This is a genomic window from Pedobacter sp. NEAU-ZC8 (assembly GCF_059278965.1).
Genome location: NZ_JCAJXC010000017.1, coordinates 1 through 96,789 on the forward strand (window position 1 = coordinate 1; position 96,789 = coordinate 96,789).

The 96,789-nt window shown below is 45.1% G+C and carries 86 protein-coding genes and 1 rRNA gene; 62 read left to right on the forward strand and 25 right to left on the reverse strand.

Going from position 1 to position 96,789, the window contains the following annotated elements; translation table 11 throughout:
* Window positions 1-181: 181 nt before the first annotated feature.
* Together rrf and AC5WJX_RS13725 are read left to right on the forward strand one after the other, a co-directional pair.
* Window positions 182-293, forward strand: a 5S ribosomal RNA gene (gene rrf / locus AC5WJX_RS13720).
* 129 nt (window positions 294-422) lie between these two features.
* Complete coding sequence (locus AC5WJX_RS13725; RefSeq protein ID WP_494484967.1) at window positions 423-1,958, forward strand: ATP-binding protein; 1,536 nt, start codon at window positions 423-425, stop codon at window positions 1,956-1,958.
* Here the strand turns inward: AC5WJX_RS13725 and AC5WJX_RS13730 are convergent.
* Window positions 1,948-3,177 carry an MFS transporter gene (locus AC5WJX_RS13730; RefSeq protein WP_494484968.1) on the reverse strand — a complete coding sequence of 410 codons (1,230 nt, stop codon included), beginning with the start codon at window positions 3,175-3,177 and terminating at the stop codon, window positions 1,948-1,950. The two genes, AC5WJX_RS13725 and AC5WJX_RS13730, sit on opposite strands and share 11 nt — an antisense overlap.
* A gap of 310 nt (window positions 3,178-3,487) precedes the next feature.
* On the opposite strand from AC5WJX_RS13730, the gene AC5WJX_RS13735 reads away from it, so the two are divergent.
* From AC5WJX_RS13735 to AC5WJX_RS13755, 5 genes are all read left to right on the forward strand, one after another.
* Window positions 3,488-4,183: a response regulator transcription factor gene (locus tag AC5WJX_RS13735; protein ID WP_494484969.1), complete on the forward strand. Its 696-nt coding sequence runs from the start codon at window positions 3,488-3,490 to the stop codon at window positions 4,181-4,183.
* Complete coding sequence (locus AC5WJX_RS13740; protein WP_494484970.1) at window positions 4,167-5,528, forward strand: sensor histidine kinase; 1,362 nt, start codon at window positions 4,167-4,169, stop codon at window positions 5,526-5,528. The genes AC5WJX_RS13735 and AC5WJX_RS13740 overlap by 17 nt, the downstream gene beginning before the upstream one ends.
* A gap of 235 nt (window positions 5,529-5,763) precedes the next feature.
* Entirely contained in the window at window positions 5,764-6,240 is a 477-nt protein-coding gene (locus tag AC5WJX_RS13745) for a hypothetical protein (RefSeq protein ID WP_494484971.1), read from the forward strand.
* A gap of 24 nt (window positions 6,241-6,264) precedes the next feature.
* Window positions 6,265-7,194, forward strand: coding sequence for a bestrophin family protein (locus AC5WJX_RS13750; protein ID WP_440430993.1), 930 nt, complete (start codon window positions 6,265-6,267; stop codon window positions 7,192-7,194).
* A 267-nt stretch (window positions 7,195-7,461) separates the two neighbouring features.
* Window positions 7,462-9,987 (forward strand): beta-L-arabinofuranosidase domain-containing protein, encoded by a 2,526-nt coding sequence (locus AC5WJX_RS13755; protein WP_494484972.1) that lies wholly within the window; start codon window positions 7,462-7,464, stop codon window positions 9,985-9,987.
* 11 nt (window positions 9,988-9,998) lie between these two features.
* Here AC5WJX_RS13755 and AC5WJX_RS13760 read toward each other — a convergent pair whose 3' ends face one another.
* Window positions 9,999-10,748 (reverse strand): helix-turn-helix transcriptional regulator, encoded by a 750-nt coding sequence (locus AC5WJX_RS13760; RefSeq protein WP_494484973.1) that lies wholly within the window; start codon window positions 10,746-10,748, stop codon window positions 9,999-10,001.
* Between the two features lie 99 nt (window positions 10,749-10,847).
* On the opposite strand from AC5WJX_RS13760, the gene AC5WJX_RS13765 reads away from it, so the two are divergent.
* The 3 genes from AC5WJX_RS13765 (at window position 10,848) to AC5WJX_RS13775 (ending at window position 15,965) form a co-directional block, all read left to right on the forward strand.
* The gene (locus AC5WJX_RS13765; protein WP_494484974.1) at window positions 10,848-13,226 is read left to right on the forward strand and encodes a TonB-dependent receptor; all 2,379 of its coding nucleotides are present in this window, start codon (window positions 10,848-10,850) and stop codon (window positions 13,224-13,226) included.
* A gap of 111 nt (window positions 13,227-13,337) precedes the next feature.
* Window positions 13,338-14,579 (forward strand): DUF4374 domain-containing protein, encoded by a 1,242-nt coding sequence (locus AC5WJX_RS13770; RefSeq protein WP_494484975.1) that lies wholly within the window; start codon window positions 13,338-13,340, stop codon window positions 14,577-14,579.
* A gap of 39 nt (window positions 14,580-14,618) precedes the next feature.
* The gene (locus AC5WJX_RS13775; protein ID WP_494484976.1) at window positions 14,619-15,965 is read left to right on the forward strand and encodes a PepSY-associated TM helix domain-containing protein; all 1,347 of its coding nucleotides are present in this window, start codon (window positions 14,619-14,621) and stop codon (window positions 15,963-15,965) included.
* 44 nt (window positions 15,966-16,009) lie between these two features.
* On the opposite strand, the gene AC5WJX_RS13780 is transcribed toward AC5WJX_RS13775, so the two are convergent.
* Window positions 16,010-17,050 (reverse strand): LacI family DNA-binding transcriptional regulator, encoded by a 1,041-nt coding sequence (locus AC5WJX_RS13780; RefSeq protein ID WP_494484977.1) that lies wholly within the window; start codon window positions 17,048-17,050, stop codon window positions 16,010-16,012.
* Window positions 17,051-17,162: 112 nt separating this feature from the next.
* Here AC5WJX_RS13780 and AC5WJX_RS13785 point away from each other — a divergent pair, with 112 nt between their 5' ends.
* From AC5WJX_RS13785 to AC5WJX_RS13825, 9 genes are all read left to right on the forward strand, one after another.
* Window positions 17,163-18,638, forward strand: a complete 1,476-nt coding sequence (locus tag AC5WJX_RS13785) for a xylulokinase (RefSeq protein ID WP_494484978.1) — start codon at window positions 17,163-17,165, stop codon at window positions 18,636-18,638.
* Window positions 18,639-18,660: 22 nt separating this feature from the next.
* Window positions 18,661-19,992, forward strand: a complete 1,332-nt coding sequence (gene xylA / locus AC5WJX_RS13790) for a xylose isomerase (RefSeq protein WP_494484979.1) — start codon at window positions 18,661-18,663, stop codon at window positions 19,990-19,992.
* A 24-nt stretch (window positions 19,993-20,016) separates the two neighbouring features.
* Window positions 20,017-21,705 (forward strand): sodium/sugar symporter, encoded by a 1,689-nt coding sequence (locus AC5WJX_RS13795; RefSeq protein WP_494484980.1) that lies wholly within the window; start codon window positions 20,017-20,019, stop codon window positions 21,703-21,705.
* Between the two features lie 767 nt (window positions 21,706-22,472).
* A complete protein-coding gene (locus tag AC5WJX_RS13800; RefSeq protein WP_494484981.1) occupies window positions 22,473-25,760 on the forward strand; it encodes a SusC/RagA family TonB-linked outer membrane protein in 3,288 nt (1,095 codons plus the stop codon).
* A 29-nt stretch (window positions 25,761-25,789) separates the two neighbouring features.
* Window positions 25,790-27,664: a RagB/SusD family nutrient uptake outer membrane protein gene (locus AC5WJX_RS13805; protein WP_494484982.1), complete on the forward strand. Its 1,875-nt coding sequence runs from the start codon at window positions 25,790-25,792 to the stop codon at window positions 27,662-27,664.
* 17 nt (window positions 27,665-27,681) lie between these two features.
* Window positions 27,682-28,644, forward strand: a complete 963-nt coding sequence (locus AC5WJX_RS13810) for a formylglycine-generating enzyme family protein (RefSeq protein ID WP_440430967.1) — start codon at window positions 27,682-27,684, stop codon at window positions 28,642-28,644.
* 24 nt (window positions 28,645-28,668) lie between these two features.
* On the forward strand, window positions 28,669-29,988 hold the full coding sequence (locus AC5WJX_RS13815; RefSeq protein ID WP_494484983.1) for a Gfo/Idh/MocA family protein: 1,320 nt from the start codon (window positions 28,669-28,671) through the stop codon (window positions 29,986-29,988).
* A 9-nt stretch (window positions 29,989-29,997) separates the two neighbouring features.
* Window positions 29,998-31,020 carry an FAD:protein FMN transferase gene (locus AC5WJX_RS13820; RefSeq protein WP_494484984.1) on the forward strand — a complete coding sequence of 341 codons (1,023 nt, stop codon included), beginning with the start codon at window positions 29,998-30,000 and terminating at the stop codon, window positions 31,018-31,020.
* A gap of 81 nt (window positions 31,021-31,101) precedes the next feature.
* Entirely contained in the window at window positions 31,102-31,971 is an 870-nt protein-coding gene (locus tag AC5WJX_RS13825) for a hydroxypyruvate isomerase family protein (RefSeq protein WP_440431006.1), read from the forward strand.
* 53 nt (window positions 31,972-32,024) lie between these two features.
* Here AC5WJX_RS13825 and AC5WJX_RS13830 read toward each other — a convergent pair whose 3' ends face one another.
* The 3 genes from AC5WJX_RS13830 to AC5WJX_RS13840 all read right to left on the reverse strand — a co-directional run bounded on the left by AC5WJX_RS13830 (window position 32,025) and on the right by AC5WJX_RS13840 (window position 34,916).
* On the reverse strand, window positions 32,025-33,593 hold the full coding sequence (locus AC5WJX_RS13830; protein ID WP_494484985.1) for a calcineurin-like phosphoesterase C-terminal domain-containing protein: 1,569 nt from the start codon (window positions 33,591-33,593) through the stop codon (window positions 32,025-32,027).
* Between the two features lie 391 nt (window positions 33,594-33,984).
* Window positions 33,985-34,329, reverse strand: a complete 345-nt coding sequence (locus AC5WJX_RS13835; RefSeq protein WP_494484986.1) for a hypothetical protein — start codon at window positions 34,327-34,329, stop codon at window positions 33,985-33,987.
* Window positions 34,330-34,763: 434 nt separating this feature from the next.
* Window positions 34,764-34,916 carry a CatA-like O-acetyltransferase gene (locus AC5WJX_RS13840; RefSeq protein ID WP_494485031.1) on the reverse strand — a complete coding sequence of 51 codons (153 nt, stop codon included), beginning with the start codon at window positions 34,914-34,916 and terminating at the stop codon, window positions 34,764-34,766.
* A gap of 305 nt (window positions 34,917-35,221) precedes the next feature.
* On the opposite strand from AC5WJX_RS13840, the gene AC5WJX_RS13845 reads away from it, so the two are divergent.
* Together AC5WJX_RS13845 and AC5WJX_RS13850 are read left to right on the forward strand one after the other, a co-directional pair.
* Window positions 35,222-35,437 carry a hypothetical protein gene (locus AC5WJX_RS13845; RefSeq protein ID WP_494484987.1) on the forward strand — a complete coding sequence of 72 codons (216 nt, stop codon included), beginning with the start codon at window positions 35,222-35,224 and terminating at the stop codon, window positions 35,435-35,437.
* Between the two features lie 311 nt (window positions 35,438-35,748).
* A complete protein-coding gene (locus AC5WJX_RS13850) occupies window positions 35,749-36,210 on the forward strand; it encodes a nucleotidyltransferase domain-containing protein (RefSeq protein ID WP_494484988.1) in 462 nt (153 codons plus the stop codon).
* Here the strand turns inward: AC5WJX_RS13850 and AC5WJX_RS13855 are convergent.
* From AC5WJX_RS13855 to AC5WJX_RS13870, 4 genes are all read right to left on the reverse strand, one after another.
* Complete coding sequence (locus AC5WJX_RS13855) at window positions 36,207-36,503, reverse strand: hypothetical protein (protein WP_494484989.1); 297 nt, start codon at window positions 36,501-36,503, stop codon at window positions 36,207-36,209. The two genes, AC5WJX_RS13850 and AC5WJX_RS13855, sit on opposite strands and share 4 nt — an antisense overlap.
* A 42-nt stretch (window positions 36,504-36,545) precedes the next feature.
* The gene (locus tag AC5WJX_RS13860; protein WP_494484990.1) at window positions 36,546-36,770 is read right to left on the reverse strand and encodes a hypothetical protein; all 225 of its coding nucleotides are present in this window, start codon (window positions 36,768-36,770) and stop codon (window positions 36,546-36,548) included.
* A gap of 462 nt (window positions 36,771-37,232) precedes the next feature.
* Entirely contained in the window at window positions 37,233-38,690 is a 1,458-nt protein-coding gene (locus tag AC5WJX_RS13865) for a SusD/RagB family nutrient-binding outer membrane lipoprotein (RefSeq protein WP_494484991.1), read from the reverse strand.
* A 41-nt stretch (window positions 38,691-38,731) separates the two neighbouring features.
* Window positions 38,732-41,917 carry a SusC/RagA family TonB-linked outer membrane protein gene (locus AC5WJX_RS13870; RefSeq protein ID WP_494484992.1) on the reverse strand — a complete coding sequence of 1,062 codons (3,186 nt, stop codon included), beginning with the start codon at window positions 41,915-41,917 and terminating at the stop codon, window positions 38,732-38,734.
* Between the two features lie 238 nt (window positions 41,918-42,155).
* Here AC5WJX_RS13870 and AC5WJX_RS13875 point away from each other — a divergent pair, with 238 nt between their 5' ends.
* Both AC5WJX_RS13875 and AC5WJX_RS13880 read left to right on the forward strand, forming a co-directional pair.
* On the forward strand, window positions 42,156-42,422 hold the full coding sequence (locus AC5WJX_RS13875) for a hypothetical protein (RefSeq protein ID WP_494484993.1): 267 nt from the start codon (window positions 42,156-42,158) through the stop codon (window positions 42,420-42,422).
* Between the two features lie 238 nt (window positions 42,423-42,660).
* Window positions 42,661-43,452 carry a TIGR00266 family protein gene (locus tag AC5WJX_RS13880; protein ID WP_494484994.1) on the forward strand — a complete coding sequence of 264 codons (792 nt, stop codon included), beginning with the start codon at window positions 42,661-42,663 and terminating at the stop codon, window positions 43,450-43,452.
* A 2-nt stretch (window positions 43,453-43,454) separates the two neighbouring features.
* Here the strand turns inward: AC5WJX_RS13880 and AC5WJX_RS13885 are convergent, their stop codons facing one another.
* Window positions 43,455-45,752 (reverse strand): TonB-dependent receptor, encoded by a 2,298-nt coding sequence (locus AC5WJX_RS13885; RefSeq protein WP_494484995.1) that lies wholly within the window; start codon window positions 45,750-45,752, stop codon window positions 43,455-43,457.
* A gap of 103 nt (window positions 45,753-45,855) precedes the next feature.
* Here AC5WJX_RS13885 and AC5WJX_RS13890 point away from each other — a divergent pair, with 103 nt between their 5' ends.
* Both AC5WJX_RS13890 and AC5WJX_RS13895 read left to right on the forward strand, forming a co-directional pair.
* Entirely contained in the window at window positions 45,856-46,512 is a 657-nt protein-coding gene (locus AC5WJX_RS13890) for a metal-dependent transcriptional regulator (RefSeq protein WP_494484996.1), read from the forward strand.
* Window positions 46,513-46,579: 67 nt separating this feature from the next.
* On the forward strand, window positions 46,580-46,972 hold the full coding sequence (locus tag AC5WJX_RS13895; protein WP_494484997.1) for a hypothetical protein: 393 nt from the start codon (window positions 46,580-46,582) through the stop codon (window positions 46,970-46,972).
* Between the two features lie 10 nt (window positions 46,973-46,982).
* On the opposite strand, the gene AC5WJX_RS13900 is transcribed toward AC5WJX_RS13895, so the two are convergent.
* Window positions 46,983-47,870 carry an alpha/beta fold hydrolase gene (locus tag AC5WJX_RS13900; protein WP_494484998.1) on the reverse strand — a complete coding sequence of 296 codons (888 nt, stop codon included), beginning with the start codon at window positions 47,868-47,870 and terminating at the stop codon, window positions 46,983-46,985.
* 57 nt (window positions 47,871-47,927) lie between these two features.
* Here AC5WJX_RS13900 and AC5WJX_RS13905 point away from each other — a divergent pair, with 57 nt between their 5' ends.
* The gene (locus tag AC5WJX_RS13905; RefSeq protein ID WP_494484999.1) at window positions 47,928-49,373 is read left to right on the forward strand and encodes an ATP-binding protein; all 1,446 of its coding nucleotides are present in this window, start codon (window positions 47,928-47,930) and stop codon (window positions 49,371-49,373) included.
* A 50-nt stretch (window positions 49,374-49,423) separates the two neighbouring features.
* On the opposite strand, the gene AC5WJX_RS13910 is transcribed toward AC5WJX_RS13905, so the two are convergent.
* On the reverse strand, window positions 49,424-50,596 hold the full coding sequence (locus AC5WJX_RS13910) for an aldose epimerase family protein (protein WP_494485000.1): 1,173 nt from the start codon (window positions 50,594-50,596) through the stop codon (window positions 49,424-49,426).
* A gap of 70 nt (window positions 50,597-50,666) precedes the next feature.
* Window positions 50,667-51,029, reverse strand: coding sequence for a hypothetical protein (locus AC5WJX_RS13915; protein ID WP_494485001.1), 363 nt, complete (start codon window positions 51,027-51,029; stop codon window positions 50,667-50,669).
* Window positions 51,030-51,204: 175 nt separating this feature from the next.
* Between AC5WJX_RS13915 and AC5WJX_RS13920 the strand changes: the two genes are divergently transcribed.
* Entirely contained in the window at window positions 51,205-52,734 is a 1,530-nt protein-coding gene (locus AC5WJX_RS13920; RefSeq protein ID WP_494485002.1) for a PQQ-dependent sugar dehydrogenase, read from the forward strand.
* Between the two features lie 106 nt (window positions 52,735-52,840).
* Window positions 52,841-53,170: a helix-turn-helix domain-containing protein gene (locus AC5WJX_RS13925; protein WP_440430945.1), complete on the forward strand. Its 330-nt coding sequence runs from the start codon at window positions 52,841-52,843 to the stop codon at window positions 53,168-53,170.
* 23 nt (window positions 53,171-53,193) lie between these two features.
* Here the strand turns inward: AC5WJX_RS13925 and AC5WJX_RS13930 are convergent, their stop codons facing one another.
* Both AC5WJX_RS13930 and metK read right to left on the reverse strand, forming a co-directional pair.
* On the reverse strand, window positions 53,194-53,538 hold the full coding sequence (locus AC5WJX_RS13930; protein WP_494485003.1) for a hypothetical protein: 345 nt from the start codon (window positions 53,536-53,538) through the stop codon (window positions 53,194-53,196).
* Window positions 53,539-53,804: 266 nt separating this feature from the next.
* Complete coding sequence (gene metK / locus AC5WJX_RS13935) at window positions 53,805-55,055, reverse strand: methionine adenosyltransferase (protein WP_494485004.1); 1,251 nt, start codon at window positions 55,053-55,055, stop codon at window positions 53,805-53,807.
* Between the two features lie 229 nt (window positions 55,056-55,284).
* Between metK and AC5WJX_RS13940 the strand changes: the two genes are divergently transcribed.
* The 29 genes from AC5WJX_RS13940 (at window position 55,285) to AC5WJX_RS14080 (ending at window position 82,890) form a co-directional block, all read left to right on the forward strand.
* Entirely contained in the window at window positions 55,285-56,175 is an 891-nt protein-coding gene (locus tag AC5WJX_RS13940) for a diacylglycerol/lipid kinase family protein (RefSeq protein WP_494485005.1), read from the forward strand.
* Window positions 56,165-56,515 (forward strand): translation initiation factor, encoded by a 351-nt coding sequence (locus tag AC5WJX_RS13945; protein ID WP_494485006.1) that lies wholly within the window; start codon window positions 56,165-56,167, stop codon window positions 56,513-56,515. The genes AC5WJX_RS13940 and AC5WJX_RS13945 overlap by 11 nt, the downstream gene beginning before the upstream one ends.
* 142 nt (window positions 56,516-56,657) lie before the next feature.
* Complete coding sequence (gene pckA / locus AC5WJX_RS13950) at window positions 56,658-58,262, forward strand: phosphoenolpyruvate carboxykinase (ATP) (protein WP_494485007.1); 1,605 nt, start codon at window positions 56,658-56,660, stop codon at window positions 58,260-58,262.
* 269 nt (window positions 58,263-58,531) lie between these two features.
* Window positions 58,532-59,362 (forward strand): MotA/TolQ/ExbB proton channel family protein, encoded by an 831-nt coding sequence (locus tag AC5WJX_RS13955; protein ID WP_494485008.1) that lies wholly within the window; start codon window positions 58,532-58,534, stop codon window positions 59,360-59,362.
* 84 nt (window positions 59,363-59,446) lie between these two features.
* Window positions 59,447-60,064: an ExbD/TolR family protein gene (locus AC5WJX_RS13960; protein ID WP_440430931.1), complete on the forward strand. Its 618-nt coding sequence runs from the start codon at window positions 59,447-59,449 to the stop codon at window positions 60,062-60,064.
* 9 nt (window positions 60,065-60,073) lie between these two features.
* Window positions 60,074-60,625 carry an ExbD/TolR family protein gene (locus AC5WJX_RS13965; RefSeq protein WP_494485009.1) on the forward strand — a complete coding sequence of 184 codons (552 nt, stop codon included), beginning with the start codon at window positions 60,074-60,076 and terminating at the stop codon, window positions 60,623-60,625.
* A gap of 25 nt (window positions 60,626-60,650) precedes the next feature.
* Window positions 60,651-61,469: an energy transducer TonB gene (locus tag AC5WJX_RS13970; RefSeq protein WP_440430928.1), complete on the forward strand. Its 819-nt coding sequence runs from the start codon at window positions 60,651-60,653 to the stop codon at window positions 61,467-61,469.
* Between the two features lie 234 nt (window positions 61,470-61,703).
* The gene (locus tag AC5WJX_RS13975) at window positions 61,704-62,609 is read left to right on the forward strand and encodes a PstS family phosphate ABC transporter substrate-binding protein (RefSeq protein WP_494485010.1); all 906 of its coding nucleotides are present in this window, start codon (window positions 61,704-61,706) and stop codon (window positions 62,607-62,609) included.
* Window positions 62,610-62,625: 16 nt separating this feature from the next.
* The gene (locus AC5WJX_RS13980) at window positions 62,626-64,329 is read left to right on the forward strand and encodes a tetratricopeptide repeat protein (RefSeq protein ID WP_494485011.1); all 1,704 of its coding nucleotides are present in this window, start codon (window positions 62,626-62,628) and stop codon (window positions 64,327-64,329) included.
* Between the two features lie 90 nt (window positions 64,330-64,419).
* On the forward strand, window positions 64,420-66,123 hold the full coding sequence (locus tag AC5WJX_RS13985; RefSeq protein WP_494485012.1) for a tetratricopeptide repeat protein: 1,704 nt from the start codon (window positions 64,420-64,422) through the stop codon (window positions 66,121-66,123).
* Window positions 66,124-66,193: 70 nt separating this feature from the next.
* Window positions 66,194-66,565: an NADH-quinone oxidoreductase subunit A gene (locus tag AC5WJX_RS13990; RefSeq protein WP_440430921.1), complete on the forward strand. Its 372-nt coding sequence runs from the start codon at window positions 66,194-66,196 to the stop codon at window positions 66,563-66,565.
* A gap of 105 nt (window positions 66,566-66,670) precedes the next feature.
* On the forward strand, window positions 66,671-67,213 hold the full coding sequence (locus tag AC5WJX_RS13995) for an NADH-quinone oxidoreductase subunit B (RefSeq protein ID WP_440430919.1): 543 nt from the start codon (window positions 66,671-66,673) through the stop codon (window positions 67,211-67,213).
* Window positions 67,213-67,716: an NADH-quinone oxidoreductase subunit C gene (locus AC5WJX_RS14000; RefSeq protein WP_440430917.1), complete on the forward strand. Its 504-nt coding sequence runs from the start codon at window positions 67,213-67,215 to the stop codon at window positions 67,714-67,716. Before AC5WJX_RS13995 ends, AC5WJX_RS14000 begins: the two co-directional genes overlap by 1 nt.
* Before the next feature lie 3 nt (window positions 67,717-67,719).
* On the forward strand, window positions 67,720-68,934 hold the full coding sequence (locus AC5WJX_RS14005) for an NADH-quinone oxidoreductase subunit D (protein ID WP_440430915.1): 1,215 nt from the start codon (window positions 67,720-67,722) through the stop codon (window positions 68,932-68,934).
* Window positions 68,927-69,439 carry an NADH-quinone oxidoreductase subunit NuoE family protein gene (locus AC5WJX_RS14010; RefSeq protein WP_440430913.1) on the forward strand — a complete coding sequence of 171 codons (513 nt, stop codon included), beginning with the start codon at window positions 68,927-68,929 and terminating at the stop codon, window positions 69,437-69,439. The genes AC5WJX_RS14005 and AC5WJX_RS14010 overlap by 8 nt, the downstream gene beginning before the upstream one ends.
* Complete coding sequence (gene nuoF, locus AC5WJX_RS14015) at window positions 69,439-70,797, forward strand: NADH-quinone oxidoreductase subunit NuoF (RefSeq protein ID WP_494485013.1); 1,359 nt, start codon at window positions 69,439-69,441, stop codon at window positions 70,795-70,797. Before AC5WJX_RS14010 ends, nuoF begins: the two co-directional genes overlap by 1 nt.
* 25 nt (window positions 70,798-70,822) lie before the next feature.
* Window positions 70,823-71,827: an NADH-quinone oxidoreductase subunit G gene (locus AC5WJX_RS14020; RefSeq protein WP_440430909.1), complete on the forward strand. Its 1,005-nt coding sequence runs from the start codon at window positions 70,823-70,825 to the stop codon at window positions 71,825-71,827.
* Window positions 71,827-72,864, forward strand: coding sequence for an NADH-quinone oxidoreductase subunit NuoH (gene nuoH / locus AC5WJX_RS14025; RefSeq protein WP_494485014.1), 1,038 nt, complete (start codon window positions 71,827-71,829; stop codon window positions 72,862-72,864). Before AC5WJX_RS14020 ends, nuoH begins: the two co-directional genes overlap by 1 nt.
* 33 nt (window positions 72,865-72,897) lie before the next feature.
* The gene (locus AC5WJX_RS14030; protein WP_494485015.1) at window positions 72,898-73,398 is read left to right on the forward strand and encodes a NuoI/complex I 23 kDa subunit family protein; all 501 of its coding nucleotides are present in this window, start codon (window positions 72,898-72,900) and stop codon (window positions 73,396-73,398) included.
* Window positions 73,399-73,466: 68 nt separating this feature from the next.
* Entirely contained in the window at window positions 73,467-73,964 is a 498-nt protein-coding gene (locus AC5WJX_RS14035) for an NADH-quinone oxidoreductase subunit J family protein (protein ID WP_494485016.1), read from the forward strand.
* On the forward strand, window positions 73,964-74,293 hold the full coding sequence (nuoK, locus tag AC5WJX_RS14040; RefSeq protein ID WP_440430903.1) for an NADH-quinone oxidoreductase subunit NuoK: 330 nt from the start codon (window positions 73,964-73,966) through the stop codon (window positions 74,291-74,293). The genes AC5WJX_RS14035 and nuoK overlap by 1 nt, the downstream gene beginning before the upstream one ends.
* A gap of 20 nt (window positions 74,294-74,313) precedes the next feature.
* Window positions 74,314-76,209, forward strand: coding sequence for an NADH-quinone oxidoreductase subunit L (nuoL, locus tag AC5WJX_RS14045; protein ID WP_494485032.1), 1,896 nt, complete (start codon window positions 74,314-74,316; stop codon window positions 76,207-76,209).
* Between the two features lie 20 nt (window positions 76,210-76,229).
* Entirely contained in the window at window positions 76,230-77,696 is a 1,467-nt protein-coding gene (locus AC5WJX_RS14050) for a complex I subunit 4 family protein (RefSeq protein WP_494485017.1), read from the forward strand.
* Between the two features lie 3 nt (window positions 77,697-77,699).
* The gene (locus AC5WJX_RS14055; protein ID WP_440430899.1) at window positions 77,700-79,073 is read left to right on the forward strand and encodes an NADH-quinone oxidoreductase subunit N; all 1,374 of its coding nucleotides are present in this window, start codon (window positions 77,700-77,702) and stop codon (window positions 79,071-79,073) included.
* Between the two features lie 45 nt (window positions 79,074-79,118).
* A complete protein-coding gene (locus AC5WJX_RS14060) occupies window positions 79,119-79,760 on the forward strand; it encodes a DedA family protein (RefSeq protein ID WP_440430897.1) in 642 nt (213 codons plus the stop codon).
* Between the two features lie 20 nt (window positions 79,761-79,780).
* On the forward strand, window positions 79,781-80,332 hold the full coding sequence (locus AC5WJX_RS14065) for an inorganic diphosphatase (RefSeq protein ID WP_440430895.1): 552 nt from the start codon (window positions 79,781-79,783) through the stop codon (window positions 80,330-80,332).
* Window positions 80,333-81,658: a hemolysin family protein gene (locus AC5WJX_RS14070; RefSeq protein WP_494485018.1), complete on the forward strand. Its 1,326-nt coding sequence runs from the start codon at window positions 80,333-80,335 to the stop codon at window positions 81,656-81,658.
* A gap of 9 nt (window positions 81,659-81,667) precedes the next feature.
* On the forward strand, window positions 81,668-82,375 hold the full coding sequence (locus AC5WJX_RS14075) for a 16S rRNA (uracil(1498)-N(3))-methyltransferase (RefSeq protein ID WP_494485019.1): 708 nt from the start codon (window positions 81,668-81,670) through the stop codon (window positions 82,373-82,375).
* A gap of 11 nt (window positions 82,376-82,386) precedes the next feature.
* Window positions 82,387-82,890, forward strand: a complete 504-nt coding sequence (locus AC5WJX_RS14080; RefSeq protein WP_494485020.1) for a biotin/lipoyl-containing protein — start codon at window positions 82,387-82,389, stop codon at window positions 82,888-82,890.
* Between the two features lie 79 nt (window positions 82,891-82,969).
* On the opposite strand, the gene AC5WJX_RS14085 is transcribed toward AC5WJX_RS14080, so the two are convergent.
* Complete coding sequence (locus tag AC5WJX_RS14085) at window positions 82,970-84,589, reverse strand: SUMF1/EgtB/PvdO family nonheme iron enzyme (RefSeq protein ID WP_494485021.1); 1,620 nt, start codon at window positions 84,587-84,589, stop codon at window positions 82,970-82,972.
* Window positions 84,590-84,751: 162 nt separating this feature from the next.
* Here AC5WJX_RS14085 and porV point away from each other — a divergent pair, with 162 nt between their 5' ends.
* The 3 genes from porV to AC5WJX_RS14100 all read left to right on the forward strand — a co-directional run bounded on the left by porV (window position 84,752) and on the right by AC5WJX_RS14100 (window position 86,893).
* Window positions 84,752-85,924, forward strand: coding sequence for a type IX secretion system outer membrane channel protein PorV (porV, locus tag AC5WJX_RS14090; protein WP_494485022.1), 1,173 nt, complete (start codon window positions 84,752-84,754; stop codon window positions 85,922-85,924).
* 14 nt (window positions 85,925-85,938) lie between these two features.
* Entirely contained in the window at window positions 85,939-86,421 is a 483-nt protein-coding gene (gene ispF, locus AC5WJX_RS14095; RefSeq protein ID WP_494485023.1) for a 2-C-methyl-D-erythritol 2,4-cyclodiphosphate synthase, read from the forward strand.
* 160 nt (window positions 86,422-86,581) lie between these two features.
* Window positions 86,582-86,893, forward strand: coding sequence for a hypothetical protein (locus AC5WJX_RS14100; protein WP_440430883.1), 312 nt, complete (start codon window positions 86,582-86,584; stop codon window positions 86,891-86,893).
* An 84-nt stretch (window positions 86,894-86,977) separates the two neighbouring features.
* On the opposite strand, the gene AC5WJX_RS14105 is transcribed toward AC5WJX_RS14100, so the two are convergent.
* The 8 genes from AC5WJX_RS14105 to AC5WJX_RS14140 all read right to left on the reverse strand — a co-directional run bounded on the left by AC5WJX_RS14105 (window position 86,978) and on the right by AC5WJX_RS14140 (window position 93,553).
* Window positions 86,978-87,511, reverse strand: a complete 534-nt coding sequence (locus AC5WJX_RS14105) for a YceI family protein (RefSeq protein WP_494485024.1) — start codon at window positions 87,509-87,511, stop codon at window positions 86,978-86,980.
* Between the two features lie 82 nt (window positions 87,512-87,593).
* A complete protein-coding gene (locus tag AC5WJX_RS14110) occupies window positions 87,594-88,184 on the reverse strand; it encodes a Crp/Fnr family transcriptional regulator (protein WP_494485025.1) in 591 nt (196 codons plus the stop codon).
* Between the two features lie 11 nt (window positions 88,185-88,195).
* The gene (locus tag AC5WJX_RS14115; protein ID WP_440430878.1) at window positions 88,196-88,360 is read right to left on the reverse strand and encodes a FeoB-associated Cys-rich membrane protein; all 165 of its coding nucleotides are present in this window, start codon (window positions 88,358-88,360) and stop codon (window positions 88,196-88,198) included.
* 49 nt (window positions 88,361-88,409) lie between these two features.
* Window positions 88,410-89,597, reverse strand: coding sequence for a hypothetical protein (locus AC5WJX_RS14120; protein WP_494485026.1), 1,188 nt, complete (start codon window positions 89,595-89,597; stop codon window positions 88,410-88,412).
* Window positions 89,598-89,599: 2 nt separating this feature from the next.
* A complete protein-coding gene (locus AC5WJX_RS14125) occupies window positions 89,600-90,433 on the reverse strand; it encodes a type 1 glutamine amidotransferase (protein WP_494485027.1) in 834 nt (277 codons plus the stop codon).
* 3 nt (window positions 90,434-90,436) lie between these two features.
* Entirely contained in the window at window positions 90,437-91,543 is a 1,107-nt protein-coding gene (locus AC5WJX_RS14130; RefSeq protein WP_440430873.1) for a carboxylate-amine ligase, read from the reverse strand.
* A gap of 21 nt (window positions 91,544-91,564) precedes the next feature.
* Window positions 91,565-92,827: an ATP-grasp domain-containing protein gene (locus AC5WJX_RS14135; protein ID WP_494485028.1), complete on the reverse strand. Its 1,263-nt coding sequence runs from the start codon at window positions 92,825-92,827 to the stop codon at window positions 91,565-91,567.
* A 21-nt stretch (window positions 92,828-92,848) separates the two neighbouring features.
* Window positions 92,849-93,553: an esterase family protein gene (locus AC5WJX_RS14140; protein WP_494485029.1), complete on the reverse strand. Its 705-nt coding sequence runs from the start codon at window positions 93,551-93,553 to the stop codon at window positions 92,849-92,851.
* A 132-nt stretch (window positions 93,554-93,685) separates the two neighbouring features.
* Here AC5WJX_RS14140 and AC5WJX_RS14145 point away from each other — a divergent pair, with 132 nt between their 5' ends.
* Both AC5WJX_RS14145 and typA read left to right on the forward strand, forming a co-directional pair.
* Window positions 93,686-94,537 carry an alpha/beta hydrolase gene (locus tag AC5WJX_RS14145; protein WP_494485030.1) on the forward strand — a complete coding sequence of 284 codons (852 nt, stop codon included), beginning with the start codon at window positions 93,686-93,688 and terminating at the stop codon, window positions 94,535-94,537.
* A 79-nt stretch (window positions 94,538-94,616) separates the two neighbouring features.
* On the forward strand, window positions 94,617-96,422 hold the full coding sequence (typA, locus tag AC5WJX_RS14150) for a translational GTPase TypA (RefSeq protein ID WP_440430867.1): 1,806 nt from the start codon (window positions 94,617-94,619) through the stop codon (window positions 96,420-96,422).
* Window positions 96,423-96,789: the final 367 nt, after the last annotated feature.

Sequence of the window (96,789 nt, forward strand, 5' to 3'; positions counted from 1 at the left end):
GTTGATAGGTTACAGATGTAAAGCTGGTGACAGCATAGTCGAGTAATACTAATCATCCGAAGCTTTCAAAAGCAGAATACTGTTGTTTGTTCTTCTGGAACTAACTTCTTTCAATAATATGTCATTGTTATTGAATACCAATCAATCGAGAGATAGATAGCTTAAATAACATTAAAAATATTTAGGTGCCTATATCGGTGGTGTCCACCTCTTCCCATTCCGAACAGAGAAGTTAAGCCCACCAGAGCCGATGGTACTGCGGTAACACGTGGGAGAGTAGGTCGGTGCCAAATCTTAAAGAAAGCCTGTAAGTATAACCTTGCAGGCTTTTCTTGTTTATACGGGTTTTTCCCACTTCCTGTCTGTTTCGCATGGTTTTTGTTTTGGGCATCTAAACAACAGCTTATTAAAATAGAAATCGCGTGCCACATCATTCCGTTAATTTCGCTGCTTACTTTCAAACTGCGCCGCCCACTTTGCTATTAAAGCCTGATGCGCCGAGATTCACGATTGTTGATGTGAATCCTGCGTACCTTCAGGCGGTAAATGCTAAACCTGAAGATCTCATCGGCTTTGGAACACTAGAGGCTTTCCCAGATAATTCGGATGATCCGGTTACCCAGAATGTACAAAGCTTACGCAACAGTCTTATCACGGTACTGCATACCAAGGTTCAGGATATTCTGCCGAGTCAGAAATATGATATACCCATCCGTGGCACAGACCGCTTTGAAACGCGGTACTGGAAAGCAACGAATTCGCCTATTGTAAATGATGCCGGTGAGGTTGAATACATCGCCCATGTAGTGCTTGACATTACCAAAGCCGTTGTAAGTGCACAGGAGGAACGCTTTGCCTATGAATTATCAGAAGCCAGACGTAAAGCAACGCAACAGATGGAGGAGCGCTTGCGCCTGGCAGTAGACTCTGCAAACCTTGGTACCTGGCATATTGATGCACTTACCCGGGAGTTTATTGTCTCATCCCGCTTTAAAGCACTCTTTGGCTTTGCTGAGGAAGAACCGATGACCTTCGATGAAGCGCTCGGTCAAGTAGATCCGGCCTATCAGAAAAAAATTCAAAAGGGGATCGAATTGGCATTCTCCCAGGGTCAGATCAATGATCTTGAATTTCCAGTAATAGGACGTAACGATGGGCAGCTGCGATGGCTCCGCTCCACCGGGCGGCTTTATGCTGCCGAGGGCGGTAAAGGGGCCAACTTTTCGGGTACCGTTTTGGACATTACCAAGTCCAAGCTTGATGAACAGCGTAAGAACGATTTTATTGCCATGGTGAGCCACGAGCTTAAAACGCCCCTAACTTCATTGAACGGGTATATTCAAGTGCTGCACAAGAAACTGGCGCCTCAAGGTAATTCCTTAGTATCGATACTTCTCGAAAAGGCCGGAAAACAAGTTGGGAAGATGATTGGGCTGATTACTGGTTTCCTGAACGTTTCCAGATTAGAAGCTGGTAAGATTCAGCTGGAAACCAGCTGGTGTGATATGGCGGAATTAATCAAAGAGATTGAATCCGACATCAAGATTGATAACAGCTCAGGCAACATCATCTTCAGCCCGGTGGAAACCACCTGGATGAATGTTGACCGGGATAAGCTTGAACTTGTAATTACCAATTTAATCAGCAATGCTATAAAATACTCTCCAGCTGATGCCACCATTCAGGTCACCTGCACACCTCAGGACCCTGATGCTGTAAAGGTGAGTGTTAAGGACAACGGTATCGGTATTAAACATGAGGATCAACCTCATGTGTTTGACCGTTTTTACCGGGTCGAAAATAAGCAGACAAATGCAGTTGCCGGGTTTGGCATCGGATTGTACCTATGCAAAGAGATCGTGGAAAGACACGGCGGGAAGATCTGGGTAGAAAGCAAGTTCGGGCAAGGCTCAACTTTCTCATTTTCCATCCCACTTAACGCCGTAACTAACGCTTAACGGCAGTTGCTTTCTCTTTCATTCCTTCGGGGATCACCAAGGTCTCGGGTACAAACTTCCAGAAGAACAGGAGACCAATGATCCCAAGTACTGCAAATGAACCAAACCCTGTCGGATAGCCGCCCCACTTTACGATCAATCCACCAATAACGCTGCTTATTGAAGCAGCCAGGCCAATAGCTGAATATACAAACCCCTGTAGCAGATTGAATCGTCCTGTACCCTGACTTAGATCGGCAATCATCAGGATGCTGACTACACCAAAAATCCCGGCACCAATGCCATCCAAGATCTGTATTGCCGTTAGTATGTAAGGATCATCAAGGAAGGCGAAGAGTCCCGCACGGATTGGCAGTAGCATGAAAGCTATGAGCATAATTTTCTTTCTTCCTTTTTCTGCCCGCCGGCCGCTAATGGCAGCAACGAAGGCCATTACGCCCTGCGCAATCACTATTGCTGCTGAAAGATACAATGAAGAGTTCTTTCCGTCTGCCAGCCCCATCTTTTGGCCAGCTAAGGGCAGCATGGCAGCATTGGCTAAGTGAAACAAGCCCATGGAAATGGTAAAGAATAGAATATTATGGTTGCGGAACAAATCCATTACGCCCACAGCCTTCCCGGCATTATTTTCCGCTGCAGCCCTGGCCAGCTCATGATCGATATCCTTTTCTTTAATCAGCAATACCGCTATCACAAGGGCAGCGCATTGGAACATCGAGAAGTAGAAGATCGCTTCGTATGAAATGAACCTGCCCAGCAGGCCTGCAATGATTGCTGCACCCATATTGCCCATATGGTTGAAACTCTCATTCCGGCCGATGCGTTGTGATAGTAATGCATGTCCAACCATACCCAAGGTAATAGCGGCCACACAAGGTGCATACACACTTTGGACAAAGCCAACATTTGCCTGTGAAATCAAAGTCACGTAGAAGTCTCCGCTGATGATTAGTGCATAACAGCAAATAGCAATAATAATGGACGCGCCAATAAGTAGAAAGCGTTTATAGGTACTACGGTCGATCAATGCACCTGCAGGTGGCTGGATCAGAATACCGACTAATCCCGGGATAGCTATGACATAGCCAATCTGGTCAGGTTCCCAGTTCCGGACGGTTAGCAGGAACACGGAAAGATATACGCCAACACCGTCTTTGACATCTGCCATAAACAGGTTGGCCCAATCCAATGCTTTTAAACTTCCCCGGGACGCTTTCATATAATGGAAAGCATCGTGCAGCCGAAAAAACATGCCATCCTCCAGGGAAAGAAGGGGCTAAGGGAAGGACCTAGCCAGAATATCAAAGAATTCCGTTGATCTACCTGAATAAAGAGGTAGTTTTCTTGTATACCAGGTATAATTTCAAACAAACGATCTGATGGCTAAACTAACACTAGATGTTTTTGTTAGTCCGATATAGACAGCAGGAGCACAACATGTACGATGTATGGTCACGGGTGTGTCAAACATACACTTACCCTGCAGTGCTTTAACAAGAACGTTTTACATTTCAGAAAACAGGAGGCAATTGAAGATATTACTGATTGAAGATGAACCGGGGTTAGTTTCTGTTATCATCAGGGGGTTAAATGAGGCAGGTATGGAAGTCAGCGTTGCGGCTGATGGGCAGACAGGCTTGGAAATGGCGATGAAACACCAGTTCGACCTGATCATTTTAGATATTATGCTTCCCGGCATGAATGGCATACAAGTATGCCGGGAACTCCGGAAAGCCGATAACAATGTCGCGGTATTGATGCTTACAGCCTTAAGCAGTACGGAAAACATCATTACAGGCCTTGACAGCGGCGCAGATGACTACCTGGTAAAACCCTTCAAATTTGCGGAGTTAGAGGCCAGGATCCGCTCGTTGGTGCGTAGAAGCAAGAATGTAGCACCTGCACGCAATACGCTTCGCATTGAAGGTCTCGAAGTCGACCTGCTGTCAAAAACAGTTGTCCGTGATGGTAAGTCGATTGTATTAACGGCTACGGAATACCGTTTACTGGAATATTTTCTACGCAATCAAAATGTGGTGCTGTCCAGGATCCAGATCCTGGAGCATGTTTGGGATATTGATTTCAACATGGGCACCAATGTGGTGGATGTATATATCAATTACCTCCGGAAAAAACTCGATCATGGATATCAGACCAAGCTAATCCATACGGTATTTGGAATGGGTTACATGTTTAAAGCAGATGCGAATGAAGTTTCAGACTAAAATCACCTTATTATTTTTTGCCATTTCCGCGGGTGGATTGATCTTACTGAATGCGGCCATTTTTTACTTTGTATCTCAGTTTAGCTTTAAAGATTTCTTCGATAGGCTGGAAGCACGTGTGAATTTAACGGCGCAGACAAATCTGTTCGCTGATCCCAATACAGATGCCTATAAAGAAGTTCGCGCCAGATACCTGGAGAAGTTGGAAGATGAACAGAACTATGTCGTTAAAATTGACAGTAATGCAAGCAGCTTTCCACATCCTTTGAACCTTCCACAAAGTTTCTATAAGTCGATCCTTGATAACGGGAGTGCCAAGTATAATGAAGCCAATCACTTTTACTTCGGTAAAATCTTCCAGACCAAGGGCGAGCGCTTTATGGTCATTGTTGCTGCATCAGATCCCTATGGTTTCAAAGAGCTGCAGCAGCTTAAAAAGGTTCTTATTGTCTGCTTTTTCATTTCCATTGTACTGTCTTACATTGCCGGCTTGGTACTGTCACAATACATCATCAAGCCTATTCAGGATATTACCTTCAGTGTGAAACAGATCAAGGCGAATAACCTGCATTCCCGATTGCCAGAGGTAAAAGGTAATGATGTGGTCTCTATTTTGATCTCGACCTTCAACACCATGCTGACCCGGCTGGAGACCGCCTTTGAAACACAGAACAACTTCATCAGCAATGCCTCTCATGAATTAAGAACACCGTTAACCATCATGACCAGTGAGGCCGAACTGCTGCTTTCCGGGAAGAAACTTGATCCTGTTGCTGAGGCTTCTGTGAAAACCATTCTGGGGGAAGCCGAAAAGTTACATCATATCCTGACCAGTTTGCTTGGTCTGGCACAATCCGGCTTTGATGGGAAGAAACAAAACTGGCAGCAGATCCGGGTAGACGAGCTGGTCTTGAATGTTGCTGATGCCGTTAAAAAGATTGACGCCGAATGTACCATTGACATTGATTTCTCTACCCTGCCCGAGGAAGAATCACAGCTATATACCGCTGGCAACAATAACCTGCTCTTGCTGGCGCTCAGTAACATCGTTATGAACGGTTGTAAATATTCTAAAAAACAACCGGTAAAGGTGCAGGCAAAAACCGAAAACGGCTTTATCGTAATTGTAGTCACTGATAACGGGATCGGAATTCCGGAGAAAGATCAGCAACATGTATTCGAACCTTTCTTCCGCGCATCTAATACCAGCGAGTTTGAAGGTTTCGGAATAGGCCTGCCTTTAACACTCAATATCATCAGGTTGCATAAAGGTTCTATCGGCATCAGTTCGCAGGAAGATAAGGGAACAGAGATACAGGTTTACCTGCCAATTTCTGCGGCATAGCCCAGCAATAATAGCATTTTTAGCTGGCCGTTCTAATAACTTTCTAATGCGGCAGGCCTGCTAATAATTTCCTTATCTGTAAATGGCTGATTTTTAAGGGGAAGTCCAGCTTTTGGGAATTTAGAACAAAGGTATATTCTAATGAAGGTCTAATAAGGTGTTTAATTCATTTTAATGTTTGCGGGATAGTATTGCATTGTAAATAAAACAGAGCAATCACCTTAACCCTACGGACATGAAAAACATCTTAATCCCAACCGATTTCAACGTTAGCACCTTAGCATGTATTGAAAATCTGTGTGAGCAGCACGAAAATACTCGTTTTCATTTAATTTTTATCCATCTTTTTAAAATCTCAGATTCTATCACGGAACTGCTGATGCTTTCCAGGCGTAACCGGGAGTACGATTACGTAAGTGATGACTTCTATCAGGCCTGCGAAAGGATTAAATCGGCATATCCACAAGTTGAAAGTATCAAAGTGGACTTCTTCTACGGAAGTACGTTGAGCATGTTCCGAAACTACCTGGAAGCACATGATGTGGACGCTGTTCTTGACCTGAAACACTGTTCCTTGAAGCCTTTGAATAAAATGAGCGTAAATCCGGAAGGATTGATTCAAAAGTGCGGACTTAAAGTGCTTCATCTTCAGGCAGAACGGAAAGCTCCAATTCGCGTGCCGGCGCAAGAACAGTTACAAGAAGCGGTTTAAACCTGTCAACCTAAACTTACGACCATGCTATTAAAGAAAAACATACCATTCACCTACATCCTGGGGAAGATTAAAAAGGAACTGATCTTTGTATCCATCTATTCGATCATCGTGGCCCTGATGTATAATAATTTTCATTTTACGCGGATATCCATTCCGATTGCGATACCGACAATACTGGGTACTGTCATCTCCTTATTGCTGGCCTTTAAATCCAATCAGGCATATGATCGCTGGTGGGAAGCAAGAACACTCTGGGGTGCGATATTAAATGACTCCAGAACGCTTACGCGACAGTTACTGACCTTCATCGACGTGGATTATGGCACTGAAGAGAAACGAGCCTTTTGTGAACGTATCGCACACCGGCAGATTGCCTGGAACTACAGCCTGAGCCGGCACCTGCGGAATCAGGATCCAACGTATCAGCTTGAAAAGTGGATCTCTGATGAGGACCTGCGCTATGTGAAGAATTATACCAATGTACCGGTAGGCTTGTTGGAAATGCAGGGTAACGATCTGCGTTTGGCTTATAAGCTGGGCTGGATCAATGAATTTCAACAGGTGGAGATCGATAGAACCTTCAGCAGGTTAACAGACGAGCTGGGTGGTTGCGAAAGGATTAAGAATACCGTATTCCCGGCAACGTACAGCATCTACATCCACATGTCACTAATCTTGTTCATCATGCTCTTACCGTTTGGATTGATCGAGTTTTTTGGTGTGGTGGAGATCCCATTGGTTATAGCCATATCAAGTTCGTTCTTCCTTATTGAAAAAATGGCCATTCACTTGCAGGATCCCTTTGAAAACATGCCTACAGATACACCGACGACCACCATCTCGATGACTGCAGAGCGTGACATCAAACAGATGTTAAAGGAGAGTTACAAAGCGGAGGAAAAACCACAAGGTACCGTTCAGGGACCTTCAAAGGTGTTTTTCATTCTGTAAGGTCATCTATAAACCAATCTACCAGCAACGGGCTACCTCAAGTAGCCCGTTTTTTGTGCTAAAGATTTGTGGCGATTGTATTACTTTAGAGGTTTAGGTATGAATAGAATGCCTTGGTTCCACCTTTGCACAAACTGTAAATACGTTAATATCACTTTCGAGTCAGGAAGGCAGCTAATGTTAGCGCTGGATACCGCAGACAAGGAGGAAAATTATTGCCCAAGCAAAAGTAGTAAAATGCTATCTTGGTGTGAATAATCTTTTGGTATGGCAATTCCATTGAAAGTTATCGGCCTTGCAGTGCTCGCTTGCCTGGCAATTCCAGGGAGCAGTGTTGCGCAATCGGGCGGTGCTTACGATTTCAACCGTAAGCCTTTAAAACAAGATACCTATGTGCAGCTGCCATTGGGCAGCATCAAAGCAAAAGGCTGGCTGCTTAAGCAGCTGGAGCAGCAACGGGATGGCGCCACGGGCCATGCAGAGGCGCTATATCCCGAAGATGGCAATCTGGGGAAAGGCTCGGACTGGCTTGGCGGCAGCGAACCTGGCTGGGAGCGGGTACCGTATTACCTGAAAGGATTGGTTGCCCTGGCATACATCCTGGATGATTCCGGACTAAAAGCAAAGGCACAGAAATACATCGACTGGACATTGAACAGCCAGCAGGCTGATGGTTTGTTTGGTCCTGCGAAAATGAAGGACTGGTGGCCACGCATGCCCATGATGTATGCGCTGCAGAGCTATTTTGAAGCAACAGGTGATAAGCGTGTTGTTCCTTTCTTGCAGAAATACCTGAAGTATGAACTTGCTCATCTCGATGGCGACCCACTGAAAGACTGGGGTAAATCACGTGCAGGGGATAACATGGAGATTGCCCTTTGGGTGTACAATAAAACTGGTGATGCCGATTTGCTTAAACTGGTGGAAAAGCTGAAACAACAGGCTTATCCATGGATTGATATCTACACGAAGAATCAGTTCTACTACTATGGAGATGATTTTCAACCAAAGCATATGGTCAATGTTGCGCAGGCGCTGAAATTTCCGGTGATATATGGACAATTGGACGATAAACCGGCAAACCTGCAGGCAATGGATGCGGGTATCAGGCATATCATGCGCGACCACGGTCAGCCGCAAGGACTTGGTTCAGGTACAGAGTTCCTTGCAGGCAGGAGCTCCATTCAGGGGGTGGAAACCTGTTCTGTGGTGGAATGGATGCAAAGCCTGGAGACTGCCGGCCGGGTAATTCACGAAGCGCATATTGGGGATCAGCTGGAGCAAGTGGCTTTCAATGCACTGCCAGCACAATTCAGCAGGGACTTTAAAAATCATTCCTACTATACCTTGCCCAATCAGGTGTTGAGCATACATGGTGGGCATGGTTTTAACCAGGATTATGATACGGGTATTATTTCTAGCCCATACTCCGGATTCCCCTGTTGCCGCTACAACATGCACATGGGCTGGCCCTATTTTGTGAAGAACAGTGTGATGGCTACACCGGAGCAAGGATTGGCGATGTTAAGTTATGGGCCAATGGAAGTGAATGCAGTGGTAGCTGGTGACCAGAACTTGAAGTTGGCGATTGAAACTGCTTATCCCTTCGAAGAAAAGATCAGATTGAAGTTCTCCCTGAACAAGCCTGTGTCCTTCCCCCTTGTGCTGAGAATACCAAGCTGGAGTGTAAATCCTGAAGTGAAATATAACGGGCAATTGCTGAGCGGTATTCAGGCGGGTAAAATGTTTACGGTTGCGCAAACCTGGAAAGCAGATGATGTGCTGGAGCTTAATTTCCCAATGGAAGTCAGGACAAAGCATCAGGTAAACAATGCGGTTAGCGTAGAACGTGGACCCTTGGTTTTTGCCCTTGACATGAAGGCTAAAAACCAGATCACTAAAACACATGCTGTGCAAGGCTTTAGTGACTATGAGATCCTGCCTGAAACATCCTGGAACTATGCGCTGGTTTTAGGTTTGGACCAGTCGGTTAGCGATACCGAAGTATTGCGATCTGCTATGGCTGATAACCCTTTTATTGCTACAGATGCGCCCGTAAAGTTGAAAATGCGCGCCCGTAAGATTCCGGGTTGGGGTATTTCCTATAATAAAGTGGCTGCATTTGATGTTCCGGTGAGCCCCGTTGTTTCGGACGCGCCAATGGAAGAGATCACCCTGGTGCCATTTGGTTCGGAGAACATCCGCTTAAGCCTGTTTCCGGTTGTTGGCACACCCGGGAAACGCAATAAGACGATAGCGGAGAATTTCAAAAAAGGTATGCCAGAGGATTGGGTATTTTATGGCGGTGGCTGGTTCTGGAAAGATGGTGCCATTCACTCGGCTTCAAATGCCGGCTCGGGAAGCTATGGCATAGATGGGTCCAAGATTGTAGCCAATGCGACTGAATTCTCGGACTTCGAGTATGAAGCATCCCTGGAACTTACCAGTCCGGGCGATGCAGGGATTATTTTCCGTGTGACTAAACCCGCGATCGGTGCAGACGCGTACCAAGGCTACTACGTTGGACTTAATCCTGAAACCGGTCTGGTGACCTTGGGTAAGGCTAATGGTTATACCTGGCAGGTCATCAGCAGTAAAGAAGCGAACTTGAAGCAACACCAGCAATACAGGTTGAAGGTGCGGGCGCAAGGAAACAGCTTCAAAGTATTCCTTGATGGTGCCTCCATGCCAATAATATCTGTTAAGGACGAGGAGTTCAAATCCGGGAGCATTGGTCTCCGGGCTTATAAAGCTCAGGCTGCCTTTGACCAGCTGAAGGTTAAAGCCATTTAGCGCAGTTGCGACTATGATCTTTTTAACTGGGAAGGGGAGAAGTTGTAGCGCTTTTTAAAGGCTGCAGAAAAGTGATTGGTGTGTCTGTAGCCCAGCATCCCGGCAATTTCCTTGAGGCTCAGTCCTTGTTCGTCCTCCAGGAGCATCTTGGCTTTTAGCATTTTCATGTCTGTGGTATAACTGAAGATCGTTTTACCAAACAGGTCTTTAAAGCCTTCCTGCAGCTTTGTGCGGTTCATACCGGAGATCTCCGCGAGCTGCTCAATCGAGTAGCAGTTCTGCAAGTTCAGGGAGATCAGCTCTTTGATCTCTGTTAACATGGCGATCTCCCGGACCGTCCAGCGCCCGGATGGTTTTTCCATGTACCCGGTAGAAAGCATCATTACCAACAATTCGGAAACCTTCGCTTTAAGGTAGGCCTCCCGGTACCGCGGTTGGCAGTCGCAATGCAAAATCTCTAAGATAATGCTTCTCACGTCATTCGTTACACGCTTTGCAGCCATCGAGCCGGAGCTGTCGATACCCTCAATGATTGGAAATTCTCCAGTCAACTTCATGTAAGTGTCTTCTGATAAGGTTAGGTCGAGCAGTATGTCCGGTTCCGCGGCAAGCGTCACGTTTGCAGGCGCTGCTGCATTGTACCAGTATCGCAAATACAATAAGTCTGTACTGAAATAGACATTAACTAACGGATATTCAGCCGGTTCAAAGTATGTTTCTAAAATAATTTCTGCTGCTTTCCTGATTTTGACCTTAAACATTGTGCTGTTAAATGCGTACGAATTCCTGCAAATCTCGTAGATGGTAACCTGTATTTTTGGCCAAGTTAAGAATTAGTCTAAATAAGCATACCATAAACAATGCATTCCATAACAAAAAGATTCGGGTCCATTATATTCTTTATATGTGTTATTCTGAGCAGCCTTCAGCTGTCTGCGCAACAACTGCATGGGCTGAGCGGCCGGATAGTTACTGCCGATGGCAGGCCTGTCTATGGCGCCGGGGTAGAGATCAAACAGGTTCAAAAATCTACCTTGACCGACCAGGAGGGTAAATTTGTGTTCATTTCTTTACCCGCAGGCACTTACACCGTCCGGATATCTCATATCGGCTTTGCCCTGCTTGAAAAGCGAGTGTCAGTTCCTTTAAATGGAGATCAGGCTTTGCAGTTTACCTTGCAGGATGCGGAGCAGGATTTGTCGGAAGTGTCTGTCATTGGGCGGACGGTAGCGCAGGAAACCAACAGGCAGGCTTTCAATGTATCAGCGATCGACGCTAAAAAGCTTTATAATACGACACTTGATATCTCTGGAGCGCTGGACCGGGTGGCAGGGGTACGTGTTCGTGAATCCGGAGGCGTAGGTTCAAACTTTAACCTTTCATTAAACGGCTTCTCCGGTAATCATGTGAAATATTTCATCGATGGTATTCCGATGGACAACTTCGGTTCTTCTTTCCAGATCAATAATATCCCGATCAATATCGCAGACCGGATAGAAGTTTATAAAGGCGTAGTACCCATGTGGCTAGGCTCTGACGCCCTGGGTGGGGCGATAAACATTGTTACTGGCGACAAATACCGGAATTACTTTGACGCCTCCTATGCTTTCGGATCATTTAACACCCATCGCAGTGTAATTAATGCCGCGGCTACTGCCGAAAATGGATTCACCGTACAGGTAAATGCCTTTCAGAATTACTCGGACAACGATTATAAGGTAAATGTGGAAGCTGCTGATATTAACACTGGAGCTTACGCAGCAAGAGCGGCCCTAAGGCGCTTCCATGATAACTACCATAATGAAACCTTAATCGCCAATGTGGGTGTGGTGGATAAAAGCTATGCTGACAAACTGTTAATCGGGGTAACGCTGGGTAAAAACTACAAAGAGATTCAAACCGGCGCACGTATGGTTTCGGTGTTTGGTGGCTGGCATCGCCGGGGGAATATCATTATGCCGAGCCTGAAATATCGGAAAACCAACCTGATCAAAGGACTGGATTTAACGGTTAATGCCAACTACAATCTCGGGGAGGAACAGAATATTGATACCATGAACGTACGTTACGATTGGTACGGCAACAGCATACCGCAGGGTTCCAATGGGGAGCGGTCCAGGAGCTTGTACAAATATAAGAACAACAACGGCCTGGCTACAGCAACGCTAAATTACAAAATTGATGATCATCAGTCATTGGCATTAAGTGAGGTCTTCAGCACTTTCAACCGCAAAGGCAGTGATGAGCTGAATCCTGCGAATTCAGCATACGAGCAACCCAAGAAAACCAATAAGAACGTGCTCGGTTTCGGCTACAGCTTCGATATGCAACATAAATGGAGTGCCACGGTATTTGGTAAATACCTATATCAGGGAAGTGTTGATGGCAGCGGTTCTGGAGGTACTGCAAACCGCGCCGGCCAGAACAGGCTGGGTTATGGTGCCGCAGCCACCTACTTCATCAATAAAAACCTGCAATTAAAAACATCTTATGAGTTAACTAACCGCATGCCTGAAGCCCAGGAGATCTTCGGTGACGTCGAAAATCAGGAGGGGAATGCCAACCTGAAACCTGAACAAAGTAACAATGTGAACCTTGGTGTTACCTACGGATTTGCATTGGATAAAGACAACACCATCCTGCTAACCGCAAATGGGATTTACAGGCATGCGGATAATTTTATATACAACCGGCTGAACAATAATCAATCGAAGCTCGTGGCCGATAACCGTGATGGTGTACGCACCTGGGGTGGTGATGCGGAAATCCGTTATGCCTACAAAAATTGGTTCACAGCGGGTACAACGGTGACCTATCAGTTTCTGCGCAACCTGCAGCAGTATGAACCAGGCTCTACCGGCGTAAGCCCGCTGTACCGTGATCAGATGCCGAACATCCCTTACCTCTTTGGCAATGCCGATGTTTCTGCTTCAATAAAAGATTTCGGCCGTAAAGGCAACAACCTCAGTATTGGATACAACCTCCTGTATGTACATGCATTCTGGTTGTACTGGCCGAGCCTCGGGGGGCGGGCGGAAAGCGACGAAAAGAAGGTTGTGCCGCAGCAGCTATCGCACGATGTGAATGTCGTATACAGCATGGGCAGGGGCAGGTACAACATCGGGCTGGAAGGCAAAAACCTGGGTAATGCGGACTTGTACGACAACTTCAGCCTGCAGAAGCCAGGACGGTCATTCTACCTGAACATCAGGTATTTCATCAATGCCAGTCGCCATTAAGCCAAGTTCAGGTCAGCATTTGAGCATGTAGCAAATGCAGCCAACGTATCTAGACAAGTACAAATCAACAATTAACACATAACCTAACGCCTCCTTCAAATCCTATTAATCATGAAAACCAAATTTACAAAAGCATTTATTGCCATCGCATTTGCAGCTGTCCTAAGCGCCTGCACTAAAAGTGAATCTACAGACACCCCGGTTGATCCGGTAAATCCGGAAAGCAAAGGGAACTTCATTCTTGCAGTAACGCCAGCCGCTTCCACCGGTGTGGCAGATTACCTGCTTACGACGACAGACCTGGACGGCGGCGTGAAATCCATCATCGGAAATGGTGTGGAGCAGGATGGTACCTACCGCTATTATGTAGCGCACAACAACAAATTCTTCAGCATGCTTTATGGGCAGAATAATCCTGGTGCAGTTACTACTTACGATGTTAAAGCAGGAAAATTGAACAAATTATCCAACTTCCAGACTGAAACGGTTCAGGCATTTGCCCCGGTAAATGACGACCTGCTGCTGGTAAAGATTCCGAGGAACATCGCAACGCCGCTGGCCAACTGGTACCGCGTAAATACAAACACCTTGTTGATCAGCGGTCAGGGCACCATAGATGTTCATGCCCCTTCTAACAACGGTGAAACCGCATTTTTCAGCTGGATAAAACAAGTGGGAAACAAAGTTTATGCACCATACTTCTCCATCAAAGCTTGCTGTAACGATGCATTTGGAACTGACTACCCGGATCAGGCATGGATTGCAGTGTATTCTTACCCGGAAATGAAGCTGGAGAAGGTGATCCAGGATGACCGTACCAGCTTTATTGGCCGCTACTTTACCAACGGACTTGACCTGGTCGAAAATGGTGATGTTTACGCCTTTTCTTCCAGTGTAGCCACCAAGGGCGGTGTACTTACCTCTACAAAACCATCTGCAATTACAAGGATCAAAGCAGGTACAACCGAATTCGATAAGGATTACTTCATGGATGTTGAAGCGGCATCAAATGGTTATGTCATCACGAACTGGCTATATATCGGTAACAACAACTTTGTGGTAAACGCCACTCTAAAGGCACAAAAAGGTGCTTTCGTGGACGGTACAAAGATCGGCGTCGTAAATGTAGTAGATAAGACTTTCAAGCTCGTAAGTGGGTTTCCAGAAGTTTCAGAAATCAAATCCGTAACAGTAAACAACTATACGCCGAAAGACGGCAAGACGGCCTACGTCGGTGTAAACCTGAAAGACGGATCAAGCTATGTATACAAGGTGGATGCATCCAGCGCAGCTGCTAGTCGCGGGCTTAAAGTTGAAGGTGGAGTGATCACTGCAATTCAACATTTACAATAACCTAAATACGCAAGTACAATAACTTTTATACACAAGACAATGATGACAGGCGCAAAACAAACCCCCGCGAAGAAGCCGGCTAAAGATTCAACCTTTACCCGCATTAACAAATGGCTGCATTTATGGCTTGGGCTTGCCTCTGGCCTCATTGTCTTAATTGTATGTCTAACAGGTTGCATCTGGGTTTTCAATGAAGAGATTACCGGTATGATGGAACCCGAGACAAAAGTCCAAAAACAAGATAAACCGGTTTTAAAACCCTCTCAACTCCAGCAGATCGCCGCTTCGCTTTATCCTGAAAAGGTTATAGGCTATGCGCAATACCAGCAGGGCAGGACGATAAACATGGTGCTCCGGAATCCAGAGGAAACCGGACGCCGTGGCGGAGGTATCACGCTTAAGGTCAATCCTTATACCGGTGAACTGCTGAAAAAAGAAGTGCGTAAAAAAGGTGAAACCGACTTCTTCCGCTTTATTCTCAATGGCCACCGTTTTCTGTGGCTTCCTTTTGAATTCGGCAGACCAGTTGTAAACTACGGAACGCTGGTGTTTGTGGTGTTGCTGATCACGGGTATGATCTGGTGGTATCCCAAAAAATGGAATAAATCTACGGTTGATAAAAGCTTCAAGATCAAGTGGGGTGCATCGTTTAAACGGGTAAACCTTGACTTGCATAATGTGCTGGGCTTTTATTCACTGTTGGCGCTAATGGCCATCGCCTTGTCGGGCATGGTTTACGGCATCCAGTGGTACAGTGAGGGCTTGTACTGGGTAACTTCTGGTGGGGAGAAATTGCCGGAGTACAACAGGCGTTTACAATCAGATTCCCTGGCAGCAAACAAGCTATATACCGCGGAGCAGGCGATGGATCTTGCCTGGGAGCGGGTGATCAGGAACCATCCGAAGTCAGAAGGATTCTATTATGTATTTCCTGATCTGTTGAAAGCTAGCTCTGCCATCGACATCACCGTTTATACAACAGCAGGTCAGTTCTACAACAGCCAAGGCTATACTTTTGACCGACACACCCTTAAGCCCCTAAAGCGGGATGATGTTTATTCAAAAAGCTATGAGGCTTCCGGAGTGGGTGGTAAGCTCAGGAAAATGAACTATGATATTCATGTGGGGAGTATTCTGGGATTTCCAGGAAAGGTGCTGGCATTTCTTGCCTCCTTGATAGGTGCAAGTTTACCAGTCACCGGCTTCCTCATCTGGTACGGTCGGAAGTTCAAAAAGAAAAAGAAAAAAGCAACGGCGCTGGTCGATGCTGATCAGCAAACTGAACCGCGTTTAAGAAAGCCAGTGATCAGGCGGAGCCTAAAGGAGGAACCTGTCCTTGCAATCGATAGTTCCCCCTCACCCTTAAATGGTGAGCCTCAAAGATGATGCAATCTATTGCATTAATAGCTTACCTCAGCAATCTAAGAGCATCAAAGACTCAACCACCTGTTGGTTGAGTTCCTCACAATCAGTTTTGGCTTAATGCTCATAACTTTTGGTTCTACATCTAAATCTGCAACCTCCATCTCCTGAAAGTATAAGTTAGCAATGGTCTTACCCATACTAAAGCTATACTGATCTATGGTGGTGATGGATGGACTGGTGATCTCGGTGAAGGGTTCATTGGAATATCCACAAATACCAAGCTCGTCGGGAACACTGATCCCAAGCTGCGTGGCAACCTCCAGTACGCCCAGTGCGGAGAAGTCGGAGGTGGAGGCAAAGATGGCGTCTGGCGGATTTTTCATGCGCAGCAGCTTGCGTGTTGCTTCCGCACTGAGCTCCTTCGTCCAGGCATTCTCACACATCAATTCCTCCACCACAGTCAGCCCATGTTTACGTAAAGCATTCAGGTAGCCCTCTTTACGCTGACGGAAGATATCCAGGTTTTGAGGACCCTCCAACAAGGCGATCCGTTGATAGCCTTGTTCAATTAAATGATTTACCGCTTCACTAGAAGCCCTTTCATTGTCATTAATCACCTTAAAGGTTTCCAGCTCATCAACCACGCGGTCGAACTGAATCAGCCGGATCCGGTGGTCAATCACCTGCCGGAGGTGCTCATGACCGCCCTTTTCCGCAGCAATGGAGATGACAATGCAGTTCACATGCTGATTGATCAGCGTATTTACACAATCCACTTCCCGGGCATGGAGTTCATTCGACTGGCAGATGATCAGATTATAACCTTTATCGTAGGTGATATCTTCCATGCCGGCGATAATGTTTGAAAAGTAGCCCTGGTTAATCCTCGGTACAACTACGCCGATGGTACGATTACTCCCTTTACGTAAATTCGAAGCCATCACATTCTGCTGATAGTTCATCTCAGCCGCAGTCTTTAAGATCAGTGCTTTAGTTGCAGGATTTACCTTGCTGCTGTTGCTTAGTGCCCTGGAGACTGAAGAAGCGGCGATATTCAGCTTTTTCGCAATATCATAAATGGTCGTTCTTTTCTGGGGAGTCTTCATAATTGCAAAAATGCAGATAATTATCTTTGCAATCGATTGCCTACTTGAATTATTATACTAAATTCGTTTTTCTATAGCCAAGATAAACTTAACGGGTAACTCCTATACTATTATGTTATTACTAGGAATTGATATAGGCACTTCGTCCATAAAAGTGTCGGTAGTGGATGCAAACACACAGCAAGTCATTATCTCCAGACAATACCCTGAACAAGAAAGCGACATCATCGCTAAACAGCCCGGCTGGGCAGAACAGTCGCCGGAGATGTGGTGGGCGCATGTACAGCAAGCTTTTAACCTTTGTAAACAGCAAGGCACTTTTAATCCGCATGATATCAGTTCCATCGGCATCGCTTACCAGATGCATGGTTTGGTGCTGGTCGACAAAGATCAGCAGGTGCTGCGCGACAGCATCATTTGGTGCGACAGTCGTGCAGTGGAGATCGGCAACCAGGCTTTTGATGCGCTTGGGCATGACTTCAGCCTTTCCCATTTACTGAATTCTCCGGGCAACTTCACTGCTTCGAAGCTCTCCTGGGTAAAGCAGCATGAGCCGGAAGTCTATGCACGCATCCATAAGATGATGCTGCCCGGCGATTTCATAGCCATGAAGCTTACGCAGGAGATCACCACCAGCATGTCGGCGCTTTCTGAAGCCATTCTATGGGATTTCCAGACCAACAGTGTATCTGCTGAATTGATGGCGCTTTATGGTATCGATGCCTCACTGATCCCTGAAATCAGGCCGGTATTCTCCGAGCATGGTCGTGTCACCGCAGCGGTGGCCGAACTCTTGGGCCTCAAAGCAGGTACCGTAGTATCTTATAAATCCGGAGATCAGCCAAACAATGCGCTTTCGTTAAATGTGCTGCAGCCAGGCGAGGTTGCAGCCACAGCTGGCACTTCGGGAGTGATCTATGGCGTTAGTGACCAGCTCACTTACGACCCGCAATCCCGGGTAAATACCTTCGCCCACGTTAACCATACGGCCGAAGCACAACGCCTTGGGGTCCTGCTGTGCATCAACGGTACGGGCAGTCTAAACCGCTGGACGAAGAATCTTTTTGGCTCCGCCGTAAACTACACGCAGATGAACGAACAGGCGGCCCAAACACCCATCGGCGCTGCCGGAGTCCGTATTCTTCCTTTCGGAAATGGCGCCGAACGCATGCTGAACAACAAGATCGTTGGGGTGCATTTCCACGATATCGACCTCAATTTGCATCACCAAGGCCATATATTCCGGGCGGTACAGGAGGGTATAGCCTTTTCTTTCCGCTATGGACTGGATATCATGCGTAGCAATGGCCTTTACCCAAGTGTGATCCGCGCCGGCAAAGCCAACTTATTCTTAAGCGATTTATTCCTGGAAGCTTTTGTAAATGCAACAGGGGTGCCGGTAGAGTTATACGAGAATGATGGTAGCGTAGGTGCTGCATTAGGATCTGGAATAGGCTCGGGCATGTTCAGCACCGCTGCAGAGGCCTTCCACAACATTAAACCACTACAGCTGGTCGAACCATCAGCCGTTGAACAATACGAGCCGGTTTATCAAAGCTGGCTGAACTTTCTAAACAAGCAAAATTAAACTAAGAACAATAAGACAAATTATGGGAAATGTAATCACAGGAGAAAAGGAATTCTTCAAAGGCATCAGCCAGGTGAAATATGAAGGCTTAGCATCAGATAACCCACTGGCATTCCGCTGGTATGATGAAAACCGTGTTGTTGCAGGTAAAACGATGAAGGACCATCTTCGTTTTGCAGGTGCCTACTGGCATTCTTTCGTTGCAACAGGCAACGATCCTTTCGGCGAGGGTACCATCAATCATCCATGGGATGAGAAAGCAGATCCAATTGAACGTGCAAAAGATAAAATGGATGCGGCTTTTGAATTTTTAACCAAAATGAACCTGCCTTTCTATTGCTTCCACGATGTGGATGTGGTGGATTTTGGTAATGATGTGGTGGAAAACGAAAGACGCCTGCAGACCATGGTAGAATACGCCAAACAAAAGCAGGCGGAAAGTGGTGTTAAACTACTATGGGGCACAGCAAACCTGTTCTCACACCGCAGATACATGAATGGCGCATCGACCAATCCAAACTTCCATGTACTTGCACACGGCGCGGCACAGGTAAAGTCTGCGCTGGATGCAACCATCGCCCTGGGCGGTGAGAATTATGTGTTCTGGGGTGGCCGTGAAGGTTACATGAGCCTGTTAAACACCAACATGAAACGCGAACAGGAGCACCTGGCCAAATTCCTGCATGCCTCTAAAGATTATGCACGTAAACAAGGCTTCAAAGGAACGTTCTTTATTGAGCCGAAACCATGTGAGCCTACAAAACACCAGTACGACTATGACGCGGCAACCGTAATCGGCTTCCTGCGTCAGTATGACCTGCTGGAAGATTTTAAATTGAACCTCGAAGTAAACCATGCAACCTTAGCCGGACATACGTTCCAGCATGAACTGCAGGTCGCTGCAGATGCCGGATTATTGGGCTCTATGGATGCGAACAGAGGTGACGTGCAGAACGGCTGGGATACCGATCAGTTTCCTAACAACATCAATGAAGTTACCGAAGCGATGTTGATCGTACTGGAAAACAAGGGACTGCAAGGGGGCGGGATCAATTTCGATGCGAAGATTCGCAGAAATTCTACAGACCCTGCAGACCTGTTCTACGCGCACATTGGCGGAATGGATACCTTCGCCCGTGCACTGGTTACCGCAGATGCGATTCTACAAAAATCAGACTATAAGAAAATCCGTACAGAAAGATATGCATCTTACGACACCGGAGCCGGCAAAGACTTCGAAAATGGTAAACTGAGCCTTGAAGATCTTAGGAACTATGCCGTAGAACACGGCGAGCCTGAGACAATCAGCGGACAGCAGGAACTGCTTGAGAATATTGTCAACCGGTATATTTAACCAGATATAAACAATTAAAAGTACATGAATTCATTAGGAACCTACGACTACGTCGTTTTTCTTGTCTACTTCATTATCGTAGCTTCGTATGGCTACTGGGTTTACCACAAGAAAAAATCAGATGCAGAAAACTCGAAAGACTTCTTTCTTGCTAAAGATTCTTTAACCTGGTGGGCGATCGGCGCATCATTGATCGCTTCCAACATTTCTGCCGAACAGTTCATCGGCATGAGTGGCTCCGGCTTCACCATGGGCCTTGCCATTGCAACCTACGAGTGGATGGCTGCAGTAACCCTGATCATCGTGGCGGTCTTCTTTATTCCGGTTTACCTGAAAAATAAGATCTACACCATGCCGCAGTTCCTGGGGCAGCGGTATAACGGTACCGTGGCCATGATTATGGCCATCTTCTGGCTGTTATTGTATGTAGTCGTTAACCTGACATCCATACTCTACCTGGGTGCATTAGCGATAAACAGTATCTCCGGTATCAACATCACCGCATGTATGTATATCCTGGCCATTTTCGCAGTACTGATCACCCTTGGCGGTATGAAGGTTATTGGGTACACCGATGTAATTCAGGTATTCTTTTTAATTCTGGGTGGTTTGGCAACGACCTACCTGGCACTCGAGCTTGTAGCCACACACTTCGGCAGTTCAGGCGTCGCGAGTGGAATGAAGCTGATCACAGAGAAAGCCTCAGACCATTTCCACATGATCTTCAAACAGGAGAATCCAAACTATATGGACCTTCCAGGACTAACCGTACTGATCGGTGGTATGTGGATCGTGAACCTGAACTATTGGGGTTGTAACCAGTACATCACCCAACGGGCATTGGGCGCGGATCTTCAAACGGCAAGAAGTGGTTTGCTATTCGCTGCGGTATTAAAGTTGCTGATGCCTTTAATTGTTGTTGTACCGGGTATTGCGGCATATGTGCTTTACCAGGAAGGCTTTGGTGACTTCCGGAATGCCATGCAGAAAGGCGGTTCATTAAACGCAGATTCGGCTTATCCCGTACTGTTGAACCTCTTGCCGGAAGGTCTTAAAGGGGTATCATTTGCAGCGCTTGCTGCCGCAATAGTCGCTTCTTTGGCCGGTAAAGCGAACAGCATCGCGACGATCTTTACGCTTGATGTTTATAAAAAGGTCATTAACAAGAACGCGGATGAGCATAAGCAGGTAGTCATTGGTCGTATCACGGTGATCGCCGCCATGGTTATCGCCATTGTCATTGCACCACACCTGGGCATGGACAAAAAAGGCGGTTTCCAGTTTATTCAGGAGTACACCGGATTTGTATCCCCAGGCATCTTCGCCATGTTTATTCTCGGTTTCTTCTGGAAAAAAACCACTTCAAATGCAGCATTGTTTGCAACGATCGGAGGCTTCCTGCTATCGGTGTTCTTCAAAGCTTTGCCGAATTTCGCCAATCTGGAATGGCTTAGTCCTTATGGATTTTCAAAGCTCGTTACACAGGAAGATGGCAGCAGGTTATACGAGATTCCATTCCTGGATCGAATGGGATTTGTGTTCCTGATCAGTGTGCTTGTCATGTGGATTATCAGTACCATCGAAGGTCGTAAAGGCGCAAACCCGAAAGGACTGGAGATTGACAGCAGCATGTTCAAAACCAGCAACAGTTTTGCCGCTGGTTCGCTGATCGTGTTGGGTATTATTGTAGCACTTTATACCGTTTTCTGGTAACAGCTTAAATTTTTTGCTTTAGGCCGCACCAATGAAAGTTAGTGCGGCCTTTTTATGCGCTACCAACCTCGGCCACTGTACGGCTCTTCATCGCCTCTTCACCGCCTATTGTTCGCCTATTGTTCGGCTACAGGCGAAGCAAAGGCGGCGGAAAGGTGCCGAAAAGGCTTTGTACCTGCAAAGCTTTCGCCGTAGCAGCGCCTGACGGAGCTAAGCATGAAGTCTTAACTTTTGCTGCTTTTCTCCGTGAATTTTTACAGGAATGCGGAGATGAGCTGAATATTTTCAGCTTTTTATGGAGAAAACCTGAGCAATTAGATCGTATAACATAAAATATACAATCAATAGATTAAATGTTTGGAGGTTATGATTTAAATATTAAATTTGTTTTAACCAAATATATCCTTATGCCTAAACCTTTACCTACCTCAGCAGACTTGACCGGTCACAATGAACCACGTGGCACCCATCAGGTCGATAAAAAGTACCTTTCCTGCTGTTTATTTACAACAAACTTGTCTATTCGAGTCCAGTTTTATTCCGAGAATTACATTTAATTCTTCGGAGCAGCTTCGGCTACCATAATTTCTAGCATTGATCATGCACTGGCTATTTTCTGGCCGGTGAAATCGACTGTATAAATGATTTTAATAGCTCGCCTATGAATAGTTAATAAAAAAAGGAGCGAATGCGCCAACATTCAACTCCTTTTTCCTCCGACAACAGTATGAACCATTATCAGAATTTTAACAATCAACCACAAATTTATGAAAAAAAGGGAACAGTGTACGAACACGCGATGCTTCCGCCTGCGAAAAAACAGGGTCATGATCCTCGCGAATGTGATTTTTGTCTCCAGCCTTTTTGCCTGTGAACAGGCCGCCGCGGCGGCTTTTCCGAACAACTACCTGAGTACCAGCCAAGCTGATATCGTGGTCACCGGTCAGATCACTGATGCTAAAGGCTCCGGCATCCCCGGGGTCAGTGTCAAACTTAAGAACACTACTGTTGCAACAACCACAGATGCTTCCGGACGATACACCATCCGGGTACCGGAAACAGGAGTGCTCGTGTTCAGCTATGTGGGTTACGTCACGAGCGAGCAGCCGGTGAATAACCGCAAATCCATCAGCATCACCCTGCTGGAGGATACCGAAGCACTTTCAGAAGTGATCGTTGTGGGCTACGGCACCCAGAAGAAGGCTGTGGTGTCTGGTGCGGTAACCGCTGTTAAAGGTACCGAGCTGGCAAAAACACCTACAGCCAACTTATCCAACTCCCTGGCCGGTCGCCTTCCCGGTGTCACTGCCGTTCAAGCCAGCGGTGAACCCGGTTATGATGGCTCTGCCATCCGCATCCGCGGGGTAAACTCGCTCGGCAACAACAATGCCCTCATCGTTATCGATGGGGTGCCTAACCGGGCCGGTGGATTGGAAAGGATCAACCCGAACGATATCGAAAGTGTATCCGTACTGAAAGATGCTTCGGCAGCGATCTATGGATCACGTGCAGCAAACGGTGTTATCCTGATTACCACCAAACAAGGTCAGAGCGGTAAAACGCAGGTCTCGTACGATTTCGGTTATGGCTTACAGCAACCTGTACGAATTCCGAAAATGTCGAACTCGGTACAGTATGCCGAGATCCTCAATGAGCTGAACATCTTTGGATCCGACTTGCCGGTAGATCAATGGTCGGCCGCCTGGGAGGCTTTCAAAAATACAGGCTCCTATGTACGGCCGGATAACGGCAATACCTTAAATGCGGCGTACCGCCCTGATGAGATGCAAAAGCTGCGAGATGGCTCCGATCCTTTGCGTTATCCAAACACCGATTGGTACGGGACCACCTTGAGAACATGGGCGCCGCAACAACGCCATAACTTACAGGTAAATGGGGGTACAGAGAATACCAAGTATCTGGTTTCCATGGGCTACCTGGATCAGGATGGCTATTATAATAAATCTGCTACCGGTTACAAGCAGTATGATTTTAGGGTAAATCTGGAATCGAAGTTCAATAAATATGTTACGGCCAATCTGGGCATTACCGGACGTGAGGAGATGCGTAATTTTCCTACGGTCGGTGCGGGCGACATCTTCAGGATGCTGATGCGCGGTAAGCCAACCGAGATTGAGGTCTGGCCAAATGGTTTGCCGGGCCGTGATATTGAGTTTGGTTACAACCCCTATGTTATTGCAACGGACCTTACCGGATACGACCGCGACAGACGGGATTACTTTCAGTCTACTGGCCGTCTGGAAATTCAAATCCCGGGTGTCGAAGGTTTGAAAGTAACAGGTACCGCCTCAATCGATAAGTTCTGGGGTAAACGCAAGCGCTGGCAAACCCCATGGACCTTGTACGATTGGGACAAGAAGACCTTTGAGGCCGACGGGGTAACACCGGTATTGGTGGGCTCCGTGCGCTCGGAGCGGACAGACCCGAGTTTGCAGGAATATGCAGGCGATCAGCTGGCCATTAACCTGATGGGTATGATCAACTATGACAAAAAGATCAAGGATCACCAGTTTAACCTCATGGCAGGTGTTACCCGTGAGAAAGTGGATAACAGTGGCTTTTCTGCTTTCCGCAGATACTTCCTATCAACGGCCTTGCAGGAACTTGTTGGGGGAAGTGATAAAGAACAAGCGATCAGCAATCCAACAGACGAGCCTTATAACCTTTACCGCCGGGCAAGGTTAAGCTACTTCGGAAGGGTAGGTTACAACTACAAAGAGAAGTACCTTGCCGAATTCCTGTGGCGCGCAGATGGTTCATACATCTTTCCGGAGGATAAGCGCTTTGGATTTTTCCCCGGTATTTCCGTGGGTTGGCGTATCTCTGAAGAGCCCTTTTTCAAAAACAACATTTCCTTCGTCAACAACTTAAAGCTCCGTGGATCCTGGGGTCAGATGGGCGCTGAGGCATACTTTGGTGATGCACTTGCAGAATACCAGTATCTAAGTACCATGGGTTTTGGAAACTATGTGATCAATGATCAGCTGACACAAACCTTGTTTGAAAACCGCGTCCCCAACCTTGATTTCGGCTGGGAGGTTGCAAATAATGCGAACATCGGTTTAGACGCGTCTTTCCTGAACAACAAGCTGACCTTAGAGTTGGATGGTTTCTATAACAAACGTACAAACATCTTGATCTCCAGGGGTAATTCTATTCCGGGAAGTTCCGGTATCACTGATAAGTTGCCTCCGGTGAACCTGGGTAAGGTTGATAATAAAGGTTTCGAGTTTAAGTTGGGTTATGCGGATCACTCCGGAGATTTCGGTTACTCGGTTAGCGTGAACGGCGGTTATGCGAAGAATAAGATCGTTTTCTGGGATGAAACCCCTGGTGCACCAGAATGGCAACGCTCCACTGGCATGCCGACTGGCACTGGCCTCGCTTATGAATACACCGGTGTATTCCGGGATCAGGCGGAGATTGATGCCAATCCAATTGACTACACCGGCCTAACGAACAGGCTATTGCCTGGAGACATGAAGTTCAGGGACGTAAATGGGGATGGTAAAATCAACGGTGATGACCAGATCCGGTTGGATAAAACAAATGTGCCGAGGTTTACCGGTGGTTTGAACATTAACCTGACCTATAAGAACTTTGATTTCTCCGCATTAATTCAGGGTGCTACCGGCGGTGTTCAGATTGTAGGTTTAACTGAATCGGGTGATATCGGAAACTTTCTCGAGTGGTCATACATCAACCGCTGGAGTATAGATAATCCAAGCAGTGAGTTTCCAAGACTATCCAACCGTGGGCAGACCTACTATACCGACACCAATAATGCCGCGCAAAATACCTATTGGATCCGCAGTAACAATTATGTGCGCCTGAAGAACGTAGAGCTGGGTTATAGCCTGTCGCCGGAGTTTACCAAGCGGATCGGGTTGCGGTCGCTGAGAGTTTATGCGAATGGCTTGAATCTGTTTACCATGGATAAGATCAAGATCTGGGATCCGGAATCAACAAACTCCAGTGCTCAATATTATCCACAAGCGCGGGTGATCAATGCAGGGATTAAAGCTGGATTTTAGAAACAATGCGAACTGAAAATAAATTTACTATGAGACCGATTTATAGAAATACCTATTTATATGCCCTTGCACTGCTCGCAACAGTAGCGACAAGTTGCAAAAAAGACTTCCTGGCAGTCGAGCCGCCTAACCAGATCTCCGCAGAGCTGGTCTGGCAGGATCCAGCCTTAGCACAAGGCTTTGTAACCGAGATCTACAACGGTCTGGATGTGGGTGGATTTGATGAACAAATGCTTTCGTCATTATCAGATGAATCCATGTTCACGCACCCTAACCGGGGCATCGACCTGATCAATGCGGGTACCATTAACCCGACTACCCTGGGCTGGGTGGATGAAACTTATGGCTACAATCAGATGTATAATCGCATCCGTTCATGTAACATTGTTATTGAAAGACTGGAAGGCGGGGAGAACGGTATCTCCGACCAGAATGTTAAAGACAAATTGCTTGGGGAGGCTTATTTTCTTCGCGGTTACTTCTATCAGCAGCTGCTCCGCTATTATGGAAGTGTACCGCTGATTTCAAAGAGCTACGGCTTAAATGATGATTTTCAGGTTAAAAGGGCCACTTATGAGGAGTGTGTGAACTTTATACTTGCCGATTGCGAGAAAGCGATCGGTTATCTGAATGGACGTACCATGGAAAAAGGCCGGACAACCGCCATGGCTGCAATGGCCTTAAAATCCCGTGTGCTGCTGTATGCCGCGAGTGATCTGCACGATATTCCGACTGCAAAAACGAAGTCTTCCGTGGTTGCCGGTTTTGCAAATCCAGAGTTTCTTGGCTATCTTTCAGGTGACCGAACTGCTCGTTGGACTGCGGCGCAAGCTGCTGCCAAGGCAGTTCTTGATGCAGGTGCTGGTTATAAATTAAACCTTACAGCTCCAGTGACACCGGAAGAAGGACGTATGAACTATAAAAGCATAGCAATGGGTGGCGGCAGCAAGGCGCCAGGCGTTGATGCCTCGGCAGCAACAGAGCTGATTTTTGCCCGCTATTTTATTGATCGCAGTGACATGCGCTATGGTCGTGCAAACGGACCTAACGGTTATCACAACTGGGCCGGAAATACGCCTATCGGTTTACTTGTGGACGATTACGAAATGCTCGACGGTACACCTTTCAGCTGGAACAATCCTGCGCAGAAAGCCAGACCTTACCTGAACAGAGATCCACGCTTCTATGCCACGATCCTGTATGATGGGGCAGACTGGAAACCGCGGAACCTGGTGTCGGGGAATGTAGACCCTGCAAATCAGATCCAGACTGGTGAATACGACCTGCAAGAGGGTTCCAATGTAATTACTTTCAAAGGTCTTGATACCCGTGGCAGTTCTATTGAAAACTGGAACGGCAGCTGGACCGGTTATTACACCCACAAGTTTATTGATCCGGATCCGAACATCATAGAAGCTTCCAATCCACAGTTCGTGCCATGGCCTTTCTTCCGCTACACGGAAGCCGTGTTTAACTATGTGGAAGCCAGTATTGAACTTGGTCAGGAGACTGAGGCACTTTTATGGCTCAACAGAATTCGCTACCGTTCAGGGATGCCTGCGATCACCGCAAGCGGCACAGCTTTAAGAGATGCTTATCGTCATGAGCGCCGCATTGAGATGGTATATGAAGAGCAGCGCTACCATGATGCACGCCGCTGGATGATTGCTCCGGAGACCCTTGGCCGTAAAACAACCTATATCAAGGTGACCGGTAAGTTCAAGCCTGGACAGACACTTTCTGCGCCATACCGCCATGATGAGACCATTTATAACTATACCTATACGCCTACGGTAGAAACCGCCCAGGAGAATCGCAAGTGGGAGGACAAAATCTACTTCAGGCCTTTTAGCCGTGACGAAATCAATAGAAATAATCAACTGATACAAAACCCCGGATATTAAATCCGATTAGACTGCCGATGAGAATAAGAATTTTTGGTGTATTAACGTTCATGTGGGCTTCCTCTTTCTGCTATGCACAGCAGAAAGGGAAGCCTTACGTGCAAGAGATCAATGGGACGAAGCTGTCCTTCTCCATGCAGCCGGTACCGGCTGGTGAATTTATGATGGGCAGCAACAAGGGCAATCCCGACGAGAAGCCGGTGCATAAGGTCAGGATCAGCGAATTCTGGATGGGTACGCATGAGCTGACCTGGGACCTGTATGAAGCTTTCCTGTATAAGGACTATGAAACGACACACAGCATTGGCGCTGTGCCGGCGAATGTGGATGCGGTAACGCGGCCCACGAAACCTTATTTGGATATGACCTTCGGCATGGGTAAGGAAAACCATCCGGCACTGGCCATGACACATTACAATGCCATCCAGTACTGTAAATGGCTTTATGCCAGGACTGGTGTTTTTTACCGTTTACCAACCGAAGCAGAATGGGAGTATGCCGCCAGGGCAGGCAGTACCACCGAGTATGCTTTTGGTGATGATGCAGCTGCCTTGGGTGAATATGCCTGGTATAAGGATAACAGCGGCGGGAAATCCCAGCAGGTGGGCAAGAAGAAGCCGAACAAATGGGGCATCTATGACCTGTACGGCAACGTGGCGGAATGGACTTACGACCAGTATCAGGCCGACTATTACGCCAGTGTAAAAGATGGTCAGCAGGACCCGGTAAATGTGCCGGACAAGCTCTACGCCCATGTGATCAGAGGAGGCTCGTATGAAGATGTGGCGAAAGACCTTCGTTCCGCGGCGCGTCTGGCATCTGATCCGGCATGGAAGCAGATTGATCCACAGATCCCAAAGAGCAACTGGTGGTTCCCGGAAGCGCCCTTCATTGGCATGCGCCTGGTGCGCCCGGCGGTGCAGCCCTCGGAAGCAGAGATCAAGAAGTATTATGATACCCCAGCAATTCCTGATTATTAAAACTAAAAACCAAATATTAACAGAATGGAAAACGAAAAATTATCTGGTCAACGTAGAGACTTTTTAAAGGCCGGCGCATTGTTAACCGGCGGCATACTGCTAGACCAATTCGCATTTGCTGCAGGACACTCCGGCGTAAATGACACCATAAAGATCGCACTAATTGGATGTGGAGACCGGGGTACCGGTGCTGCTTTCCAGGCTTTAAGTACCAAATCTAACCTGAAGCTGGTGGCCATGGCTGATGCTTTTCAGGACCGGATGGATCAAAGCTATAAGCTGCTGAGTGATAAGTTCAAAGATAAGGTCGACGTACCTGCAGATCGCAGGTTTGTAGGCTTCGACGGCTACAAAAAGGCTATTGCCTTGGCAGATGTCGTTTTACTTGCAACCCCTCCGGGCTTCAGACCGATGCATTTTGAGGAAGCGGTAGACAAAGGTAAACATGTGTTCATGGAGAAACCTGTTGCCGTGGATTCACCAGGGATCCGTAAGGTGCTTGCTGCAGCAGAGGTTGCCAAAAAGAAGAAATTAAACGTTGTGGTAGGATTGCAGCGCCGCTACCAGACCAACTACCGCGAAACTATGAAACGCATTCAGGATGGTGCGATAGGGGATATCGTCGGCGGACAGGTGTACTGGAACAGTGGCGGTGTATGGGTGAAACCACGTCAGCCACAACAAACAGAAATGGAATACCAGATGCGTAACTGGTATTACTTCAACTGGCTTTGCGGGGATCACATCGTAGAACAGCACGTACATAATATCGACATCGCCAACTGGGCGAAAAATGCCTATCCGGTTTCAATCCAGGGTACCGGAAGCCGCGCCTGGAGAACAGGTAAGGACTACGGCGAAATTTATGACAACCATGCGGTAGAGCTTACTTATGCTGATGGCGCGGTGATCTACAGCCAATGCCGCCATTTCGAAGGTACGGCAAACCGTGTGGATGAAACCTTCCAGGGCACTAAGGGCAGGACCTACCTTTCTGCGAACAACCAGGGCATACTTTGGGACCATACCGGAAAAGAGATCTTTAGTCACCCCACAAAAGGAAATGCAAACCCCTACCAGACGGAACATGATGAGTTATTTGCAGCGATCAGCAAAGGCGAATACAAGTTTGCTGATGCCGAACGCGGAGCGAAAAGCTGTCTGACCGCAATCATGGGCCGTTATGCAACTTACTCGGGGCAGACCATTAAGTGGGATGAGGCCTTGAATGCAAACAACAGCCTGTTCCCGGAAACGCTGGCATGGGATGCTAAACCGAGGATACTGCCGGATGCAAATGGTTTATATCCGATTCCAACACCGGGGAAAACGAAGGTGATCTAAAGAATTTCGGTGCTTATTTACAGATCAACCATTATTTGTCTGTTATTGCTGTTCCCCTTTCTTTTTAAATCCGGGGAACAGCAGTTATATACCATCACAGGCTTTGCACAGGGTACAGGGTACAGCCTGCGATATTATGCGGATACCGAAGGGGTATCTAAAGCGGAGGTAGACAGCTTGCTGCAGCAGATTGATGCTTCCATGTCTTTGTATAAGCCGGGGTCATTGATCAACCAGTTCAATAGTGCCGGGCGGCAGCTGCTTGTGGACGATGGATTTCGGACGGTTCTTCAAAAGTCTTTTGAGATCTATTACAAAACCGCTGGCCGCTTTGATATTACCGTTGCTCCGCTTGTACAATTGTGGGGCTTTGGACCAGTTGCGGTGCAAGGCTTTCCGGACAGCAGTGAGGTGCGTGAAACCTTAAAGCAGGTGGGTATGAGCAAGCTTAAACTGAAGGGGAATATGCTCTACAAAGCGGATCCTAAGATACGCATCGACCTGAATGGTATTGCGCAGGGCTATAGTGTTGATCAGGTCGCGGGATTTTTGAAGCGGCGGGGTATTCAGTCTTACATGGTCGAAATCGGTGGGGAAGTGGTTGTTCATGGCCCTAAGCCGGATGGCAGCGGTTATAGGATTGGCATTGAAGGTCCTGTTCCGGAGCATGCAAGTCTGAAAGCGAAGGAAGGGGCTGCGGCCTTTCGGCATATTGTGGAGCTTAAGCAAGGTGCAATCACGACTTCCGGGAACTTTAACAAATACCTGAAGTATAAAGATGGGAAGATCAGCCACCTCATCAACCCGAAGACGGGCTACCCATTGGAAAACCGCATGATCAGCGTAACCGTGTATGCCAGGGATGCCATTACTGCGGATGGGTACGATAATGCGCTGATGGCGATGGATGTGGAGCAGGCAATGGCATTTGCCAGGAAAGCAGATTTAGAAGCATATTTCATCTACCACAAACCGGATGGCCGTGTGGCAGATACGCTTACCAGTGGATTTAAAAAGCTGCTGGTAAATTAACCAATTATAATCATCATGAAACGAGGAGAATTTTTAAGAAATAGCCTGCTGGCAGGCGGATCATTGATGGCAGGATCCATCATGTCTGCTGATGCAGCAACGGTTGCAAGCGAGAATCTTGCGGCATCGCAAAAAGGTAAGACCTTTAATCTGGACTATGCCCCGCATGAAGGCATGTTCGCCAATAGCGCAGGTAAGAACTTCCTGGATCAGATCCAGTTTATGTACGATCAGGGCTTCCGTTCGATCGAAGACAATGGCTACCTGAACCGTCCGGTAGAGGAGCAGACCAAGATCGGGAACCTGCTGGCCAAGCTGGGCATGCGCATGGGGGTGTTCGTGGTAGACGGCGGCGATAACTGGAAGACCTCACTGACCACCGGAAAAAAGGAGTTTAAGGACAAGTTTATTGATACCTGCAAGCGATCTGTGGAAGCGGCGAAACGCTGTAATGCCAAATGGCTGACCGTTGTGCCGGGCTTCTATGAACGTAAACTACCTTACGGTATTCAGATGGCCAATGTTGTGGATGCCATGCGTGCCGGAGCGGAAATCTTTGAACCTGCCGGCCTGATCATGGTGCTGGAAACGCTGAGTGATACGCCGGAGTTGTTCTTGCAACAGACCCATGAAACCTATAACGTATGTAAGGCCGTAAATAGCCCTTCCTGTAAGATCCTGTACGATATTTATCACATGCAGAAAACTGAAGGTAATCTGATCGTGAACATGGACCGTTGCTGGGATGAGATTGCCTACATCCAGATTGGGGACAATCCTGGGCGTAAGGAACCTACCACTGGTGAGATCCACTACAAGAATTTGTTTAAGCACATTCACAGCAAAGGTTATAAAGGAGTTATGGGGATGGAACATGGGAACTCCAGGCCTGAGAAAGCAGGTGAGCTGCGGGTTATCGAAGCCTACCGGGAAGTTGATCAGTTCATTTAGATATAAAAAAGGCTCCAGTATTCGGAGCCTTTTACTAATATGTTGCGCTTGATCTATTTCTCCAGGACCTCAATGGTTTTTTGCTGAAGGTGTTTCCGGCCAAACATATCGGTGGCACGAACTTCAACAGTATGCTTGCCAACGTCTAGTTTTGGCAGGTTTACGCGCCACAAGTGACTTGACTTTACCGGGTCTGAAGGTCGTCTGCCTTCCTGTAAACTTGTTGCACCATCATACTCGTATAGATTGGCTGTATAATGCGGGTCAATGTCTGTCGTGTATTTCATTGCTTTCCATTCAGCGCCATCTATACGGTATTCTACAAGATCATCTTTAGTGCCAATGAAGAAATTTGCGTATAGCGGGTGGCGGGTAACATATTTTCTGGCAACCACTGAGGTACCATAGAGCCTGATCTGATAGTCTGGGCGTTCACCGGCAACCTTATAATCAAAGGCGTACTTATTATCTTTAATCTTCAGGAACATGTATCCTTTTGGCGTTCCATCGCGCATGGTAGAACTCGGGACGCCCTGCTTGTTGAAGGTGCCTGAATACCAGTCACCCGAGGTTGTGCCTACATTATATTCATGGTGCGGTTTTGCCTGTTTCCATCCGTCTTCAGCTTTGTAGAAAAGCTGTGTCTGATAGTGGGTGTGTGCGGATAGGGAGAGGGTATTTGGAAAAGGTTGCAGCAGGTCGAACAGACGCTGGCGGTCCTCATTACGAAAAACATCGGAATTTTCGTGGTACAACGGAATGTGGAATGCCAGAACGATCAGCTTGTCTTTTGGCACAACTTTAAGGTCATTTGCTAACCAGTCCAGCTGGTCTTTACGAAACCCGCCGAGGTATCCCTTCCCGGTACGTGGGTTCGGATACAAAATGTCGTCCAATACGATAAAGTGGGCATTGCCATAGTTGAACGAGTAATTATTCGGTCCGAATGCTGCTTCAAATCCCTCGTCAGATAAAGAGTCTGTAGTAACATCGTAGTTCATATCATGATTGCCCATGACATTGAACCAGGGTAGGCCGAGTTCAGCGATGGCATCAATGTATGGCTTGTGCAGACTTAGATCATCGCCGACGAGATCTCCTAAGCTCAAGCCAAAAGTGGCACCCCGATTTTGTTTTGCCTCTGCAACAATACCTTTTCTGAAGTACTCCATTTCGTCAAGAGTATAGGCCTGCGGATCACCAAAAACCAAGGCTGTGAATTCCGTTTCCACTTTGGCCGCATGCAATGGAAAATTCAGTTGAGCAGGAAGTTTTCCGGTTGCTGGTACACCGGCATATTTAAGCTTTGGAGCGCCCTCCGGTTTGTGTATGTAGTAGAATTTTGGTTGATTATTCTCGTCCAGCGGAAGGCTGTATCCGGCGGGTTTACTTACAAAAAGGATATTATCTTTTCCCACTGGCAATTGATATTTTCCATTTTGGTCGGTTTCAACTACCTGCAAGCCATTGCTGACAGCAACACCGGAGATGCCTTTTTCATCCCGGTCGAACTTACCGTTCTTGTTCAGATCGTTGAATACGGTCCCTTTTGCAATCTCTTGTGCACTGGCCAGCTGTGTAAGGCATAATAATAAGCTAGCAAATAATAGGTGTTTATTCATACTTATAGTTTTGCCGCAAAACTATCCTGGTCAGGTTAAGTCAGCATAAGTTTAATACAAACAAATTGTAAAGCAAGGATTGTGAAGGTAATAAGGATCATGAGATTGTACGGCTGCTTGCTGTCAGAAAAGGATCATTAGATCGATATTTTACAAAATCCGCTTTTTTATTAAGCAGTTTTTTGGTATTCATATGGCTGACAATTGTCTGCTGAATTCGATTTTAGATTTGTTAGTACCAAACTCTTAAGGCAAGATGTCTATATCTGCATGGAACCCTTCTTTTCTTGAGACAGGCATTAATATTTCAAGCACATGGTGCCTTAACCTTTCAGTTAAAGAAAAAATACTAGGTGTGGGTTCTATAATTTAGCCTTTAAGCTTCCTTTGTTTAGGTACGGCTACTTTGCTTGATTGTCAAAAGTAGATTATAACGTTCCATTAAGTCCAGATACTTTTCTTTCCAAACATCCAGTTTTTCTAGGTTTTCCGCCCCTAAAAACGATCTTGGATCAACAATGAAATCCTCCGAGATGAACTGGGTAGGGAATTCGACAGAAAAGTCATGTTTAATCGCTTGACCGATTTTTATAATTATTTCTGGTTTAAGTTGTAGTTGTAAGAACCAGTTATAGATCGAACGTCTATTCACACCAGTTAGTTTTGCCAGGTCTGTTATGGAATGTCCCTCTCTTCTAATTACTTTTTCAACTATCGCGCCACTATGTTCTAACATTATTGTATTTATTTATCATGAGGTAGATTGTCTTATACGGATGTTGTAAAAGTAATAGATTTCACAGTAATGGCCACATAAGTTTACAATATTTCTCATTTTCTCTTTGTTAATTTAATATGAATATTATAATGAACACTATTTTCCATATAATAGAAATCGAGAGAAGTGGCTATGAAGAGATGGTAAAGCTGTTAGTTGCAGTAACAAATAGCATCTTCAGAAGCAAGCACTCCGGTAGGGGCCCGTTTAGCAAAGCATGATTCTAAGTTTTGTTTGGTCGCATGTTGACGCAAAAGGTCCCTTTAAAGTAAATGATAGGCAAGAGGTAAATTATTTCACATATTTAATACAAAAACCACTTCTCGTTCATATCATGAAAAGTGGTGAAATTCGAAAGGGACAGGATAATCAATATAAAATAGGCACTTTCATTATTGGTTCATCAATCGCTGAAATTTGTTTACAAATAGCCCTACATGATAGCGTCCCATTAAGCCATGATGAACATGAATAGAGACCGGCATTGTATTAACGCCGTTTTGTTCTGTCAACTTGCCAAAACACATTTTCGGGCAGCTATATATGTCCCTTCATTCCTTGAGACAGATCTAAGCTGGACATTATACAAACTCCGTAAGCGGATGTTTCAGCAAAAGGAAAAAGTTTATACGTCCACAATAATATAAGTTCAAACGGTATAGTAATTGAAAGCGTAGTGCGTACCAACCTACGTATTCTCTTTTAATGCACAGTTTTTAGTTCAATTGTCTAGATTGTTCCATTTCTTTTTTTTCAGATCTGAGCTCCCATCTCGTAGGCTGAATTCCAGCCCATCGATAATGTCTCCTTCCGTATTTACACCAATATGCTGCAAATTCAATTTCCGTATTTGCGTATAGTTTATGCGAGCCACGTACCTGCCTGGGAGCAGTCCAATATAGGAGAAATAGGCATCTGGCTCCGTCATTATGCTAGTGATCAACTGGCATTGATCATTGAGAAGATCAACGACAATGAGTCCTTGTCCTTTTCGTCCATCAACGTCTGTAAGGTATACGTAGCCGGATACTTCAGACACAACAGACACTGGTACTTCAGAAAATGACAATTTCTAAAAGGCTTTGCTAATTATCCTAGATCACATAATTACAGCAAAAGAGAAAGTTTCGTTTTGTAAGATAATTCCTTCGTCTTTCTGCCAGTTACAGAAGTGCTGATTTATCTTACTTATACAAGCCCTTTTCTGATAATCAATTGGTTATAGATGCATAACTCTGAGCGTTTAGGCTGTCTTGCGTGCGATTTAGAAAAGCTCAATTCAATCATTCTGGGAATCGTAATTTTTCATGTAGCCATACCTAAAATAACTTTTATCTAATATAACAACTCCTATCTTAGCAGAGTAAACAAATCGTGATGCAGAAGGAATTTGCAAAGAATGTAGTCGATGTCTTGAAAGATGATCAGACAATCATTGGATTGGCGGGCGCTGGTTCATGGCTTACTAACGAAATTGACAAGTGGTCGGATCTCGATCTGGTAGTAATAACTAGAGATAATTTAAATGCTGACAAATTAAAGATGCTTGCATATGCCAAACGCTTTGGAAATTTGCTTTCGGCATTTACTGGGGAACACGTTGGCGAAAAGCGGCTATTAATTTGTTTATACGATGATCCGCTTCTACACGTGGATATAAAATTTGTAACGTTAAATGAATTTCATAACCGGATAGAAAATCCATTTATTCTTTTGGATCGGGATAACAAAGTTAAGGATGTAATTGGGAATACCCTGCCTGAATTTCCAAGGCCGGACTTCCAATGGATTGAAGACAACAAAAGACCAATCTGCATCGATTGGCAAACGATACATTAAGACGGCGATGAAATAGGCTCAAAACTAGACAAAGCAAATAGCAAATCCTGGTCTGTAATGTTCTCAGGGTGCTTAAGTTGAGCAACGATCAGCACCTTGCTAAAACTTATCATTCCTTTCGAGGTCCTGATTACAATCCATTCAGATTGCATCGTATGACTTAGATAGTTTCCAACATCTGCGTGAAAATAGGATACTCTTATTAAAAGCTCAATAATCGCATAAACAGGTATCTTTTCAGCATCCATTATAAGTACTTTTTTATAAGCAATAATCCATGTATCTCGGAGCATTTTTTAAAATCCACTGGTGCCGCTGGAAACAATATTATTGCGCTATCCTTCAGAAGCCACTTCGTGTTTTCCTTCAGTATTCACTTTTGCAGCCAATATCTTAGCTAATTCTTTAGCACTTTCTTTGATTGCCTTTTCAAGCTTTTTTGAACTTGGTGCTAAGTCCTTAACTATAGCTGTAAGTTCCAGGTTCAACTTTGACTTGAGTTCTTTTCTAACAGCTTTCCTGGAGGTTTTCACTGAGGGGGTAAGTTTCTCTTTTTTCATTCTAAGCACTTGATCTGACAAAATTAGGTTATCAGATTATTAATGTCGCATTATCTTTATGTTAACTGATTTAAGATAGTTAACAAAGAATTGCTTATTTAACTGTTTCATTAATTGCCTGATCTATTGCTGGTAACATTGATCTAAGTTGCACATTTCAAGAAGAAATTGTGATAAAGAATTCTGCTAAGTAGACCAAATTGGTTGCAGCAACTAGTTTAGTTATGTATTAGTGATTAGCCGATTTTGGCCCAAAATAGCAAGGCGCCCTGCGATAAATGCAGGGCGCCTTGTGATATAATAAGAACCACTAACCAGTAAACTTTGTCACTTAGCTACAGGCCGTTAGGTGGCAAATTTACATTTCATGAATCATCAGATAATTGGATTTAAAATAGTTTTCATAATTCGGGCAATGATTAATATTTTCATGTGTTTAGCAAGCTCCATCATGGATTAACATTACTGTTCCCACCAAACTCTGGTCATGACATTATCCCCGCCAATACGATCAGCTGCAATTTTGTAATTTTCAGGGTTAAACTGCCGTACATCACTGTGGTACATAAAGCGTTTTGGCATTACACCATCATGAATCATGTAAGGGGTTGTTGGCAGCTTTGGAAATCCAGTACGTCGGTATTCAAACCATTGCTGATAGTCATTAAAAAACAGCCCTAAATACTTCTGATTCATAATCTGTTCCAAGGTCCCGTTAAAGGTTGCCTTTTCGTTCATGAAATAGTCGGCAGGCATTTGGCCATTTTTCCATTGAGTAATGGAGGCGGTAACAGCTTTCTCGTAGGCTTCTTGAGACGCTGCCAGATTACCGGTTTTTAAAGCAACCTCGGCTTTGATAAACTCCACCTCTGCATAACTCATCATAACCTCCAATATTTCTGTACCAACAGCAGCTGGGTACATTAAATCTCCATTTGGAGTGCTTGGGGTGTAGTTGAATTGTGAAGCGTCTCCTGAGTGACCTGAGGGAATACCTTTGTAGCCAATGTCTATAGCAGTACCATTTTCAATTCTGCTGGCTTTGGTCATAAACAGCGCTCTTCTTGGATCCTCCAGATCGTTTAACATGTTGACGAAGAACTCGCCCATTGCGGTAGCATTTACATAGTCCTGACGACGACTCCATGCATAGTCATAGGGTGCAATCCCGGAAATTTTAACGATCGCCGCTTCATTATTGCTGTTGAATACAGGGTACTTAGCAGGATCTGCAATCATAGTATTTATGCGATTATAGCTATCAAATTCGGGTTTTTTGGATACCCGAAGTAGCATTCGCATCAGTAAAGAATTGTTGAACTTACGCCAGTTGGCTTTATTATTATTGTAAAGCAGGTCATTTCCGCTCATTACACCTTCTTCGGCATAGATCATATTTGCCTGTTCGAGTTGTTGAATCAGCGAAGTATATATTTCCTGTTGCGTATCAAATTTTGGCTTTTCGATATTCTCTTCTGCCCTCAATGCTTCTGAAAAGGGGACATCACCAAAACTATCCGTAAGAATCCCCCCAATGTAGGCTTTCAAAGTCACGGCCACAGCTCGATAGATAGGCTGCTGGTATGCGTCAGCAGCAGCCTCCATTTCTCTGATATTTCGCAGGTAACGATAGGTGGTATTCCAGGTCCCATTTCCCGCTGACTCAGAGACATCATAGCGGTGAATACCAAGAGCGACACTTGGATTTGGTAGTCCAACCTGCATAAGCTGCCAGGTAAAGTCATTGCTTCGCACAGTAAAGTAAGTACTCATGCCGTATACCGTTGGTGTAAGCAAGCTGGCCGGGGTTACTTTTTCAATCAAGTTTGGATTAGTATTCAGGTTTTCAAAGTCCTTGGTGCAAGATGAAATCACCAAAGTATTTAGAATCAGAGCAGCAGCGATTATATGTTTTTTCATTTTAAGTATTAGTAAAGGCTAAAGCCTAATGATCAAATAGATTAAAGCGTTAAGCGCAGGTTTAAACCAAAGGTTCTGGTGCTTGGCATCTGTCCCATTTCCACGCCAGGCATAATACTGGAACCATTGAAGGCTGCCGTTTCAGGATCAAATATTGGGAACTTAGAAATCATGGCCAGGTCCCTTCCATATAGGGCAACGCTGGCACCGGAGATTTTAACCTTGTTTAAGAAGCTTTTTGGAAGTCTATACTCCAGCCGTACTTCTCTCAATTTAAGATAAGAGGCATCAAAACTATTTGTTTCAACGTTTGCACGGCGATAATAGTCAGCATACCAGGTGTTAATTGGAACCCGGGTTGTATTCGGGGAGAAGGACCCATCAGCGTTCTGTACTACGCCTTCTCCGATTACGCCACCTTCTTCCCGGCCGGCAAGAGTATGCTTTAACTTACCGGTTTCCGTAAGCTTATGATGTGTTTGAGAATACACAATTCCACCATACTGTCCGTCGATCAAAACACCCAAGGTCAGGTTCTTGTATCTAAATTCGTTATTAAAACCACCTTTCCAATCTGCGTAGGCATTGCCGATTTTAACTTTTTGTGTAGGACGTACTGCAAGGCCGGTTTTGGCATCAAACAATACTTGGCCTGCATCATTTCTAACCAATCCAAAGCCCCAAAGATCCCCAGTGGAACCGCCTTTGGTCACAATAGTCTGAACGGCACCAGCTCCACTTGATGCAATAATTTGCTGATAGCCTTCAATGTCTTCACTTAGTTCGAGCACCCTGTTCTGGTTTTTGGACCAGGTGAGGGTGGAAGTCCAGTTGAAATTTGCCGATACCACTGGTTTCAGGCTTAGCATTACTTCAATACCGCGGTTTCGAATCACCCCGCCATTGATCCAGGCCTGACTAAAGCCAGTGGTAATATCAAGAGGTACGGAAAGCACCTGGTTTCTGGTTGTTGTTGTATAAACGTTTAGGTCTGCGTCAATGCGATTATTTAGAAGCGAGAAGTTGATACCTGCCTCCCAGGAGTTGGTTTTTTCGGGTTTCAAGGCAGCGTTGTGTAATACACTCGGCGCTTCAGCGGAACCTGGAAATTTTGAGGTACCGTAGTATTTGCGAGTTTGATAAGGATCGGTATCTGAACCAACCTGTGCCCAAGATAATCTTAACTTTGCATAGGAGATGGCCTTGGGTAGTTGAAATATATCGCTCAGAATATAACTGGTACTCACCGAAGGATAGAAATACGAGTTATTGCCTGATGGCAAGGTCGATGCCCAGTCGTTCCGGCCGGTCACATCTAAAAAGATTTTGCCATCCCAGCCAAAGTTTACAAAACCGTAAACGCTATTAATTTCTTTTTCCGTAAGCTGGTTTTCTGCAATTGGTGATGTTAGGGCATTAGACAATTTATAAACGCCAGGTAAGAGCAAGCCTCTGGCAATGGAGTTGTTCACTTTTACACTTCTGCTCATTAGATTGCCTCCAATTGAGGCACGCAAATCTAGCTTTGGTGTAATTTTATCCGTAAAGCTCAGTAATGCATCCGTGTTTGACTCAAAAAAGCTGACATCTTGTTGTTTGTAGTATCCTAATGGAAAGTTTGCTGTGTCGAAATTTCGCTTTTGCTCGATTTGGTCCTCCCGGGTACTAATTCCCGATCGAAACATCAAATCCCACTTTTTATTGAAGGAATAAACACCTTGAAGGTTACCGTCAATATTGTGACTATTGATACTGTTGGTCATCTCGTATGCAATCAGGTACGGATTTTCGATATAGGAACTAAAAGGATGTAATTGTTGTAATTGCTCCTGACCCTTCATCCATCGAGGTTTATACCAGTCCAGGCTAACGTTTGGGTTTTGAAGGATCATGAAATAGGCTATACTTTGATTATTATAACCAGTTCCGGGCAAGTTGTCACTTGATTTGTTGGTGTAATTAAACTTCCCATTCAGCTTTAACTTGTCTGAAAGCTTCAAGTTTGTATTTAGGGATGCCACCAGCCTTTCAAAACCGGTATTAGGCATGATCCATTCATTTTTTGTGTGTGACACCGAACCTCTGGCAGTAAAACTTTCATTACCACCATCAAGTGATACGCTGTTCTGAATGGTGTATCCTGTTCTCCAGAAGTTCTTTATACTATTTTCCTTGTATGGAACCCATGGTGTTCTGGTTGCACCTTGCGCTTCAGTAACTGGGTCATATTGGAAAAAGCTTTGACCTGCGAATTTTGGGCCCCATGCACTTGATGTACTTCCGGTGTTTGGCCCATCTTCTGATGCACCGTAGGAATAATATAGCTCACCTGCTGCATTTCTGTTTTGAACGCCCTGTCCATATTCATATTGGTAATCTGGCCATCGTAAGATATCATTGAAACTTGTATTTGAGTTGAAACTCACACCAAGTCCATCTTTTCTTGCCTTGCCAGACTTGGTTGTAATGATAAGTGCACCGTTATTTGCACGACTACCATAAAGTGCAGCAGCAGCCGCACCTTTTAATACCGTTACGGATTCAATGTCATCTGGATTAAGGTCGGAAACACCATTACCAAAATCAATTGGAATATCATTGTCACCCCCTGCTGAAACAGCGCCATATGCATCGTTTACTCCCGAAGTAACAATTCCTGATGCCATCGGAACCCCGTCAATGACGATCAGCGCATCATTGCCATTTGGTTTCAGTGAACGGTCTCCGCGTAGGTTGATCCGTGTACTGTTAAACGGGCCTGAACCACCTTGAGTTAAGTTTAATCCGGGCACTTTGCCCTTGAGCGCGTCTGACCAGTTATTTGATGGTGCATCAGAGATGCTTTTTCCTTCAACCTTCGTAATACTGTATCCTAGAGACTTTTCCTCTCTTTTTATTCCTAAGGCAGTTACTACTACTTCGTTCAGTTCGTTGTCGGCACTAACAAGTGTAACTACTAAATTTTGCTGATCGCTGTTTATTACTTGTTTCTGAGCAGTATAGCCAATCATACTAAACGAAAGCTCTGTTCCCTTAGCTACCCTGATGTTGAATTCACCATTTCCATTTGTCGCGCCAAGTGCTTTCCGGTTTTGATTACTTATGGTAACCCCTGGAATAGGTGATCCATCCTTTCCATCTTTGACCATCCCTTTTACGGTGATGATCTCTTGTTGTTGGCTGATAATCACTGGCATTTTCAAAGATGCCTGAACTAGTAGCGGCATATGGCCCAAGGTTGCTAAGGCTGAGAAGGTAATTAGCCTTGCTGTATTATTAAATTTATTGAGATTTTTCCTGGTAAATGCTTGCTTCATTATACTTATAGATCCTGTTTGTTGCATTACGAAACCATTTCGTTTTTATGCCGCAAAGATCCAGTTCTTAAATAAAGTAGCTGTTAAGCTTAGGTTAACTGGTGATTAGGACCGTCCACTACTAACCGGATCAGCAAGATTGAATATCATGTATTTAGAGGTACCTATAGACGCCCTCTACAATATAAATGGTTTCTATATAGGCGCTGGTCCATATGCAGCAGTGGCACTATCAGGAAAATATAAAAGCGAATTGACAATCACTTCAACTGGGCAGACTGAGAGTGAAGATCGTGATGTAAAAATCGGCGGCAACAATGAAGATGACTTTAAAAGGTCTGACCTTGGCATTAATCTTCTAGGAGGGTATGAGTTAAAACTATTAGCATCAATAATCTTAGGATTTTTCTTTTGAAGGAATGTACCTATAAAACAATCAGTATAACGGTTTTGATGAAAGCAGCTATTCGCTTAAATATTGAATGGCAAATTCCACTGATTTAAGGACTCTTTGTTGATTTCGGTTTCAAGAAATTCATGAGGTGGGTTTAGCTATAGTCCTCGTCCTTAAAATTCTTTTTCGACGTGATGTTGAACACTTGGAAATGTGCTTGAATTTATTTGTATTTTTCCTTCCATCAAAACAGAATAAAATGATCAGCAATCATGAAATTGACTACCATGTATATGGTGAAGAAATGCAATATGTAGAGGTTGAGCTGGACCCTAATGAAACAGCAATTGCGGAGCCCGGAGCCTTTATGATGATGGACGAAGGGATACAGATGCAGACCATCTTTGGGGATGGGAGCCAGCAGGACAATGGGCTGTTGGGTAAGCTTTTCAGCGCAGGAAAGCGCCTGCTCACTGGTGAAAGCCTTTTTATGACGGCTTTCACGAATGTAGCTTACGGCAAGAAGCGGGTGAGTTTTGCTTCGCCTTATCCGGGAAAGATCATCCCGATCGACCTCCATCAGCTTGGCGGCAGGATCACCTGCCAGAAGGATGCTTTCCTTTGTGCCGCAAAAGGGGTAAGTGTGAGTATCGCTTTTCAGCGAAAACTTGGTACTGGCCTGTTTGGCGGTGAAGGCTTCATCATGCAGAAGCTGGAAGGTGACGGTATGGCCTTTATGCATGCCGGAGGGCACGTACTGGAAAGAACGATCCAGTATGGTGAAGCGTTGAAGATCGACACCGGCTGCCTGGTGGCATTTACTTCCGGCATCGACTATGATATTGAGTTTGTTGGCGGCATTAAGAATACCATTTTCGGTGGAGAAGGTGTGTTCTTCGCTACGCTACGTGGCAGCGGAAAGGTCTGGATCCAGTCACTTCCGATCAGCAGGCTTGCCGGACGGATTTTGCAGTACGGCACGGTAAACCGCAAGGAGGAAGGCAGCATCTTAGGTGGCTTTGGTAACCTGCTCGACGGCGATGGTCGTTAGTTTCAGTTCTTAAGCTGATAGCGAATGCCGAAAAACCATCGGATCCCTTGATTTGGTGCGTACACGTAAGAAGGATCAAAGGTCAGGCCATAGGGGTTCTCCGGAGTCACCATCGCCTGGCCTGCTTCATTAAACTGCACCTGCTTGTCGAAAGGGTCATGTGAGCGGGCGATCAGAAAGGGATTTCCCTTGTTTGGTGTCCAGTTCAGCAAGTTCTTTACGCCTCCGTAAAGATCTATGCCATTGCGGAAGCTCTTCGTAAGTTGCACATTCTGTATACTCCACCATGGAGAAACCGGCTTACGTGGATCGGCATCACTTAAAAGTGGAAGCCGCATCGGGCCATAAACGTTTCCAGTGTAGTCGATTTGAATGCCTGACTTTTCATGTTTATAGCCGATGTTCCATACGCCGGTGAAATGCTCCGTAAAGAGCTGCTTGATCTTAACACCTTGCTGTTTGCTGTAAACGTCCATCAAGGTACCGCCAACAAGGAACTTCAGCCCGTTTTTTAAACTCAGGTCCACATTCAGGGAAACTCCTTTTGATACGGCATAGCCATCCAGATTATTGTAGATGATCTTATTTGCGTCCGTTTCATAATCGGCAATGATCTTGTTGTTGAACCAGGTGTAGAATGCGGTTGCATCAAGGCCGAATATGCCACCCCCGGGGCTGTACATTCGTTTTACGAAATTAATATTACCATTCCAGGAAGTTTCCGGTTTGAGGTCGTCGATGAAGACCACATCCCGGGCACCGGTTAATGCGGCATGATCTTCCGTGAAAACATTGGCTACGCGGAAGCCATTGCCAAAGCTCAGCCGCAAAATGTTGTGCTGATCATCGGAATTCCACTTGTAGTTTAATCGGGGTGTAAGAATACTGCCATGAATGGAGCTGTAGTCGTATCTAAGGCCCAGTAGCAAGGTGTTGTTCGTGTCGAGTTTGATTTCATCCTGTACAAACGCACCAGGAAGATTAATATGAGAAGCCCGGTTGATGTTGATGTCGCTTGCTGCGGCGGTAGCCGGGGTATTGTCGTCGTAAAAGGTGTAGCGATAGGCCAGTCCACCAAGCAGATCATGCCTGCCCAGGCGGCGGTTCCAGGTAAGCTGCGCAAAACCGATCTGCTGCTGGGCCTGGTAGTTCAGATTACCATATACACTGTTCTGGTCATGGGCATTTGCACTAAAGGTGAAAAAAAGCTTTTCGCGCAGGGGCAGCTGATAATTGCCGAAAACTTCCCAGCGACTGGTGTAGATACTTTCACCATACACTTCATCGCCACCGCGGTACTTTTTCTCCCATTTCATTTCGCCACCCCAGCGGTCTTCATACACATAGCGGCCAGCGATGGAAAACTGGCGGTTTTGTTTCCGTTGAAAATCCCATTTATTGAACACAGAAACGCGGTGCTGCAGGGTAACATCCGTAAAGCCATCCTTATTGTTGTCGATAGGGTTGTCGTAAATAAAATGATTGATGCCAAGTAAGGAACTTGCAGTTTTGCCCGCCTGGAGTCGTGCCGCGATGTCCGTATTTATTTCGCCCCAACTCGTGCCAAAGACATCGGCCGAGATACGCGGCGCGTCTTCCGGTTTTTTGGTAATGATGTTAATCAGGCCGCCTACGGCTTCACTTCCGTATAAGGTGGAGGCGGGCCCCTTTACGATCTCTACCCGGTCAATGATCGACTGCGGGATGCCACTTAAACCATATACGGTAGATAAACCGCTTACAATCGGCATACCGTCGATCAGGATCATGGTATACGGCCCCTCCAGTCCGTTGATGTGGATGTCGCCAGTATTGCAGATGTTGCAATTGAGCTGCGGGCGCACGCCGTTAATATTCTGAAGACTTTCAAATATTGATGGGTTGGGGTTTGCCCGGAAGAACTTTGCCGTGTATACCTCTACTGGAACGGGACTGTTGAGCTTTGAGACCGCCTTCATGGTTCCCGATACGACAATCTCATCCAGGTCATTGCCCTGAGGCTGCAGGATGATATGGTGATCCTGTGGCAGGCTGTCGCTTACGGAAACCTCCAGTTGCTGATTGACATAGCCCACTGTACTTAGCCGCAGTGTATAGCGGCCAGGCTTCAGGTCTTTTAAGAAAAAGTAGCCTAGACTGTCAGCCTGTATTTTCTGCTTCAGTGCAGGAAGATGTAGGGTAACATGTTCAATGCCACTACCGCTTGGTGCTGTGACACGTCCACGCAACTGCCCTTGCTGTGCAAATACATATAGGGTTAATAATAATAAGTATAAGACTAGTAAGGTTTTTAGCTTCATGTTATATCAGTTATTAGAAGTACAAATATATATTGTTAGACAAGTCTAACAATAGTTTTGTTTAAAATAAACTTACAAGCGGTAGATTGTGTAATTTTGGTCTATGTATTCTGTTGTTGAAGAAAATTATCTGAAAGCTTTACTTAGCCTTGCGAATACGGAGGATGAGGTGAGCATCAATGAGCTGAGCAAGCGGTTAAGGATCAAGATGCCTACGGTGAACAGCATGATGAAGCGGTTTGTGGAGAAGGACCTGATCACCTATGAGAGTTATAAGCCAGTGAAATTGACGGCACTGGGGAAACGCGAAGCTGCGATGGTGATTCGCAAGCACCGGCTTACAGAGATGTTCCTGGTGGAGAAAATGGATTTCAACTGGGAAGAGGTACATGAAATTGCCGAACAGATTGAACACATCAAATCACCTTTGTTCTTCGAGAAAATGGATGCGCTATTGGGTTACCCCAAGTTTGATCCGCATGGCTCGCCCATTCCGGATAAAAACGGGGCAGTAATTGAACCCTCGTACGTACCACTGAGCCAATGTTCCCCAGCGGAAGAACTGACCTTGAAAGCGGTTTCGGACTCTTCGGAAAGTTTCCTGCGTTTTTTAAACGGTCGTTCCATTCTCCTGGGAGATCAGATCAGCGTTGTGGCTAAGGAACCCTTTGATGGTAGTATGCAGGTGGAGATCAAAGGGAAGTCAAAGGAGACGTTCAGTCAGCTTATCTGCGACAAACTCCTGGTTGAAAAAAGCTAAATGGCTGTAGCGCTTTTTACTTTAAACTCGTATGTTTAAATATAAAATCACCATCTAATTAACGTGTATGAAAAATGCAATTAAATTACTCTCTATTGTTCTAATGCTATTCTTTGCTGCCTGTGATAAGGAGGATGCAAAACTTGACCGTAACACACTTCCGGGGAAGTGGAAGCTAAGCGAAAGCTGGGCGAGCGAAGGATCTGGTAAAGTAGATTGGAAGCCTGTAAAAAAACAGGTTGTCGTAGAATTTAAGGAAGACGGCAGTTTGGCGGGCAATGCCTTTGAAGGGTATGTTAGTTACGTTATCAAGGACAGCGAAACGCTGGTGCTGATGAAAGCAGATAAAACTGAGCAGAAATACACCTATTCCTTAGCGGATGGCAAGTTAACCATGAGCCCTGCAGGACCGATTTACTGTATAGAAGGCTGTGGCGACCGATACATCAAAACCAACTAATCACAAAGGGTTATAGATCTGGTTCTTTCCGATCTTCTTTCTTTATAAAATCCAGAATGGCGCGGTTTACCTCCGCGCTTTTTTCATGTTGTAACCAGTGTGTAGCATCCGCAAAGGCCTTCATTTCGCCATTACCTGCAAAGTCCATGCTGGCTTCAGCCAAAGAGAAATCCAGGGAGAGGTCCTGTTTTCCCCAAAGCATCAGCAAGGGCAGTGAGACCTCTTTTGGTGTCTTCAGATTATCCCGGAATTCCTTACTGCGTCTGATGGCACGGTACCAGTTGATCATGGTCCTGAGATTGCCTTTCCAGGCCTGCGTATAACGTTCCATATCTGATGTGCTGAAGGTTCCGGGCAGCGCCATCTTCAGCATACTTTTACGAAGCAGTTTAAAGTTGTTTCGTCCGAAAAGCCATTCCGGGATCCAGGGCAGTTGAAAAAGGTATATGTACCAGCTTCTGAGGAGCTGCTTTGGAGATATCCGTTTACGGAGAACGCCAGGATGCGGGGCATTCAGGATGGTGATGGTTTTAAAATGTTGTGGGTGATAGATGCCGAGTAACCAGGATACAATCCCACCCCAGTCGTGGCCCACAAGATGCACTTCTTTCAAGCCCAGCACTTCAATCAGGCTGCAGATATCCTCCATTAAGTGGTTGCAGCGATAAGCCTTGATGCCTTGTGGCTTCCCGCTAAGGTTGTATCCGCGTTGATCGGGTACAATCACGCGATAGCCGCGATCGGCAAAATAAGCGATCTGATCCTTCCAGCCATACCAGAAATCGGGAAAGCCATGCAAGAATATAATTGGTGTTCCCGCTGCCGGTCCGGCTTCAATCACGTGCAAATTGGGGTTGCCTAAGCTATAGTGCTGGCTCTTGATGTCTGCTGTTTTCATGGTCCATTAGAAACCAACGAAATATTTTTTTGTTATTCTATTCCCAAGAAATTTTTTATGAAGGAACAGCAGCCGGAAACGGATTATAAGAATAAGTTTGAGGAGTGTAATGGCAGGTTTGAAGGTGTATTTGACCATACCTCTGCCGCAAGTAAGATCATCAATTCAGATCTGGAGATTTTAAAGGTAAACCGCGCATTGGTCGAGTTACTTGGCTTTTCGGAAGCGGAGATCGTGGGCACCAAAATCATGGATTACGCCTGTAAAGATGTGGTGCACCATTGGGAAGACCTGCAGGACGCCATGTGGAAACACGGAAAGCCCTACTTTAAACTGGATGCCTGCCTGGTCCGTAAAGATGGATCATTGGCCTGGATCCACGTTACAACGGTATTGTTCCAGCAGGACCAGGAATATTTTGCTTATACGGTACTGGACGACTTCAGTTATCAGAAGAACCTGGAGGAAACGGAAAAGCGTTTGAGCATGGCGCTGGAGAATTCAAGGATGGCCGTATGGGAACTTGATCTGGAGGATGGTTCTATTATGCATACTACCGGCTTCAAGCAACTGTTTGGTATCCAAGAGCCGGTAAAAGCATGGAATAGGGAGCGATTGTTACGTCAGTTCCTGAAAGAAGATGGCGAAAGGCTCCGGGAGCTTCTGGCAAACATCAACAAAGAATCTACCATTGACTTTCAGGGTCGCATCCGAACCCTGGATGGCGTGGTGCGCTGGGTGTATTTGCAGGGCAAGCCCTCCCTTGAGCATGGGCGCCAACCGACAAAGATCCTGGGTACGATCACAGATATTACGAAGGAGAAACTTGCGGAGCGGGATAAGGATGACTTCATCAGCATTGCCAGTCATGAACTTAGGACACCAATTACTGCTTTGAAGGCTTCCCTGCAGCTGCTGGATACCATGAAGCAGGGACAAAGTCCTAAAGCGGCCAGCCTGATTACGCAGGCGAATAAAAGTATGCATAAGATCACCCACCTGATTGATGATCTGCTGAACGTGAACAACCTTAAGGAGGGACAGCTCCGGTTGAAAAAGACCCGGTTCCGCATTGGCAGCGCCGTAGATGATTGTTGTTTGCATGTAGCTGCAGAAGGGATCTTCGAGATCATCACCAGCGGCGACCTGGACCAGGAGGTGGAGGCCGATTCTGAACGCATTCAACAGGTGGTGATCAATCTGGTAAACAATGCAATGAAGTATGCACATGGCACCGGGAAGATCTGGATTAACATTGCCAAAGTTGATGGGGATGTAAAGGTTTCGGTGACCGATCAGGGGCCTGGAATAGAAGAGGATAAGTTACCACATTTATTCGACCGTTTTTACCGTGCGGATATCAGCTCGGGGCAGTATTCTGGCCTGGGGCTGGGCTTGTACATCGCCTCGGAGATTGTCAGGCGACACAAAGGGCAAATTGGCGTGGACAGCAGCCCGGGGAAGGGCAGTACCTTCTGGTTTACTTTACCCCTGGATGCCTAAATCCACCTGGCATGCTGATATAAAATAAAAATGGCCCTTTCGGGCCATTTTTATTTTTTTACGCTGAACTTGTATGTGGTGCTGGTCTGGTAGGTATCCCCAGGCTTCAAAGTGATGGAAGGGAAAGCCGGTTGATTTGGTGAATCCGGGAAATGTTGCGTTTCCATGGCGAATGCCGTACGGTAATCATCCTTATGGCCACCTTTCATAACGTTTTTGCTCTTCATGAAGTTACCGCTGTAAAACTGTAATCCAGGCTCCTCGGTATAGATCTCCATCATGATGCCGGTTTTGTCGCCGGTAACACTTGCGACAACGTCATTTGCACCATGTTGATTTAACACGTAGTTATGGTCGTAACCTGCACCATACTGCAGTTGCTGGTGTTTGTCTTCAATGCGGGCGCCGATGGTTTCTGCTTTCGTGAAATCAAGTGGTGTACCAGCTACGGCTTCGATTTTTCCCGTCGGAATCAACGTTGCATCCACAGGGGTGTATTTATCCGCTTTGATCTGCACCGTATGACCCAGGATGCTGCCGCTGGCTTCACCGTTCAGGTTAAAGAAAGCATGGTTGGTAAGGTTTACTACGGTGTTTTTGTCTGTTGTTGCATGATAGCTGATCTTTAAAGCATTATCATCCTGTAATTCGTACGTAACCTTCACATCCAGGTTGCCTGGAAATCCCTCTTCCATATCTTTGGAAAGGTAGTGCAGCTCCAGGGTATGATCATCGACTTGTTTCGCCTCCCAAACGACATCCTGAAAGCCTTTTTTTCCACCATGCAGGGTGTTTGGACCATCATTGGTAAATAGCGTGTAGGCTTTACCATCGAGTGTAAACTTGCCCTTAGCGATGCGGTTACCCACACGGCCGATGGTGGCACCAAAATAAGGTTCGGCAGACTCCTTAAAGCCGGTAACGTCATCAAAGCCCGCAACAACATCGGTGAGGTTGCCATCCTTGTCGGGAACATACATGCTCACCAGCCGGCCACCGTAATTGGTGATCAGGGCTTTTGCGCCGGATTTGTTTTGGAGGGTAAAGAGTTTGGTTTCTTTACCGTCTATGGTTTTCTCGAAATCTTTAGGGTTTAGTGACACGTTGCTTGTTTTGGTTGATGAATCTGCTTCGTTGGATTTATTGCCGCTGTTGCATGCAGTTGCGGACACAACCACGGCACAAAGCAAAAGTAGGTTAATGCGGTTTGTTTTTGCGTTCATTTTAATGAAATAACAGGTTAGGTGATCATATTTAGTTATAACACTAAGAACGTAAAAAAAATCGAATACCTTAACGCTGTTTAGCACCTAAAATCGAAAGTGCACCCACCACCAGTCCGGTAATGCCCATTGCAATCAGGGTGTTTCTGGCGTTCTTGTTCTCGGACATGGGCCTCATTACCGCGGCGCCGAGGGCCATCACACCGGAAGCAAGGTCGATGATGGCATGTGTTTTATATGGAATACACTTGATGGCGCCCCATTTCGCATCCGTAAGCAGACTGGTGCCAAGTTCCGCAAAAGCAAAGGAGCGGCAGACCATGGCACTGCTGCGGTCATCTTCAAAACCCATTAGTTTTGGTGCAAGTAACACCATTGGAATGTAACTGTAATCGGCGTAGACATGCATGTCTTTTGTAATTCCCTGTATCATGACGTTTTTCGGTTTAGGTGAATGTTTATTATGGACGTCGAACAAAACTGATGCCTGATGCCGGCGCCTTTTGCTTTAATGTAAAATGGGGTACTTTCTGCACGGATCGGGATAATTACCTGATAATAACGGGTACAAGGCCGCTGAAAAATGGAAAACCTAAAACGTGACCTGCTTGTTTTTGAGCAACACTTATACGTTTAACCCTGAAGAATCTATGCGCATGACCGGCCGTTTATACTCCCTATACTTTGCTATATTGATTATTATTCTTGCATATACCGGCGCTACAGCCCAGGAACCTGCGATGTCTAAGCAGGGTGAATTTAAGATCCGTATCATCGCCGACAAGCTCAGTGATCCCTGGGAGATCAGCTATGGCCCTGATGAACAGCTTTGGGTGACGGAATCTAAAAACTACAAGGTTTGGCGAATAGACCCGGTAAGCGGCAAGCGGCAGCAGCTGTTAGATCTCCGGTCGGCACGTGAATTTCCTAGATATGATGAGCTTCCCGATGAGCAGGATGGGGGTAAACCCTGGCCCCAGGGAGGCTTGATGGGCATGGCGCTGCATCCGGACCTGCTGCGTGGTAAGCCCTATGTTTATCTTGCCTATATCTATCGCTTTAAAGCGGCAGCTGCAAAGGGGGATGGCGGCGAGCCTGGATTTAAAGGTTATCACTTTGTGGGGCGCGTGGTACGCTACACCTATGATCAGCAGCGACAACGCTTGCACAGTCCGCTTTCCCTCTGCGACAGCATCCCGGCGAGCTCTGACCATAACGGGGGGCGACTGTTGATTGCGCCGGTACAAGGTAAGTCCTATTTGTATTATAGCATCGGTGATATGGGTGCGGGACAGTTTGCTAATGGCGGGCGGCAGAACAAGGCACAGGACAAGAACAGTTATGAAGGAAAGATCCTCCGCTTTAACACCGAGCCGGATCAGGACAAGGATCCTTTTGACCGCTGGATACCAAATGATAATCCTTTTAATGCTGCGGCACAAAACGCGGTATGGTCCATGGGGCACCGCAATCCGCAAGGTTTAACCTATGCGGCAATTAATGGAATGGCTTTGTTGTACAGTGTGGAGCATGGGCCTTATGGCGACGACGAACTGAACCTGATCGAAGGGGGAAAGAACTATGGTCATCCGCTGATCATTGGCCGTAACGACGGAAACTATGATGGCCTGGCGGCTTCGGTCTCCGACCATGCGGAGCTTCCCGGAAAATGGCATACCAGTTATCCGCAGATCAATTCAGAATCAGCGAATACAAAAGCCATGGGTACCAGCTACAAAGATCCGGAGCGGAGTTTCTATGCCATGCCTGCTAAGCAATTGCAGGCGCTGTTTAGTAAAATCGTCAAAGGTGAGGAGCAGGAATGGGAAGCCTATGGCCCATCAAGCATCGCGTTCTATACGAGTGATGGTATCCCGGGATGGAAAAATTCGCTCCTGATCACAACATTGAAAGGCTCCGCATTGCTGCGATTAAAGCTGGACGCAGCAGGTAAGGTGATGGACGGGGAGCCAGAGGTCTATGTAAAAGGAAAGGTACGCTACCGGGACCTGGCGATCTCCAATGACGGCAAGAAAATTTATCTATCTGCGGATAATTCAGCGGTAAGCTCGGGGCCATCAGAGCAGCATACGGAAGAGGTTTCTTACAAGGGGTGTATACTTGAATTAACCTACTAGCAACCTTAACGTGGTAATTGTAAATTAATTTAAAATATATTATTACCTCCAATTTAGTCGGGCGTATACTTTTTATTACCGGGATATTCCGGCTAAAAACGCTTATATGACTAAATTACATGCGAAGTTGAGATTACTCAGAGTTAAACACAACATGACGCAACAACAGGTTGCAGTGAAACTGAATTGTTCTGTACCGGCGTACAGCAAACTGGAGACCGGGGCCACGGATGTTACCGGATCCAGGCTTATTCAACTCGCTGCAATATATAATTGTGGAATTGACAAGATCTTCACCTTTGGTGAGCCACTTGATGATTCTGTGGAACGCAAAATCGCAGAGTTAATCAATGAACTACGTAAATCGAAGGAAGAATTGGCAAACCTACAGCATAAGATCATTAAGCTGTATGAGGAGAAATACGGAACGTCATAAAAAAAGGGCTTAACGCCCTTTCTTTAAAATAATTCCTGCATGTCCCGGTCTGCGGTATTAATTTTCTTAAGGAACTCATCGAAGCCTGGACCTTTCTGTTCGCTGTACATGCCATATGCATCAGAGATAAAGGAGATGTTTTCTTCATTATCTTTTAAGATGTAAATGACGGAGTTATCTCCGGGATCGGAGTGACCTTCAAAGCGGTAGGTTTTGATGATGGTCAGGTCTTCAGGGCTATAAGTCTTATCAATCTTATTGCCTTTCATGTGGCCATCTTCAGTCATGGTGAGTTCGTTATCGTAGCCCTTCTGCCTTAGTTTTTCTAGAATCTGGCTTAAGGTGTTCATTTCTGCTGGTTGTTCCATCTTGTATAGGTTTATAGAAATAAAACAACAGCTACCATAAATGGTTTTCGGGAACATCAGGTTGGTACCAGCTTTGGGGTTGATCCGCCCTTAACACGCCCTCAAGCCGGGGTCCATCCGCCCTTGGCCGGCCATCAGCCGGATGGACCCCCTATAAGGGTTTAATCGATGGCTATTAAACCCATAACCATGGCTCAAAAGAAAAGCCGTCTTACAATATGCATGTAAGACGGCTCCTTCTGTTATGATGTGTATACTATTGTATCTTAAAGGCTGAACGCAGCTTTAACTTCGGTTACATAATCGAGCTTTTCCCAGGTAAACAGCTCTACCGTAAGCACTTTCTCCTCACCGTTCGGGGTTCTGAAAGTTTTGGTTACTGTTTCCGGCTTTCTGCCCATATGGCCATAGGCAGCGGTTTCGCTATATATTGGGTTTCTCAGTTTTAAACGCTGCTCAATAAAGTAAGGGCGCATATCGAAGATGCTTTCTACGATCTTTGCAATCTCGCCATCAGTTTTCGGTACTTTGGCGGTGCCATAAGTATTGATGTATATACCCATAGGTTTCGCCACGCCAATAGCATAACTCACCTGTACCAGCACCTCGTCTGCAAGGCCAGCGGCAACCAGGTTTTTAGCAATATGACGGGTGGCATAAGCCGCACTGCGGTCTACTTTGCTTGGATCTTTACCCGAGAAGGCACCACCACCATGAGCACCTTTACCGCCGTAGGTATCTACGATAATCTTACGGCCGGTTAAACCGGTATCACCATGGGGACCGCCAATCACAAACTTTCCGGTAGGATTGATATGGTACTGGATCTGGTCGTTGAAAAGGTGTGCGTATTGCGGGTTTTTGCTGATGATTCTTGGGATGAGGATGCTTACCAGATCATGTTTGATCTTTTCCAGCATCGCCGCTTCTTCATCAAAATCATCATGTTGCGTAGAGATCACGATGGCATCAATGCGAACAGGCTTGTTGTTGTTATCATATTCAAGTGTTACCTGCGATTTTGCATCCGGACGTAAATAGGTGATTTCATTCATTTCACGTCTCAAAACCGCAAGCTCCTGCAATAATTTATGAGAAAGATCCAGCGCAAGCGGCATGTAATCTTCAGTCTCATTGGTGGCATAACCAAACATCATCCCCTGATCTCCGGCACCCTGATCTTCTTTATTGGATTTGTCTACACCCTGGTTGATGTCTTGCGACTGTTCGTGGATGGCGGATAAAATCCCGCAGGAATTCGCCTCAAACATGTATTCGCTTTTGGTATAGCCGATTTTTTTGATGACATCACGAGCGATTTGCTGTACGTCCAGGTAAGTTTTGGATTTAACTTCTCCGGCTAAAATTACCTGACCTGTAGTAACCAGGGTTTCGCAGGCAACTTTAGAATCAGAATCGAATGCTAGAAAGTTATCAATTAGTGCGTCTGATATTTGATCTGCTATTTTATCAGGATGACCTTCGGAAACAGATTCTGATGTAAATAAGTATGACATTCTAAATAATTTATTAACGATTAATAATTAGATAAAATGGATGATGATCCTGGTCAAACAGTCAGTAAAAGGAAGTGTATTGATGGTTAGCACTTTTTTTTACGTGGTTGCAATCCCGCTATTGTTAAATAGCATCACAAATCAGTCCACTTTAAGCGCTCAAAAATAGGATATATATTCATATAGTCAAAAAATATCAATTATTTTGCAGCTTCTTAAAAATAGTACCTTGTCTAAAACAAACATCTTATTCATCATAAATCCGATATCCGGTGGCCGGGATAAAAAGAACATTCCTGGGCTGATTGACAAGTATCTGGATAAATCCAGGTTTAATGCCAATTACCGTTTTACGGAGTATGTGGGGCATGCCTCCGAACTTGCTGCAGAAGCGGGGAATAAGAACTTTGAGGTTGTAGTTGCCGTAGGTGGTGACGGGACGATCAATGAAGTGGGCACCGCGGTGATGCCACAGGGCAAAATCATGGGTGTTTTACCTTTTGGTTCAGGGAATGGCCTTTCCAGGTACCTGAAAATTCCAATGGACACCATCAAAGCCATAAAGGTGATCAACGGCTTGCATGTGAAACGCATTGACACAGCTACTTTCAATGGGAAATGCTTTTTCAATATGGCGGGCATGGGCTTTGATGCACATATTAGTTCCATATTTGCCGGAAACAAAAAGCGTGGACTTTCCGGGTATGTGCAACTTGGATTGAAGGAGATGTTAAACTATAAGCCTGAGGTATATCATATTGAAATAGATGGCAGGTCCATTACAAGGAAAGCCTTTGTGGTGAGTATTGCCAACAGTTCACAATATGGGAACAACACGTATATATCTCCGGAGGCTTCTGTTACCGATGGTTTGCTGGATGTGTGTGTAATCAAATCCTTTCCACTGTTACAGTTGCCTAAACTTGCCTATCAGATGCTGCGGGCTAATACGCACCATAGCGATATGGTGGAGATCATCCGGGGCAAAAACATTATTATCAGGCGCAATCAGGGTGCTGCCATTCATATTGATGGGGAACCCTTCCAGATGGGAACGGAACTTAAGATCCAGATCGTGCCTTTATCGTTAAATATTATTACACCAGATTATGAAGCCTAAAAAGAAGTCGTTGGAGGATCTTGGAGGAATCATGTATTCCACGGATCCGGATTTTGAATATTCAGTGGAGCCGGTTGAGGCGATAAACATACCCAATCAGCAACAAGACCTCCGGGTAACGCTGGATCGTAAAAACCGTGGTGGTAAAGCCGTGACACTGGTTACCGGATTCAAAGGTTCTGATGAAGATTTACAACAATTGGGAAAGCTACTGAAAACCCGATGCGGGGTAGGCGGATCTGCTAAGGACGGCGAGATCATTATTCAGGGCGACTTCAGGGAGAAGGTGCTGAGCTTGCTTCAAAAAGAGGGTTATAAAGCCAAAAGATCTGGAGGCTAAGGTTGTGGGCTGGGCTGCTGATAAATAGCTGTATTTTAGCATGATGTCTATAGTGTATGCAGCACAATAAGTAAAATAAATAGCTGAATCTGGGCAAAAATTCCTTTCAAAGTATTTAGCTTTGAGGCATAAACCAAATTTTATGCCTGAAGTTAAATCAACAACACCCGATTTGAGTTACCTGGGTTTAGGTACAAGTTTAGTGAAGTATCAGCTAAGCGTTCCCGAGTTAATAGAGGAGGCGCTGGCAAATGGAGAGGGTAAACTTGCCGATAGCGGTGCCCTGGCCATTGACACGGGAAAGTTTACTGGCCGCTCGCCAAAAGACCGTTATATTGTTGCCGATGCCCTAACGGAAAATGATGTTTGGTGGGGCGATGTAAACATCAAGATCTCGCCTGAACAATTTGAGGTTCTATATCATAAGGTTACCAATTATCTTAATAGTCGGAAGTGTTACGTCAGGGATGCAGCTGCTTGTGCAGACCCTGCCTATGAAATTAGCATTCGCGTAGTAACGGAAACGGCCTATCAGAATCTTTTCGCACATAACCTGTTTTTGCGCGTAGAAGAGCGGGATCAGTTAAGCCGGCCGGACTGGACGATCCTTGCGGCGCCGGGATTGCAGGCCGATCCGGCAAGTGATGGTACCCGCCAGGGAAATTTTACCATTATCAATTTCAGTAAACAAGTAATATTAATAGGTGGCAGCGGTTATACCGGAGAGCTTAAGAAAGGCATATTCTCGGTGCTAAACTTCCTGTTGCCGGTTCAGAAAAGGACCTTATCTATGCACTGCGCCGCCAATGTTGGCGCTGCGGGTGATACGGCAATATTCTTTGGTCTTTCCGGAACGGGTAAGACCACATTGTCTGCTGACGAAGAAAGGAGTTTGATTGGCGATGATGAGCACGGTTGGGGTAGCGACTCTGTGTTTAATTTCGAAGGTGGCTGTTATGCGAAATGTGTTGACCTGACCGCAGAGAAGGAGCCACAAATCTATTCAGCTATCCGCTTTGGTGCCTTGCTGGAAAATATCAACTTTTTTCCGGACACCAGGGAGGTGAATTTTGAAGATGTGTCAAAAACGGAGAATACCCGCGTCGCATATCCGATTAACTATATAGATAATGCCCTGCAACCCTCCATAGCACCAGTTCCCCGGAACATCTTTTTTCTTACAGCAGATGCCCTTGGTGTATTACCACCCATATCGAAATTAACTCCAGGACAGGCCATGTTTCACTTTATCTCCGGTTATACTGCTAAAGTAGCGGGAACTGAAGCTGGCGTTACAGCGCCGCAGCTAACTTTTTCAGCCTGCTTTGGAAAAGCTTTCATGCCCCTGCATCCCACACGTTATGCCGAGTTGCTTGGTGAAAAGATGGAAAAGCATGCGGTAAATGTCTGGTTGGTCAATACCGGCTGGAGCGGCGGTGTATATGGTGTTGGAAAGCAGATTAAGCTTGCGCATACCCGTGCAATGATTACCGCAGCCCTTAATGGCACGCTAAATAATGCGAGTTATAAGACCGATCCTGTGTTTGGGTTGCAGATGCCGGAAAGTTGTGCTGGTGTACCTGCTGAAATACTGGACCCTAAAAACACCTGGGCAGATGCTGCAGCCTACGACACTAAAGCCAACGAGCTTGCAAAAGCATTCCTGGAAAACTTCCGGGTGTTTGAGCCATATGCTAACCAGGAGATGTCAGCTTCTTTACCTAAAGTACGTGAAATAGCAATTTAAAGGCGGAAATTTAGGCTAAAATTTGCATTTCATTTTTTTTTTAGTTTTAATTGTGAAAGATTGTCTGGAAAGGGGCAATCTTTTTTTGATTTTACCAATCCCTGTCGGTTAACGTAACGAATTGATAACTTTTGAAATTTTACTGTAATTTTAAAATTGAAATTTTAAATTTGTTATAGCAACAATTGCCTACATTAGCCGTTGAAGTGTATTACAGAAATTATTCGAAATTAAAACAAACTAAAAACTAAAAAACTAAAAACAAAAAAATGGCAAACGCACCAAAAACTACACCAGTTAAAAAAGAAAGCTCGTCTACAGCTTCTAACATGTTCGCAACACTTGTTATCCCTATCTGTATCATTATTGGTATTCTACTTTACAAGTTTGTTCTTGGTAGTCCATCAAACTTCGTGGATGGCAATCCAGATAATCACCCACTTCCAGGAAACTATGGTGGTATGGCTTACAAAGGTGGATTTATCGTACCGATCTTAATGGGTATGTTATTGATGGTATTTGTGTTTTCAGTAGAGCGTTTTATCGTTATTGGTAAAGCGACAGGAAACGGAAACTTAGATTCATTCATCAAGAAAATTCAAGGCCTTTTAAGTTCAAACAACATCGAAGCTGCTATGGCTGAGTGTGACAAACAACAAGGTTCTGTTGCAAACGTGATTAAATCTGGTTTGAAAAAATACCGTGAAATGGAAGTTGAGGCTAACATGGATACAGATCAGAAATGTCTTGCAATCCAGAAAGATATTGAAGAAGCAACTACATTAGAAATGCCAATGTTAGAGCAGAACTTAACTGTAATTGCAACCTTAGTATCAGTAGGTACATTAACCGGTCTATTAGGAACAGTAACAGGTATGATCAAGGCATTCGGTGGTTTGGCTACATCTGGAGCTCCGGATCAGGCAGCACTAGCGAATGGTATCTCTGAGGCGTTGATCAACACCGCTACAGGTATCTCGACTTCAACTGTTGCGATTATCATGTACAACATCCTTACTTCTAAAATTGACAAATTAACTTATGCAATTGATGAAGCTGGTTTCAGCATCATCCAGACTTATGCTTCTACGCATAAATAAGAAATAATGAATTTTTTTTACCGGCTTTATGGAAAACCGGAAGAATAAACATCATTAATAAAAAACATAAGTAATATTTAAATTATGCCAAGAGCAAAGGTTCAAAGAAAGAGTACTTCGATCGATATGACCGCCATGTGCGACGTGTCTTTCTTACTACTGACTTTCTTTATATTAACAGCTACAGCACGTCAACCTGATCCTCTTAAGATTACAATTCCGACATCGACCTATAAAATTCCGGTACCTGATGTTGATATTGCAAAATTATCGATCGGTCATGGCAAGGTGTTTTATGAAGTAGCGGGACAAGACGTGAAGATGGCCACTTTGGATAAAATGGCAGCGCAGTACAAAATCGAATTTACTCCAGAAGAACGTAAGCGTTTCGGTGTAATTCAGTCCTTTGGCGTACCAATTCAAAGTTTGAAGCAGTACATCAATTTACCGGATGAAGCCGCACGTGAGAAATCTGGTTTGGGTACCGGAATCCCGGCAGATTCAACAAACAACCAATTGGCGGATTGGATTTTAAATTCACGCCAGGCAGTTGCGGAGTTGCACTCTGAAGCGATGCGGATTAGTATTCGAGGAGATGCTGAGGAAGAATATCCTACTGTTAAGAAGATTGTAGATATTCTTCAGAAACAGAAAATCAACAAATTTAGTTTAATTACATCGGCCGAAGGCGGTGCTCAATAAGAAATAGCAATGGCAGAATTAGATACCTCCAGCGGGGGTGGCAAAAAAGGCGGCAAAGTTAGAACCAAGAAAGCCAACACGAAAGTAGATTTAACCGCAATGGTGGATTTAGCTTTCCTTTTGATCACTTTCTTTATGCTAACGACGTCGCTTTCGAAGCCTATTGCAATGGACATTGCAAAACCCGATAAAAACGAAAAAGACGATACCAACAGGTTGGAGCTGCGTGCATCTCAAACCATGACCATTCTACTTGGAAAAAACAACAAGGTAGCCTGGTATATGGGAGAAGCAGGTAAGGAAACCCCGACAATTGAAGGGTACCCAGAAGTAAGACAGTCTATCCTGGCAAACAAAAAGAAAGTTGCTGAGTTATATGGTAACGACCCGAAGAAATCTCTTGTAGTCGTTATTAAGCCAACTTCAGGAGCAACCTATAAGAACTTTGTGGATATTATGGACGAGTTGAACATTGCTCAAATCAGCGCGGCTCCGGCTATTGATGATGAAAACATCTTGGATTCTGAGATTGCTGTAATGAAGCAAAACGGTATACTCTAACATTTAACAACTAAAACCAAGCACAATGTCTAAAATAGATTTGTTCAGAAAAGAATGGCTTGATGTTGTTTTTGAAAACAAAAATAAGTCTTACGGTGCCTACAGGCTTCGTCAGAACAATGGTTCAACTACAACAAGAGCAACGCTGATCGCATCGGCAGCATTTATATTGCTGTTCATGACGCCGAAGATCATTAGTTTGATCAAAGGCTCGATGCCAGAAGAAGAAATAGTACAGCAGGTTGAGGTTGCGATTCAGCCACCACCACCTGTTGATCCAAAGACTCCACCGCCGCCACCGGTAGAGCCGCCACCACCAAAAGTTGATCAGGTGAAGTTCCCGCCTCCGATTGTAAAACCGGATGTTGAGGTGCGTGACCAGGAGCCACCACAGATCGAGGATTTGAAAAAAGCTGACCCAGGTCAGAAAACCATAGCCGGGGATCCGGATGCTGATATCGTGATTACCGCACCAGTAGGTGAGGGTCCGAAACAAGCTGCTGTGGTAGAAGATAACCAGGTTTACGATTTCGTAAGTATCGAAACTCCACCAAGTTTCCCAGGCGGTATCAATAAATTTTACGCTTATGTTTCTAAAAACGTAAAATATCCGCCAATGGCCGCTGAGAACAATATTCAGGGTAAAGTGTTCCTTTCTTTCGTAGTAGAGAAAAATGGAGAACTTACTGATATTCAATTAGCAGGTAAAAAACTGGGTGGTGGTACCGACGAAGAGGCGATCCGTGTATTAAAGGCGAGCCCTAAGTGGACCCCAGGTATTCAGAATGGAAAACCAGTACGTGTTAAGTACAACATTCCAATCAGTTTCACCTTATCTCAATAAGAGTTAAAATATGTTTAACTACAATAATTTTAAGCAGAAATCGCCCCAACAGCGATTTCTGTTTATTTTCGGCCTAATCATCTTGCTGTTTTACTTTGCATTAGGCATCCTTTTAATCTTTTGGAAGGACATTCCTTTCGACATTCAACCGACCTACAGGATCTTATTTGGTATTCTGCTGATCGTATATGCGATCATCAGATTTTTCAGACTTAATCAAACGGACAGATAGACATGAAGTATCTTGGTTTTTTATGCATTTTGATAGCGTTCAGTTCTTGTAAAGACAAGCCGAAATCGGAGGGTGTTCAGGAAACAAGGACCACAGGTTCGGTGAAGGTGCTGGTTGACGACACTTTCTCCAATATTGTGGATGAGCAACTGGAAGTTTTTAACTCGGACTACCCGGACGCGAAAGTTGAACTGATCAAAGGCCAGGAACAGCGGATTTTGCCTACATTTTTGAATGACAGCATCCGGGTGATTGTCATGTCCAGGGTCTTGACGCCAAAAGAGGAGCAATTTTATACCAATCGGGGTATCGTGGCCTATACGCAGCGTTTTGCAATTGATGGCATTGCACTGATTGCGAATGCAGAAAGCCCTGATAGCACCGTCACTGCTGAGGAGATGATCGCCATTTTGAAGGGAACTTACACAGGTAATAAGCAGTTGGTTTTTGACAATCCTTATTCGAGTACGGTAAAGTACTTTAAGGATCTTGCTAAAATAAATACACTTCCATCTAAAGGGGTGTATACTTTAAACAGCAATGCTGACGTTATTAAATACGTCGCAGAGCACAAAGACTACATTGGCGTTATTGGCCTGAACTGGTATCTACAAGCTGGAAAAAAAGGCGATAGCGATTATCCTAAGGTTAAACTAATTGGTGTAAAGAATGTCAAAGGTGGAAAGGGTGATGATGCATTTTACAAACCTACCCAGGATAATCTGATCAGTGGTATATATCCGTTTCTTAGAAATGTTTACATCATCAACTGTGAAGGTAAAGATGGTGTCGGTACGGGATTTGCAAACTGGTTAGCAAGTCCGCGAGGACAGCTTATAATCTTGAAATCAGGTCTGGGACCACATAAGCTGATTTCAAGGGATTTTAACTTAAAGAATTCAAACTAAATAATATATTTGAAATATGAAGATGACAAAAAAAGCAATAACCTTAAGTCTAGGTTTAGCAGTAATGGGTTCTGCCTCTTTTGCTCAAAGCCTGGAAGATGCGAAGAAAGCGGTAGATGCTGAACAGTATCAAAAAGCGACTTCAATGCTGAAAGGGCTTGTAAAATCTCAAGCCAGCAAAGGAGAGAATTATTTTAATTTAGGTGAAGTTTACTTAAAAACAGACTACATTGACTCTGCAAGAGCGGTGTTTACACAGGGTGTAACTGCTGATCCTAAGAATCCATTGAACTACATTGGACTTGGAGAAGCAGATCTATTATCTAACAATGCAGCTTCCGCAAAAACAAATTTTGATAAAGCGGTAGATGTATCTAAAAAGAACGATTACATTCCTCAACTATATATTGGTAAAGCATACATCGAGGTTGACAAACCTGACTTTAATGCGGCCTTGCCATATCTACAAAAAGCGGATGAGCTGGATAAAAACGACAAAGATGCGGAGACGTTTTTAGCACTTGGAGATTTCTATGCTTATCAGCGTAAGAACTCTGAAGCACTTCAGAACTACATGCGTGCTTTAAACATTAATCCAAACATCCTAAGGGCTAAAGTTCAGATTGGAAGGATGTACAAAGAATCACGTGCGTTTCCTGAGGCAGAAACAGCTTTAAAGGAGGTAATTGCTCAAGATCCTAACTACGGTCCTGCATACAGAGAGCTTTCTGAGTTATATAACCAATGGTCTTTCGGTGATCCAAACGGACAGGCAAAATCAGCAGCTGCAATTGAGAACTATCAAAAGTATTTAGATTTAACAGATAAGTCTTTTGATTCACGTATCAGATACGCACAGATTTTGTTCTATGCGAAAGATTTCCAGAAACTGGAAGCTGAAACCAATGAGTTGGCAGCAATGGCTCAGAACAGCCCTAAAGGACTTTTGATTTCACGTTTGAGAGGTTACTCTGCTTACGAAAACAAAAACTATCCTCAGGCATTGGAATACATGAACGATTTCTTTGCAAAGGTTAAAGATACAAGCCGTATCGTTGCTGATGATTACCTGTACTTAGGTCAGGCACAGATGCAACAAAAACAAGATAGCCTTGCTTTGATCAACATCACCAAAGCTGTTGAGATGGACTCTACTAAAGCAGAGGCATTAGCAAACATGGCTAAGTCCTTCTATGAGGCTAAAGACTTTCCGAAAGCAGTTGCAACTTATGACGTTGTTAACCGTTTAAATCCAAGTGGTGTAGGTTCACTTTATAACTACTACTACCACGGTCTGGCGGCTTACTTCAGTTATGCTGCAGATTACACTGCTAAGAAGAATCCTTCGAAAGATCTTTTGGTAAAAGCGGATTCGTCATTTGCGAAGTTGGTTAGATTATCTCCATCTACTTATGACGGTCACTTATGGCGAGCTAGGGTTAACTATTTTATGGATAGTGAAACCGACCCACAAGGTATTTACGTGCCACACTATCAGCAATATTTAGATTCTGCTGAAGCACATGTAGATAAGCAAACACCTGCTACTAAAAAGAATATGGTGGAAGCTTATAACTCTATCGCTGGATTTGCGTCTACAACAGATAAAGAAAAAGCAAGGACCTACTGGAACAAAGCAATTGCTATTGATCCACAAAATGCAACTGCATTAGCTGGTATCAAATCATTGTCAGCTCCTGCTAAAACAGCAAAGAAGTAAAAAGTTAAATAATTCAATTTTAAAAAGAGAGTGCCGCATTGGCATTCTCTTTTTTGTTTAATGTGGTTTAATAACCCATTTTGACAAGCTATGAAGAAACAAAAATATATTCTGGCGATTATACTTTTGACGCTCGGTTTCGGCGCCTCTGGGCAGGAAGTGGAGGAGATCAGGAGAACGATTGATGCGGAACAGTACCAAACGGCCAAATCTGTGCTGAAAACGCTGTTGCGGACAAAGCCTAAGGACGGTGATCTATATTACAGTTTGGGTGAAGTTTACCTGAAGACCGGCTACGTTGATTCGGCTAAAGTTATTTTTGCCCAGGGTATTCGTGCTGCCAAAAAGAATCCCTTAAACTATGCTGGTATTGGGCAAGCCGACTTGCAAGCTGGAAACCTTGCCGCAGCTAAAATTAACTTTGCCAAAGCGGTCAATGTAAGTTCCAAGCGTAAATATAACGCTCATCTTGCCATTGGCGAGGCTTATACATCTGCGGCGCAGCCCGATTTTAACGCTGCATTACCTTATTTGAAAAGGGCCGATGAACTGGATAAGTCAGATAAAGATGCACAGGTCTTTTTAACCTTTGGGAACTTCTATGCGGCACAAGGTAAATATACTGAGGCGCTGGAGCAGTATACGAAAGCACTACAGCTTGACTCTACGCTGCTGCGTGCCAAGGTTCAAATGGGTGGAATGTACTTCAAGGCCGGTCAGCCCCTGAAGGCTGATAGTGTATTGAAGGCTGTGCTGGCAACTAACAGCAACTACGGTCCGGCTTATCGCCTGATGTCTGACTACAGCTTGCAGGCTTATTTAAACGACAAGAACAATGCTGCTGCTGCAGCAAACGCCGTTGCGAACTATAGCCTTTATCTCAATTTAACAGACCGTTTCTTTGATTCGAGGCTTGAATTTGCCAAGCTGCTTTATGCCGTAGGAGACTACCGGAATCTTGAACGGGAACTACAGGCGCTTTTGCCAGTTCCGGCGAATAACTGGAAAGCACCTGTTGTGGCGCGCTTAAGCGGTTACGCTGCCTATGAAAATGGCAATTACCCTGCAGCCCAGCAGTACCTTAACAGCATGTTTAGCAGCCTTGCTGACGAACGGAAAGCCACCGCAGATGACTATGTTTATCTAAGTCTGACACAACAGAAACTTCAGCTAGGCGATGCTGCCTTAGTAAGTGCTACCAAAGCAATAAGAATTGATTCTTCAAAAACAGTAGCAATGGATCATATTGCCAAACGCTACTACAATGCAAGAAACTGGGTCAAAGCGATAGAGACCTTCGAATTGATGAAACAGCTTGGTGGAAAGCCTGTGAATGCTGGGGAACTTGGGTTATATCATGGAACGGCATTATATTTCCGGTACGTCGAATCGTTTAACCGTCAGGAGCAGCCCTCACAGGCGCTGCTTGCTCAGGCTAACGCGGTTTTTGATCAGGCCTTGCGCAGTTCACCAGATCTGATTACAGCTCATCTCTGGCGTGCAAGAGCGCTGCTCCTGATGGAGGACCAGCAGAACCCACAAGGTGCCATGGTGCCGGCCTATCAGGCCTATATTGAGGCTGCCGATCGAAGTAGCCTTGCACAAACCGCCGCTACCAAGCGAAATCTGGTTGAGGCCTATAATGCCATTGCGGCTTTCGCATTTGCGAAATTGGACAAGGAAAAAGCCAGAACCTACTGGAATAAAGCTTTGGCTCTGGAATCACAGGATCCTGCAGCTTTGGCAGGTATTAAGTCACTAGCTGGCCCGGTACGTTCGGGTAGGCGTAAATAAATTTTCAGAAAAGATAAGGCAGGGTTGTTATCCTGCCTTTTTCTTATATTTTTGTGTCTAAAGCATGCTTATGGAAAGTCAAAGTGTACCAGTAGATTTTTTGCCGATCATTTTTCAAGTCATTGTAGCACTCGGGTTCGTCGTTGTAACCTTAATCGCTACGCATTATCTGGGGCCAAGCAGGAAAACAGCAGATAAATTGTCCACGTTTGAAGCTGGGATTAAGGTTGTGGGTAATGCGCGTCAGCCATTTTCGATCAAGTATTTCCTGGTGGCGATCCTGTTCGTTTTGTTTGATGTCGAGGTGATCTTTATGTACCCTTGGGCGGTAAACTTTAGGGAGTTGGGCATGGATGGTATGATTGAAATGTTCATCTTTATGGGAACGCTTTTATTAGGCTTTATATACGTGATTAAGAAGAAGGCATTGGACTGGAATTAAGCTATTTAGATTCTTTCTAAATCAGGCCAACATTATGTAAATTCCTCTATTATTGTAGATTTGTAGTTCATTCTTCGTCGGAATGAACTTTTTTTTTGTAAGATCATGAGTGAAATCAATATCGTAAACGCCCCTCCGGGCATAGAAGGATCTGGCTTCTTTGCCACGTCCTTCGATAAAGTCATTGGATTGGCTCGTTCACACTCTTTGTGGCCACTACCATTTGCGACTTCATGCTGTGGTATTGAGTTTATGGCCACCATGGGTTCACACTATGATTTTGGGAGATTTGGGTCTGAGCGTTTGAGCTTTTCGCCGCGTCAGGCAGACCTGTTGATGGTGATGGGAACGATCGCTAAAAAAATGAGCCCTGTGTTGAAGCAGGTATACTTACAGATGGCTGAACCACGATGGGTGATGGCTGTCGGTGCTTGTGCATCTAGTGGTGGTATTTTCGATACCTACTCGGTGCTGCAAGGAATTGACGAGATTATTCCTGTTGACGTTTACGTGCCAGGTTGCCCGCCAAGACCGGAGGCCATTCTTGATGGCTTCGGGAAAATTCAGGAGTTGGTGCGCAATGAATCAGGTAGAAGACGGGATTCTCCAGAATATAAGCAATTGTTAGCCTCATACGGAATTTTATAATGACAGAAGAGACCAACCATAATTTAATACAACTTTTAAGCAGCGAATTTGGAACACGTGTCACGAACGTGGATGAGCCTTATGGCTTATTAACAGTTGAGACTACAAAGGATGATATCATTGAAGTGTTGACCTTTCTAAAGAAAGATCCGAGGACCAATTTCCATTTCCTGACAGATATCACCGCCGTACACTATCCTGAAAAGCAACAGGGGCTTGCGGTTGTTTATCATCTGCACAATATGGTAGCGAAGGTCCGGATTCGTATAAAGGTATTTTTGAATACTCAAACACCCAATATTCCTACGGCTTCAGATCTGTGGAATGGGGCTAACTGGATGGAACGCGAAACGTATGATCTTTTTGGTGTACTGTTCGATGGCCACCCTGACCTGCGTAGAATCTTGAATATGGATGAATTGGGTGTACATCCGATGTTAAAACAATACCCGCTTGAAGACCCTAATCGGGTGGACAAGAAAGATGAATACTTTGGCAGATAACTTATGGTACACAATCGACCAGTAACAACAGACAATGATCCGCAGAGTGAGTTGGTGACCCTGAATTTAGGGCCGACACACCCAGCAACTCATGGTGTGTTTCAAAACATACTTCAGCTAGATGGTGAACGCATAGTAAGCGGCGTTTCTACTATTGGCTATATTCACCGGGCATTCGAGAAAATCGCGGAACACCGCCCATTTTATCAGATTACACCGCTTACAGATCGCCTTAATTATTGCTCATCGCCGATAAATAATATGGGCTGGCACATGACAGTGGAAAAACTGCTGAACATCAAAATGCCTAAACGTGTAGATTACCTGCGCGTGATCGTTATGGAGCTTGCGCGTATATCTGACCATATTATTTGCAACACCATTATTGCACAGGATACCGGTGCAACAACGACTTTCCTTTACCTGTTCCAGTTTCGTGAACACATCTACGAAATTTATGAGGAGATCTGTGGAGCGCGATTAACGACCAATATAGGCCGGATTGGCGGCTTTGAACGTGATTTTAATGAAATTGCTTTTGCCAAGATCAATAAGTTTCTGAAAGATTTTCCGGTGGCATTAAGAGAGTTTGAAAGTCTTCTTAACCGGAACAGGATCTTCATTGACCGAACCGCGGGGGTAGCCGCTGTTACGCCGGAAGCAGCTTTGGACTATAGCTGGACAGGCCCGCTTTTAAGAGCTACAGGCGTAGATTATGATGTACGCGTTAGTGAGCCATATTCATCATACCAGGATTTTGATTTTGAGATTCCAGTAGGTACCAACGGGGATATTTACGATCGCTTCCTGGTGCGCAACGAAGAGATGTGGCAAAGCCTGCGCCTGATCGAGCAGGCGATGGAGAAGCTGAAGCAGGAACCTGCTGGCATATTCCATGCCGATGTGCCTGATTTTTATCTTCCGCCAAAAGAAGAGGTTTATAACAACATGGAGGCCTTGATCTACCACTTTAAGATCGTAATGGGTGAGATTGATGCCCCTAAAGCAGAAGTTTATCATGCCGTAGAAGGTGGAAATGGTGAATTAGGTTTCTACCTGATCAATGATGGTGGCCGTACACCATATCGGTTGCACTTCAGAAGACCTAGTTTTATAAATTATCAAATGTATGCACCCATGAGTAAAGGTATGCTGCTTTCAGATGCCATTATCAACATGAGTAGTATGAATATTATTGCTGGAGAATTAGATGCTTAAAGTAGAAGAACAACAACCTGAAGTATTTCCGGAGACTTTGATTGCAAAGTTTGATGAAATCATAAGCAGATACCCTGCTGGCAAGCAGAAGTCGGCCTTACTGCCGATGTTACATGAGGTGCAGGCCGTTTTCGGCTGGCTAAGTGTGCCCGCAATGGATAAGGTTGCGGCTTACCTGAACATCCAGCCTATCGAGGTGTATGAAGTCGCTTCTTTCTACACCATGTATTTTTTGAAACCACAAGGAAAGTATGTACTTGAGGTATGCCGTACCGGGCCTTGCTGCCTTGTTGGCGCGGAGAAGGTGATGGCGCATATTGAAAACCGGCTCGGCGTAAAGGAAAACGAGGTTACTCCAGATGGTCTTTTCAGCTGGAGAGGGGTAGAATGCTTAGCGGCATGCGGGTTTGGACCGGTACTACAAATTGGACCAGAATACACCTTTTATGAGAACCTGAATGAAGAAAAGGTAGATCAGTTAATTCAAGACTTACGAAATAAATAATGGGGCGTAAACTATTATTAGAACATATAAACGTACCGGGCATCAATACTTTTGATGTTTATCGCCAGAAAGGTGGTTACCGGGCCGTTGAGAAGGCTTTGAAGATGACTCCCGATGAGGTTGTGGAGGAAGTTAAGAAGTCGGGCTTACGCGGCAGGGGTGGTGCAGGTTTCCCAACGGGAATGAAGTGGAGCTTTTTGGCTAAGCCGGAAGGCGTGCCACGCTACCTGGTTTGTAATGCAGATGAATCGGAACCTGGAACTTTCAAGGATAGGTTCCTGATGACGCATATACCTCATGCACTAATCGAGGGGATGATCGTTTCCAGCTTTGCATTGGGTGCAAAGACCTCTTACATCTATGTTAGGGGTGAAATGATGCCCCAGGTCCGGATTTTAGAGCGCGCGATTGCGGAAGCTAGAAATGCTGGATACCTTGGGAAAAATATACTAGGCACCGGCTATGATCTGGAGTTGTACGTGCAGCCAGGCGGTGGTGCCTATATCTGTGGTGAAGAAACCGCATTACTGGAATCACTGGAGGGAAAACGGGGTAATCCGAGGATCAAACCACCTTTCCCGGCGATTGCAGGCCTCTATGGCTGCCCAACGGTGGTGAACAATGTGGAGTCGATTGCCGCGACGGTTCCAATCATTAACGATGGTGGTGATGAATACGCGAAAATAGGTGTTGGAAGAAGTACGGGAACTAAACTGATCTCAGCTTCCGGAAATCTTGTTCGCCCAGGGGTATATGAGATTGAACTCGGCCTCCCTGTGGAGGAGTTTATCTACTCTGATGAATATTGTGGCGGTATTGCCAATGGTAAGCGGTTGAAAGCAACCGTTGCCGGAGGGTCCTCCGTACCCGTGCTTCCTGCGAATCTCACCCTGAAACAGGCGAATGGCGAAGCACGTGTGATGAGCTATGAGGGTTTATCTGAAGGTGGTTTTGCCACAGGAACCATGATGGGTTCGGGTGGTTTTATCGCTTTTGATGAAGACCAATGTATGGTTCGCAATACCTGGAATTTTGCACGCTTTTATTCACATGAAAGTTGCGGACAATGTTCTCCATGCCGTGAAGGTACCGGCTGGATGGAGAAGATTCTGCGTAAGATTGAATATGGTCAGGGTAAAATGAGCGATATTGATCTTCTGGTAGATGTTGCCAGAAAGATAGAAGGAAATACCATCTGTCCGCTGGGCGATGCTGCAGCCTGGCCGGTAGCCAGTGCAATAAGGCACTTCAGGGATGAATTTGAATGGCATGTAAAAGAGCCTGTAAAATGTTTGGAGACCAATTATGGCCTGGCGAACTATGCAGTGCCTATTGCAAAAACAGAAGTTACTACATAATTTAACCAAATACATATCATCGGTTATGAGTGATAAAGTTAAGGTGACGATAGACGGGATCACAGTTGAAGTGGAACCCGGAACGACGATATTGAATGCCGCAAGGCAAATTGGAGGGGACATTGTTCCACCGGCAATGTGCTATTATTCTAAACTTGAGGGTAGTGGCGGTAAATGCCGTACCTGCATCGTTAAGGTGAGTAAAGGTTCTGAGAAAGACCCAAGGCCGATGCCGAAGCTTGTCGCTTCCTGCCGTACTACCGTCATGGACGGCATGGAGGTTCTAAACATAACTTCTCCCGAGGTAATGGAGGCACGCAGTGGCGTAGTGGAGATCCTTTTGATCAACCACCCGCTGGATTGCCCAATCTGCGACCAGGCTGGAGAATGTGATCTTCAAAATCTTACCTATGAGCATGGTTTACAGAAAACCCGGTATGAGTTTGAGCGTAGGACCTTCGACCGTATTGATATCGGTGATAAGATTCAGTTGCACATGAACCGCTGCATACTATGCTACCGTTGTGTGTTCCTGGCCGACCAGATCACCGAAAAGCGTGTACATGGGGTGCTCAACCGTGGTGACCACTCGGAAATCTCTACCTACATACAGCAAGCTGTAGATAACGATTTCTCTGGCAACGTTATCGATGTTTGTCCTGTTGGTGCTTTAACCGACAAAACTTTCAGGTTCAGGAATCGTGTCTGGTTTACCAAGCCGATTGATGCTCATCGGGATTGTCCAACCTGCAGTGGCAAGGTTACCTTGTGGTACAAAGGTGAAGATGTATTGCGTGTAACTGCTAGAAAAGATGTTTATGGCGAAGTAGAGGCTTTCATTTGCAATACCTGCCGCTTTGATAAAAAGCAGACATCCGATTGGGTGCTGGAACATCCTACACACATCAGCGATGCTTCGGTAATTGCATCTAATCACTATGAAACACTAAAGCCATTGCCAGTAATCCAGGTTAATCCTAAATTGCGGGAGGCAAACAAAATAGAACTTGAAAAAACCAGTAAATTCTGATGGAGATAGCCTTTGTTTTAGAGAAATTTATACTCGTTACCATAATCTTCGGAATTAGTCTGGTGATCGCAATGTACTCGACTTATGCAGAGCGTAAAGTAGCCGCTTTTCTGCAGGACCGCTTAGGTCCGGACAGAGCAGGTCCCTTCGGGATGTTTCAGCCGCTTGCCGACGGCTTAAAGATGTTCATGAAGGAAGAAATTGTACCTGCAAACTCGAATAAATGGCTTTTTATGGTTGGCCCCGGCTTAGCCATGTTAACAGCATGTATTGGTACCGCGGTAATACCTTGGGGAACGGCCATTCAGATTGGTGAACGCGTAATCCCTTTACAGGTAACCGATATCAACGTGGGCGTACTGTACATTTTTGGTGTGGTGTCTCTGGGCGTATACGGTGTTATGATCGGGGGCTGGGCCTCTAACAATAAGTATTCACTATTAAGTGCGATCCGTGCAGCATCACAGAACATCAGCTATGAGATTGCAATGGGTCTATCCATTATCGCATTATTACTGGTTTCCGGCACGATGAGTTTGAAAGAGATCGTTGAGCAACAGCATGGCTGGCATTGGAATGTAATTTATCAGCCTATAGGTTTTATCCTGTTCCTGATCTGTGCATTTGCGGAAACCAACCGTGCACCGTTTGATTTACCGGAATGTGAAACAGAGTTAATCGGAGGGTATCATACCGAGTATTCATCTATGAAGCTTGGCTTCTACCTTTTTGCCGAGTACATTAACATGTTTGTTTCTTCAGCAGTGATTGCAGCGCTTTATTTTGGCGGATACAATTACCCTGGAATGGACTGGGTACTGCAGCATACCGGGACTACCATTGGCCCTTTGATCGGTACGGTAGTATTCTTCGCTAAGATATTTGCATTCATCTTCTTTTTCATGTGGGTGCGCTGGACCATTCCACGCTTCCGGTACGATCAGTTGATGCATTTGGGCTGGAAAGTGCTTATACCTTTGGCGATTGCCAACGTTATTGTAACAGGGGTAGTGATTGCGATAGTTGAAAAATTTTAATAACCCGCAGAGCGGAATAAATAGGGAGGTTTCATGGAACCATTAACCAATAAAAAGAAAGTATTAGAACAAAAGCCATTGACACTGGCCGAGCGCATGTATTTGCCGGCAATTACCAAAGGTTTGTCTATCACCATAAGCCACTTCTTTAAAAAAGAGGCGACCATCCGGTACCCGGAAGTTGAAAGGGAATTCTCGACCAACTGGCGCGGCATGCACTCGCTAAAACGCGACGAAGACGGTCGGGAGCGCTGCACGGCCTGTGGGCTCTGCGCATTATCCTGCCCGGCAGAAGCGATTACAATGATCGCTGCTGAGCGCAAGCCGGAAGAGAAACATCTTTACCGCGAGGAAAAGTATGCCGCAGTTTATGAAATTAACATGCTTAGGTGTATCTTCTGCGGATTATGCGAGGAAGCTTGTCCGAAGGAAGCAATTTACCTGGACGGACCAATCGTACCTTCCGACTATCTCCGGAAGGATTTCATTTATGGAAAAGATAAACTTGTAGAGGCACCTTTAACAATTAAATAGCTATTGAGCTGAGGCTCAATTTGAAAGTATAAATAAATAGCCAGCTTGGCACCAAAACACTAATATTAATGGGTACATCCGTGTTCTATATCGTAGCAGCACTAAGCATTTTCTTTTCTCTGATGGTGATCTTTTCAAAGAATCCGGTGCATAGCGTACTTTATCTGATCGTAACATTCTTCACCTTTACCGTACACTACATTCTGCTGAATGCACAGTTTTTGGCCGTGGTGAACTTCATTGTTTATATGGGTGCAATTATGGTGCTTTTCCTTTTTGTACTGATGTTACTCAACCTGAACAAGGACAATGAGCCATTAAAATCGCCTCTGGTGAAAGTCGTAGGCATCATTGCGGGTTGCTGCCTGGTGGTTACACTGGTAGGTTCACTTAAGGCAACTGCGGTTTCAAACCCGCTTTTACTTAAGAATCCAGGGTTAGGCTTAATTCAAAATCTTGGCCGTGAGCTTTTCGGGCCTTTCATGTTGCCTTTTGAACTATCATCTATTCTGTTGCTAACGGCAATGGTTGGTGCTGTATTGTTAACTAAAAAAGAAAAAGTATAGTGGGAGATATTACTCAAACCTTACAGGGCGTTCCCCTCAATCATTACATCTGGCTAAGTGCAATTATTTTTTCCATTGGTGTTTTAGGCGTATTAACCCGCAGAAATGCCATTGTGATCTTCATGTCTGTGGAGTTAATGCTAAACGCAGTGAATCTGTTGCTAACTGCTTTCTCTGTGCATAATAATGATGCTTCGGGACAAGTTTTCGTGTTTTTCATCATGGCACTGGCAGCCGCAGAAGTGGCCATTGGCTTGAGTATCATTGTCATGGTCTACAGAAATACTTCTTCAACCGATATTAATGTCCTGAATCGCCTTAAGTGGTAATATAGAATAGAATAAAGATGATCATAAATTTAGTTTGGCTGGTTCCACTGATTCCTTTTCTTGGTTTCATCATTAATGGCTTAGGCAGAAATGTACTTCCGAAAAGCGTTATTGCTTTCCTAGGCAGCACTGCAGTTTTTGCATCATTCGTACTCAGTGTAGCCATATTCATGGCCTTAGGTGCCGATGGACAGAAATCACATGAAGTATTCCTCTTTGATTGGATTAGTGCTGGTCAGCTAAATATCCCCTTATCCTTCCTTGTTGATCCATTAAGCAGCATCATGCTCCTTATTATTACCGGAGTGGGTTTCCTGATTCATGTTTATTCTGCGGGATATATGCATGATGATGAAGGCTACGGTAAGTTTTTCAGCTACCTGAACCTGTTTATCTTCTTCATGTTGCTATTGGTCCTTGGCTCAAACTACATCGTGATGTTTATTGGCTGGGAGGGTGTTGGACTCTGTTCCTACCTGTTGATCGGCTTCTGGTACACTAACAGCAGTTACGCATCGGCCGCGAAGAAGGCTTTTGTCATGAACCGTATTGGTGACCTTGGCTTTCTGATTGCTGTTTTTCTCATTTTTAATACCTTCGGAAGCCTGGAGTTTAAAGAAGTTTTTCCAAAAGCCGCAGGGCTGGCCGCTGGCGAAAGCACCATCATCCTGATCACGCTTTGTTTGTTTATTGGTGCTTGCGGTAAATCCGCGCAGTTGCCCTTGTTTACCTGGCTGCCAGATGCGATGGCTGGACCGACACCAGTATCTGCATTGATTCACGCGGCTACGATGGTAACCGCTGGGGTGTATATGATCGCACGCTCGAATGTGTTGTTTGAACTTGCTCCGGTGATACAACATCTGATTGCGATTGTGGGACTGGCAACTGCGCTTTTAGGTGCGCTGATTGCCTTAACCCAAACCGATATCAAGAAAGTACTGGCTTATTCAACCGTTTCACAACTTGGTTATATGTTCCTGGGTTTAGGTGTAGGTGCCTATGATGGTGCATTTTTTCATGTCATTACACATGCTTTCTTTAAAGCACTATTGTTTTTAGGTGCAGGATCGGTGATCCATGCCATGCACCACGCACAGGATATGCGTGTCATGGGCGGCTTGCGCAAGAAGTTACCGGTTACTTTCATCACCATGCTTATTGGTACCATCGTCATTGCAGGACTTCCACCGTTTTCTGGATTCTTCTCGAAGGACGAAATTCTTGCACATGTTTACGAACAGGACAAAATCATGTGGGCGATCGGTGTGTTTACGGCATTTCTAACCGCATTCTATATGTTCCGCATGCTATTCTTAACCTTCTTCGGAGTATACAGGGGCGCATCACATCAAGCAGAAGACCACATCCATGAGTCTCCAAAATCGATGACCATTCCCCTGATTGTGCTTGCAGTATTATCTGCGGTTGGAGGAATCATTGGTATACCACACAGCCTTGGTGGAAACCACTGGTTGTCACAATGGCTTTCTCCGGTGATCACACACCATGCTGCTGCTCCGGATCACGCCACAGAATATATGCTGATGGGCATCACGATCGTAGGTGTAATTGCCTCCATTGGTATTGCTTACAGCAGATATGTGGGCAAAAATCATGTGCCTGTAGCTGATGAGCATGCGCGTACTGGTATTGCCGGACTCTCTTACAACAAGTTCTACATTGACGAGCTTTATGATGCGGTAATCAGGAAGCCACTTGACGCATTGTCGGGCTTCTTTTACAGGATCATGGATACGAAAGTTATTGATGGTATCGTCAATGGCCTGGGTTGGGGTACCAATGAAGCCAGTAAAGGTTTACGACTGATACAGACCGGAAATGTCGGTTTCTATATTTTTATGATGGTTGTCGGCATCATCTCTATGTTATTGTATACTTATTTATCCATCTAAAAGATCGTTCAGAAAACATAATGGGACAACTTTTACTATTACTTCTTTTCTTCCCGCTGGTTAGTGCAATGGTCGCCGCATGTGCCGGCAGAGCTGCCAAGACGGTCGCTTTTATTTCTTCGCTGGTTTCACTGGGCATCGCAATAGTGCTGGTCATGAACTTCGTACCAGATTCCAGTATGCAATTCGGAGTGAATTATCCCTGGATACAATGGCTTGGGATAAGCTTTAAAGCGGGTGTAGATGGTTTGAGTATTATCCCGGTATTGTTGACGAACATACTGATGCCGATCATCATTTTGACGACCTTTAAAACAGACCATAAAAATGAATCTGCTTTTGTTGCACTGATGCTTTTCATGCAATCAGGGCTGTTGCTCGTGTTTACGGCCATGGATGCCTTTCTGTTTTATATTGGCTGGGAGGCTGCGTTGATTCCGATCTATTTCATTTGCGCAATCTGGGGTGGAAAAGATCGCATTCGTGTAAACATGAAGTTCTTTGTTTATACTGTAGGCGGATCTCTTTTCATGCTTTTAGGCATCATTTATTTATACCTGCAGAACCCGGCACAGAACTTCGACATTCAGGCGTTCTACAATCTGGATCTTGATGCAGCACAGCAAAGCTGGATATTTTGGGCCTTCTTTCTGGCTTTCGCCATCAAGATGCCGGTATTTCCCTTTCACACCTGGCAGCCAGACACCTATACCGAAGCACCAGCTGCGGGTACCATGTTGCTATCAGGCATCATGCTTAAAATGGGTATCTATGGTGTGATCAGATGGATTCTTCCGGTGGTGCCACTCGGATTAACAGAATGGGGGATGACAGCCTTCATCTTATCAATCATCGGAATCGTTTATGCTTCCATCATCGCTTTCAAACAGCAGAATGCGAAGCGACTAATTGCATACTCCTCAATCGCCCACGTGGGCCTGATCTCGGCGGGCATTTTTGCCCTGAACGCGCAGGGATTACAAGGCGCCATGATCCAGATGCTAAGCCACGGTATCAACGTGGTGGGGTTGTTCTTCATTATGGATATCATCGCCAGCCGCATGAAGACCAATACAATTGCTGACCTGGGCGGGATCGCTACGGTAGCACCAAAACTTGCAATCGTGTTCCTGATCATCGTGCTAGGCACAGTGGCGCTGCCTGGTACAAATGGGTTTATCGGTGAATTTCTACTATTGATGGGCGTTTACCAGGTGAGCATTTGGGCGGCCGTTTTTGCAGGACTAACCATCATATTCGGTGCGGTATATATGTTCAGAACCTATCAGGGCATTATGTTGGGCAAAACGAATGACCTGACCCTTACATTCCGTGACATACAAGGTTCAGAGCAGGTTGTGCTTTATATCATATGTGCATTAGTTATTATCATTGGGGTATATCCAAAGCCCATCCTTCATTTATCAGAAGCAGCGGTACAGCAGTTATTGGAGCAGGTGAATCAAAAATTAATTTCGGTAAAATAGAGCATGAATATCATTATAACAATTACAGTAACAGCGTTAGTCGTACTTTATGCCGGGTTATTCAAGGCTAAGAAGGCCTTATTACCCCTAACCTTACTTGGTCTGTTTACCGCCCTGGGTTTTGTAGTTGCTTCATGGGATAGTAATCACGTGTACTATAACATGATGCAAATGGACAATTTCGGTCTGGCATTTTCCGGCTTGTGTATCTCCGGGTCAATATTGGTATTTCTCCTTACGCAGAACTATTTTGCCGAGCACAGCGAGAATATCGCTGAATATTTCACGTTGATGCTGTTCTCGCTTGCGGGCATGATCATCATGGTCTCCTATAAAAATATGTCCATGTTGTTCATTGGTATCGAAATCATGTCTGTTGCCCTTTACATCCTTGCAGGGATCCGGAAAACGAACTTCGCCTCTAATGAAGCATCCCTGAAGTATTTTCTAATGGGTGCCTTTTCTACAGGTTTCCTGCTGTTCGGTATTGCCCTGATCTATGGCGCTACCGGTTCTTTTGATCTGGATGTAATCAATGAGTACCTCATCAGCAACTATAAGACGGTCTCGCCTTTGTTCTACCCCGGGTTGATACTAATGCTCATCGGGCTGAGCTTCAAGGTTGGAGCTGTGCCTTTTCACTTCTGGGTTCCCGATGTTTATGAGGGCTCACCAACACTGATCATGGCATTTATGTCTACCGTAGTTAAAACCGCTGGCTTCGCGGCATTTTTAAGAATATTCTCGGGAACGTTCGCTCCCCTGCACGATTTCTGGTTGCCACCATTGATGGCCATTGTTTGCCTGACTTTGTTCGTGGGGAATGTGACGGCGCTTTTCCAGAAAAGCTTCAAACGCATGCTGGCCTACTCCAGTATATCCCATGCAGGGTACCTATTGTTTTCTCTGGTTACCTTAAGCTCCAGAAGTGCCAATGATGTCTTATTCTATGCTGCAGCTTATACTTTTGCGAATATAATTGCCTTTTCTGCGATGATCCTGGTCAAACAGAAGACCGGTGCAGATACCTTCGAGAGCTTCAATGGCCTTGGCAGAAAGAACCCATTTCTGGCATTGACCGTCACCGTGGCGATGTTGTCCCTTGCGGGTATCCCGCTTACCGCCGGATTTATAGGCAAATACGTCATGTTCCTGAATGTGATGGACCGTTACCAGATATATTTGGTTGCTTTTGCTATCCTGAATGCCTTGGTAGGCTTTTACTATTACTTCCGTGTAATTGCAGCCATGTACTTCAAGGAAGGTGCTGAACTGCAGTTAAGCATTCCGCTACAGTACAAGGTTGTATTGGTGTTTTCACTCTTGATCACGGTTTTTCTGGGGGTTTACCCTTCTTTAATTTTAAACCTGATCTAAACAGTTCTACAGATTATTATTTGTAGTTTTACGAAGAATAGAACTATGCAAGATTTTTGGAACTATCTACAGCACCTCATCGACCCTGAAAAATTACTTAGAGAAGGTGGTTTTTATGTAGTAGTGTTCGTGATCTTCGCAGAGACCGGACTCTTCTTTGGGTTCTTCCTTCCAGGGGATTATCTATTATTCCTCGCTGGTATGTTTGTAGCAACCGGTAAACTCGACGTCAACATCTATGTACTTATTGCCGGCCTTATGGCAGCTGCCATATCAGGTAATTTTACGGGTTATTGGTTTGGACGTAAGACCGGACCAGTGCTCTACCAGCGTAAAGACTCCTTCTTCTTCAAGAAAAGATTCCTTAAAGCTGCAGAAGCCTACTATAACAAACAAGGGGCTTTTGCACTCATAATGGGTAGGTTTGTCCCTATTGTAAGGACTTTTGCACCCATTATTGCAGGTGTAGTAAAATTAGATTTCCGTAAATTTGCGTTGTATAACGTAGTAGGTGCGGTATTTTGGATTGCTTCCTTAACTTTGCTCGGCTATTTTTTAGGCAAGAAATTTGAGAAGGAAATAAATCAATACTTACTATATATTATCTTAGGCTTCATCGTTATTACCACATTACCTGTTATCATCGCGTTTTTGAGGAAAAGGTCTGTGTCAAACAATGAAGATTAAAAAACTTTCTAAATTAAAAAATGAATAAAGACGATCACCATCCGTGGCATCAGGTATCACCAGGCGAGAAGCTGCCTGAATGTGTTAACGCAATTATTGAAATTCCAAAAGGATCAAAAGCGAAATACGAAATCGATAAAGATTCTAATCTGATTAAGCTTGACCGGGTATTATTTTCCTCGGTAATGTATCCTGCAAACTACGGGTTTATTCCACAGACCTTCTGTGATGATAATGACCCTCTTGACATCCTTGTTTTATGTTCTGTGGATGTTTATCCTTTGTCTATTGTTGAAGCTAAAGTAATCGGTGTAATGCACATGGTTGATAATGGCGAGCAGGACGACAAGATTATAGCCGTGGCAAAGAATGACATGTCAGTAAACTACATCAACGACATCGATGAGTTGCCACCACATACCATGAAGGAAATTGTAAGATTTTTCCAGGATTATAAAGCACTGGAAGGAAAAGATGTTGCCATCGAGCAATTGCTTGGCAGAGAGTACGCATTTAAAGTTATCAAAGAAAGTCTGGAACTGTACAATACAACCTATAGAAATAATTCTTAAATGGGATTTCAGATATTTTTAACGTTTTTCTTGGTCGTCCTTAACGGCTTTTTCGTTGCAGCAGAGTTTGCAATCGTTAAAGTCAGAGCGTCGCAAATAGAAATACAAGCTAAATCGGGTAGTCGGGTAGCGAACATCGCTAAACACATTACCTTACATTTAGACGGATACCTAGCTGCAACCCAGCTAGGTATTACTTTAGCTTCCCTAGGCTTGGGTTGGGTCGGGGAATCCGTTATGGAGCATATTCTACACAACCTGCTTGCATCATTCGGCGCTGCGCCGGAATTCGTAGATTCATTCTCTAAAACCGCATCACCAATCATCGCCTTTTCCGTAATCACGGTAATGCACATTGTTTTCGGTGAACTGGCGCCTAAGTCCCTGGCCATTCAGCGCCCGGTACAAACCACCTTGTTTATTGCTTTTCCGTTACAGGTATTTTATATCGTGTTCAGACCTTTTATCTGGCTTCTGAACGGATTTGCAAACATCATCCTTAAAGTTTTCGGGATCAATAATGTTGGTACCCACGAAACCATTCACAGTACGGAAGAACTCTACTACCTGCTTGATCAAGGTCGCGAAAGCGGCGCTTTGGATACCAATGAGCATGAGCTGATTAAAAATGTGTTCGATTTTAACGAGCGTGTTGTTAAGAACATCATGGTACCCAGAACCAAAATCTCTGGCATTGAATTAAACACGACGAAAGAGGAAGTGATCAATATGATCATTTCTGAGGGCTACTCCCGTTTCCCGGTATACGACGACATCATCGACAAGATCGTCGGTATTATCCACGCTAAAGATGTATTGCCGCTACTTGCCTCCCATAAGGAGTGGAAACTTAGTGACATCATCAGAAAGCCTTATTTTGTACCTGAAACCAAAAAGATCAATGATCTATTAAGCGAGCTTCAGCAAAAGCGTATTCAGATCGCTATTGTGATCGATGAGTTTGGTGGTACCGCAGGTATGGTTACCCTGGAAGACATCGTAGAAGAAATTGTTGGGGAGATCCAGGATGAGTACGATGAAGAAAAACCTACAGTCGAGAAAATCTCAGACACTGAATTTATCATAAACGCATATGCTACCGTTTACGATGTAAACGAATATCTTCCACATGACCTGCCAGAGGATGAAGATTATGACACCATCGGTGGCTTGATCTCCCATACTTTCGGCCGTTTCCCGGAAGTAGGTGAAAGCGAAGAGTGTTATGGTTACTTGTTTACGATCCTGAAGAAAACGGAACAGAATGTAGAAACCATTAAGCTTGAGCTAGTCATCAACAAGGAAGACGCTGTAGATTTGCACTAAAGCCAGGCTATGCATGTTTTCTATACACCGGATCTTCAGGATCAGGATCATTACACCTTAAACGAAGAAGAAAGTAAACACTGCAGTAGGGTGCTGCGCCTTGCTGCGGGGGATAAGGTGTATCTTGTTGATGGGAGAGGGGGGCTCTATGAAGCCCAGATTGACTCAGCGTCCAAGAAACATGTCGAACTGCTGATCACTAAAACCACAAAGGCATACCAGAAACGGAACCATCATTTACATATCGCAATTGCACCGACCAAAAATATCGACAGGGTGGAATGGTTCTTAGAAAAAGCAACCGAGATCGGCATTGATGAGATCACACCGATCATCTGCGACCGTTCTGAACGTAAGGTCGTGAAGGAGGATCGTCTGCAAAAGGTAATTACCTCCGCGGTAAAACAATCCTTACAGGCCTATCATCCGGTACTCCATCCGGCGATAACTTTTGCGCAGCTTCTGCAACAACAAACGACCGCTTCAAAGTTAATAGCCCACTGTATCGATGATGCCGAAAGAAGCTTTATCAAAGATCTTGTTCAACCACATGGCAATTACCTGATGCTGATTGGACCTGAAGGTGATTTCAGCCCACAGGAGATCAGTTCTGCGCTAGGGCAGGGCTTTATGCCAGTGACACTTGGAACTACTCGCCTGCGCACGGAAACAGCCGCGCTGGCCGCTTGCTTCGAGCTAAACTATATTAATCGTTAACCTGCATCCATATGTATAAAGTTAAAGTAAATGATCAGCTGCTTTTTGAGGTCGATAAAACAGATACACACTTCGAGGTCGACGGCTCTCCAGTAGATCTGGATGTGCAAGCACTCACCCATCCAAACACCTCCAGTGTGATCTACCAGAACAAATCTTACAACGTTGAAGTAGTCGAGCTCAAAACCCTGGAAAAGACCGCAATGATCAAAGTTAACGGAACTTTGTATACTGTACAGGTAGAAGATCAGTTTGATCTATTGCTGAAGCAGCTGGGTATGGATGCTGCGGCAGGGACCAAGATCCGGGAAATAAAGGCGCCGATGCCTGGGCTTGTGTTAAAGATCATGGTATCCGAAGGTACCGAAGTGAAGAAAGGAGATAACCTGCTTGTTCTTGAAGCCATGAAAATGGAGAATATTCTAAAGTCTACAACCGATGGCGTGGTAAAGAAAATACATGTTGCACAAGGCGACAAGATCGAAAAGAATACAGTATTGCTACAGTTCCAATAAGGGCCACGAAATCCTTCATGAGCATAAACAAGAAAAGGAGCCAAATGGCTCCTTTTCTTGTTTATGCTCATGACAAGTGCTAAATCTTTTTAGGATTGAATTTTCTTGGCGCTTTAGTTTTGAAGCTATTACTGCTTCTTGGACTAATTTCCGAAGCACCTAACATCGTCATTGCACAACGGAAACCGATATCTGCTGTTGCCTCATCCTGTTGAAGGAAACGCCTTGTAGCAGGGTTTAACCATAATGCCTGATCATCCCATGATCCTCCTTTATAAACCCTTGATTTATCATTTACCAGCGTAATTTCGCCGTAAAGCTCATTCTGTCTGTCACGGTGACCTCTTTGATCGGCAACATAACTGCTTGCCACGGTCGTATTACCCAGAGAATCTGTTGCTGTAGTTGCAGCCAATGCTGCTTGCTTTTCTGCCCAGGTTTGTTTTTTACCACTGGTTGCCGGAACCAGAATAGGATTGTTGTATTTATCTACAGCGATCTTAGCCGATCCTGGCTCTAATAGCTTTTTATCCTGGAAGTAATTACCCCTATATGGGTTAAAAGCCTCAGCAGCTTCAAATGTAGTCGGACGGAATACATCGGCAACCCATTCGTTCACGTTACCAGCCATGTTATACAAACCGAAATCGTTCGGCAAGTAAGATCTTACCGCTACGGTTAAACTTCCTTTATCGTTCAATGAGCCGCCAACACCCATGTAGTCACCTTTAGAACGTTTAAAGTTGGCAAGGATCATACCCCGGGTGCTCTTTTTAGCAGAGCTCAAGCCTAATCCATCCCATGGATAAATCTTGTTGGATGCAATGTTTTCATACTGTGTATTTCCGATAAGGCCCAATGCAGCATATTCCCACTCTGCCTCTGTAGGCAAGCGGTAAGGTTGCTTCAGAATACCATCTTCCAACCTTACGTTTCTGGTCGGCGTATCGCCTTTTTTACCCGTTGGGTTCGTCGCTGCAGTCCCAAGATCTTTCATCGCGTTTTTACCGCGATCATCATATTGTCCATTCAAGTATACATCTGTATTGAAAGGACCCTCTGGTCTTGGTGCCGCCTGAACCTGATCCTTCTTGCGGCCCTTGCCGGTGCCATATAAATCTTCGAAAGAGGTCATGTAACCCTGAGAACGTAAAAGCAATTCGTTAACCCTTGATGTTCTCCAGGTGCAGTAACGTTGTGCCTGCTCCCAGGTCACGCCAACTACCGGATAGTCTCCGTAGGCAGGGTGTCTCAGGTAATTGTCTACGTATGGCTCGTTGTAAGATAACGGTCTGCGCCACACCAAGGTATCTGGAAGTTCATTGTAATAATATTCGTAATCATCAGGATAAGACTGTCTGATCCAGTCCAGGTACTCCAGCCAGTTGGTGTTTGAAACTTCCGTTTCATCCATGTAAAAAGAAGATACTGTAATCTCGCGCTTGTGGTTATAATTGCCAAGTTCCTGACCAGGAACGTCCTGTGCACTTCCACCCATTACAAAAACACCACCTTCAATGGCTACAAGTCCGGGTCCTGGTGCACCCCGGTCATAGTTAGCTGGAACCTGAAAGCCTCCGAATTCTTTTTCATTATAATTCCATCCTGTTTTGTCCGACTTGCTGACGGTCTTGGATTTACAGGAATATAATCCAATAATTAGTAATGCAAATAATGAATATAGGTATGTTTTTTTCATAGACGCAAAGCGATAAACTTGAGTGTTAAAATTACTAAAAAATTAAGTTACGCACCAAAATATATAAATGTTCAAAATTTAATTAATAATATCGAAACTTGCTTTTGATGTAAACGGATCTCTTGTAAATTGTAAAAGTAGATTAATAATTACATTTTACAGATGAATTGGAGCGCTTCAACAAAATTTCTGCTCGCGATAGGCCTTGTTTTTGCCGGATTTTCAATGGTTGCCGCGCAAAATCTAAATTCTGACAGTCAATCCCATAGCAATTATACTGCCATATCTACAAGCTACCCCTTTCTGAGCATCACACCGGATGCCCGGGCAGCGGCGATGGGCGAAGCAGGTGTAGCCCGTGATCCAGATGTAAATAATTTGAGTATCAATCCATCAGCAATCGTCTTTTTACCTTCTAAAGCCGGCTTAGGCCTTTCTTACAATCCATGGCTGCAGGGTGTCGTCAAAGACATGAGTTTAAGTTATTTCAGCGCTTATCTGAACTCCGGTCAGCAGGCGATTGGAATATCAATGCGCTATTTCGCCCTTGGTGAAAGCACCTTCCGGGACGAAAATTCGCTGTTGCTCGGTATTGTCCATCCAGTGGAATATGCCTTTGACATCAGTTATGCACGAAAGCTCGGCCCAGACTTTTCGCTGGCCATAACAACCCGGTATGCTCAATCACGGCTCGCCTTAAACGAGCAGGGCACTGCGCTTCGTTCTGCAAGTGCTGCACTAGCCGTCGATGTATCTGCGTACCTGGTCAGGCCAGGCAGGCTCTTCGGTTATAATGCAACATTTGCCGGGGGCGCAAATCTTTCTAACATTGGCCCGGGTAGTCTTGGCAATCCCGGCGGGGCATATCATTACCTACCTGCCAACCTCAAGCTCGGCAGCTCCGCGGCGCTCGCCATTGATGATCTAAGCCGTTTAACCCTCGCTGCAGACTTCAACAAGTTGCTGGTCCCGGTTAGGGTAAATACATCGGGCAATAATGAAAAGGTCACTGGCTTTCCATCCAGCATCTGGAGATCCTTTAGCGACGGCTCCATTAAGGAAGAAATTGCTGAAATTAGCTGTTCCTTCGGTGTCGAATACACTTTCAAACAAGCTTTCTCAATTCGTGCCGGCTATGTATATGGACATCCGGCCAAAGGAAATCGCAGTTTCCTGAGTCTCGGGGCAGGAGTTAAATACCAGAAGATAAACTTTGATGTTGCCTATCTGCCGGTCAACATGGAAAAAAGTCCGATGGCAAATACGCTAAAGATTGGCTTAATGTTTAATTTCGGCCAAATAGAACATTATCGTGAAGGGCTGATCGGGCCATAGCAAAATATATAATCATGAAAATCAAGGTAGGTTTCGGTTTTGATGTCCACCAGTTAAAGGACAATCACCCTTTTATCGTCGGCGGCGTAGATCTTCAGCACCATAAAGGCGCATTCGGGCACTCAGATGCGGATGTGTTGCTCCATGCGATCTGCGATGCCCTGCTTGGGGCGGCAAACCTGCGCGATATCGGCTTTCACTTCAAGAACACTGATCCGAGATGGAAAGGTATCAGCAGCATGATCCTGCTTCAGGAAACCGTTAAGCTGATAAAGGAAAAAGGTTTTGACGTTGGCAACATTGATGCGATGTTGTGCTTGGAAGCACCAAAAATCAATCCTCACATTCCACAAATGCAGCAGAATATTGCAACAGCAATCGGTATTTCTATCGATGATATCTCCATTAAAGCCACTACAAACGAAACCATGGGCTTCATCGGCAGGGAAGAAGGTGTTGTCGCCTATGCGGTTTGTTTGATTGAAAAGCATAGTTAAACGGATGAAAAGCATTAGTCAAACCGAAAGCTAATTGCCCTGCCGCCACCATCTTTGCATCCAAAGAAGTCGGCTGGTATTTCTCGAAACTCAAAAACGCCGGGGTAAATTCAGAAAACAATTCCGGGAAGCTGCAGGTTAATAAAAGAAAATCCTAATTATGAAAAGTTTATTCAAACCGGTTTTAGCGTTTTCCTTTTTAGTGCTGTCCATGAGTGCTTGTTCTTTCGGAGATAAAGGCGATGAATCTGTTGCAGATTCGGTAAGACTGGATACCACACAAGTTCCAGCAATGAATTCCGCCAGCGGGCAGACTTCTTCTGGTTCTGATTCAGGTGCTGCAGACACCACAGGCTTAAGCCAAAGCAACATCAATACCACTTTACGGGATAGCGTAAGTAAGAACCGTTCGGCAAATGGCGGTGCTGATGGCGTGAAACAAAGCAACCAGGAAGGCATCAAGAACAAATAAAGCAAAAGCCGGGATTCACCCGGCTTTTTAGCATGTCTCACGAACCTAGGTTCGTCATCGCCACAGAATGGCTGATATATTTTCTTATGCTTGTTTCACAAATTGTAGCTCACCTAAGATCTTTACCTCGTCACCCAGCATTACACCGCCAGTTTCAAGGGTAGCATTATAGGTAAGGCCAAAGTCGCCTCTTTTCAATTTACCGCTTAAAGTAAAGCCTGCTTTAGTATTTCCCCAAGGGTCAACAGCGATACCGCCAAACTCCACATCAAGAACGATCGGTTTGGTTACCCCTTTAATGGTAATATCGCCAGATACTTTATAGTCATCGCCATCGCGGGTGATGGATGTAGATTCAAAGCTCATGGTAGGGTGAGTTTCAACTTCAAAGAAATCGCCTGTCACCAGGTGGTTGTCACGGTCTGCATTACCAGTATCCACCGAACTCACTTCAGCACTAAACCTCGCCTTAGCATTTTCAAAATGATCATCTGCTTCGCTTTCCAGTTCAGCAGTGAAATTCCTGAAGCTGCCGGTCACCGTGGTGATCATTAGGTGTTTAACCTTAAACTGTAATTCACTATGTGTTGGATCTAATATCCATTTAGTTGTTGCCATGATAGTCTGATTTAGATTTGTTATTTTGATACAACAAAGTTAAGCAGAACTGTGTTTGTGACCGTTGATGTATGTTAAGAAATCAGAATTTTAAAGGCTTGTGCACAAGATCTTTACGCACCCGGCTCAGTGATTCCGGTGTAATGCCCAGATATGAAGCGATCATCCATTGTGGCACCCGCAGCGTCAGATTGGGATACAACTTAATGAAATCCAGGTAACGTTCTTCTGCAGTTGCAGCCAGCAGCAGGTTTATGCGCCGCTGCATAAAACGAATGGCATTATTCAGCATTGTTGAATTTAACAAGGTAAACTCGGGTGCATTTACCGCGGCGGTACAAAAAAAATCTTTTGGAATGATCAATGCAGTGGTAGGCTCTATGGCATCCATATTGAAATCAGAAGCCTCGTTGTTAAGCAGGCCATTACGATCGGATATCCACCAGGATTCCGGCGCGAACTGAATGATGTGTGCCTTCCCCTTACTGTCAATAGAATAACTACGTAACAAACCTTCGAGTACAAAATACGTTCTGGTGCTGGTTTCACCCTGAGACAAGATCAGTTCGTTCTTCAGGAAGGTCTTTATTTTAAGGTCTTTTGCAATGACATCGAATTGCGCATCTGTTAGTGCGATCCGTTGTTGAAGGTAGGATTTAAACTTTTCAAGCATATAGTTTAAATCTATTTCGTTTTAGGATCGATATTGCTGAAATCTACATTGCATTTGTTGCAACCGGTAGCACAACCACCATCTTTTGATGGTTTAATGGAGCGGTAAATGATCCGGCCGATGTAGAACAGGGCCGCCGCAAACAAAATGGCTACTAATACAGCTTGTAAATCCATATTCAAATTTAACCTTATCAGTGATTTTGCTGGTCGATCGAATGTCAAATTATGGGCGCATCAACCCTACAGTACCGCCTACCCAATCAAAATCTTTATTGTAACGTACCCCAATCATTTTACCCCGACTTAATCGCGCCAGATTAATGGCCAATATGGGCTCTTCGCCATCCGGCCAGATGTACATCAAGCGCAGTTCTGCCTTAACACCACCATCAGGAGCCTGTAGTGCAGGTTCGTACTGTACTTTCTCCTGTAGGATCCAGTTTTCCGGATCTTCGATCTTCAAAATATCTTCTTTATTCACATCGATAATCACCCCCATCCCGGCGAACGAAAACAAGGGTTTTAAAACGTAGTTCTCCAAATCCGGCGGCAATGTTTTCACTTCATGCAGGAAGAAACTCTCCGGTACATACTTGCTTTCCAAAAATGGCATCGTGTACTTACTGATCCGGTAAAACCAGTTTGGATGTGTCATCCACTCGACATCAATGATCTCCCGCGGGTCGAAACATTCCTTAAATAAGCTGAAATCGTCTTTAATCTCATCGAAGATCAGTCGGTTATAAATTCGTTTGATCCGCACGTTTACGCCGTTTTCGCGGTAGCAAATGTGATCGGCTTCTTTAAAGATGTCTTCCAGTCCAATAACCTTGATGCCCAGGTGTTTTGCGGTAATGTAAAAATCTATTGCAGTCTTCTGCTTATTTACATCAAGGTCCATGAGTACAACCTGATGTGGTGGATGGTTACCAACAATTACCCTTCTAAGCAGCTCAATATAGCTTTCCCTGGTTAGGCCATTGAAGTACGGCGTAAGGCTAGGGTCTAGGTCAAAGACCGTCTTATACAAATCTGCAAGATGCATCTGGAAGCCATACAACGATGGAAAGCCTTGCAGCTCGATCAACTTCGGCACTAACTTGCCTTCTGCATCTTTGACAATGCCAAAATCAAGCGTGAGGAAATGCGGGTGACTATTTTCAAAAGGTACCTCCCATTCAAATGGAATAGCCTTCTTCGTCAAAGCTTTAAACCCCGGAAGTTTGATGAAGTTGACGATCTCTTCTCCGGCTTTGATCAGTTCTGATTTAAGGTCATCGGGAATAAATACGGGCGTCTCGGCAAGTCTGAATTCAATGGTCGGGAAGCCCTCATCTGCTTTGTTCAGAAATGCCTCATATTTCGCTGCTGTAAAGTTTGCATTGAAACTTTCCCGGTATGACCTGATCATAATTAAACTTCTTGTAAGGTGTTCGAAATTGCTTTGGTGATGAAGTTCGGCAAAATCACGCTTTGTGTAAGAGAGATCCTTTCCGGATGTTCAAGACTGTCAAGCATGTCATAGTATTTCTCTTCGCCGTGATTTTCTATAATGGACTTCTTTTTATCCTCACGAAGCAGATGCATACGCATCCCGGTCGGATCTGCTTCCGGATGGAACTGCGTACCTATGATCTCATCCGAAAAACGGATGGCCATAATGCAACGTTCCAGATCTACATTAGGTCTTTCTTTTTCCAGGGCCAGGATCTTGGCGCCAAATGCGGCAAATGCAGCTTCGTCAGGTTCTATAACCTGCCAATCTCTGCTGTCTACAGAATAGAAAGGATTGCTGAGGCCTTTAAAGAAGGGTTCTTGTTCACCTTCTTCCGTTAAGTTTATTGGGAATATCCCAAAGGCGTTGGACTTACGTTCGGTCACATTACCCAGCCCGAATTTTCTGCATGCCAGCTGGAAGGAATGGCAGATCAGAAATACGTATTTCTTCTCCTGTTCGCCACTTAAATTATGTTCATGGATCTTCTCGAGCAGCTCAAAAAACCGGTTCTCCCAATCTTCACCCTCGCCATCATAAGGGCTGCCCGGCCCGCCGGTAGAGATATAAAGGTTGTGATCCAGGCCTGGTAGTTCACCTTTCTGCCTTAAGTCAAAAATTTCAAGTGAAAACGCAACATCATGATCCTGTTCGTACTTACCTAAAATTTCTATAATCCCCCGCATACCCTGGTTCGCTGCGCCATTATTCATGTCGATCACAGCAACCTTTATCTTCTTAATACTATCCATTTTTTACTGTCGCGCTCCTATTAGCGTTTGGTTGGTTATAAAATCTACAACCGACTCCAATTTGCCCGTTTGTTCATAAACGGCCAACTGCCGGTCTGCGCCTGTTCCGTTTACCAGCATTTTGTGAACATAGTTGATATCTTCCCGGCAACCCAGGTCATCAACAACATCATCCACAAAATCAAGTAGCTCTAAAATCAGGTTTCGGCAGTTCACCTCCATTTCCTTGCCAAAATCAATCAGATTTCCGTCAATCCCGTAACGTGCCGCACGCCACTTATTCTCATTGATCAGTGCACGAGAATAGTTGATGAACGACATATTTCTTAACCGAAGTTGGTACAGCTTAGCACAAAGGGACTGAAAAAGGGCTGTAAGCGCCATTGTCTCGTCAATTAACATCGGGCAATCACATATCCTGAATTCGATGGTTTGGAAGAATGGATGCACGCGGATGTCCCACCAGATCTTTTTTGCATTATCAATGCAGTTGGTTTTGATCAGCAATTTGACATAATTATCATAATCTTCGATGCTGTTAAAGATGTCAGGAATGCCGGTTCTGGGAAATTTATCGAAGATCTTGGTACGGAAAGACTTGTAACCCGTGTTCCTGGATTCCCAAAATGGTGAGTTGGTGGATAGTGCAAATACATGCGGCAGGAAGTACCGCACCTGGTTGGCGATGTGTACCGCCAGCTCCCTGGATTGGAAGCCAACGTGTACATGCAATCCAAAGATCAGGTTGGATCTTGCCGCTTCCTGAAGTTCATTTACGATCTCACTATACCGCGGATGTTCGGTAATCAATTGTTTTTCCCAATGCGAAAAAGGGTGGGTGCCGGAAGCACCGATCCGCAGGCCTTGTTCTCCAGCCAGCTGCGATACCGTGTATCGCAGCTGGGAGATTTCTTTTCTGGCCTGGGTAGTATCCGTGCATATGCCCGTTCCAACTTCCACAACGGCCTGGTGCATCTCTGCTTTCACCTGGTCCTTGTGGATCTTTTGTGCCGCATCAACAATCTTCTGGTCATGCGAAGTGAGTTCCCGGGTCACCGGATCAACAACCATGTACTCTTCTTCAATGCCAAGTGTAAACTCGTTTTTCATGACAATCCGCTTAAGTGGATACTATTTTTTTGTACTGCTTTCCTTCTTGGCTTTTGGTGCTGCTGTTTTAGCTGCCGTCTTTGCAGGTTTGGCTGCTTTTTCAGCTTTTGGCTTTTCTGCTGCAGCAGGTTTTGTCGAAGCCTTCGATGCGGTAGATTTCTTTTCCGCTGCAGGGGCCGCCTGACTGGCATCGTCAGCTTTCGCCGCAGGCTTGGCCTTGGAACTTTTAGCGGTCGTGCTCTTTGCTTTTGTCGTTTTCTTTTGTGGCTCCAGTTCTACCGGTGCTGCAAGTTCTTCGGTAACCGGAATATCTTCTGCTGCCTCAAGTTTGATCTTTGATCCAGCCTTCACCGATCCTTTAACATATTCTCCCCAGGTCAGATTATCCTGGTTTGGCTTGTGCGCGCGGGCGCGTTCAATCGCATATAATGCTGCATGTTCAATCACCCAATTGAAGTTCTCCTCACCAACGCTGGTAATTTCCGCATCTGGTGCCGGATTACAGAAGTCTATCGCGTATGGAATGCCATCACGAACGGCAAACTCTACGGTATTGAAATCGTAACCCAGGTGCTGGTTCAGCTTAATCACGTAATCGTGCATCGTTTGCAGCAGTTCTTCGCTGGACGGTGCCTTGTCAACAGCATAACGCAGGTGGAAAGGATTATTCGGCTCATATTGCATAATGCGCACATACTTGCCCCCAATGCAATAGCAGCGATAATACTCTTCAAATTTGATTTCTTCCTGAAGCATCATCACCAGCTGTTTGGTTTCTTTATGCTTTTCGAAGAAATCTTCTTTGTCGTTGATCTTGTAAACGTCCTTCCAGCCACCGCCGTCAAAAGGCTTCATGTATGCCGGGAATCCGGTATATTCAAATATGGCATCCCAATCCAATGGGTAGGCCAGGTTACTGAAAGATTCGTCTGTCGTGTCTGCGGGCAATTCACGTGAAGGAATCAGCGCTGTCTTCGGTACCGGAATACCGAGCTTCACGGCTAAAGCGTTGTTAAAGAACTTCTCGTCTGCGCTCCACCAAAACGGGTTGTTGATCACCGCAGTACCCGTGCTGGCCGCATTCTTCATCGCAGCGCGGTAAAAAGGTACGCCCTGAGAAATACGGTCCAATATAACAGCGTAATCCAGTGGTTCAGCCTGGAAAATTTTGTCAATGTTTACATATTCCGCAACAAATTCTCCCGCTGCCAACTCGTTTACACGATTTACAAAGGCTTCAGGGAAAGATCTTTCTTGTCCGAATAAAATTCCAATTTTTTTCATCGTTGATGCTTTTTAGTTTTTTTATAGTTTAGATAGGTAATCAGGAAACATCTCCCGCCATATCGGCCAGTCATGGTCGGCGTTGGGCCGGATATCCAGCCAGTGGGAGATCCCCTTCTTATTTAAGATTTCTGATAATTGTTCATTATAGGGCCTGCAGATGTCGCGGTCTGATGTGCCAAGCACGATCCTCATGTTCCAAAGCTCGGGGTTGTTCGCTGCCGGCAGGTAATCCACCGGATTGTGGAAGTAAACATCCTCATTGTAAAACCCATCAAACTGCCCGCGAATATCGAAAGCACCGCTCATGCTAAACATATGCGAAACCAACCATGGGTAACGGAAAGCAAAATTTGCGGCATGGTAACCGCCGAAGCTGCAACCTGCAGTGATTACCTTGTGATGCCCGGTATCATTTTGCGCCCGCGAAACCACCTCCTCCAGCAACATCTTGTCGTACCAGATGTGGTTGCGGATCCTTTCCGATGGGTGTACACCTTTGTTATAAAAACTTAAGCTGTCTATCCCGTCGGGACAGTAGACCTTCACTTTACCTGCGTTGATGAAATGCTGAATGGAATCAATAAGTTTAAAGTCTTTGTTCTCGTAATAACGGCCCTGGCTGGTTGGAAATAAAAGGACCGGAAAACCGCCATGGCCGAAGGTTAGCATGTCGATGTCCATACTCAGGTTTGGACTGTACCATTTGATGTATTCTTCCTGCATAGAGGTAATTTAGATAATAAGATACGAAGAACTTCTCTGTAACAAGAATACGATTCTTTTGTTGCGGAAAAGCGGTCGTATTGCAAAATTTATTATACATCGCGCCTTGTTTTTATTCGTTAATTCCAGATTGTGGAAAACATTTTGCTTAAGCGGGTTGTAAATAGGTTAATCATGATGATCCGGGGATTGCAAATCAGTACGCATACACTTAAATCTACACCGCTGAAACGGCCGGTGGAGTATGTTGTTTATATGCCTGCGGGTATTTCCGGAAATATTCCAATGAACCTGCTGCTGCTAAATGATGGCCAGGATGCCGAAGGACTTCAGCTCAAGGAGACGCTGGAAGATCTATATGCGACCCAGCGGATCGATCCCCTGGTGCTGGTCGCAATCAAGTGTTCCGACGACCGGATGAATGAATACGGCGTAGCCGGGCGCCCGGACTTCCAGAACCGAGGTTCGAAGGCCGATCTTTACAGCCGTTTCATCATTACGGAGCTGCTTCCGCAATTGGAAAAGAAGTTGAACCTGAAGAACAAAGCTAAAGTAGGCTTTGCCGGATTTTCCCTGGGTGGGCTCAGTGCATTCGATATTGCCTGGCACCACAGTCAGATCTTCGACGTCGTTGGTGCTTTTTCAGCCTCTTTTTGGTGGCGGACCAGGGACCTGAGCGATGGCTATGTTCCCGAAGACAGGATCATGCACCAGGTGATCAGGGAAACAAGCCATAAGCCGGAGCTCAAAGTTTGGCTGATGACCGGTACGGAAGATGAAACGGAAGACCGTAACCAAAACTTTATCATAGACTCCATCGACGACACGATCGACATCATCAAAGAACTGATGGATAAAGGATATAGCCGTCCGGATGAGGTATTCTATTATGAGATGGTTGGTGGCCGCCATGAAGTGCCATGCTGGGCAAAGGCACTACCTGCCTTCCTTTGTTGGGCCTTCCCAAGAACGGCAGTCTTTTAGTATCAAGATATTAGCCTCTTTCATAGGCGGTTTTTACGATTAAAAACCTTATCTTTGCGCCAAAATACAGGCGCATTTTATGCAAAAAATTAGAAACATAGCTATTATAGCACACGTCGATCACGGGAAAACCACCTTGGTTGATAAAATTTTACACACTTGTTCCATTTTTCGTGACAACGAGCAAACAGGTGATTTAATTCTGGATAACAATGATCTGGAGCGTGAACGAGGGATTACCATCGTTTCTAAAAACGTTTCAGTAAGGTACAAAGATTATAAAATCAACATTATCGATACCCCTGGTCACGCCGATTTTGGTGGTGAGGTTGAAAGGGTATTAAAGATGGCTGACGGTGTATTGTTGCTTTGTGACGCTTTCGAAGGTGCAATGCCACAAACTCGTTTCGTAACTCAAAAAGCTTTGGCATTAGGCCTAAAACCTATTGTTGTCGTAAATAAAGTAGATAAAGAAAACTGTCGCCCGGAAGAGGTATATGAGCAAATCTTTGAATTGTTCTTCAACCTTGAGGCTACAGAAGATCAGTTGGACTTCCCTGTAATCTATGGTTCATCTAAACAAGGATGGATGAGTACAGATTACAAACAGCCTACAACTGATTTGTTCCCGCTATTGGATGCCGTTGTTGCTTCAATCCCTGCAGCACCAACCAATGAAGGAACATTACAGATGCAAATTACTTCTCTTGATTATTCTTCTTTCGTAGGTCGTATCGCAATCGGTCGTGTACACCGTGGTACCATCAAGGAAAATCAGCCTATTACCCTGATCAAACGTGATGGTAAAATGGTGAAGTCAAGAGTAAAAGAACTATATACCTTTGAAGGTCTGGGTAAAATCAGAGCTACTGAAGTAGCTTCTGGTGATATCTGTGCCGTAGTTGGTATTGAAGGTTTCGAAATTGGTGATACCATTGCAGATTTCGATGCTCCGGAACAACTACCGGTAATCAGTATTGATGAGCCAACCATGAACATGTTGTTCACCATCAATAACTCTCCTTTCTTCGGTAAAGAAGGTAAATTCGTTACTTCTCAGCGTATGAAAGAGCGTTTGTACAAAGAGATGGAGAAAAACCTTGCCTTGAAAGTTGTTGAAACCGAATCTCCTGATGCTTACCTGGTATACGGAAGGGGTATTCTGCATTTATCAGTACTTATTGAAACCATGCGCCGTGAAGGATACGAACTTCAGGTTGGTCAGCCACAGGTTATCATCAAAGAAATCGATGGTAAAAAATGTGAGCCAATCGAGACTTTGATCGTTGACGTACCGGGTGAAGTTGCTGGTAAAGTAATTGAGTTGGTTACACAACGTAAAGGTGAGTTGTTGATCATGGAACCAAAAGGTGATCTTCAGCATTTGGAATTTGATATTCCTGCACGTGGTATCATCGGTTTGAGAAATAACGTACTTACAGCAACCGCAGGGGAAGCGATCATCGCACACCGGTTCAAAGCTTACGAGCCTTGGAAAGGAACAATCCCTGGTCGTTTGAGTGGTGTAATGATCTCTATGGATAAAGGTACTACTACTGCTTATTCTATTGACAAACTTCAGGATAGAGGCCGTTTCTTCGTTGATCCAGGTGTTGATATCTACGAAGGTCAGATTGTTGGTGAGCACATCCGTGATAACGACTTAGTTGTAAATATTGTTAAAGGTAAAGCCCTAACCAATATGCGTGCTTCGGGTACAGATGATAACACTCGTATCGCACCAGCAATTAAGTTCTCACTGGAAGAAGCGATGGAATACATCCAGGCGGATGAGTACATTGAAGTAACGCCGATCAGTATGCGTTTACGTAAAATTCACTTAACAGAGAATGCACGTAAAATCAACGCTAAAAACTATCAATAGCCAATAGCTATATCTTTTTAGGATAGATATAGGCAATACATATAAAGTGCCGGCAGTTCATTCTGCCGGCACTTTTTTGTGTGTGCGCCCGGCACGGGCGCAAACTATAGGGTGAAAGTCCCGAACGCGCCTTGATAGTGGGAAGCGTTAACCTAAGGCAAGGGTGTCCTTCGCGAGGAGGAATCTGAAGGAAGCCGGCGGTAAATCTCTGGCCTGACGAACAGGAAGCGAATCAGGCAGTTGGATGTGGGTGAGTTTGCACAACAAAATAAAGCCCAAAACTATCCGAAACATCCCGCTGTATATTCGACAGGTATATGGAGAGAAAGTTTGCGTTCTTACCCGGGGAGATCTGATAAACTGCTGC

Bases quoted from the DNA above. Each gene is read 5' to 3' on its own strand.
- AC5WJX_RS14125 (WP_494485027.1), bottom strand. From the start codon at position 90,433: ATGGATAGTATTAAGAAGATAAAGGTTGCTGTGATCGACATGAATAAT.
- AC5WJX_RS14105 (WP_494485024.1), bottom strand. From the start codon at position 87,511: ATGGCAACAACTAAATGGATATTAGATCCAACACATAGTGAATTACAG.
- AC5WJX_RS14020 (WP_440430909.1), top strand. From the start codon at position 70,823: ATGAGTGATAAAGTTAAGGTGACGATAGACGGGATCACAGTTGAAGTG.
- AC5WJX_RS13800 (WP_494484981.1), top strand. From the start codon at position 22,473: ATGAAAAAAAGGGAACAGTGTACGAACACGCGATGCTTCCGCCTGCGA.
- AC5WJX_RS13780 (WP_494484977.1), bottom strand. From the start codon at position 17,050: ATGAAGACTCCCCAGAAAAGAACGACCATTTATGATATTGCGAAAAAG.
- AC5WJX_RS13865 (WP_494484991.1), bottom strand. From the start codon at position 38,690: ATGAAAAAACATATAATCGCTGCTGCTCTGATTCTAAATACTTTGGTG.
- AC5WJX_RS14110 (WP_494485025.1), bottom strand. From the start codon at position 88,184: ATGCTTGAAAAGTTTAAATCCTACCTTCAACAACGGATCGCACTAACA.
- AC5WJX_RS14060 (WP_440430897.1), top strand. From the start codon at position 79,119: ATGCAAGATTTTTGGAACTATCTACAGCACCTCATCGACCCTGAAAAA.
- AC5WJX_RS14070 (WP_494485018.1), top strand. From the start codon at position 80,333: ATGGGATTTCAGATATTTTTAACGTTTTTCTTGGTCGTCCTTAACGGC.
- AC5WJX_RS13975 (WP_494485010.1), top strand. From the start codon at position 61,704: ATGAAGTATCTTGGTTTTTTATGCATTTTGATAGCGTTCAGTTCTTGT.
- AC5WJX_RS13740 (WP_494484970.1), top strand. From the start codon at position 4,167: ATGAAGTTTCAGACTAAAATCACCTTATTATTTTTTGCCATTTCCGCG.
- AC5WJX_RS14000 (WP_440430917.1), top strand. From the start codon at position 67,213: ATGACAGAAGAGACCAACCATAATTTAATACAACTTTTAAGCAGCGAA.
- AC5WJX_RS14055 (WP_440430899.1), top strand. From the start codon at position 77,700: ATGAATATCATTATAACAATTACAGTAACAGCGTTAGTCGTACTTTAT.
- AC5WJX_RS13775 (WP_494484976.1), top strand. From the start codon at position 14,619: ATGATGACAGGCGCAAAACAAACCCCCGCGAAGAAGCCGGCTAAAGAT.
- AC5WJX_RS14035 (WP_494485016.1), top strand. From the start codon at position 73,467: ATGGGTACATCCGTGTTCTATATCGTAGCAGCACTAAGCATTTTCTTT.
- AC5WJX_RS13750 (WP_440430993.1), top strand. From the start codon at position 6,265: ATGCTATTAAAGAAAAACATACCATTCACCTACATCCTGGGGAAGATT.
- AC5WJX_RS13760 (WP_494484973.1), bottom strand. From the start codon at position 10,748: ATGTTTAAGGTCAAAATCAGGAAAGCAGCAGAAATTATTTTAGAAACA.
- AC5WJX_RS14120 (WP_494485026.1), bottom strand. From the start codon at position 89,597: ATGATCAGGTCATACCGGGAAAGTTTCAATGCAAACTTTACAGCAGCG.
- porV (WP_494485022.1), top strand. From the start codon at position 84,752: ATGAATTGGAGCGCTTCAACAAAATTTCTGCTCGCGATAGGCCTTGTT.
- AC5WJX_RS14075 (WP_494485019.1), top strand. From the start codon at position 81,668: ATGCATGTTTTCTATACACCGGATCTTCAGGATCAGGATCATTACACC.
- nuoH (WP_494485014.1), top strand. From the start codon at position 71,827: ATGGAGATAGCCTTTGTTTTAGAGAAATTTATACTCGTTACCATAATC.
- AC5WJX_RS13990 (WP_440430921.1), top strand. From the start codon at position 66,194: ATGGAAAGTCAAAGTGTACCAGTAGATTTTTTGCCGATCATTTTTCAA.
- AC5WJX_RS13985 (WP_494485012.1), top strand. From the start codon at position 64,420: ATGAAGAAACAAAAATATATTCTGGCGATTATACTTTTGACGCTCGGT.
- AC5WJX_RS13880 (WP_494484994.1), top strand. From the start codon at position 42,661: ATGATCAGCAATCATGAAATTGACTACCATGTATATGGTGAAGAAATG.
- AC5WJX_RS13995 (WP_440430919.1), top strand. From the start codon at position 66,671: ATGAGTGAAATCAATATCGTAAACGCCCCTCCGGGCATAGAAGGATCT.
- AC5WJX_RS13915 (WP_494485001.1), bottom strand. From the start codon at position 51,029: ATGATACAGGGAATTACAAAAGACATGCATGTCTACGCCGATTACAGT.
- AC5WJX_RS14140 (WP_494485029.1), bottom strand. From the start codon at position 93,553: ATGCAGGAAGAATACATCAAATGGTACAGTCCAAACCTGAGTATGGAC.
- AC5WJX_RS14130 (WP_440430873.1), bottom strand. From the start codon at position 91,543: ATGAAAAACGAGTTTACACTTGGCATTGAAGAAGAGTACATGGTTGTT.
- nuoF (WP_494485013.1), top strand. From the start codon at position 69,439: ATGGGGCGTAAACTATTATTAGAACATATAAACGTACCGGGCATCAAT.
- AC5WJX_RS13970 (WP_440430928.1), top strand. From the start codon at position 60,651: ATGTCTAAAATAGATTTGTTCAGAAAAGAATGGCTTGATGTTGTTTTT.
- AC5WJX_RS14010 (WP_440430913.1), top strand. From the start codon at position 68,927: ATGCTTAAAGTAGAAGAACAACAACCTGAAGTATTTCCGGAGACTTTG.
- pckA (WP_494485007.1), top strand. From the start codon at position 56,658: ATGCCTGAAGTTAAATCAACAACACCCGATTTGAGTTACCTGGGTTTA.
- AC5WJX_RS13730 (WP_494484968.1), bottom strand. From the start codon at position 3,177: ATGAAAGCGTCCCGGGGAAGTTTAAAAGCATTGGATTGGGCCAACCTG.
- AC5WJX_RS14030 (WP_494485015.1), top strand. From the start codon at position 72,898: ATGGAACCATTAACCAATAAAAAGAAAGTATTAGAACAAAAGCCATTG.
- AC5WJX_RS13810 (WP_440430967.1), top strand. From the start codon at position 27,682: ATGAGAATAAGAATTTTTGGTGTATTAACGTTCATGTGGGCTTCCTCT.
- AC5WJX_RS13910 (WP_494485000.1), bottom strand. From the start codon at position 50,596: ATGAACGCAAAAACAAACCGCATTAACCTACTTTTGCTTTGTGCCGTG.
- AC5WJX_RS13850 (WP_494484988.1), top strand. From the start codon at position 35,749: ATGCAGAAGGAATTTGCAAAGAATGTAGTCGATGTCTTGAAAGATGAT.
- AC5WJX_RS13960 (WP_440430931.1), top strand. From the start codon at position 59,447: ATGCCAAGAGCAAAGGTTCAAAGAAAGAGTACTTCGATCGATATGACC.
- AC5WJX_RS13770 (WP_494484975.1), top strand. From the start codon at position 13,338: ATGAAAACCAAATTTACAAAAGCATTTATTGCCATCGCATTTGCAGCT.
- ispF (WP_494485023.1), top strand. From the start codon at position 85,939: ATGAAAATCAAGGTAGGTTTCGGTTTTGATGTCCACCAGTTAAAGGAC.
- AC5WJX_RS13930 (WP_494485003.1), bottom strand. From the start codon at position 53,538: ATGGAACAACCAGCAGAAATGAACACCTTAAGCCAGATTCTAGAAAAA.
- AC5WJX_RS14100 (WP_440430883.1), top strand. From the start codon at position 86,582: ATGAAAAGTTTATTCAAACCGGTTTTAGCGTTTTCCTTTTTAGTGCTG.
- AC5WJX_RS13765 (WP_494484974.1), top strand. From the start codon at position 10,848: ATGCATTCCATAACAAAAAGATTCGGGTCCATTATATTCTTTATATGT.
- AC5WJX_RS13980 (WP_494485011.1), top strand. From the start codon at position 62,626: ATGAAGATGACAAAAAAAGCAATAACCTTAAGTCTAGGTTTAGCAGTA.
- AC5WJX_RS13905 (WP_494484999.1), top strand. From the start codon at position 47,928: ATGAAGGAACAGCAGCCGGAAACGGATTATAAGAATAAGTTTGAGGAG.
- AC5WJX_RS13755 (WP_494484972.1), top strand. From the start codon at position 7,462: ATGGCAATTCCATTGAAAGTTATCGGCCTTGCAGTGCTCGCTTGCCTG.
- AC5WJX_RS13785 (WP_494484978.1), top strand. From the start codon at position 17,163: ATGTTATTACTAGGAATTGATATAGGCACTTCGTCCATAAAAGTGTCG.
- AC5WJX_RS13830 (WP_494484985.1), bottom strand. From the start codon at position 33,593: ATGAATAAACACCTATTATTTGCTAGCTTATTATTATGCCTTACACAG.
- typA (WP_440430867.1), top strand. From the start codon at position 94,617: ATGCAAAAAATTAGAAACATAGCTATTATAGCACACGTCGATCACGGG.
- metK (WP_494485004.1), bottom strand. From the start codon at position 55,055: ATGTCATACTTATTTACATCAGAATCTGTTTCCGAAGGTCATCCTGAT.
- AC5WJX_RS14005 (WP_440430915.1), top strand. From the start codon at position 67,720: ATGGTACACAATCGACCAGTAACAACAGACAATGATCCGCAGAGTGAG.
- AC5WJX_RS13885 (WP_494484995.1), bottom strand. From the start codon at position 45,752: ATGAAGCTAAAAACCTTACTAGTCTTATACTTATTATTATTAACCCTA.
- AC5WJX_RS13795 (WP_494484980.1), top strand. From the start codon at position 20,017: ATGAATTCATTAGGAACCTACGACTACGTCGTTTTTCTTGTCTACTTC.
- AC5WJX_RS13895 (WP_494484997.1), top strand. From the start codon at position 46,580: ATGAAAAATGCAATTAAATTACTCTCTATTGTTCTAATGCTATTCTTT.
- AC5WJX_RS13835 (WP_494484986.1), bottom strand. From the start codon at position 34,329: ATGTTAGAACATAGTGGCGCGATAGTTGAAAAAGTAATTAGAAGAGAG.
- AC5WJX_RS13870 (WP_494484992.1), bottom strand. From the start codon at position 41,917: ATGCCGCTACTAGTTCAGGCATCTTTGAAAATGCCAGTGATTATCAGC.
- AC5WJX_RS14080 (WP_494485020.1), top strand. From the start codon at position 82,387: ATGTATAAAGTTAAAGTAAATGATCAGCTGCTTTTTGAGGTCGATAAA.
- AC5WJX_RS13945 (WP_494485006.1), top strand. From the start codon at position 56,165: ATGAAGCCTAAAAAGAAGTCGTTGGAGGATCTTGGAGGAATCATGTAT.
- AC5WJX_RS13925 (WP_440430945.1), top strand. From the start codon at position 52,841: ATGACTAAATTACATGCGAAGTTGAGATTACTCAGAGTTAAACACAAC.
- AC5WJX_RS13825 (WP_440431006.1), top strand. From the start codon at position 31,102: ATGTCTGCTGATGCAGCAACGGTTGCAAGCGAGAATCTTGCGGCATCG.
- AC5WJX_RS14085 (WP_494485021.1), bottom strand. From the start codon at position 84,589: ATGAAAAAAACATACCTATATTCATTATTTGCATTACTAATTATTGGA.
- AC5WJX_RS13955 (WP_494485008.1), top strand. From the start codon at position 58,532: ATGGCAAACGCACCAAAAACTACACCAGTTAAAAAAGAAAGCTCGTCT.
- AC5WJX_RS14135 (WP_494485028.1), bottom strand. From the start codon at position 92,827: ATGAAAAAAATTGGAATTTTATTCGGACAAGAAAGATCTTTCCCTGAA.
- AC5WJX_RS13965 (WP_494485009.1), top strand. From the start codon at position 60,074: ATGGCAGAATTAGATACCTCCAGCGGGGGTGGCAAAAAAGGCGGCAAA.
- AC5WJX_RS13855 (WP_494484989.1), bottom strand. From the start codon at position 36,503: ATGCTCCGAGATACATGGATTATTGCTTATAAAAAAGTACTTATAATG.
- AC5WJX_RS14065 (WP_440430895.1), top strand. From the start codon at position 79,781: ATGAATAAAGACGATCACCATCCGTGGCATCAGGTATCACCAGGCGAG.
- AC5WJX_RS13815 (WP_494484983.1), top strand. From the start codon at position 28,669: ATGGAAAACGAAAAATTATCTGGTCAACGTAGAGACTTTTTAAAGGCC.
- AC5WJX_RS13890 (WP_494484996.1), top strand. From the start codon at position 45,856: ATGTATTCTGTTGTTGAAGAAAATTATCTGAAAGCTTTACTTAGCCTT.
- AC5WJX_RS14050 (WP_494485017.1), top strand. From the start codon at position 76,230: ATGGGACAACTTTTACTATTACTTCTTTTCTTCCCGCTGGTTAGTGCA.
- AC5WJX_RS13745 (WP_494484971.1), top strand. From the start codon at position 5,764: ATGAAAAACATCTTAATCCCAACCGATTTCAACGTTAGCACCTTAGCA.
- xylA (WP_494484979.1), top strand. From the start codon at position 18,661: ATGGGAAATGTAATCACAGGAGAAAAGGAATTCTTCAAAGGCATCAGC.
- AC5WJX_RS13900 (WP_494484998.1), bottom strand. From the start codon at position 47,870: ATGAAAACAGCAGACATCAAGAGCCAGCACTATAGCTTAGGCAACCCC.
- AC5WJX_RS13860 (WP_494484990.1), bottom strand. From the start codon at position 36,770: ATGAAAAAAGAGAAACTTACCCCCTCAGTGAAAACCTCCAGGAAAGCT.
- AC5WJX_RS13805 (WP_494484982.1), top strand. From the start codon at position 25,790: ATGAGACCGATTTATAGAAATACCTATTTATATGCCCTTGCACTGCTC.
- AC5WJX_RS14115 (WP_440430878.1), bottom strand. From the start codon at position 88,360: ATGGATTTACAAGCTGTATTAGTAGCCATTTTGTTTGCGGCGGCCCTG.
- AC5WJX_RS13875 (WP_494484993.1), top strand. From the start codon at position 42,156: ATGTATTTAGAGGTACCTATAGACGCCCTCTACAATATAAATGGTTTC.